We start from the raw sequence: 86805 nt of genomic DNA, 5'->3' as shown, positions 1-86805 counted from the left end.
TCAACAACCTGCTTTTTGAATTCATAACTGTATTTTGCCATAAAAATACCGACCTCCAATCGTTAGATTTTTAGGTCTAACTTTTGGGGGTCGGTACAGTATGTCATCGGCTTTTATTATCTAGATTATACAATTATTTGGTGTATCTTATTATGTAATTATTTTGTGTATCCAATAATGTCTACACCTTTATCATATTTAAAATTTTCTAATTTAGTATTGTTAGTTACATCAATTGAATTTAATTTATTGTTATTACAATATAAAGTTGTTAATTCCTTGCAATTTGAAACATTAATATTTGTCAGCTGATTGTTGTAACAATAAACCTCCGTTAATTTGCTATTATTACTCAAATCTAAATTAGTTAATTGATTGTCATTTATAACAAGCATTGCCATCTCTCCATTCTTTGACAAATCAATTTGATTTAACTGATTATTGTAGCAGAATAACTTCGTCAATTTTTCGTTGTTTGTAACATCTAAAACTGTTAAATTATTATTTCCTAAATCGATGTATTCTAGCTGCTTATTATTTGAAATATCCAATGCCAACAATTTATTATTGTTACAATACAAACGAGTTAATTTCACAAGATTACTTATGTTAAGCGTTGTAATCTGATTATTATAACAATAAAACTCTGTTAAATTCTCACTGTCAGCAATATCAAGATTTTCTATTTTGTTATCACCACAACTTAATTTTGATAAGTTCTTGTTTCCTGAAATTCTCAAATCTGTAATTTCATTATTCGAACAGGATAACTCTTTTAATTTCTCATTGTTTGAAACATCTAATTTCTCTAATTTGTTAGAATCACAATATAGTTCTTCTAAACTTGCATTTCCCGAAACCTTAATATCAGTCAACAAATTATTGTTACAATTAACATCTTTAAGGGAATCCAAACCTGATAAATCTAATGTGCCCTTTAACTCTTTGTCTGTCCAATCTATACCAACCAGATTGCCACTTTCATCCCATGTGTAATCACTATCACCCATATTGTTGCTAATGTCTACACCACTTGATTTGATATTCTCAATTATATCCTTTAAAGCTTTTTTATCTTTTTCATTAAGCTTAGATTCGTCAATTGTAGGCTGTTCCGGTTTTGTTGTAACTTCCGGAGTTGTTGTTTCTTCCGTTTTCGTTGTAGGTTCAACTGTAGTCTCAGACTCTGCTGGCTTAATAACAGGCTTCTTGATATTAGATTTTTTGTTTCTCTTTTTCTTTACTTTAATTTTGCACTTATAAGCTTTCTTACCAACTTTAGCGGTAATTGTTGCTTTTCCTGCCTTAATTCCTTTTACTTTACCTTTTTTACTTACCTTTGCTACTTTCTTGTTTGATGTTGACCACTTAACCTTTTTCTTATTATTTTTCACTTTCAATTTATTTGTTTTGCCAACATAAATTGTTGCCTTTGTCTTACTAATTTTTGCTTTTTTTGCTGCAAAAACACTGTCAGGTGTAACAGAAAATGCCAAAACAATCACCAAAACAATAGCACATAGTTTCTTTAGCTTAGCCATTTTACTTCCCTCCGTTTTTTATTAATAGCATAATGCCTTGTTTATTATGATAGCAAATTGCTATTATAGGTGTAAAGTGTCGTTTTTATAGAGGTTTCAAAATTTTATAGGGGTTCTTACATTGGGATATGAATTACAAATTGTAAAAAAGAAATCTGTATAATTTAACAAATATTAAAGTATACTCAAAAAGCATCTAACAATAGCTAGATGCTTTTACTTTTCTGCAACATCTGTCTTAAATCATCAAATGTTTCAGCTATTGATGTTGTTCTTTTATTATTTACGTCATTCTCGGCTTCTGCAAGAATTTCCAAAAGTTCAATTCTCGATTTCATTCTTTTATATTCTTCATAGAAAAAAATAATATTATCACCTTGTTCATTTAACATTGTCAGATTATATATTAATTTTCATTAATATCAATTATAATCTTGTTACACTCTCCACACATATATGCTTCAACATATGTTTTTGTTAGTAAACTGGTAAGTTTTACACTTTTCACACTACGATTTTCTGATTTCCATTTCAAAGGATATCTGTCTTGATTTATTTCACCTTTCTACATTTTCGAATTGCAATACGGACATTTCATTTTTTACACTCCTTGTATTTAAATAGTATCTAGTTTCATCTTTTAAAATTAATAAACATTGTACAAATTTAATTAATTTTTAAATCCTAAAATATTTATTAGTAATTATAACATCATTTTACCACTTATAAAAAATAACAAAAATTTACCAAACTCTATGATTGGGCATATCATATAGAAAATATTTTTATTATTAATATCTAAATAAGTAGTATCTAAAATAAAAAGAGCCAGCTTGTGCTGACTCTAATATTTAAAATTTATTTTGAATCTCATATATTGAATTAATGTCCGTTAACAGAACCAGTATATCCTGTTATAGCAACATTACTATCACACCATAAGGAAATTAACTTTTTATTACTTGTAAGATTTAAAGTAGTAAACTTATTTCTAGCACAAGATAAAGACCATAATAAAGTATTCTTTGATACATCTAGCTTTGTTAACTGTAAATTATCTACATTTAATGTCTCCAATAATACATTTTTAGATACATCTAAAGTAGATATAGTATTATAAGGATAATAAATAGTATCAAAACGCCCCCAATTTCCTACCCCAAGTCTTTTTAACTTTGTGAGATTAGACACATCTAAACTTGTTAGTTCATTTAGCCCCACATTTAAAACTTCTAAAGATATATTTTTAGATAAATCAACGCTTTTTAAATTATTTCCATCTAAATTTAACTTTGTTAAACTTGTATTTCTTGAAACATCAATACTTTTTAACTTGTTTCCTCCTGCGTCTAAAGAAACTAAATTTATATTATTTAAAACATCTATTGACTCTAACTTATTAGTAGAACAATCTAATTCCTCTAATTTATTATTCTTAGATACATCCAAAGATGATAACTTATTATCAGAACAATCTAATCTTCGTAATTTACTATTCTTAGATATATCTAAATTTGTTATATTAGAATAACTACAATCTAACTCCTCTAAATTAATATTATGAGTTACGTCAATTCCTTTTCTTAAACTTATACAATCATAAAGTGTAAGAAACTTTAAATTTTTATTACTTGATACATCAATATCATTTAACTTTTCACAAGCAACTAAGTATAACTTCTCTAAATTCTTATTGTTTGAAACATCAAGACTTTCTATCTTTGCACTTTCACTAGCAACAATACTTAAAGACTTTAATTTAAGATTATTTTTTACAATTAGACCTGTTATTCTATCACCACTAATAATACTTAAATCTTCTAAGTGATTTAAACCTGTTAAATCTATATTTCCCCAAACTCGTATATCTAATCCTGTTAAATAGCCAGCTTTATCAAAGGTACTATTTGCTAAGTCATCTTCAATAAAAGTATTACCCCTACTCTTTTGCTCTTTAATTATTCTCTTAATAACTACTGCGTCACTACTATTTAATTTTAATTTTCCTACAGTCACTTTCTTACTAGGCTTAACTACCTTCTTCTTTACAGTAATCTTGCATTTATATTTTTTCTTTCCAATCTTAGCTGTGATTGTTGCCTTACCAACTTTCTTTCCTTTTACTTTACCCTTCTTGCTTACTATGGCTACCTTCTTATTTGAAGTAGACCATTTAACTTTCTTCCTATTATTGTTCACTTTTAACTGAACTGACTTGCCTACATATACTGTAGCCTTTGTCTTATTCAATTTTACTTTCTTTGCTGCGAAAACACTTTCTGGTGTTACAGAAAACGCCATTATTAACACCATAACAATAGCACATAGTTTCTTAAACTTACCCATAATTTTTCTCCTCCTCTTTCTTATCATGTGTTTACCACTGTTTAACATTTTAACAAATAAATCGACCTTATACAATGTTTTTATTGTAGAGCAAAGAATACGTGTTGCCGCGCAACTATTTTCTTCTCGCACAAGTGTGCCCCAGTGGAACGTTTTTTATTAAATAAAAAGAGACACCCGAAGATGCCTCTTTTTACATAAGGAAAATCCTTAAATTATGATTTAATTTAACTAAAACTTACCTTCATCAGCAGCCTGCTGTACGCTAACTGCAACAGCAACTGTCATACCAACCATAGGGTTGTTTCCGGCACCGATTAAGCCCATCATTTCTACGTGAGCTGGTACTGATGATGAACCTGCGAACTGTGCATCTGAGTGCATACGTCCTAATGTATCTGTCATACCGTATGAAGCAGGACCTGCAGCCATGTTATCTGGATGAAGTGTACGTCCTGTACCACCACCTGATGCTACTGAGAAGTACTTCTTACCTTGTTCGATACATTCTTTCTTGTATGTACCTGCAACTGGATGCTGGAATCTTGTAGGGTTAGTTGAGTTACCTGTAATAGATACACCAACGTTTTCGTGATGCATGATTGCAACACCTTCCTGAACATCATCAGCACCGTAGCACTTAACTGTTGCACGAAGACCATCTGAGTAAGCCTTTTCGTATACGATGTTTAATTTTGCTTCTTTATAATCATACTTTGTTTCAACATATGTGAAACCGTTGATTCTTGAAATAATCTGAGCTGCATCTTTTCCAAGACCGTTTAAGATAACTCTTAAAGGTTTCTTACGAACCTTGTTAGCCTTTTCAGCGATACCAATAGCACCTTCAGCAGCAGCGAATGATTCGTGTCCTGCAAGGAAAGCGAAACATTCTGTTTCTTCTTCAAGTAACATCTTTCCAAGGTTACCATGTCCTAAACCTACTTTTCTGTGGTCAGCAACTGAACCTGGAATACAGAAAGCCTGAAGACCTTCACCAATTGCAGCAGCAGCATCAGCAGCTCTTCTACAACCTTTCTTAATAGCAATTGCAGCACCTACAGTGTAAGCCCAGCATGCATTTTCAAAACAAATTGGCTGAATTCCCTTAATCATGTCATATACGTTAAGTCCAGCGTCCTTTGTGATTTTTTCAGCTTCTTCAATTGAAGCAATACCATAACTATTTAAAACAGAATTAATCTGATCAATTCTTCTTTCATATGATTCAAATAATGCCATTATTATTACCTCCTATTCCTTTCTTGGGTCGATAATCTTAACAGCGTCATCAACACGACCATACTGACCTTTTGCCTTTTCCCAAGCTGTTGTAGGATCATCACCTTTTTTGATAAAGTCTGTCATCTTTCCTAAGTTAACAAACTGGTAACCAATAACTTCATTATCAGCATCAAGAGCAATACCTGTTACATAGCCTTCAGCCATTTCAAGATATCTAACACCTTTTGCCTTTGTAGCATACATTGTACCAACCTGTGAACGAAGACCTTTTCCTAAATCTTCAAGTCCGGCACCAACTACAAGACCATCATCTGAGAAAGCACTCTGTGTTCTACCATATACAATCTGTAAGAATAATTCTCTCATAGCTGTATTGATAGCATCACAAACTAAGTCAGTATTTAAAGCTTCAAGAATTGTCTTTCCCTGAAGAATTTCAGCTGCCATAGCTGCTGAATGTGTCATACCTGAACATCCAATTGTTTCGACTAATGCTTCTTCAATGATACCTTCTTTAACATTTAATGTAAGCTTACAAGCACCCTGCTGTGGAGCACACCAGCCAACACCATGTGTAAAACCTGAAATATCTTTGATTTCTTTTGAGTGAACCCATTTTCCTTCTTCTGGAATTGGAGCAGGTTCATGCTTTGCACCCTTAGCTACTGGGCACATCATTTCAACTTCTTTTGAATAAATCATTTGAATAAATACTCCTTTCGAAATATAAACTATGGAATATTTCCATGTTATTGCAGCTGTAATATTAGAATTACTTCTGCTTGCCCTGTGGGTTGATAGTATTACCCACACTTGTTTTTATTCTCTCATAAAATGACAAAATAGTCCATACTTTAATTTAAATTTAACAAAAAAAATACAAGAACTACGAACTGCCGACAATTTAACCAACAGTCCATAGTTTTTGTAAAAATTATATTTTATTATTTTTTAATTTTAACTTTCTTTGCTGAAGAATATGCACCATACACTTTTGTCTTTCCATTCATTGAGAATGCTCTGATTTCCATGTAATTCCTTTGTTTGCTGTATTAGAAGGATTTAATTTTCAGTTATTTTGACGAAAATCGTAATGTGAATTTAAAAATTCACCCTTCTATATTAAACTCACAATTAATTATACAAAAAAAAATAGAAGCATTCTGATATATTTATCTCATACCAAAATACTTCTATCTTTCATATTTCTCTTAAAATGATTTTCTAAGAATCTATATTATTTTGCTTCAATATATCCTTTTGCAACTAAAAGCTCTGCTGATAAAACAGCTCCACCTGCAGCGCCTCTAAGAGTATTATGTGATAAGCCTACAAACTTGTAGTCATATACTGTATCTTCTCTTAAACGTCCTACAGATACGCCCATACCGTTTTCAAAATTAACATCTAATGAAACCTGTGGTCTGTTATCTTCTTCTAAGTACTGAATAAACTGCTTTGGAGCACTTGGAAGTTCTAATTTCTGTGGTTCTCCACTGAAGTTTTCTAATGCTTCAATAAGCTGTTCCTTAGTAGGTTTCTTAGCGAACTTAACAAATACAGCTGCTGTATGTCCATCTAAAACAGGTACTCTGATACACTGTGTTGTAATAACAGGTGATGTAGCCTTAACGATTTCACCGTTTTCAACTTTACCCCAAAGTCTAAGTGGTTCCTGTTCTGACTTTTCTTCTTCACCACCAATGAAAGGAATAATATTTCCTACCATCTCAGGCCAATCTTTAAATGTCTTACCTGCACCTGAAATTGCCTGGTATGTTGTTGCAACAACTTCTGTTGGTTCAAATTCTTTCCAAGCTGTAAGTACAGGAGCATAACTCTGAATTGAGCAGTTAGGTTTAACTGCAACAAAACCTTTCTTAGTTCCAAGTCTCTTCTTCTGTGACTCAATTACTTCATAATGTTCTGGGTTAATTTCAGGAACAACCATAGGAACATCAGGTGTCCATCTATGTGCACTGTTATTTGAAACAACTGGTGTTTCAGTTTTTGCGTAATCTTCTTCTATTTTCTTAATTTCTTCTTTTGTCATGTCAACTGCACTGAAAACAAAATCAACAGTTTCAGCAACTGCTTCAACTTCATTTACATTGTGTACAATCATTTTCTTAACTTTTTCAGGCATTGGAACAGTCATCTTCCATCTGTCACCAACTGCTTCTTCATAAGTCTTTCCAGCAGAACGTGGACTAGCTGCTAATGTAACAACTTCGAACCATGGATGGTTATCTAATAAAGTAATAAATCTCTGTCCTACCATACCTGTTGCACCAAGTACGCCTACTTTTAACTTTTTGTCTAATTTAATCATTTTTCTATCCTCTCTATATAATTAAAATAAATTGTTAACAAATTAATTACCGGTCTGTGCTGAAATGGTAGTCTCTACAACAGTAACCGTTTCAGTGGCTGACTCTTTCGCCTTGTTCTGCTTTATGTTTTCTTCTCTTTCAATTTGTATCTGTTTAGTGTATGCATCTCTGCTTTGTACCCATGTATCGGACATATTCATGATACACACCTGAGCCATAAAATAACAAAACATCCATACAATTATCATACCTGACAAAGAAGAACTAAATGTATGTTTCTTAAAAAGAGGTAACTTCTCTCTATATTTAAAGTCTGATAAAAAAATCAACGGACTAAAAAATAAAATTGCAAAGAACAGATATTTTTCAATCATTAATATATAATCTATTGTTTCAAACTTATAATGAAGTAATTCTCCTACAATAGATGCGCCAATAAAATAAGCCATGGCAGCATAATACAAAAGTGCCGGAATCATTTTATACGCCTTTGCAGACCTTAATCCGAATATTTTTACACCATCTTTCATGAAGTTTCTCCTTTTCAAAGCTTCTGGCGCGACTCGAACGCGTGACCCATTGCTTACGAGGCAATTGCTCTACCAACTGAGCTACAGAAGCATATTGATAACAAATCAATAAATGCATCATTCAACTATATTCCTATTAATATAGTTGATTCACACCAAAACTGTCATTAATTATAATCTAAAATAAACATTATTGCAATTAGCAATTACTTACTATTATTCATTGAACATATAAATTTACTTTGTTATAATACACATTATGATAAGTTTAAAAATAAATGATATAAATAATTTTATGCAAAAACTATTAATTGGCAATGCTTTTGACAGTTTTTTACTTTGCGAAGGCGAGGTTGATACATCTAATACTTTTACAATTAACGGGCGTATTAATCAAAAGTTTTACAATGCCGATGAGCTGGAAGCAATTCCTGATGAATTTGTATATTGGAGGGACGTTAAGCACATATTTTTCGAAATGATAAAAGGACACAAGGTTCCCAGCAAAATGAAACTTGTTTTTGCATTCTCCAAAACTAAATATTCAGATATTTTAACGAAATCCCAGATGGCTATATCTGAAAGTGAAATTGGTGGTCTTTACATACATGTTATGTTTGAAGACAACTCCCTACATATTATAACAGGAACTTCAATTAACACTTTCACCATGGACAAAACCCTTGATAAATATTGGGATAAGACTATCAGCAACTTCCTTAGCGAACATTTTAACTGTGATTTGCTGTAAGTTTTAATGATTTTTTATTAAAATATGAACAAATAGTAAATTTTTAGCACTCTTCTCTGTAGAGTGCTAATTTTTTATTGACTTTTGTTTTTTGTGCGTTAAAATTAGTTATGTTGATAAAAAATCAATGTATAAATATAAAATTTAATTTTCTACAGTAGTTTTATTATTTTAAGACTACTTATTTTAAAATATTTAAAGGAGTGATTTTGTTATGGCAAAAAACGGAAGTTTATCAATTAACAGCGAAAATATTTTTCCAATTATAAAGAAATGGTTATATTCAGACCACGATATTTTCTTTAGAGAATTGGTTTCTAATGGATGTGATGCTATCACTAAATTAAAGAAGTTAGACATGATTGGCGAAGCTAACGTCCCTAGCGATGAAGAATTCAAAATACAGGTATTAGCAAACCCTGAACTTAAAACTCTTACATTCATTGATAATGGTCTAGGTATGACCGAAGATGAAGTTGACGAATACATTAATCAGATTGCTTTTTCAGGTGCTGAAGCATTTTTAGAGCAGTACAAAGATAAAACATCTGAAGACCAGATTATCGGTCATTTTGGTTTAGGTTTCTACTCTGCCTTTATGGTTGCTGACAGAGTAACAATTAACACTTTATCATACAAAGATGGTGCTAAGGCTGTTCTTTGGGATTGTGAAGACGGCATGGACTTTACAATGTCTGATTCAGACAAAACTACAAGGGGTACAGAAATTACTCTTTATTTAAATGAAGACAGCGTTGAGTTCTGTAACTTATATCGAGCTGAAGAAGTTTTAAATAAATACTGCTCATTTATGCCTATAGAAATTTTCTTATCAGATCCAACTAAGGAACCTGAATACGAAACTATTTTAGAGGAAGAAGTTACAGACAAAGATACTGTTGTTGAACATATTGTAGAACCTGCAAAAACTGAAGAAAAAGAAAACGAAGACGGCACAAAGGAAACTGTTGAAGTTGAGCCTGAAAAGAAAAAAGCCAAAGTATTAAAACGTCCTGTAAGCATTAGTGACACTACTCCTCTTTGGACTAAGCATCCTAATGAATGTTCAGATGAAGAATACAAAGCTTTTTATCATAAAGTATTTATGGACTACAAGGAACCTTTATTCTGGATTCATTTAAATATGGATTATCCATTTAACTTAAAAGGTATTCTTTACTTCCCTAAAATTAATACAGAATACGAATCAATCGAAGGAACAATTAAATTATATAACAATCAGGTATTTATTGCCGATAACATCAAGGAAGTTATACCTGAATTCCTTATGTTATTAAAGGGTGTTATTGATTGTCCTGATTTACCTTTAAATGTATCACGTTCTGCTCTTCAGAATGATGGTTTTGTTAAAAAGATTTCTGATTACATTACTAAAAAGGTTGCTGATAAATTATCAGGCATGTGTAAGACAGATAAAGAAAACTACGAGAAATATTGGGATGATATTAGCCCATTCATCAAGTTTGGTTGCTTAAAAGACGAAAAGTTCTGCGATAAAATGTCAGACTATGTTCTCTTTAAGAATTTAGACAATAAATATCTTACATTTAAAGAAGCTTTAGAAGAAAATAAGGAAAAACACGAAAACACTATTTTCTACACAAATGATCCTGTACAGCAAAGCCAGTATGTAAATATGTTTAAGGATCATGGTATTGATGCTGTTATTTTAAAAGACAACATCGACCAGCCTTTCATTTCACAGCTTGAAGCCAAAAATGAAGGTGTTAAGTTTAAACGTATTGATGATGAACTTAATGATTCTTTCACAGAAGAATTAAGCGAAGATGAGTCAAAAGATTTAACAGACAAGCTTACTGATGCATTCAAGAAAGCACTTGGACGTGATGTTACTATTAAGGTTCAGAAATTAAAAGACGAAAATATTTCTTCAATGATTACTGTTTCTGAAGAAACACGTCGTATGCAGGATATGATGAAAATGTATGGTATGGCAGGTATGGATCCTTCAATGTTTGGCGGTGCCGGAGAAACATTAACTCTTAACGCTAACAACGATTTAGTTAAATACATTGTTGCAAATCCTGAAGGTGAGAACACTGAACTTATTTGCAAGCAGCTTTATGATTTAGCTTTAATCAGTCATACTCCATTAAATCCTGACAGCATGACAGCATTTATTGAACGTAGTAATAAAATTCTTAAAATTTTAACTAAATAATTTGAGTCAGGTAATTTAGGGCGAATATTATGGGCTGAATAAAATTTATACCGAATAGTTTAAGTCGAATAATTTTAGCTAAAAAAAATTTATATATTAATTTATACAACAAAAAATCCATTACTTTCATTTGTTAAGTAATGGATTTTTTATTATGTCTATACTATTAAATCTTTATTTTTTGATATCTATTGAATTTTCGGTTCTTTAACAAATATAGAAATCAAATATTATTTTTAATTAATCGTTTTTTATATTCTATACCACATACTCATTAAAAATCTGTTCTACTGCCTTCTCGTATTTAAATGTACTTTGAGACTTTCTTATCATTTTGGCTGTTTTATGTGGGTCTGTTGTTGCATAGGACAAATAGTTCCACATTTCAATCATCTTATTTAACAGATGTTTGTCAGCACTCATTTCCCCAGCAAAATCCCCGTACAACTTATCGTGAAACTGGCGTAAAGTTTCTTTGGAAATCTTCTCTCCACCTTTGATTTCATTAACAAGATTTGGATTTCTCAACAACCCTCTTCCTAACATTACAGAATCAACATCATAATTTGATATAATATCATTATAATCTTCCACCGAAAATACATTTCCGTTGTAACATAATTTATTTTTGCTTACTTTGTAGGCATAATCAAAACTCTCCATGTTGGGAAGTCCGTTATAAAGCTGAACTCTGGTTCTTGGATGCACAATTACTTCCTCAAAAGGAAACTTATTGTACACTTCCATTATCTCAGGAAATTCACTTTCATCAAAGATTCCAATTCTTGTTTTTACAGAAATTTTCATATCAAGCTTGGTAAAAACTTCATCAAAAAACTTTTCCATTAAATCTGTGTCTTTTAAGAAGCCTGCTCCTCTTCCTTTTGGCACAACCGTACCTGAGGGACAGCCGGCATTTAAGTTAACTTCGTTATAGCCCATTTCCTGAAGCTGCTTTGCCCCTTTTATAAAATATTCAGGATTATTTGCCATAATTTGTGGGACAAGATTAATATTTTCATTGTTTTCGGGAAGTAACTCACGAATTTCTTTTCCTTTTAATTTTGGATTATGACAGGGAGAAATAAAAGGTGCAAAATATTTGTCCGGTGAGACAAAAAACTTTGTAAATGCATTTCTATATATACGACCTGTCACTCCATCTATCGGTGCAAAATATAATTTCATATCTATCTCCATTTTTACTTTTTATCTTTAGCCTGCTCTAGTATAACAAAAGTTTTTTCCAAAGTACACTGCCATTATTTATTCAATTTTAACGGACAATTTAACAATTATAAAAAGTACCTACTAACACCCATTAATATAAAACATAACTAACATCCACTAATAAAAAAGAATATTTGAAAATCAACAGTCAAAATGATATACTTTTATAGTTGTAGCTTAATATATCTTTATGATATTAGCTACTAAAAATAAGAGAAATAAGCGAGGTATACATATGAAATTATGGGGTGGTCGTTTTACTAAAGAAGAGAATCAGTTAGTTCACAATTTTAACGAGTCTCTTTCTTTTGATCAGAAATTCTATGCACAGGACATTCGTGGAAGTATTGCCCATGTTAAGATGCTTGGAAAACAAAATATAATTTCTGAGGATGAAATGAACCAGATTATTAAAGGATTAGAAGGTATCAAGAATGATATAGATAATGGAAATCTTGTTTTCACAAAGGAAAGCGAAGATATTCACAGTTTTGTTGAGGCAAACTTAATCGAAAGAATTGGTGATGCCGGCAAGAAACTTCATACAGGACGTAGCCGTAATGATCAGGTTGCACTTGATATGAAACTTTATACAAGAGATGAAGTTGTTGAAATTAATCAGTTGTTAAAAGACCTTCTCTCTTCACTTTTAAAAGTTATTGAAGCAAACACAAATACATTTATGCCTGGTTTTACACATTTGCAGAAAGCTCAGCCTATTACTTTGGCTCATCATTTTGGAGCTTACTTTGAAATGTTTAAAAGAGACAGAGACAGACTTGATGATATTTACGATAGAATGAACTACTGTCCTTTAGGTTCAGGTGCTTTAGCCGGTACTACTTATCCATTAGACAGAGAATATACTGCCAGTCTTCTTGACTTTGCAGGCCCTACTCTTAACAGTATGGATTCCGTATCTGACAGAGATTACATTATTGAATTATTAAGTGCTTTATCTACAGTAATGATGCATTTAAGCCGTTTCTGCGAAGAAATCTGCATTTGGAATTCAAACGAATATAGATTTGTAAATATTGATGATTCTTACAGCACAGGTTCAAGTATTATGCCACAGAAAAAGAACCCTGACATTGCAGAATTAATCAGAGGTAAGACAGGTCGTGTTTACGGTGCCTTAACATCAATTCTTACAACCATGAAAGGTCTACCACTTGCTTACAACAAAGATATGCAGGAAGATAAGGAACTTACATTTGATGCTATTGATACTGTAAAAGGATGTATTCTTTTATTTACAGGAATGATTGACACAATGACATTTAACAAAGATGTTATGGAAGCAAGCACAAAGCATGGCTTTACTAATGCTACAGATGCTGCTGACTATCTTGTAAATCATGGGGTACCATTTAGAGATGCTCATGGTATTGTTGGTCAGTTAGTTTTATTCTGTGAAGAAAAAGGCATCGCCCTTGATGATATGACTTTGGAAGAATATAAGGCAATCAGCCCTGTATTTGAAGACGATATATATGAAGCTATTAGCTTAGAAACATGCGTTAATAAGCGAATGACTATCGGTGCTCCGGGACCTGAAGCCATGGAAAAAGTCATTAAAATTTACAAGGAATATTTAAACAAATAATATTCATGCTAAAATTTATAATAACACATTATATTATTATGAATCTGAGGATAAAAAAATATTACAAATAAACACACTCTAAAAGTTATACTTACAACTTATAACTATAACTTTTAAGTTAAAACTATTAATAATGATTTTTAAATAAGTTATTAAAAAGGTTATAAAAAAGGTTGTTTAAATAAAGTGATAACTGTAAAAAACAGTTCACCTAAAAGTTTAAACAACCTTTTTTATTATGTTATTTATAAGCTTATTGCTTTTAGAATTTCTCTTATGCATTTTCAAATTATTTTTTATGGAATTCCTGCTATATCTTATAAGTCTTTAAAATGGAACTGTCTCTTTCCTTTTGCATAATCATCAACAACATTTCCATTTCCAAATAATTTGTACTTGTAACTTACAAGACCTTCCAATCCAACAGGACCTCTTGCATGAATTTTACTTGTGCTGATTCCAACTTCAGCACCAAATCCATATCTATAACCATCAGCAAATCTTGTTGAACAGTTCTGATAAACTCCGGCAGAATCCACGTATCTCATAAATTCATTTGCAGTTTCACTGTTTTCTGTAATGATACAGTCTGTGTGATGGGAGCCAAAATAATTAATATGTTCAATGGCTTCATCTAATGAATTAATAACCTTTGCTGATACTATGTAATCCAAGTATTCTTTTCTGTTGTCTTCTTCTGTTCCCTGATTGCAACCTGTTAATTTGACGATTTCTTCTGTGCCTCGTAATTCAACATTGTTTTCTTTTAATGCTTCATAAAGCTTTGGTACAAATTCGTCAACTATATCTTTGTGAATCAATAATGTTTCTACAGAATTGCACGCTGAAACATACTGAGTTTTCGCATCTATTATAATTGGAATGGCTTTCTTAAAATCTGCCTCTTTATCTACATAAATATGACAAATTCCATCTGCATGTCCCATTACAGGAATTTTTGTATTATTCATAATATACTGCACAAAAGCATTAGAACCTCTAGGAATAAGCAAATCTACAGATTCGTTGCATGTTAAAAGGTCTGTAATTTCTGATCTTGCTTCTAACTGAAGCATGCAGTTTTCAGGCATACCTGACTTTATAACAGCCTCGTAAATTATGTTAAACAACACTCTGTTGCTGTTCATTGTTTCACTACCACCCTTTAAAATAACGCAGTTTCCACTTTTTATGCAAAGGGATGAAATCTGTATTAAGGCATCAGGTCTAGCCTCAAAAATAACGCCAATTACACCTATAGGACAGGTTTCTCTATAAAGAGTCAAGCCCTCATCTAACTGTCTGTGCATATCCTGTTTAAACAAAGGATCTTCCAGTTTAACTAAGTCTTCAATGCCTGCAATTACATCTCTTAATTTTGTTTCATCAAACTTTAGTCGCTTAATAATAGGTGCTGCAACCTTATCAATTTCAGCCTGTTTTAAGTCCATTGCGTTTGCTTCAAAAATTTCCTGTTGTCTTGCCTTTAATTGTTTTACTACTTCCAGCAACGCCTTATTTCTGGCTTCTTCACTTGTTCCTGCCATTTTAGGCGAAGCCAATTTGACTGCCTTTGCCTCTTCCTTTATATTCATTCTCAACTCCTAACTTGCAATAAATGCATTATATTTAAGGATTACATATTTTACATGGATCATAGCCCTGATTTATAACATCTTCTCTTGTACCTGTATATATACCCTTATTTGACTCACTCATTCGCTTAACACTGCTACATGATGGTAAATGGAATTTGTGAGTATTCATATTTAAAACATATTCAACTTTTCCACTGCTTGATGTGGATTTCTTTGAACCTGATGTACCTGAATTTTTATTTCCAATATTATTTGAATATTTCTTATTATTTTCATTGTCTTCTGTGTTAGAATATTTACCTGTTGATTTGCTATCACCTGTTTTGTAAGTGATACTTACTCCAGGCTGTGCATTGTAACAATACACATTAAATTCAATGCCTGCACCTGAATCCTCAACAGAGTAACCTTCCATCAAGACACCACGTGCAACAAGTTCAGAACCGCTAAATATAGGTGTCACTCTATACATTACGTGATTGTTTGTTTCCTTCACATAGTCGGCTACCATATTTTCAAAAGGTAACATACCGTCAACATTCAAATATCTTGTTCCCGTAATCAGATTTCTTTCGTTGGCATTTTCACCTGTTAATTGATAGCCAATTAAATGACATCTGTTATACAAATATTTTCCGTCAACAAAAGAATATTTTATTGTATGCCAACCTGTAGGTCTTACAGAACCAATTGCACCACGCTTCTGTGTGGGCATAATGTCTCTACCAACTGAAGCAACTGCCACGCCACATCTACCAAGAGAATCTAATGAAGAATATAACTCAAAGGATTTTTTTGTTATTTCCTTCTTGGTAAAATATGGTTTGTTGTTATTTATAACTGTGTAAGCCTTGCCTTTAAATTTGAGACTTTTTACATTTATATTTTTATAGCTAGTCTTTTTGACAGTTATGCTCTTTTTATTAGTTGATGTTTTATTCTTACTACTTTTACTTTTGCCACTTTTATTCTTACTTTTGCTACTATTGTTTGTTTTATTTTTTGCTTTTGTATTTTGGGTACTAACATTTTCAATATTCTTTGCTACAAATTTTGTTGTCTGTTTTGTTGTAGCTACTGTTGTTTCTGCTTTATCATTGTAATTTGGGTCTGTTTCATTAACCGCCCCCAAAACAACAAAACATATAAACAGTGTAATTAGAATCTTTTTTAATTTACTTTTTGATTGTTTCATTTCTCTCATATACCTCTTTTACAATCTTATCATGAGAATATCCCTGAAACTCCAGTGTACTAACAAGCTTATATTGTCTTAATGGCAGCTTGTAGTCAGCCGGATAAACTTTATCCCATCTGTATACAACAACTTTTTTTGCCTTCAAAATATCAACAATTTGATTTTCAATAAAACAATACTCATTGTCTGACACCTGATTAAAATAATCTTCAGAAATCTGAATATTTGCCGGTGTATTTTCAAATAATTCCTTTGAATATTCGTTAATATATAATGTGTTATTTTCTACCATGTGCACAATGTCTCTAATAACATATCTGTCCTTACTCTGTCTTCTTTCATTAAAGAACATACCGTTATTTTCATCTAAACATACTATTGCTATCATATAAATCCACCCCTTATCCTAGTTTTAAATTATCCCTACTAACTATATTTTAAATAATTTTCAGTTTAAATTCTTTATGTTATATCATTATTCAATCTAATTTACTATTTACAAAACTTACATATTGTCAGCATTATTGTCATTTTTATTATTTATATGAACTTCTAACTGATTATATGGAATTTCTATATTATTCTTTTCAAGCTCAGCTTTTATATTTTCTATTAAATAAAAATATGCATCCCAGTAATCATCGGGTTTTACCCAGGCTCTTGTTTCCATATCTATACCGCTGTCAGCGAGTTTCATTACAACTACATTGTTTTCTCGTTCTTTATCAACATATTTGCAATTTCTTATAACATCCATAACTATTTTTTTTGCATTATTTATGTCGCTGTCATAATGAATTGAAAACTTAACATCAACACGTTTTCCGTTTTCATTTGAGTAATTTATAATCACTTTTTTTGCCACGTCGCCATTTGGGCATTTAATTATGGTATTATCAAACTTCACAATTGTTGTATAAATAATATCCACCTTTTTTACTATACCTTCATGACCTTCAATTACAACATAATCTCCCACTTTAAAAGGTCTTGTAAGAAGTAATAAAACACCACCTGCAAAATTTGATAAGCTGCCCTGCAATGCCAAACCAATTGCAACACCGGCACTACCTAATACTGTTATAAATGATGTTGTCTCAATTCCAAGTTCTGAACAAATTACAATGAATACAATAAAATATCCTGTTATTTTAATTATTGAATCGACAAATTTTACTACTGCTTCGTCTGCACTTGTTCTGCCGATAATTTTTTTAAAAAGTTTACGCAATAATTTTATAATTATTTTTCCAATAATAAAGATTATTACAGCATTTATAATATTTATTCCTAAACTTATCATTTTAGATGAAAATCCATCAAATAACTTTGAAAGCTCTGAAACTTTTTCAGCGCTATTCTCACTTACTTTTTCACTTATTTCTTCTCCAATATCTGTTGCTAAAAAAAAGTTCATATTACTCTCCATTTTCAGATTATTTCACTCAAATTTTCGTATAACCTTAATATATAAAAAAGAGACTATTCTAATCAATAGTCTCTTTTTTAGTATATAACCTAATTGATTAGTTCTACTTTACTACTCTAACCTTAATTACGCCATCTACAGCATTTAATTTTTCAATTAAAGTATCTGTTGCACTATGGTCTAAATCAATGATTGCGTAAGCAAAATCACCCTTTGACTTATCTACCATGTCTGCAACGTTCACTCCTTCAGCAGCAATTGTTGATGAAAGCTGTCCAATCATGTTTGGTATGTTCTTATGACAAACTGTAACACGACTTGTCTTATCACATACACCTAATGTTGCTGCAGGATAGTTTACTGAATTTTTAATATTTCCGTTTTCAACAAAATCAACGATTTCTTCTACTGCCATAATTGCACAGTTATCTTCTGATTCTGCTGTTGAAGCTCCAAGATGCGGTGTAGCAATAACACCATCTACGTTAGCTAACTTTGGATTAGGGAAATCAGTTACATATCTCTTAACCTTTCCGCTGCTAAGTGCTTCAACAATATCATCATCACAAACTAATAAATCTCTTGCAAAGTTTAAGATTACAACACCATCTTTCATCATGGCAATTGTATCTTTGTTAATCATTTCCTTTGTATCATCTAAAAGTGGTGTGTGAACTGTAATGTAATCACATTCTCTGAAGATTTCTTCTCTTGTCTTAACTACATTAACGGCTCTCTTTAAGCTTAAAGCTCCTTCTACTGAAAGATATGGATCTGTACCATACACTTCCATTCCCATTGATACGGCTGTATTTGCAACTAATCTACCAATTGCTCCTAAACCGATAATACCAAGTTTCTTTCCCTTGATTTCGTTTCCTGCAAAGTTCTTCTTAGCCTTTTCCATATCTTTGCTAATATTTGCATTTTCCTTGTTGTCAACAACCCATCTGTTTCCACCGATGATGTCTCTTGAACCAAGAAGTAAACCACACATTACTAATTCTTTAACACCATTTGCATTTGCGCCAGGTGTGTTAAATACAACAATACCATTTTCAGCACACTTATCAAGGGGAATATTATTTACACCTGCACCGGCTCTTGCTACTGCTAATAAGCTTGCTGGTAAATCTAAGTCATGCATTGCAGCACTTCTTACAAGTGCCACATCTGCCTCATTAAAATCATCTACGATTTCATAGTTATCATTTAATTTGTTAAGTCCTAATTTTGAAATAGGATTTAAGCAATTTACTTTTGTCATTTTTTATGTACCTCCATAAATGTTTTTAATAAGATATTATTTTAAATATTTTAAATTATTTGTAATAACTCTTATTAAACGTAAATTAAGCATTTTCCTTTTCGAATTTTTCCATAAATTCTACTAAGGCCTTAACACCTTCAATTGGCATAGCATTGTAAATACTTGCTCTCATACCACCAACTGTTCTGTGTCCTTTTAAGTTTTCAAGACCGGCAGCCTTAGCTTCTGCAACAAATTTTGCATCTAATTCTTCATCACCTGTAACGAACGGTACGTTCATAAGTGATCTGTCTTCTTTTACAACAGTTCCCTTAAACAACTTGCTGTTATCTAAGAAGTCATAAAGAATCTTAGCTTTTTCTTCATTGTGCTTCTTCATTGCATCGAGTCCGCCCATCTTCTTAATCCACTTAAATACTTTTCCACAAATATAAATTCCATAGCATGGAGGTGTATTGTAAAGTGAACCTGCATCTGCCTGTGTTTTCCAAGCAAGCATTGTTGGTACTGTGCTGTCAACTTCTTCAGGAATTAAATCTTCTCTAACGATAGCAATTACAACACCTGCAGGACCAACATTCTTCTGAACACCACCGTAAATTACTCCGTATTTTTCTACGTCAACTGGTTCTGATAAGAAACATGAAGATACGTCAGCAACTAAAGTATGTCCTTTTGTATTTGGTAATGTATGATATTTTGTACCATAAATTGTATTGTTTTCACAAATGTATACATAATCAACATCATCATCAATATCTAAATCACTGCAATCAGGAATATAAGAGAAAGTCTTATCTGCTGATGATGCAACTCTCTGTACTTCAACATACTTTTCTGCTTCCTGAGCAGCTTTCTTTGCCCACTGTCCTGTAATAATGTAGGCAGCTTTTCCATTCTTCTTTAAGTTCATTGGTACAGCTGCAAACTGCTGTGAAGCTCCACCCTGAAGGAACAATACCTTGTAATTATCAGGAATGTTCATTAAATCTCTAATATCCTGTTCTGCTTCATCAATAATCTGTTGGAAAGCTTTTGAACGATGGCTCATTTCCATTACGCTCATTCCTGTTCCTCTATAATCAAGCATCTCTTCCGCTGCTTCTTTTAATACTTCTTCCGGTAACACTGCCGGACCTGCTGAGAAATTATATACTCTAGCCATTTCTAATCATACCTCCATATATCTTCTATCTTTTTGGGACTAATTCATTATCATAAAATAACCCCTATAACATTATAATTAAAGTCAGTAATTAACTGGCAATATTAACAATCATATCCTAATTCTGCTAAATCTTCTTCTGAGAAAGCTTCACTAATAGCTGTATTAGCAGGAACCATTGGGAATACCTTGTCGTCCTGATCAATCTGAGCATCAATTACGCAAGGGATATTCATTTCAATTGCGTCTTTAAGAGCTGCTTCAAATTCTTCTACAGTTGTAACTCTATATGCTTTTGCTCCCATACCTTCAGCGATTTTAACAAAATCAACTGCATCATTTAATACAGTGTTTGAATATCTCTTTCCATAGAACAATGTCTGCCACTGTCTAACCATACCAAGTACATGGTTGTTAATTACAATCTGAATAATTGGTATATTGTATCTTGTTGCAGTTGCAATTTCATTCATGTTCATTCTAAAGCAACCGTCACCTGCGATATTTACGCAAATCTTATCTTTGTTGCCCATCTTGGCACCGATACAGGCTCCAACACCATATCCCATTGTTCCAAGTCCACCTGATGTAATAAGCTGTCTTGATTTCTTATATTTATAGAACTGTGCAGCCCACATCTGATGCTGTCCTACGTCTGTTGTTACAATTGCATCACCCTTTGTAATATTGTAAAGTGAATCAATTACTGCAGGACCTGTTAATTTTGACTTATCTAAGTCTAATGGATACTGCTCCTTTAATTCTTCAATATGAGCCATCCACTGACTGTTGTCTTTCTTTTCAACTTTCTTGTTAAGTCTTAATAATACTTCTTTAATATCACCAATAATACTTGCGTCAGCCTTGATGTTTTTATTAATTTCTGATGGGTCAACATCAATATGTACAATGTTTGCATTCTTTGCAAATTCTTTTGCATTACCGATAACTCTGTCACTGAATCTTGCACCTAATACAATAAGTAAATCTGATTCTGTAACACCGAAGTTTGATGCCTTTGTACCATGCATACCAATCATACCTGTGTATCTCTTGTTTGTACCATCAAAAGCACCTTTACCCATAAGTGAATCACATACAGGTGCATCAACTAATTCTGCAAACTCTCTTACTTCCTTGTCCGCTTCTGAAATAACAGCACCACCACCAACTAAGATAAATGGCTTTTCTGATGCCTTAATCATATCTGCAACAGTATTAAGGTCATCTTCTGTAATACTGTCTGAATATCTCTTAATTTCTTCAGGTTCTTTACTTGTAAATTCAATCTTATTAGCTGTAACGTCCTTTGTAATATCTACTAAAACAGGACCAGGTCTGCCACTTTTTGCAATCTTGAAAGCCTTTCTAAGTGTTGGGGCTAAATTTTCGATTTCTTTCACAATAAAATTATGTTTTGTAATAGGCATTGTAGCTCCAACAATATCAATTTCCTGGAATGAATCTTTTCCTAAACCTGACTTTGCAACGTTGGCTGTAATTGCAACAAGTGGTACTGAATCCATATATGCTGTGGCAATACCTGTAACAAGGTTTGTTGCTCCAGGTCCTGATGTTGCCATACAAACTCCAACTTTTCCTGTTGAACGTGCATATCCGTCAGCTGCATGAGCAGCTCCCTGTTCATGTGAAACAAGGATATGTGTAATATCATCTGAATTCTTGTATAATTCATCATAAATATTCAAAATTGTTCCACCAGGGTATCCGAATACTGTGTCAACACCCTGTTCTTTTAAACATTCAATAACTATTTGTGAACCGTTTAATATCATAGTGTTTCCCTCTTTCCCTTATTTATTTATTTCTAATATAGCTCCTCTGTTACCTGATGTAACCATTGAAGCGTATCTTGCTAAATAACCTGTTGTAACCTTTGGTGTTCTAGGTTTCCAAGCTTCTTTTCTCTTTGCCATTTCTTCATCTGACACATCAATGTGTAATGTCATTTCAGGAATGCTAATCTTAATAATATCGCCTTCTTCAACTAAAGCAATAGGTCCGCCTACTGCAGCTTCAGGAGATACATGACCAATTGAAGCTCCTCTTGAAGCACCTGAGAATCTACCATCTGTTATAAGGGCTACTGTTTCGCCAAGTCCCATGCCTGCTATTGCTGATGTAGGGTTAAGCATTTCTCTCATACCAGGACCACCCTTTGGTCCTTCATATCTAATTACAACAACATCACCGGGAACAATCTTACCGCCCTTAATTGCTGCAATGGCATCTTCTTCACAGTCAAATACTCTTGCAGGACCTTCATGTACCATCATTGATTCTGCTACTGCTGAACGCTTTACAACTGAACCGTCAGGTGCAAGATTTCCTTTAAGCACTGCAAGACCACCTGTCTTACTATATGGGTTATCTGTTGGTCTGATAACTTCAGGATTTCTGTTTACGCAACCCTTAATATTCTCCCCAATAGTCTTTCCTGTTACTGTTATACAGTCTTCATTTAATAAGCCAAGTTCACTTAACTCATTCATTACTGCATATACGCCACCAGCTTCATTTAAATCTTCCATGTATGTAGGACCTGCCGGTGCTAAATGACATAAGTTAGGTGTCTTTTCACTAATTTCATTTGCAAACGAAATATCGAAATCAAATCCAACTTCATGTGCAATAGCTGGTAAATGAAGCATACTGTTTGTTGAACAGCCAAGTGCCATATCAACTGTTAATGCATTGAGAATTGCATCCTTTGTTATAATATCTCTTGGTCTTATATTCTTTCTGTATAAATCCATTACAGCCATACCTGCATGTTTTGCAAGTTTGATTCTTTCAGAGTAAACAGCCGGGATTGTACCATTTCCTTTAAGTCCCATACCTAATGCTTCTGTCAAACAGTTCATTGAGTTTGCTGTGTACATACCTGAACATGAACCACATGTTGGACAAACCTTTTCTTCAAATTCTCTAACATCATCTAATGTCATCTTACCTGCTGCATTTGCACCAACTGCTTCAAACATTGATGATAAACTTCTCTTTCTACCATGTACATGACCTGCAAGCATTGGACCACCTGATACGAAAACAGTTGGTACATTAACTCTTGCTGCTGCCATTAAAAGTCCCGGTACATTCTTATCGCAGTTTGGAATCATAACTAAAGCATCAAACTGATGTGCCAAAGCCATACATTCTGTTGAATCTGCTATTAAATCTCTTGTTACTAATGAATATTTCATTCCTTCATGTCCCATTGCGATACCATCACATACTGCAATAGCAGGGAACATAATTGGTGTACCACCTGCCATGGCTACACCCATCTTTACTGCCTGTGCAATCTTGTCCAGGTTCATGTGTCCCGGAACAATTTCGTTATATGAACAAACAATACCAACTAATGGTTTTGCAAGTTCTTCTTCAGTCATCCCAAGAGCATTAAATAATGATCTGTGAGGTGCCTGCTGTATACCTGATTTTACTGCATCACTCTTCATAATAATAACCTCCGTCAATATAAATATGTATTATATACGTTTTGCTATTTCATCACCCATTTCCTTACAACCAACTAATGTCATTCCTTCTGACATAATATCAATTGTACGAATGTTATCCTCTAGAACCTTCTGAACTGCTGCTTCTACAGCATCAGCTTCTTTATCTAAATCAAATGAATATCTAAGCATCATGGCTGCTGATAAAATTGTAGCAATAGGATTTGCCTTATTCTGTCCTGCAATATCAGGAGCTGCACCATGACTTGGTTCATACATACCAAACTTATCTTCTCTAAGAGATGCTGATGAAAGCATACCAATTGAACCTGTTACCATACTTGCTTCATCTGATAAAATATCACCAAACATATTTTCAGTTACTACAACGTCAAACTGTGCAGGATCTTTTACAAGCTGCATTGCGCAATTATCAACAAGCATATGTGTAAGAGTAACTTCAGGATAATCCTTTGCTACTTCATTTACAACCTTGTCCCATAATCTTGAACTGTCTAAAACATTTGACTTGTCAACGCTGATTACGCTCTTACGTCTCTTCATTGCTATTTCAAATGCCTTAATTGCAATTCTTCTGATTTCATTTTCGTTATATGTTAATGTATCTGTTGCTGTAAGGACTCCGTTAACTTCCTCTGTCTTTCTTTCTCCAAAGTAAAGACCACCTGTTAACTCTCTTACAATAATCATGTCAAATCCAGCATCTGCCACTGATTCTTTAAGTGGACATGCATCCTTTAACTCCTTGTAAAGATATGCAGGTCTGAGATTTGCAAAAAGATTTAATCCTTTTCTAATTGCAAGAAGTCCAGCTTCCGGTCTAAGATTAGGTGGTAATTCATACCAACTGTCTTTACCAACTACACCTCCTACGGCTCCTAATAACACAGCATCATTTGACTTTGCTGTTTCAAGTGCCTCATCAGTAAGTGGAACGCCATGTTTATCAATGGAAATACCGCCCATGTCCACTTCTGTGTAGTTAAAGCTGTGTCCAAATTTATTACCGACGACGTCAAGCACTTTTCTTGCCTCTGCTACGATTTCAGGGCCAATTCCGTCACCGGGAATAACTGCAACGTTAAAATTCATTGTAATTCCTTCTTTCTATCTAGTTTAAATTAATATGCTATAAAAGATATACCGTGCCATATTAACTCGTAAAATTATACCTTAAAATCCGTCATATTTCAACCATACATATATAATGTATTTCTTGATTATATTTAACATAAGAAAACTGTCACAATAATTTTTACGATTACTGTGACAGTTATTTTAAACATTATATTTAATTATATTTCTTATTCTTAATCACTCCAAATACTTCTGCAGCCCCTGCAACAGCAGACATAGCTATTCCTGCAACAATTCCTTTCCATGTTTATCAGCAATGAATTTAACATTAAGCAATTTTAATGGAGATAGCTGGTCTCTGTTGCATTTCCATTTTTGTCTTTTACTTCCACCTTGATTTTATCAGAAACATTTTTCATTTCGTGCGAGTGTGCATCCATAGCGGAACGTTTTTTTATTACAGAAAAAAGCCTTCAGTGGCATCACTACCACCAAAGGCTTTTTAATCACAACATCTATATAAAATAAAATGTCTCTTAAGCGTTTGCTTTTTCAATGTCAACAATTGCTGTTTTCTGCATTGGTATACGACAGTTCTTGTTTCCACCAAATTCTACAATAACAGTATCTTCAGTTACATCAATAACCATGCCATAGAAACCACTTGTTGTAAGAATACTATCTCCAATTTCTACGCTTTCCATTAATGCCTTCTGTTTCTTTTCCTGCTTCTTCTGTGGCTTAATAGCTAAGAAATACATAAATCCAATAATGATTACTACATATACTACTATGATAACCCAGCTTCCGCCTGCACTAGCTGCTGCTAATAAATTCATTATAAATCCTCCTCATAATATGTTTTTGATACAAAGATGTATCTATTTTTTGTCATTTTCTTTGAAACCTTCCAGTTTTTTTGCTTTATATTCTGCAAAATTTCCTGCCTCTATGGCATATCTGATTTCCTCCATCATTGTATTATAAAAATACAAATTATGCAATACACATAAACGCATACCAAGCATTTCTTTTGCCTTTAACAAATGTCTTATGTACGCTCTGCTGTGATATTTGCATGCAGGACACTGACAGCCTTCTTCAATAGGTGATGGATCTGTTTCATATTTTGCATTAAATAAATTTAACTTACCCTTATTTGTGTAAACATGACCATGACGACCGTTTCTTGCAGGATATACACAGTCAAAGAAATCCACACCTCTTTCCACTGCTTCCAAAATATTTGAAGGTGTACCAACACCCATTAAATAAATTGGCTTGTCCTTTGGAAGATGTGGTTCAACACTTTCGATAATTCTATACATTTCTTCATGCGTTTCACCTACTGCAAGTCCACCAATTGCATAACCGTCCAAGTCTAATTCTGAAATCTTTTTAGCATGTTCAATACGAATATCATCGTAGATTCCACCCTGATTAATACCAAATAACATTTGATTTTTGTTAATTGTATCTTCTAAAGTGTTAAGTCTGTCCATTTCTACTTTACATCTTTTAAGCCATCTTGTTGTTCTGTCAACAGAATTCTGCATATATTCTCTTGATGCCACACTTGATGGACATTCATCAAAGGCCATTGCAATTGTTGATGCTAAGTTTGACTGAATCTGCATACTTTCTTCAGGTCCCATAAAAATCTTACGTCCATCTATATGAGATCTAAAATGTACGCCTTCTTCTTTAATACTTCTAAGACCTGCAAGTGAAAATACCTGAAATCCACCTGAATCTGTAAGAATAGGTTTGTTCCAATTCATAAATTTATGAATTCCACCCATTTTCTTTACAACCAAATCTCCCGGTCTTACATGTAAATGATATGTGTTTGATAATTCAACCTGTGTTTTTATCTGATATAAATCTTCTGCGGCTACCGCTCCTTTAATAGCTGCCGCTGTTCCAACATTCATAAACACCGGTGTCTGAATAGTGCCATGAACTGTTGTAAATTCTCCTCTTTTGGCATTGCCATCTTTTGCTAATACTTTAAACATAATTAACCTCATTTTTTTACAAACTTTATTAATTATATTATTTATGACAATTTAAAGCAAGAATATATTTTATTATTTTACTTATATTAATTTGATATTATTTTATTTCCTTGTTATAATTGGACAAGAATTTAACAAAAGGGAGACTATTATGGCTGGTTCAACATACGGAAATATATTTAAAATCAGTACCTGGGGCGAATCTCATGGCAAAGCTTTGGGGGTTGTTGTAGATGGATGCCCTGCAGGTATTAATTTATGTGAAGAGGATATTCAGAAGTTTTTAAATAGAAGAAAACCAGGTCAGTCAAAATTCACTACACAGCGTAATGAAGATGACAAGGTTGAAATTTTATCAGGAGTATTTAACGGAAAAACTACCGGTACTCCTATTTCCATGATTGTAAAAAACAAAGATCATCATTCAGCGGACTATACTGACATTGCTTCATACTACAGACCGGGTCATGCGGATTTTACTTTTGACGAAAAATATGGTTTTAGAGATTACAGAGGTGGTGGCCGTTCTTCAGGAAGAGAAACTATCGGTCGAGTAGCTGCCGGAGCTATTGCATCAAAGATTCTTGAATCTCTTGGCATTGAAATTACAACATATTCAAAATCTATTGGTAATGTGGAAATTGACTATAGTAAATTCAAAAAAGATGAAATTCCAAATAATCCAATGTACATGCCGGATAATGATGCCGCAGCAAAAGCTGCCGAATTATTAAAAGAAAAAATGGAAGAAAAGGATTCTGTTGGTGGCATAATTGAATGTTTAGTTGATGGCATGCCTGCAGGTGTTGGAGAAACTGTATTTGACAAATTAGATGCAAATCTTGCAAAAGCTGTTATGTCAATTGGCGCCATTAAAGGTATTGAGTTCGGTGACGGTTTTAAAGTTGCAGAACTAACAGGTTCAACAGATAATGATGGTTTTAAAATTGAAAATGACACTATAGAAAAAACTTCAAACCATGCAGGTGGTATTCTTGGTGGTATGAGCGATGGTTCACAAATTGTTTTACGCGCAGCAGTTAAACCTACTCCTTCTATTGCAAGAAGTCAGGATACAATTAACAAAGCCGGTGAAAACATCAGCATCAACATAAAAGGTCGTCACGATCCTATTATTGTACCTAGAGCTGTAGTCGTTGTAGAATCCATGGTTGCTGTTACTTTAGTGGATATGCTATTTACTAATATGACAGCTAGAATTGACAAGATTGTTGATTTTTATAAGTAAATTTTACAAATACTTCAATTTAAAATATTTAAGAGATAGTGAACTTAGTTTTACTATCTCTTATTTTTTGACTCTTTATTTAATACATTTTCATAAAATAGACCAACTATAAACCATATTGGTGCATAATCAAGTCTAATTACTCCTTTAATATTATATTTACACTTGCTATAATCCCAAGGACACTTAAACGCTTTTTTTAACATACAGCCACTTATAAATTCTGCACTAAATATCCCCAGTGTATACAGTAGCCCACGCTCGGTTCTTTTTACATGATGTTTTTTCAATTTAAAACTGATGGGCTTAATTATTGATGCCATGCCATAAATTGGAAACATCCATATAGATGTATGCCCCATTAGTCGGTAATCTTTTTTTCTGAAGCTATGAATTGATGTGAAAACAACTTCCATGCACCAACCAATAATTCCACATTTTAAAAAATTATAAAATATATTTTTCTTCATATAGTTAATTATTTCCAACTAATTAATATCTATACAAAAAAGAAACTGCAAAGAATTTCTTCACAGTTTCCTTTTCACAAATTATTTGATTTTTACCTTCTTAGGTTTTGACCAGGCTTTTTATTCATATAAAGGATATTTGTCTGTTAATCCCTTTACTTTTGCTTTTACAGCTTCACAATTGCCCTGTGGATCTTCTGCTATCATTGCCATGCATTCAGCAATAACATCCATATCTTCTGTGTTTAAGCCTCTTGTTGTTACGGCAGGTGTACCAATTCTTACACCGCTTGTAATACCAGGTTTCTGTGGATCATTTGGAATTGCATTTTTGTTACATGTAATATTTGCTGCATCAAGTGCAATTTCAAATTCTTTACCTGTTATATTTTTGCTTCTTAAATCTACTAACATAAGATGATTATCTGTACCACCTGATACAAGATCAAATCCTCTGTCTGTAAGTCCTTTTGCTAAAGCCTGTGCGTTATCCACAATGTTCTTTGCGTATGCCTTAAAATCATCTGATAATGCTTCTTTAAAACATACAGCCTTTCCTGCTATAACATGCATTAATGGACCACCCTGAATTCCAGGGAATACTGCTTTGTTTAATTTGTGTTCTAAAGCAAATTCTTCACTTGAAAGAATAAGACCCCCTCTAGGTCCTCTTAATGTTTTATGTGTTGTAGTTGTTGTAACATGTGCGTATGGAATTGGACTCATATGCTGTCCACCTGCCACAAGACCTGCGATATGTGCCATATCTACCATAAGATATGCACCAACTTCGTCAGCAATTTCTCTAAACTTCTTAAAGTCAATCTTTCTTGCATAAGCACTTGCACCTGCTACAATTAATTTTGGCTTGTTTTCAACAGCTATTTTTCTTACCTGATCATAATCTATATAACCGTCTTCATTTACACCATAAGATACAATGTTAAAATATGTTCCTGAAATATTAACCTTTGAACCATGTGTTAAATGTCCACCTGCATCAAGACTCATTCCCATTACTGTATCTCCCGGTTTAACTAAAGCAAAAAATACAGCTAAGTTTGCCTGTGCTCCTGAATGTGGCTGAACATTTGCGTATGTACATCCAAACAATTCCTTTGCTCTGTCAATTGCTAACTGTTCTACAACGTCTACATATTCACATCCACCATAATATCTTTTTCCAGGATATCCTTCTGCATACTTATTTGTAAGATGACTACCCATAGCAGCCATAACGCCTTTACTTACTAAATTCTCAGATGCAATAAGTTCAAGATGAGAACGCTGTCTTCCCATTTCGTCTGCCATTGCAGCATAAATTTCCGCATCTGCATTTTTTACTTCATCAAATGAAAACATATATCTACCTCCTAATGTCCTTAAGACCGGCTGCATCTTTCGATGCAGCTTTAATCTTATATTACTTTACCATAATACAGTGTATTTTAAAATTATTTTTTTAGAATTTGTAGTAATTTGTTAAAAAAATAACTATTTTCTTAATCTTTTTCGTCTTCTTCATCTACAAAATCTTCTTTTGGTCTTTTATCATCACATGGATTCTTGATTTGTAATTTACAGTCATTATAACAGCATTTCTCTTTTTCTTTCTTTAGTCTGCCCTCACATTTTGGTGGTGCAAGTTCTAATGGTTTTATTTCTTTTGACAAAAGTCCACTTTCAACGAATTTAATGCATGCGTTTTCTGAATTGTCTCTTAAATTTACCTTTACAGGTTTTGACTTGCCAATATAGGGTATTTCATATACTTCATAGTATAGAGTTCTGACAAATAAAGAAAGTCCTGCTGAAAATACACCTGTCACTTCATCAAAGTTTATGGCTTTAGCTGTTCCGCTTAAGTTTACTCCATTTACTACAGCATTATTATTCTCATACATACCAACAATGTTAAAATAATAATCTCCACCCTCGTTTATGCCAACACCGTAAGGTGCAAACAACTCAAAGGTTACATTTGAAGGATTTGTTTTTTCGCTATAATAATCGTAATCTGTACTTGTTGTGCTACCTGGTAAATAATTTACTGTAATTGTAGTTGAACCTAAATATTTATGGCACTTGTCGTATAATTTGATCTTTAAAGTAACTGAAATATTAGTTAAGGTAATTTTGAAACAATTTGGTCTCAATGAGTCATCTATTGTAGATACTGCATCATCTGTGTCTGCTAAGTCAATATTTATTACATCAACGGAAACACATTCTGTAGTTGGAAAATTAGCTAATACATCTGCCGGAATAGTTACTTCCCTACAAACATTCACTCCCACTTCATCATACACAACCGGTGCGTATATTGATAGAAATTCAGGCATTCCACAAATAGCATCATTACAAACATCTCTGCGACATCCACATTTGTGCTCACAACAACATTTTTCTTTTTCCATGTTTATCTCCTTTTTTAGTCTTTCTCTATATATTTTATGCGTTTCATTTTTTATTGTTCTAAAAAACAAAGCTAATAAATATATATACAATAATGGGATTCACCTGTATTTTAATTACATCTGTGTACTAACCTTTAATCATACTAATATTTCAAAAAAGGAGTAATTCATTGTATAAAATTTTAGCATTTGAAAACGGACAACCAATTATTTTGTACATAGAAAACGAAAAAGTTTATATGTATACTGCGGCAAGAGGGAAAATTATTCCAAAAGGACTTTTATTTAATGATGTTGGAAGAGATTTTGACGTTTTTTCCTGTAATAAGCAATATGTGTATTATATTTCTACTGATAATAAAATGAAACTTGCGGTTTTAAACAGGGACAGATTTACGGAATTTTTGTCTATCCCCCTAGGGGACTCTTCACATCAAATGGAAATAGTAAATATTTCACCTTTAATGTGCCAAAACGAGCTTTATATTTTCTACTGTAATCACAATAAAAGTAATAATAAGTATGAAATTTATTATATATTATCAAGTTGTCCTGAAAAAAGTTGTCTCATAAAACGTAATGTTTCCACCAACAAGGGCTTCGATGTTTTTAAGGCTAATGAAAAAATAGGTATTGTTCTAAATGACAGTTATTACTACTTAAGTACTGAGAAAAAATTAGTAAGTACCGACACTTCTCATAAGGACAAAGAAAAAATCAATACTTTAACTGAAAACATTAATTATTTAAAATCAGTTATATCAGAAAAAAGCGACTGCTTAATTGATGTGCAAAATCTTTTGTCAGAAAAAGAAAACGAAATTCAAAATTTGAAAGAAACTCAGGAAAATATAGTGAAACAGTATAATGAGCTTGCTGAATATGCCGGCAAGCTTCAGGATGAGCTTAGAAAATTTCGCTATATGTAATAAAATATGCATACATAGTGGGACCTCATTCATATACTAAGAAATTTCGAATTAAATTATTATTCCAAAAAATACCGATAATTCTCTTTTGCACATATCTAATATGCGCCTAGGAAAACTATCGGTATTCTATATATTTCAGCTATATAATTTCTATCTGCTAAATCTAGAATTGACTTCGATTATTAACACATTACTGCTCTTTGTAATAATCTACCACAATTATTCTTCTTCCGGCTTAACAATGTCAATTGCTAATTCTTCTAACTGTTTTGAATCAACAGGGCTTGGTGCATTAGTCATTAAACATGAAGCATCTTTTACCTTAGGGAAAGCAATTACTTCTCTAATGTTATCTTCTTTTGCCATGTGCATAACTAATCTGTCAAGTCCGTAAGCAAGTCCTGCGTGTGGTGGAACACCATACTTAAATGCATCAAGTAAGAAGCCAAACTGTTCATGAGCTTCCTCATTTGTGAAGCCTAATGCCTTAAACATTCTTTCCTGAATGTCTTCCTGATGGATTCTAACACTACCACCACCAAGTTCTGTACCGTTTAACACAATATCGTAAGCCTTAGCTCTAACCTTTCCTAAGTCTGTATCAAGATACTGTAAATCTTCTTCCATAGGCATTGTAAATGGATGATGCATTGCAAGATATCTGTTCTGTTCATCTGACCATTCAAACTGTGGGAACTCTACAACCCATAAGAAATTCCATTTATCTTCCGGAATTAATTCAAGCTGCTGTGCAAGCTCTAAACGAAGTGCGCCTAATACGTTCCATACAATCTTGTTCTTGTCAGCTGCAAACAAAAGTAAATCTCCAGGTTCACCTTCCATTGCTTTTACTAAATTATTTAATTCTTCTTCTGTCATGAATTTTGCAAATGATGACTTGTAAGTACCATCTTCGTTAATGCAAAGATAAGCAAGACCTTTTGCTCCATTTCCTTTTGCATGGTCAACTAACTTGTCAATCTTCTTTCTTGGCATATGTCCCTGACCTTTAACGTTAATACCTCTAACAGTACCACCGTTTTCAATAGCACCTGTAAATACGCCAAAGCCACAACCTTCAACTACTTTTGTAACGTCAATTAATTCCATGCCAAAACGTGTATCAGGCTTATCCGAACCAAATCTGTCCATAGCTTCCTGCCATGTCATTCTTGGCATTGGAAGTGGGATATCCACGCCTAAAATTTCCTTAAACATAGCCTGTAATAATCTTTCATTTACATCAATAACATCATCAATGTCAACAAATGATAATTCCATATCAACCTGTGTAAATTCAGGCTGTCTGTCGGCTCTTAAATCCTCGTCTCTGTAGCATCTTGCAATCTGCATATATCTGTCAAATCCTGAGCACATTAGTAACTGCTTGTAAAGCTGTGGAGACTGTGGAAGTGCATAGAACTCTCCCGGATGTACTCTACTTGGCACTAAATAGTCTCTAGCTCCCTCAGGAGTGCTTTTACACAAAGTTGGTGTTTCGATTTCAAGGAAACCTTCACCCTGCATGAACTTTCTAATAAAAGTTGTAACATCACTACGCAACTTAATATTTTTCTGTAATGATGGTCTTCTTAAATCAAGATATCTGTACTGTAATCTTAATTCTTCTCTTGTGCTAATATTTTCTTCAACAGGAAATGGTGGTGTATCAGATTCTGATAAAATACGAAGTGTATTAACTGTAACTTCAATATCACCTGTTGCTAAATCTTCGTTAATTGCGCCGCCACGCTTTCTAACTACACCTTCTACTGCAATTACGAACTCACTTCTAAGATTTTTAGCTTTTTCAAAAACTTCTTTATCATTTTCGTCAAATACTAACTGAAGAATTCCTGATCTATCTCTTAAATCAATAAAAATAAGACTTCCTAAATTTCTTCTTTTCTGAACCCAGCCCATAACTGTAACTGTTTCACCAATATTTTTATTACTTACTTCTGTACATCTGTGACTTCTGTGAAGTCCCTGCATTGACTCTGCCATAACTTTTCCTCCTATTTTAACGGATTTTTATAAAATTCCTTAAAGTTCTCAAAGCCCTGTGTCTTTAACTGCTCTTTTTGGAATTTTTTATTCTTGTTCATTCTTGTTACAAGAACCTGTGTACCTGTTTTTCTTTCTTCCTGTGCTTGTGCAATAACTTCACAAAGTCTGTCGCCTTCAACACCTTTTTCAATAAGGTATACAACCTTGTCATAATCTTCAGGAATTTTGAAGCCCTGTTCCATTAATAATAAAACAATTCTTTCAAATCCAATTGAAAAACCACATGCCGGTACATCATGACCTGTGAACTTACCAACCATCTTGTCATAACGACCACCGCCACCGCAGCTGCCGCCAAATTCAGGAATTGCTATTTCAAAAATTGTTCCTGTATAATATGACATACCTCTAACTAATGTTGGATCAAATACAATTTCAAAATCAGATGACTTTGTAGCCTTAACACTGTCTATAATTTCATCCATCCACTGTTTTACATCATCACCCATGAAATCTCCAAGCTTATCTGCCAGGTATCCAATAGGATCTGCCTGATTTTCAATTTCTTCAAATAATTGTATATATTTTTCAACTGATTCAGGGGCGAAATCGTATTTAATTAATTCTTCCTTAACGCCTTCTAAACCAATCTTGTCCATCTTATCAAGAATAATGAAAACGCTGTCAAATGACTCTTCAGGGAAACCACTGTATGAAGCCATTGCCTTTAAAATTCTTCTTTCATTAATTCTAATCTGGAAATTCTTAAATCCTAACTTTCCAAGTGTAGTTGTTGTTGCTAAAATAAGTTCAATTTCAGCTAAGTTACTTGGATCACCTAATATATCAATATCGCACTGCATAAACTGACGATATCTTCCCCTTTGTGGTCTGTCTGCACGCCAAACATTTCCCATCTGTAATGCCTTAAATGGTGATGGTAAATCGTTGGCATTTTTTGAATAATATCTAACAAGAGGAACTGTTAAGTCATATCTTAAACCATTATCAACTACATCCATTTCTTCCGTAGCTGTTTCTAAGTTTAACTTTTCTCCTCTTTTTAAAATCTTAAAAATTAACTTTTCGTTTTCTCCACCCTGTTTGCTTGTCAGGTTTGTAATGTGTTCCACGCAAGGTGTCTCAATCTGAGTAAATCCAAATGCATTATAAGTTTCCTTAATTACATTCTGTACATAATTTCTTATTTTCATTTCTTCAGGAAGAATATCCTTCATTCCTGTAACCGGTTTCTTACTTAAAGCCATGTTTTTGCTCCTTATATTTTTCTAACTTGTATATTTTACTATTAAATAGAAAAGAACACAAGTGTTGTATCTTTTATTAATTTACAAAATAACTTCTTTTTCTTTCAATCATTTCGTCAATTCTGTCAATATACTGGTCTACATTTTTCAATGTATCAATTCTAGTGGCACTTTTTCTGTCAGAAGAAAGTAGTTTTGTAACTGCTCCTGCTCCACATGCCCATACATTCTGATAGTCTCCCATCATAAGTATGTTGTAAATTCCTTCTTTACCGGGCAATGAATAACCTACATTTTCCTGATTACCTGCCATATTTTTTTGTCTGTACAAATAGTATGGCTTCATACCCATTTCATAAGCATATTCTTTTGTAATATCCATTAACTTTGTATTGTTATCAAAATTTAAATCTGAATATTTTTGTCTGTTCATGTTAAGTCTTGAACCACGTTTTAATGCCAGGGAATGTACTGTAATACCATCTGGTGCCAGCTTCAAAGCCTGTTCCATTGAATATTTAACCATGTCCTCTGTTTCATTTGGTAGACCGATTATAAAATCCATATTTATGTTATCCATGCCACAATCTCTTGCCAAATTAAAAGCCTGTATTACCTGTTTGACTGAATGTTTTCTACCTATAATATCTAGAGTTTCCTGATTCATTGTCTGTGGATTAATGGAAATTCTTGAAACATTTTGTTTTTTTAAAGTCATTAATTTATCTCTTGTAATGCTGTCCGGTCTGCCTGCTTCAACAGTAAACTCCTTTACATTACTGAAATCAAAATTATCTTTTAATGCATTTATTAATCTGTCTAACTGCGCAGGTTCAAGTGTGGTTGGCGTACCACCACCAATATATACTGAATTAAGTTCTTTATCCTGTAATTGCTTACCTAGGAATCTCAATTCCTTAATAACTGAATCCACATAAGCATCTACTTTTTCCTTATATCTGTTTAAAGGATAGGATGTAAATGAACAATAAAGACAAGTTGTTGGGCAAAATGGTATACCCACATATAAACTATAATTGCCCTTGTAATTAACATTTGAAAGTACCTTATGTTCCATGTTTGAAACATCCAGTGCCAGGTCCAACTTGTTATCAGAAATAAAATATGTTTCTTTCATTTCTTTTCTTATTGCTTCATCTGAAAGTCCCTGTTCTTTTAACATACCCGGAATTTTTGCCGGTCTGATACCTGTTAAATTGCCCCAAGGCAGGTCATGTCCTATATCTTTTCTCATTAAACAGTACAAAAGCTTTTTAAGAGCGTTTTTTGTCTCCCTTCTATCCTGAAAGTCACAACAAATTTCGTCTTCAAAAAGCTTTTTGGCCTCATCGTACAATGATGCAGTAATTTTTTCTTCCTGAAAAATCACTTTTAGTGTTCTGTATGACTCCTCTAAATCTTCATTAATTTTAAAAGGCTGTCCCACATAAAAAGCCTGCACCATTGACTGAATATCATATTCAAATTGTTTAGGTTCTATCTGAATGTCTATCATTAATAATATACCTTTTCGTTATCTATAGTTGTCATATCCATATGTCCCGGATAAACAGTTGTTTCCCCTGGAAGCACTAACAATTTTTCTTTAATTGATCTGATAATTGCCGCTTCACTTCCCCCTGGAAAATCTGTTCTACCTCTACTCTGATGGAAAAGTGTGTCACCACTAAACAAAACTTCATCTTCTGCTATATAATAACAACCGCTTCCCTGCGTATGACCAGGCGTTAAAATAAACTTAATTTCCTTATCTGCAATAGTAAACTTATCACCATCTCTTAAATATTTGTCTGCACAAATGCTTACAGGATTTCCAAACATTGATGATAAATTTGCTCTTGTATCTACTAAAAGCCTGTCTTCTTCTTCAGAAGCATATACGGGAATATTATATTTTTCCTTTAATTCCGTTACAGCACTAATGTGGTCTGCATGACCATGTGTAAGCAAAATTGCTTTTGGAATCATTTCTATGTTACTAACATTAACACTGATTTTTAAAGCATCATCACCGGGATCAACAATAAATCCTTCTTTTGTATCTGTGTTCATACATAAATAACAGTTAGTATAGCATTCACTAACTAATACGCTTCTAATTTTGATATTTCCCATCTATTTCTCCTTTTCAAAAATGGAAGACAATTGTTATCCACTACACTATACCCACTGTGCCACCTGACAAATTAACGAAAGCACGCTCCCGCTGCCAAACGCTCGTAGCGGTTCTATCAAGCCGACTACGCTGCCTTGATGAACCGACGGCGTTAGAGCACTTTCTTCTAATTTTGTCAGTTGCCACAGTGAAGAAATTAATTTCCATAACATAACAATTGTCTTCATTTTTTCACATTACAAAATGTCAATTACAACGTTTAACTGCTTGTTCGCTCGATATCAATGATACTGTCAATTGTTCGAATTTTTGCAATTAAGCTGTTTAATTCTTCTGTACCCTGTATTGCAAATGTCATTGTAATTGTGGCAATGTCAGACTTGCTTGTTCTACTATTGATGCTGTTTACATCAATATTTCTTTCTGTAAATATTCTTGACAAGTCTGTCAAAATACCGACTCTGTTGTTTGCATAAATAACAATTTCTGTCATATATTTGCCGTCCTGCTTGCCTTCGTCAGCAGCCCAGCTTGCCTCAATTAATCTACCTCTTTCAATATCAGGAAGATTCATAATATTGATACAGTCTGTTCTATGAATTGAAACACCACGTCCTCTTGTTACAAAGCCCACAATTTCATCACCTGGTACAGGACTACAACATTTAGAAAATCTAACTGCTACGTCATCCATACCTTCAACAATAATACCGCTCTTAGAATTACTTTTTCTTGGGACATTTGCCTTATTATTGTTTGTGTCTTTTAATACATCATCGTCTGTTACTTCAACCTTGTGTTCCTTCTCGTATTCATCAAGAAGTTTATTTACAATCTGACCTTCTTTTAAGCCACCATGACCAATTGAAGCAATAAGAGAATCCCACTCTTTGTAACTGTATTTCAACCGAACTTTTTCCATATATGCAGGCTTTAATATTTCTGATAAATTAATATTCTTTGCCTTGCAATATTTTTCAATAAGTTCTTTACCTTTTACTATATTTTCTTCTTTATTTTGCTGTTTAAACCAAACATTAATTTTATTTTTTGCCTGTGTGCTCTGAACAACCTTCAGCCAGTCTCTACTTGGACCTGTAGAGTTATTAGATGTAATAATTTCCACTCTGTCACCGTTTTGGAGCTTGTAGTCGATATTAACCATCTTGCCATTAACTCTTGCACCAACCATCTTATTACCTACTGCACTATGAATACTGTATGCAAAATCAATTGGTGTAGAACCGCTTGGTAAATTCTTTACATCACCATTTGGTGTGAAACAGTACACTCTTTCAGAGAACATATTCAAATCATCTTTTAAAAGATTAATAAATTCATGGTTATCTGACATGTCTCTCTGCCATTCGAGAATTTGTCTTAACCAGGCAATTTTCTGCTCTTCATTATCGCCGTCACCTGTAATATTTTCCTTATACTTCCAATGAGCTGCGATACCATATTCAGCAGTTTTATGCATTTCGTATGTTCTAATCTGAATTTCAAATGGTTGCCCGTTTGGTCCAATTAATGTTGTATGAAGTGACTGATACATATTCTGCTTTGGCATTGCAATATAGTCTTTGAATCTTCCCGGCACAGGAGTATATTTCTCGTGTATTATACCTAACGCCCCATAACATTCCATTACACTGTCAACAATAATTCTTACTGCAAAAACATCATAAATCTGATCCAAAGTCTTGTGTTGCATAGTCATTTTCTTGTAAATACTAAAATAATGCTTTACACGACCATCTATTGTTGCTTTAATGCCTGCCTTTTCAATATAGCCTGCCACCTCAGCAATTAAGTTACTCATAAACTCTTCACGATGTTCTAATCTTTCATGAACACCGTCAACTAATTCTTTGTATTTTTCAGGCTCTAAATATCTTAAAGCTAAGTCATCTAATTCAATCTTAATTTTAGAAATACCTAGTCTGTCAGCAATTGGCGCATAAATATCCATTGTCTCTTTTGACTTTTCTTTCTGTTTTTCAGGTGTCATATACATAAGCGTACGCATGTTATGTAATCTATCCGCAAGCTTAATCAATATAACTCGAATGTCCTTTGCCATTGCCAAAAACATTTTACGCAAATTTTCTGCCTGCTCTTCCACCTTATCAACATCGTAATCTAATTTAGTAAGTTTTGTTACGCCATCAACCAGGTCAGTTACTTCTTCGCCAAATTCCTTAATCATTATTTCGCGGGTTGCGGCTGTATCTTCCATTACATCATGAAGAAGACCTGCCATAATTGATTCTTTATCCAACTCTAAATCAGCTAATATTAAAGCTGTATGAAGCGGATGAATAATGTATGGTTCTCCAGACTTTCTTTTCTGGTCGCCATGTGATTTTTTTGCAAAGTTATATGCCTTATCAATAATTCTTAGATCATCTGCTGATGGATGATAGTGCTTAATTTTTTCAATTAATCTTGCATATAATTCTTCAGGTGTCGCCTGCTCTTCTTCTTTTGGGATTACTCCATGATTTTCAATTTTAATGTTTTTGTTTAAATCTGTCATATCTCAATCCTTTTTATTTTCCATCGTATGTTACTACTGCATCTACTCTATATTTTGAAAGTTTTTCTCTTCCTTTAAGTCCTGCCAGTTCAACTAAAAACAGGTTGTCTACAACTTCTCCTCCTAATTTTTCAACTAACTTAATAGCTGCTTCAATTGTACCACCTGTGGCAATTAAGTCATCGACTAAAATAACTTTCTGACCCGGTTTAATTGAATCTATATGCATCTCAATTTCAGCTTTTCCATATTCTAAATCATAGCTTTCTGAAATTGTCTTACAAGGTAATTTACCTTTTTTTCTAACTAATACAAATGATTTTCCAAGTAAGTAAGCTAAAGGCATTCCAAATATAAAACCTCTTGCCTCTAAACCAACGATTACGTCAAAATCTATATCTTTAATCTTGTCCAACATTGAATCTATAGCAATCTTTAATCCCTTTGGATCCTGTGTTACTGTTGTAATATCTCTAAAGATAATTCCAGGTTCAGGGAAATCCGGTATACTTCTAATATATTTTTCTACTTCATTCATTCTTCTTGTCCTCCTTATGAATGCTTTTAGCAAAATCTGTCAATTACGATTTGTATTTGGCTATTACCGTTAAATTCGTTTATTGTTGGGTAATATGTAGCCATTATCTCAATGTTGTTTTTCTCCCCTACTAAAGCCTTGTTAATTTCTTCCTGACCGAATTTATTTTTTAAAAATTCCATAAAATCAATAACACGGCTAAAAATCATTGCAGTCATTGTATATGAACTGCTATTTGTAATGGTAAGCTTCAATACGTTACCATTCTTACCCAATATTTGTAATTTATTTATTTTTAAATGCTTTTCAGCAAATATTGGCTTTTCATTACCTTTACCAAATGGTTTGATAATACTTAACTCCTGTATCATATTCATTGTAACATATTCAAGGGGCAGTTGCATATCAATCCACACCTTTAAATATAAATCTTCTTGAGTTAAATTACAATTTTCATTTAGCTTTTTTCTTAAAATATCTATATTTTCTTTTGGAAGGGACACACCTGCAGCCATTTTATGACCACCAAACTTAGTAAACAATTCTTTTACCTTAGTAAGTTCAGCGTACATGTCATATTCTTCAATGGAACGGCCGGAGCCTTTTACACCTTCAACGGCATCTGTTAAAACAATAGTTGGTTTATTATATTTTTCCCTTACACGACCTGCAATAATTCCGGCAATACTTTCATGGCAATGTTCTAAATATATAACCAAAACTGAATCATCTAACTGTTCTGCTTTTTCAATAGCTTCTTTAGTTCCTTTTTCTGTTAAATCTTTTCTTTCATCATTTAATTTTTTCAAGGCTTCTGCTAAAACTTCTGCATGTTTTTCGTCTTCACATTCAAGCAAATCCATTGCTTTTTTTGCGGTATCAAGTCTGCCACTAGCATTTAAACATGGTCCAAGTACAAATCCAAAATGATAGGAATCAAGGTTCTTTTTATTTAACTTACACTGATTAATCAAAGCATTAATTCCTATATCATTATTTGTTTTTAAAGCTTCTAAACCTTCTTTAACAATTATTCTGTTTTCGCCCTTTAATTCTACCACATCACACACAGTTGCCATAGCACCATAGGGTAATAATTTTAATATAAATCTTTCGCTTACATGCATATTTTCAAATAGAGCGCGCATAAACTGAAATGCCACCATGGCACCGCACAATTCTTTAAATGGATATTGACAGTCTATTTGCTTGTGATTAACTATTGCATCTGCATTGGGCAAGATATATTTTTTTTCGCCATTACTTTCTTCAAAAACGATTTCATGATGATCAGTTACAACAACCGTCATTCCTAATTCTTTTGCATATTCTATCTGTTTTATGGCAGCAATACCATTATCACATGTAACAATAGTATCAACGCCCTGGTCGTATGCCTGCTGTATTAACCTTTCATTAATTCCATAGCCATCTTCAATTCTATGTGGGACAACCACATCCACATCAGCGCCTAAATACTTTAAACAGGTATGTAAAATATAGCCGGAACATATACCATCAACATCATAGTCGCATATAATTCTGATTTTATTTTCATTATTTATTTTTATACTTAAAATATTAACTGCCTTGTCCATGTCCTTAAATAGCCATGGAGAGCTTATTTCATTTATAGTTCCGTTAAGATATTGATTTATTTCTTTTTCAGATATAACATCCCTGTTTCTCATTAATCTTGCTGTAATAGGGCTAATGTTATATTTCTTTGCAATACCATTAAAATCTGCTTTTTTTGTCTGTAGAAACCACTTTTCATTCATAATAAAAATCACCATTTAAAGTAAGAAAAGCGGCACCATCCAATAGATGATACCGCTCAATAAAACCTTAATTATTTATCGTATTTCTTACCCTTCATAATATACCATAAAGAACCTGTAACAAATACTGATGAGTAAGCACCAGCTACAATACCTACCATTAATGGTAATGTAAATTCTCTAATAGATGATACACCCATTACAAAAATCATAAATACCATTATAAATGTTGTAAGTGAAGTATAGATACTTCTTGTAAGAGTCTGTGTAATACTCTGATTAATAGTATCAATCATTGTATCTTCACGTTTCATTACAGCCTTGTTTTCTCTAATTCTATCGAAGATTACGATTGTAGCGTTAATTGAGTAACCTACAATTGTAAGTAAGCATGCAATAAATGTTGTTCCTACTGTTACTCTTGATAAACCATAGAAACCTACAACAATAAGTACGTCATGTAATAAAGCTATAACGGCTGCTAAAGCAAAATGTACATTCTTAAATCTGAACCAAATATAAATTAACATACAAATTGTTGCTATAACTGTTGCAACAACAGCATCTGTTTTCATTTCAGAACTGATTGTATCTGAAATTTCTGTATCATTAAAGTTCTGCTTGTCGTCTTTAGCCTGATATTTGCTAATTAATAAGTCTTTAAACTTAGTCATTTCTTCACCTTCAAGCTTCTTCGTCTTGATTGTGAATAAGCCCTTTGTATTTGTATCCTTCTGAGCCTGAATATCGTTTGTTGAAAGTAAATCTGCGATAGCAGGTTTTACATCCTTATTAAATTCATCAATTGTGTAGTCCTTATCAAACTGTACCTGAATTGATGTACCACCCTTAAATTCAATACTGAAATCAAATGGGCCGTTACCTTTAGCTGAGTTAAAGATAATACCGCCAATTCCAATTACAATTACAATAATAGAAATTGAGAACCAAATTTTTCTCTTTTCAATAAATTTAATTGTTTTCTTAACTCTTTCTTTTCCGTAGAATACAGGCTTCTGGAATCCCATGTAGTAAAGCATCCATACAAGACCTCTTGAAACTACAAGAGATGTAAATAACTGGATGAAAATACCAATCATAAGAGTTGTTGCGAATCCCTGAACTGTACCTGAACCCTTAATCCATAATACTAATGCAGCAATAAATGTTGTAACGTTACCGTCAACGATTGCTGATGTTGCTTTCTTAAATCCTATTCCAATAGCACTCTTAACATTCTTACCTGCCGCAATTTCTTCTCTAATACGGGCATAAATAATTACGTTGGCATCTACCGCCATACCAATGTTAAGGATAATACCTGCAATACCAGGTAATGTAAGTGTTAAGTCAAATCCGTTAAGTGCTAAAAGCATTAACTCAATGTATGATATTAAAGCCAAGCCTGCAGCTAAACCTGGAATTCTATATACAAATAATAAGAATAAAATAATTATAATAAAACCAACGATACCTGCCTGAATACTCTTTGATAAAGCATCACTACCTAAGTTAGCACTCTGAACGCTATGGCTTAATTCATCAAGCTGTACTTCCAAAGAACCAATACCGATGTTTGTAGCAAGTGTCTGAGCTTCTTTTAATGTGAAATCACCTGTAATCTGTGCCTGTCCACCTGTAATGGCAGCCTGAATATTTGGAGCACTTAAAACTTCATCATCATAAATGATAAATGACTGTTCGCCAACATGAGAACTTGTCATTTCACCAAAAGCCTTTGTTCCTTCTGAGTTAAACTGTAAACTTACGATGTTTTCATTTACACCTTTATCGTTTGTTGTAGCCTGTCCTTCAGCACTGGCTACTGTATCACCTGTTAACCATACCTGATAATAACTCTTATCTACCTTAATGTATTTCTTATTCTTTAATTCAGCCTTTGTTGGTGTGTACCCACTCTTTGCAGCTGTACAGAAATATAAAATACCCGGTTTTCCTAATTCATCTAATACTTCATCAGCATCGTATGCACCTGGAATTTCAACAGTAATTCTGTCTTCTCCTGCTTTATACGCTGTTGCTTCTGTACTAAATGCAGCAATTCTCTTTTCAAGTTTTGCTCTTGTTTTTTCTAAAGTATCTGCTGTCAAATTACTTTTATCAGATTCTGCTACCTGATATGTAATACTTACACCACCCTTTAAGTCAAGACCCTGAGTAATGTACTTTGCCTGGCCGCGATCCCCTATACCAAACATAATAACGTATCCTGCAAAAGCAAGTACGGCAAGAGAAATAATAAATGCTATTATTCCCTTTGTTTTGTTCATCTTAATTTTCATCTTTTACCTCTTTCTTAGTCAGCATCCGCTAAAGCTGCCTTTATCATTATTGAGCATTCCACTCTTTTTTTCTGCATTTCACAACCTATGTCATAGGCATCATTTATTGTACCGTGAAAATTGTATGAGTTTGCTGCACATCCACCACTACAATAAAATTTTGAAAAACAGTTTTTGCACTTTTCTTTTGAATATACGTTGCAATCACCAAATGTTTCAACTATATCGTTTCTAACGATTCCGTCATTTACATTCCCCATTAAGAAATCTTCATTGCCAACAAACTGATGACATGGATAAAAATCTCCCCAAGGTGTAACTGCTAAGTATTCCGTACCTGAACCACATCCTGATAATCTCTTATAAACACATGGTCCCTGATTTAAATCAATCATAAAATGGAAAAAGTTAAAGCCATTACCTTCTTTTTCCCTCTTAATATATTCAAGAGCTAATTTATCGTACTCTTCCATAATTTTAGGTAAATCTTCTTCTCTTATAGAGTATGAATCTTCCTCCGGTCCAACAACCGGTTCAATAGACATTTGTTTAAATCCTAAGTCTGCAAAATGCTTCACATCTTCAGAAAAATCTAAATTATCTCTTGTAAATGTACCTCTTACATAATAGTTTGTCTGATTTCGGCTATCTGCAAGTTTCTGAAACTTTGGAACAATAAGGTCATAACTACCTTTACCTGTTCTAAAAGGTCTCATTCTGTCATTTACTTCTTTTCTACCATCTAAACTTAAAACTACATTTGACATTTCTTTATTGAGATATTCCATTATCTCGTCATTTAATAAAACACCATTTGTAGTTAATGTAAATCTGAATTTCTTGTTATTTGGTTCTTCAAGTGAACGACCGTATTCAACTAACTGCTTTACAACATCCCAGTTCATTAATGGTTCGCCACCAAAAAAGTCAACTTCCAGATTAACTCTGTTTCCTGAATTTGCTACTAAAAAGTCTAAAGCTTTCTTACCCACTTCAAAACTCATTAATTCTCTACGGCCATGGTATTCACCTTCTTCTGCAAAACAATACTTGCATGCTAAGTTACAATCATGAGCTATATGTAAACATAGAGCCTTAACTACTGTCTGACGTGTTTCCTTAAACTTTTCTACGAAAGGCTGATATATATCCTCAGTAAACAACTGTCCATCTTTCTTCAACTGTTCAACTTCGTCAATAACTTCTCTTATCTCTTCTTCTTTGTACTTTGAGCTAAGTTCTGAAATTATAGCTTCAGCATCAAGTTTTTCAAACAATTCTATAACATCGTATGTAACATCATCAACAACATGAACCGCTCCACTGTTGACATCTAATACAATATTGTACCCATTGCTTTTATATTGATGAATCACTGTAATTTTCCTCCCTTTTTAACGCACTATAACAGAGTTGAGTGCTCAACTCTGTTATAGTGTAAAATAATCAATATTAAATTATTTGTTTTCGCAAGTCTGGTTTCCTACTGTACATGATGTCTTGCAAGCTGACTGACATGATGTCTGACATTCACCACAACCGCCTTTTTTCATTGTGTCCTTTAATGTTTTCTGATTTAATGTTTTGATATGTTTCATGGTTTTCCTCCAATACTTATTTGCGTAAAAAGATACTTACGCATAATTCTTATGGTATTATAACACATAAAACGTTTTTTTCAAACGTTTTTTAGCTAACCATTCCTCCGAGGGTTCCACCCCCTACAGATGCCAGTACTAATTTTATAATTCCTATAGTTTCACTATTAATTTGACCGTTCACTATTATCGAAACTAAAACTATGACAACAGCATATATGAGACCTGATATGGCTCCCCACATAAACTTCCATTTATCCATAACTTTTCCTATTACATAACCTCCTGCAAAGGTAGCTATGACATATGTAGCAAGAATTAAAATTTGTATGGTGCTATAGGCTGGTGAGATTTTTAAAACAATAAATGCAACTGCTACTATTATCACAAAACTTACAATCATTTCTAAAAGTAAGTCTTTTAAAAAAGATAAAATAATTTTGTCCATTTTACTCCTTTTTTCATTTTTTCTTTATTTTATTACAGTGTCAAAATGCCTTATTCTACCTGTACTTTTTTAATAATGGTATTGACATTGAAAGACCGTAATCAGAATTTAGGTATTCTCCCCTCCAAATATTTTTATAATAAATTATATTTGTGGGCAATATAATTTATTACCAATTCTTGACTTTAACAGGTTCATTATGTAAAATCTTCCTTAACAAGTCAGGGACTTGAAATATTATTAATTTATAAGGAGAAAGTTATGGGACCCAGTGACATAGCTCTGCTATGCGTATTACTTATTTTATTATTATTCTCGGCGTTTTTTTCCTCAGCCGAAACAGCTCTTACCACTACTAACAAGGTAAGACTTAGAATGCTTGTGGAGGAAGGCAACAAACAAGCCATTATTCTTGATAAGATTTTAGGTAATTCAAGAAAAATGCTTAGTACAATTTTAATTGGAAATAATATTGTAAATATTGCCGCTTCTTCTTTAACAACAATTTTTATGCAAAGTGTTTTTAACGTAAGTTGGATTGTTAGTATTGGCGTTGGTATTCTTACACTTGTAATTATTATTTTCGGAGAAATTATTCCTAAGACAGTTGCCTCAATTTATGCTGATTCAATTGCTCTAGCTTATGCTAAACCAATTAATTTCTTTATGATTGTACTTACACCTATTATTTTTGTTTTAAATTTATTCTCAAGTTTATTCTTAAAACTTTTTAGAGTTAATGTTAATTTAAATTCTAAATCAATTACTGAAGATGAACTTAGAACTTTAGTTGGTGTTAGTCAGGAAGAAGGCATAATTGAAGAAGACGAAATGGATATGATTAACAACGTTTTCGATTTTGGTGATACATGTGCTAAAGATATTATGATACCAAAAGTTGACATTACAATGGTTCCTTTGGATATTACCTATAATGATTTATTAAAAGTCATTAGAAAAGACAAATTCACAAGAATGCCTGTTTACAAGGAAGATTCAGATAACGTAATCGGTATTATAAATATTAAAGACATGATGTTAATGGGTGTTAATCCTAATAATTTCGATATAACAAAAATCATGCGTGAGCCATACTTCACTCACGAAAAAGAAGAATTAAATGACCTTCTTATGGAAATGAGAAATAAAGAACCGGGCATGTGTATCGTTTTAGATGAATATGGTCAAACTGAAGGCCTTATTACTTTAGAAGATATTGTGGAAGAAATTATTGGCGATATACATGATGAATTCGACGAAGCTGAGGAACAGGTTATCAGACCTGTTGGCGAAAACGAATATATTGTTGAAGGTTCTATTAACCTTGATGATTTTAATGACCAGTTAGGCACCGAAATTGACTCAGAAGATTATGAATCATTAGGTGGTCTTATTATTGAACATCTTGACCGCCTTCCTAATAAGGGTGACAGTGTTGTAATTGATAATTGCAAATTAACAGTTATAAAAATGGACGAAAAACGAATTGACTTAGTAAAGGTTGTTGTCACTCCTAAAGAAGATGAAACAACTGAATACGATACGGAAAATGAGGAATAAACAATAAGCATTTGCTTCTTGAATCGTACCATTATATTTTTTTCTATTTGAACAAATATAATTGTACGCTTTTATGCAATAATAGACTATCATTACACAAAAAAGGAATTGGCGATTGCCAATTCCTTTTTCTTTCTATAGTATCTTGAAACTTTCAAAACGCCTCATTCTTTTATCTTAATTTTCTGCCGTATTCAAATCCTATCATTAGGCAATATTTAGTTGAAACAATAAATATCATCATTAATGCCGTTCCAAACAAAAAACCTGTTATTACACGTCTTGTATTTGTACTTTCGTATTTTGTTTTTGCCTGAATAACGCCGTCAATTATTAGTGGGCATAAAAGTGCAACCCAAACACATATATGAATATTTATTAGAAAATAACATCCAAATATTGCACATATCATACCAGCAAGTTCACCTGTACATCTTGCGCATATTGGAAACTGTTTTCCTTTATAGAAAAAAGAACGATCTGAACGTCTATGGCAGCCAAAAATAATTGGTAGCCATTTATAAAACCACTGTTTCATTTTATACGCCAAAAGCTACTCCTGCTCCAACTCCAACAACAACCATTATTATGTACCATAATACTGAAACGCAAACACTAACTAATGCTCCGATTCCTGCTGCTTTTGAATTTTTAGGCTTAGTATCTCTCCATACCAAAAACAAAATCAATCCTACAATTGGAATACAACATCCTAACAATCCCCATCCTATGCTTCCTGTATCATCAGAAGCCGGCTGATTATTATCTGTTGCCACTCCACAATTAGGACATACAACTGCCAAATCATCAATTTCTTTTCCACAATTTTTGCAATACATTTCTTCATCCTCCGTATTTCATAATTTTCTCATTTAGTATATCAATATACTATTTTAGCGGCAATACATTTTGAGCTTTTTGTCATTTTTTGTTACATTTTTACAAACAATGTAATAAATATTTTTATAAATAAAAGTCTTAGTATAATATCCTATGTAAATCGCTACAAACAGTTTATTTAACTATTACTTTGCACTTGGCTTTTTTCCCACCGTCTTTTGTTCTTACCACAATGTAGCATTTTCCTTTTTTTAGTGCCTTTACTTTTCCCTTTGACACTTTTGCGATTTTTTTATTTGTAGTTTTCCATGTCACCATTTTATTTGTAGCCTTGCTAGGTGTAATAGTATATTTAAGTTTATATTTTTTGCCCTTCTTTAACACTAATTTCTTTTTATTAAGTTTTATTTTTTTAACAGAACGAACAGGTGTAGGCATACCAATGCATGTTCTACGTGGCTCAATGTACTCTTGCTTTTTGTATAAATTATAGTTGCTCCAACTATTTTTGTATTTGTTGGAATACCATATTACAACATCATCTTTACCTAAAACAAATTTGCCCAAATCATTTGGTTTATTTCCGCAAAAAGTAACTTTTTCTAAATTACTGCAATTATTAACTGCTCCATCTTCAACTTTTGTAACAGTTATTGGGAATTTTATTCGTTGTATGTTTTTATTTTCGCAAAAAGTATTTTTTGCAATTGTTTTAACACCTGTTTTTACTATAACTTCTATGCCTTGCATTGCAGCTGGATAACATAAAAGGTGTGTTTTGTCCTTATTAAAAAGCATACCATTTTCACTGGCATATTTTTTATTTTTACTGTCTAATGTTATCTTTTCCAAAGATGTGCAGCCTGCAAAACAAGAACTAACACTTGCATTTTTGCCATTAATTCCTTCAACCATATTTCCGTCATTTGTTTCTGCAAGGGATTCAACAGTTGATGGAATTGCTATTTCTTTAAGGCTTTTACAATTAGAAAATGCATATATGCCTATACTTTTTGTTCCATTAGGAATTACAATATCCTTCAAACTTTCACAGCCACTAAAGGCACATACACCAATGCTTTCAAGGCTTTCAGGTATATTAATACTTTCAAGGCTACTACAGCCTTCAAAGACTCCATCACTTAAATCTTTAATACCATTAGCAATGCTTACCCTTTTCAGATTTTCGCATTTGCTAAACACTTTTCTGCCTAAATATTTTACATGCTCAGGTATAACAAATTCTGCTACGTTTTTACCTCTTGGATACAAAAGAATTACTTCTTTGTTTTTGCTATATAAAACTCCATCTTTGCTGGAAAATTCACTGTTATTTTCATCAACAATAATATTTTTCAAGTTGTCGCATCCATTAAAACAAGGAAATGCTTCCCTTGAATTGCTTTCAATATTTTTTATATTCTCAGATAGTGTAATATTCTTTAATGTTTTGCAGTCTGTAAATGTATCTTCTCCAATGGATACAACTTTCTTTCCATCGATTACTGCTGGTACAACCACATCTTCTTCTGTGCCTGTGTACTTCATTATGTATACATTTTCGCCATTTACAACATACTCCCAATTTGATGATGTTAAGGTTTCATTCTCTGTAGCCCTAACTCCTGATAGCAACATTACTATCATTGAAAAAGATAATAACGCACTAATTAAAATTTTTGAATTTAATTTTGCCTTCATATTCTTACCTCCAACTTTGTTTTCTATACTTATATTCATTACATTTATGCTTAATAAACACAATGTCATTTTATAATTTTAGTATTTTTATCCTCCCTCCCAATTTATTTTATAAGCAACTGTCACAATAAATTATATCAGTATAAAATAACACTTAATTAAATTTTTCTTTTCATAAATACTATAACATACTTTCACCTGTTTTTTCACTTTTGGGATAAACGGTACTTTTTTTGGAATGAACGACACTTTTTTCTCTAAAAAAAGAAATCACCGTCAGAAACAGTGATTTCTTCTTGAAATAGTTTATATTAAATTCTATTTACTTTTAATATTCTCCCATAACTTACCCTGCTGCTCTTCACAATACTGGCAACTATAGAGACCATTCTTCTTGTCTGTTAAAATAAATACGTCATCAAGTTCCTGCTCAATTGATGTGATGCATCTTGGGTTCTTGCAATGTAAAACATTTACGATTTTTTCTGGAAGTTTAACTTCTCTTTTTTCAACCAGCTTTCCATCCTTGATAATATCAATTGTAATGTTATGGTCTACAAATCCTAATACGTCAAAATCAACAATATCATCTAATGAACCTTCAACCTTGATAATGTCTTTCCTGCCCATTTTTCCACTGCGGGCATTTTTTATAATTGCCACCTGACAATCTAACTCATCTAAATTCAAATAATGACAAATTGCCATTGCTCTTCCTGCCTGAATGTGGTCTAATACAAAACCGTTGTTTATTGAATCAATGTTAAGCATCCTTTACCTCCAATAATGTTAAAATAAGTGCCATTCTTACATACACTCCATATTGTGCCTGTTTAAAATATACTGCTCTAGGATCCTTGTCCACTTCAACAGAAATTTCATTTACTCTAGGCAATGGATGAAGTACAAGCATGTCTTCTTTTGCCATTTTCATTTTCTTCTTATCAAGTACAAAACTGTCTTTTAATCTGATATAGTCTTCTTCGTTAAAGAATCTTTCTTTTTGTACTCTTGTCATATATAATAAATCTAACTCGCCAATAACATCTTCTAATTTGGCAACTTCCTTATATTCTGCTCCGGCTGCCTCAATTCTCTCAATGATGTATTTTGGTACTTTTAATTCCGGTGGAGAAATAAGAACAAACTTCACATTGTCATATCTTAATAATGCATTGATTAATGAATGTACTGTTCTACCAAATTTCAAGTCGCCACACAATCCAATGGTGATGTTGTTTAATCTTCCCTTTAAAGATTTAATAGTTAACAAATCAGTTAATGTCTGTGTTGGATGCTGATGTCCACCATCCCCTGCATTAATTACAGGTATTGAAGAATTGTTTGCTGCTACTAAAGCTGCTCCTTCCTTTGGATGTCTCATTGCCACAATATCCGCATAGCATGAAACAATTCTAATTGTATCTGCCACACTCTCGCCTTTTGAAGCCGAACTTGATGTTGCTTCTGAGAATCCAAGAACGCTACCGCCTAAATTAAGCATTGCCGCTTCAAAACTTAAACGTGTTCTTGTACTTGGTTCATAGAACAATGTTGCTAACTTTTTGCCTTTACAAGCTTCTTTGTACTTTTCTGGGTTTTTCTCAATGTCATTGGCAAGACTTAATAACTTGTCTATTTCTTCTACTGAAAAATCCAGAGGATTAATTAAATATCTCATTTCACCCTCCAAAACTATTTATTTTTCGCTATTAAGATGATACATTATAGACAATGAATATTCAAGGTTATACACAATATTTTTAGACATTTTTTTGCACTTTTTATGGAGGATATTATGATTAATGATTTAGACATATTAGAAACTTATATCAACATTATTAAGAAACAGACTTCCCTAGTACCTGATATAGCAATTATATTAGGTTCAGGTCTTAATTCTTTTATAAAAATGGTTAATATAGATGCTGAGATTTCCTATTCTTCTTTACCTGATTTTCCTACCTGCACTAACAAAATGCATAAAGGACGTTTTATTATAGGAACTATTGAAAATAAAAATGTAATTATTGCAGATGGCAGACTGCACTACTATGAAGGTTACACTCCTAAACAGGTTATTATGCCTGTTCGTATAATGAAACTTCTAGGGGCAAAAACACTTGTTATTACAAATGCTGCCGGTGGAATAAATGAGAATTTTGAACCAGGGGATTTTATGGTTATAAAAGACCAGATTTCTTCATTTGTACCTTCTCCATTACGTGGATATAACATTGAAGAATTAGGACCTCGTTTTCCAGACTGTTCAAACATATACGACACTGACTTAAGAAATCTCCTTAAGGAATGTGCAGCTAATCTTAATATTCCTATAAAAGAAGGAGTTTATCTTCAAACTCAGGGGCCAAACTACGAAACTCCTGCAGAAATAAAAATGTACAAACTGCTCGAAGCTGATGCTGTGGGTATGAGCACCTCAATGGAGGCAATATGTGGAAGTCATTGTGGATTAAAAATTTGTGGTTTAAGTTGTATCACCAACAAAGCTGCCGGTCTTTCTGATAATAAACTTTCTGACGATGAGGTAATTGAAATAGCTTCAAAATCCGCTAACGATTTCTGCAGACTTTTGTTTAATTTTATAAAGAAATTAGATTAACAATAAAAATGAGTAAGGCTGTAAGCCGGGTTATGTCTTGGATAATCATCTATCTAGGCTAAATGTTGCCACTTAGCTCAAGCAACCTACCCGAAAGCTGGCGGGCAACCAATACTTTCTGCTCGGTCTTGCTTCGGATGGGGTTTACACTGACCTTTAATGTTACCATTAAAGCGGTAGTCTCTTACACTACCATTTCATCCTTACCATTGCTGGCGGTTTAATTTCTGTTGCACTTTCCTGGGAGTCACCTCCACCGGCCGTTAGCCGGCATCCTGCCCTGCGAAGCCCGGACTTTCCTCTCCTGCGTCCTTTCGGCAATAGCAGCAGCGATTATCTACCTTACTCACAATTATCTAAATTATCATACTTTAAAAATTAATTCAATACTTATCTAAACAGGAAATACACTTCCTCCAACAAATTCACTTAATATTGAATTACTTGGAACATTTTCTTTTGGTATTCCCAAAATATAATCTAAGAACTTAAGAAGTCTCTTTGCCTCTAAATATTCCTCTGTATCTTTTGGTACGCCAAACAATTTAGGTTCTGCAAAAACTTTTAACACTGATAATTCATAAACCATTGCAGAATTAAATATTGCATCGGCACTATCCTGAAATGGAAAAATATATTTTTCCTCTCCTAGTCTTACCTTGTTCCATCTTTCAATAGATGTTTTAGCTGATATATTTCTTGTTCTGCTGTCTCTTACAATTCTTCTAAGTAATCTTAAATCAGAAGATGAAATTCTATTATGTTCATCAACATTTATAGGTGTTAATGCGCTAACTCCTATTCTGTATTTTTTCTCTTCAGGAATACTGTAAGATAACTTGTCATTTAAACAGTGTATGCCCTCAATTATTAAAACCGAATCATCTGTGAGAGTTATTGTCTTTCCATTAAACTCTCTCTTTCCTGTTACGAAATTAAACTCGGGCATCTCTACTGTCTCACCATTTGCAAGCTTAGTTATATGGTCATTAAATAACTCAATATCAACAGCTTCTAAAGCTTCAAAATTAAGTTCACCATTTTCATCCTTTGGAGACTCTTCTCTGTTTACAAAATAGTTATCTGTAGATATTATTTGTGCCTGAAGTCCCTGCGCCATAAGCTGTATTGCAAGTCTATGAGCAAAAGAAGTTTTGCCTGAAGATGAAGGGCCTGCAATTAGCACAACCTTAGCTTCTTCCCTTGACGCAATATCTGATGCGATGTCTGCAATTTTCTTTTCCTGTAAAGCTTCCTGCATCATCATAATATCGTTAATTGAACCATCTACTATTTTGTCGTTAATTTCTCCTATTGTTGAAACACCTAACTTTTCCGCCCACTTTTCTGATTCCTCTAAAGCTTTGACAACTTTGTTTTGAGGTGTAAACTCTGGCACATGTTTTGGAGATTCTTTTACCGGCATTTGAAGTACAAAACCTTCGTTATATGGGATTAATTTATAATATTTAAGAATACCTGTAGAATATGCCATATAACCGTAAAAATAATCCTCAAAACCTTCCATTTTGTAAATTTTTACAGATGAAGCTCTTCTGTATTTAAACAAATTAACCTTATCCTTCATTCTGTATCTTTTAAACTTACTGATGGCTCTGCCTGTTGACATAACCTCTTTTGTTATAAGCATGTCACGTTTAGCCAGACTATCCATTTCAGTTTTTAATTTTCTTAAAAACTCGTTGTTAATCTGTATGCCGCCATTTATTTTACAGTAATAGCCTTTGCTGACAGAATACTCTACCGAAATATCATCAAAGGCACTATGGTCTGCTATTTTGTAAAAGGCTTTTATCATCATAAAAACCATGCTTCTTCTATAACATTCCATACCAATATGATTTGCTGTTGTAATAAAAGATACCTTGCTGTTATCAATTAAAACTTTTGACAATTCACAAAGTTTTCCATTGCACACTGCAAGTATAATGTCATTTTCATAATAGTCACCAAAATCCTTCGCTATTTCGTACAAAGTGGTTCCGTCTTCATATTCGTATACAACATTTGAAATTTCCACATCAATCATAATATTTTCTACCTTCCTGATTCATTTCTAAAATTTCCTCAACCTTGTGCAAATTATCACTTTTTTCTTTTTTCATATTTTCTGCAATTTTAGAAAACTTTTTATACTCTTTTTCCAAATATTCTTTTAAAACAGGATTTCTATTTTCCAAAAGTAATTTGCCATATTCTAATTGAACTTTTGAATAATCATTTTCTGTTTTATCACATTTCAGAGCTTTTATTACCGTATAATATTTTCCAACATCAAATACCATGGCTTCATCAACAATCTGCCAGTTATTTTCTAACAGATATTTTCTTACCAAATCGACTCTTTTATGGGGAGACAGGACTAATTCTTTTATTCCTTTTATGCTCTTTCCATTTTCAAGTATTGATACAATCAAATCGCCACCCATACCGGCTATGACTGCGGTATCAATCATATTATCCTTTAGCTTTTCCATGCCATTTGAAAGAATTGTTATTATTTTTTGCTCAAGACCTTTTTCCTTAATATGTTTGTTTGCAATGTCTAAAGGTCCCTGATTGATGTCCATGGCATACGCCTTATCTGTTATGTTTTCTTCCACCAGATAAATAGGCACATACCCATGGTCTGTGCCTATATCTGCAATTATATTTCCTTTTGTAACCATACCGGCTACTGTCTGCAATCTTTTTGATAACATATATTTTCCTAACTTAATGTAATGTGTATTTTTTGTAACATACTTTGTTCTTTTATAATATTCTGAAGGTCAGAAATATCTGTAGCGTTTCTTGCCCTGTAATCAAGACTTTCTTTTTTTATTTTATGAACAGCATCATTAATTGCTCTCTCCTGCTCATCAAGGCTTAAATTAGCCCTAATTGGAGAAACAAATAACTGGGCAACCTTCTTATGTTCTTCTTCATCTTCAAAATAATTCATTATCTGTGCAGGTTTTCCCTGGCCGCTCTCCATCTGTTCCCAAAACAGTGATGCCACCTTATTGTAAAAAGGGTCTACAAAATCTTTTGGCGAGATAACCTGAGCCACTTTCATAAACCAATTATTTTTATCAAGTAAATATGCCAGCAAAATTCTTTGAGCACTTATTGATGCATCTTCTTTCTTTGTCTGCTTTGAAACTGCAGGCTCCTTTTCAACTTTTTCTTCTTTTCCAACATAAGTAAGACCAATCTTTTTAACTAATTTAGACAAACCTTCTTTTGGAATTTTGAAAATAGAACAAACAGAATCTAAATAATTGTCTCTTTCTATTTCGTCTTTAAATTCCAACAGCATTTCAGCTACCTGCTTGTGGAAAGCTGTTTTTTCCTGTGGATCATTTAAATTGTATTTCTTCTGTTCCTGCTCAACCTGGAATATAAAGAAATTAGTTGCATTCTTAATTCTTTCTTCGTAAGCATCCCTGCCTAATGCCTTTATAAACTCATCAGGATCTTTGTAGGGTTTCATGTTAAGAACTTTTATTGCAAGCCCTGCATCCCTTAAATAAGGAATTGCTCTTAATGCTGCCTTAATACCTGCCTCGTCACTGTCAAAAGTTAAAACAACTTCCTTGACGTATCTTTTTATTAAAGTTGCATGTCTTTGTGTAAAAGCTGTTCCAAGGGCTGCAACTGCATTGTTAAAACCTGCCTGATGTAAACTAATAACATCCATGTAGCCTTCACAAATTAAGAAATAATCTTTTCTGGAAGACCTGGCAACATTTAGTCCATAAAGGTTTCTGCTTTTATCAAAAACTTTGGTTTCCGGAGAATTTAAGTATTTTGGCTTTGCATCTCCCATAACTCTTCCACCAAAGGCAATAACCCTGTTATTTGCATCCATAATCGGAAACATTACACGATTCCAAAACTTGTCTGTAACACCTCTTTTTTCATCGTAAGTAAACAAGCCTGTTTCACGTAATTCATTATCATTATAGCCTTTTTTCTTTAAATACATATAGAGATTGTTACTGTATTTATCAGAATAGCCTAAACCAAATTTGACAATAATCTCATCTGATAACTGACGTCCCTTTAAGTAATTATATGCAAGTTTTCCTCTGTCTGATTTTAGAAGATAATGAAAATACTTGGCTGCTTCTGTGTTAATTTCTATTATTTTTGTTTTTAAATCTTTTTCTCTTCTCTGCTCTTTTGAGTATTCCATCTTCGGAAGTTCAACTCCGGCTCTATTAGCCAAAACTTCCATTGCCTCAATAAAGGTGTAATTTTCATATTTCATCAAAAAAGATATTACATTTCCACCTTCACCACATCCAAAACAATAATACATCTGTTTATTAGGAGACACTGAAAAAGAAGGTGATTTTTCGTTATGAAAAGGACAAAGTCCAAAATATGAGCTTCCCTTTTTTTGTAATTTTACATAATCACCTATTACTTCTACTATATCGTTTTCAGTTCTTACCTGCTCTATAATATCTTCTGAATAAAACAATTTTTCCTCCGTAAGCTATTTTAAAGTTCCCAAGACTTTGGAATAAATATTTTCTTAAAAGCAGCAACAGAATACTGGTCACTCATTCCTGCTATGTAATCACACACCACCTGCTCTTTGTTCTCACCTTTTTCATTAATAAGGTATTTATATTCAGGTGGTAAATATTCTATGTTGTCTAAGTAATAATAAAATAGTTGTTTTAACATTTCTTTTACTTTTATTTCTTCTATTTTTGCAACCGGATTGGTATATACACTCTCAAACATATATTGTCTAAGCCCCATCATTGCTTCCTCTATCTCTTGGGACATTAATATATCCGGCTTATCATAGCTATTCTTCACTATATCGTGAACTAAAGTGTTTAATCGTTCTTTTGTAGACTTTCCTAAAATCTCTGTATAAGCCTTAGGAATATCATTTTCAGTTATGATTTTGCCTCTTATGGCATCATCTATGTCGTGATTAATATAGGCAATCTTATCTGACAGTCTTACAACTTTGCCTTCTAAAGTATGTGGAGTACCTGACGTTCTGTGATTAAGTATTCCATCACGAACTTCTTTTGTAAGATTAAGTCCTAAACCATTATTTTCTAAAACTTCAACCACTCTGATACTTTGCTTTGCATGCGCAAAACCTAATGAACAGACTTTATTTAAAGTTCTCTCTCCTGCATGACCAAATGGTGTATGACCTAAATCATGTCCCAAAGCAATTGCTTCAGTTAAATCCTCATTTAAATCTAAGGACTTTGAAATAGTTCTTGCAATCTGAGACACTTCCAATGTGTGGGTTAATCTTGTTCTATAATGATCTCCCATTGGTGCCAGAAAAACCTGTGTTTTGTGTTTCAGTCTTCTAAAAGCCTTACAATGTATAATTCTGTCCCTATCTCTTTGATAGACAGTTCTTATGTCACATTGAGCCTCTTCTCTGTCCCTACCCATACTCTCACAGCTCTTCGCTGCGTAAAGACTTAAATATTCCATTTCCATTTTTTCATTTTTCTCTCTGATATTCATAATATACCTCCGAAAAATGTGCCATCCTTAAACAATACTTAATTTGAATCATTAAATTTCCGTTATAAGCCTGCTTGCCAAAAAATTCCCCAATTAATAGTAATTATACAACAAAAACACACTTTATAAAAGAGCTGCTTCAAAGCCTTAATAAAATCTTTTTTTAATTTTTTCATCTTTTTTGTAAAAAATTGTTGACACACTTAAAAACACATGGTATTATATGTCTTGCGTTTGAAACGTATGCGGAAGTGTCGGAACTGGCAGACGAGCAAGACTAAGGATCTTGTGATCAATGCGATCGTGTGGGTTCAAGTCCCATCTTCCGCATTTTATTTTTTTGTTACCTTGACTTATCAAGGTATTTTTTTTGCTTATTTTTAAGTATATTAACATATTTGTACTTGCTTTTATAAATATTTACTCTTGATATTTTCTCTAAAATGTAGTAAATATTTATATGAATCAAACACTAATATGCTTGGCAGCTATGGCGGAATTGGCATACGCGCATGATTCAGGTTCATGTCCATATTATCTTGGGTGTGGGTTCAAGTCCCACTAGCTGCATAATAAGAGTTGTTATAACTCAAAAAGCCACAGCTATTTTTTAGCTGTGGCTTTCGTTTAAATCAGAAGATACAGTATACACATTATCGTCTCCCTTAACCATCACATAATAACGCGTTGAATCATACGGATTGACACTTCCAAAATAAATTTCGTAGTTTTTACCATTTGAATCTGTTACAGTAATGTTATTTGTACTTCCTGTAATTTCTTCGTTCTTTTTGGTAAAGCCATAATACTTTATATCACTGGGACTGCTTATTTTATCAGAAGCATCCATTTCCACTAATTTTGATAGCATTTCAGAGTTTATTGTACTTCTGCTTACATTTACTAATGAATCACTTTCTATGGTCCATTTTCCACCATTATTTGTTAATTTCATGTTTTTCTTTCTTTTTCACATGACTATCCATCAAAAAATATCCACCTACGAAAACTACAAGTAAAACAATTACAACTATAACTTGCCCAGGTTTCATTAGATGTAACAACTCCGGCAAGTAAATTAACAAAAATCGTAATAACAACTACAATTGCTATAAAGCTGCCGCTGAAGCTTCGTTACCGGCGCGTGCCTATTTAGCAACATTTTTCCATTCGTGCGAGTACGCATCCATAGTGGAACGTTTTTTATGTAATAAGAAATTCTGAAGTAATTTCTTATTACACAAAAAAAAAGAAGACCTTTCGGTCTTCTTTTTATAAGAATAATAAAACTTATGCTAATTTTCCTTTAGCTACGTCTACTAATTTTGCAAATCCTTCTGCATCATTAACAGCCATTTCAGCTAACATTTTTCTGTTCATTTCAACTCCAGCAAGCTTAAGTCCATACATGAACTTGCTGTATGAAAGACCATTGATTCTAGCTGCAGCATTGATTCTTGCAATCCATAACTGTCTGAACTGTCTCTTTCTCTGCTTTCTACCTGCGTATGAGCTTGTTAATGCTCTCATAACAGACTGCTTAGCTACTCTGTACTGTTTTGATCTAGCTCCTCTATAACCTTTAGCTAGCTTTAATACTCTATTATGTTTCTTTTTAGCGTTCATTCCGCCTTTAATTCTTGCCATTTCTTCTTCCTCCTACTTCAGATTATAAATAAGGTAAAATCTTCTTCATATTCTTTACATTTGTAGCATCAGTTGTTGTTGCTTTTCTAAGATTTCTCTTTCTCTTAGCTGTCTTCTTTGTTAAGATATGTGATTTGTAAGCTTTATTTCTTTTAAGCTTTCCTGTTCCTGTCTTTTTAAAACGTTTTGCAGCTGCTCTGTTTGTCTTAATTTTTGGCATGATTAATTCCTCCTTAAATATGTTAAAAGCTTAACGCTTTTTTTCTAAAAACATTGTCATGTTTCTGCCTTCAAGTTTTGCCGCCTTGCTTACCTGAGCAATATCCTCAAGCATCTTTGCAAAGTCGTCTAAAACATGTGCACTACTACCTATATGAGCCATTTCTCTTCCTCTAAAGCGTAAAGTTACTTTGACCTTATCACCTTTTGTGATAAATTTTCTAGCATTGTTTGCCTTAGTCTTTAAATCATTCATTTCAACGTTTGGTGAAAGTCTGATTTCCTTAGTTTCAACAACATGCTGTTTCTTCTTTGCTTCTTTTTCTCTCTTCTGTTGCTCATATCTGAACTTTCCATAGTCCATGATCTTGCATACAGGAGGTTTCGCCTTTGGAGCAATTTTGATGAGGTCAAGTTCTGCTTCGTCAGCTAATTTCTGAGCATCTCTGGCAGACATAACTCCCAACTGTTCTCCATCTGTTCCAATTACGCGGACTTCTCTGTCTCTAATCTGTCCGTTGATCATTAACTCGCTAATAGTATTGCACCTCCATAAATAATTCTTTATGATAGCAGACTATCAAAAAAGTGGATAATCTGCACAGACTATCCACTAAATAATTTCAAAATTAATATTAAACCTCGATTCGCCTTTGCGTCTGGGTGAGAGTGGATAACTCTGCTTTCTTTTCTCAACAGACAATATGTTATCATTTATGAATAACATTGTCAACAACTTTTTAAAAAAATTACAACTTTTATGAAAATTCTAACTTTTTAGATATTTCTAATTAATTTACAATTTCCAAAATTTATATTTTTTATTTTACCCAACCTAGATTATAACACATATTTATCAAAAAATTATAGGTAAAACATTATAGAAATAATCTTTTTAAAATATTTCTTTTTAACTTAGCAGGTACATTCAAAACTACAACATTCTGTTTGGCTCTGGTGTGTTGCACCATTTCCATCAATTGTAATTTCCTTTGCGTGACACATACAATTATCATTATAAGTGCAATGTACCGCATCGCATTTTACGTCCATTTTTGTTTCCGGACCGCAGTTACAATGCTCAACTGTATTTGTCATACTGTTAGTTTTTTCTCTAAAATCTTCACAATATGTGGCATCCATAATTGTGGCATCTGTACCTCCAATTTGTATACCATCCTTGCAGCATTTTGAACTTTTGTTAAAATAACAATTTTTAACATCACAATTTAAAACAGTCATAAAAAACCTCCATACTATTTATTTTCGGAAAACCGATTATTAATAGTATGGAGATTTCTTTTACTTCTATTCAAAAAGCCTAAATACTTTTTTTAACAAAAATCTTATTTTTCTATTTTTGTTTATTATTTTTGATTTTCTTTGAACTCTTCTTTTCTAATTTCTTTTGTATCAATTTCCTTGCAAATCTGATTAATGAAATCATCAAGAGGTTTTACACCTTCATCGCCTGCAAATCTGCTTCTTACTGAAACAGTACCGTCTTCTTCCTCCTGCTGTCCAACAACTAACATGTATGGAAGTTTATCAAGACGTGCTTCACGAATCTTGTAACCAATCTTTTCTGAACGTGAATCTACAGTTACATCTACATGTCTTTCCTTTAATGCCTTTGCTACTGACTGAGCATATTCTTCATATTTTTCTGAAATAGGAAGAACTCTTACCTGTTCAGGGCATAACCATGTTGGGAACTTACCTGCATATTTTTCAATTAACCATGCTAAAGTTCTTTCATAACATCCCATAGATGTTCTGTGAATAATGTATGGTCTAACTTTTTCACCGTTCTGATCCACATAGTACATATCAAACTGTTCAGCTAATAAAGCATCCCACTGAATTGTAATCATTGTATCTTCTTTTCCGTATACATTCTTTGCATTAATATCTACCTTAGGTCCATAGAAAGCTGCTTCTCCAACGTCTTCTGTGTAGTTTATACCAAGTTCGTCTAAGATATTTCTAATATCCTGTTCTGTTTCATTCCAAACATCTGCATCACCAATGTATTTTTCCTTGTTTTCAGGATCCCATTTTGACAGATGATATGTTACATCTTCTTCAACACCTAATGTTTCCAAACAATATTTTGCAAGTGCAAGACAACCCTTGAATTCTTCTACCATCTGATCAGGACGAACAATTAAATGTCCTTCTGAAATTGTAAACTGACGTACACGTGTTAATCCGTGCATTTCTCCTGAATCTTCATTTCTAAATAATGTAGATGTTTCACTGTATCTACATGGCAAATCTCTATATGATTTCTGACTTGCTTTATATACATAATACTGGAATGGACATGTCATAGGACGAAGAGCAAGAACTTCTTTGTCATTTTCCTTATCTCCTAACACAAACATTCCATCTGTATAATGATCCCAATGTCCTGAAATCTTGTATAAGTCTGACTTAGCCATAAGTGGAGTCTTTGTTCTCATGTAGCCCCATTCGTTATCTTCTAAGTCTTCAATCCATCTTTGCATTTTCTGAATAATCTTTGTACCCTTTGGAAGTAGCAAAGGTAATCCCTGACCAATAACATCTACAGTTGTAAATAATTCCATTTCACGACCAAGCTTGTTGTGATCTCTGTTCTTCTGGTCTTCTAACATTTCAAGATATTCATTTAAAGCATCTTTGTTGTCAAATGCTGTTCCATAAATTCTCTGAAGTCTTGCATTGTCTGAATTACCTCTCCAGTATGCCATTGATGATGATGTAAGCTTAAATGCCTTAATTGGCTTTGTACTCATAAGATGTGGTCCTGCACAAAGGTCTACAAACTCACCCTGACTATAAAATGAAATTGTTGAATCTTCAGGTAAATCTTTAATTAACTCTACCTTGTATGGTTCATTTCTATCTTCCATATATTTAATTGCATCTTCTCTTGGAAGTGTAAATCTTTCAAGTCTTGCTCCTGACTTGATAATTTTCTTCATTTCTTTTTCGATTTTATCTAAATCTTCTCTTGAAAATGGTTCACTGTCAAAATCATAATAGAAACCATCATCAATTGAAGGTCCAATTGCTAATTTAGCTTCAGGGAAAAGATTTTTAACAGCTTCTGCTAATACATGTGATGCTGTATGTCTATAAGCAGCCTTACCTGCTTCATCTTTAAATGTTAAAATATTTAATGTACAGTCCTTATCAACAGTTGTTCTTAAATCTACAACTTCTCCATCTACTTCTCCTGCACATGCAGCTCTTCCTAATCCTCCTGAAATATCAAAAGCTATATCGTTTACTGTCATTGCTTCTGAATATTCTCTTACTGATCCATCTTTTAATGTAATTTTCATGTTTCCTACTTATGGCCTTGCCATATTTCTCCTTTCTGTTTTGACGTAAAACATAAACATTTTTTTCAAAAAGAAAAGTCCCTGTTTATGTTTCCATAAACAGGGACGTATTATACGCGGTTCCACCCTGATTGCTTTCAAAACAAAAGCCTCTCATTTGGACTATAACGGAGTCACCGGGCTTGATTAGAGCCACTCCAAGGTAGTCTTCAATTATCTTTCTGTAAGATGTTTCCAGCCTAGACATCTCTCTCTGTAACCCTCTAGATAACCTACTGTCCTCTTCAACGTTTTATTCGGTATAAGTATCTTCCTAAGACACTCTCTACTTTTCCCATTATAACATTCAATAATAAGTTGTCAACAAAAGTTTTTATCAATTTTCAAAAATCTTTTTCTTTGTTTTTTCTTTATAGGAAAATCTCTTTCTACGACTTTTTTACATTAATTTTGGCAAGCTTTTACACCTGCCAAAATCAATATATATTACCAATACCCTTTGGATTTTAAGAATTTCCGATGATTTTCATATTACATAAAATTATTTTCTTACTTTATAAGAATATTTAATTTTTGCATTTTTGAAAACGTAATTCTGTGCTTTATCTAATAAAACAACTTCTTTGATTTCCTCTTTAGTATAAAGCTTTTTCATCTCTTCTACACTATCCAAATTTGCATCTGCGTATGAATTTTCGTACTGTTCTTCAATTTCGTCGTTACTAGCAGTTAATTTTAAGTCCTTTACAAGTTGCCACATTAATAATTCAGACTTTAATTCTGTCTTATAATTCTCCTGCATAGTCTTGTCATCTAAACCTTCTCTCTTCTTATATTCATCAAGAGAAAGGCTTTCATATTCAGCCTGAGCTTCTGCATCACCATTCATTGAATCAATTACTTCCTGCTGTAATTTTGATGGAATAGCTTTCAAATTAACTTTTTCCAAAGCCTTCTGCCATAATTCCGGCTTGATAATTTCTTCTTTGATGTATTCCAAAATCCATTCGTTGTATTCTTTTACAGTTGAAATTCCACGTTCTTCGTAATAATTGTCTTTTACCCATTTATCAGTAATTTTGTTTCTTGTCAACTTATTAACTGATGTAATTTTCAACTTAAATACAACTGTTTTACTGCTATAATCTTTATTTGCTAACGAAAAATCATTAACTTCCTTATTATTTTTTACTTCAACAGTAACTGTTTCGCCACTCTTATGACCTGTAAGTTTGTCTGAAAAAGTCTTTGTAAGTCCTTCATTTGAACTTAAAATATTAATATCCTGCTCTTCTCCTGACAAATCATCTACTTTCTTGTTGTCAACATAAGCTACTCTGTTATATTCTACCTGATCAGTTTCTTTTGCAGCTCTATTAACAACTTCATATTCATCTGTATCTTCATATACAGATTCATCCCACATGTCCTGTGTTAATTCATATGTAAGCCCCTTAACATCGCCAACTGAAATGTAATCTTCAGTTTTTATTCCAAGGTCCTTATCCACATCTGACTTTGGTTTCATAACCTTTGCCCAATAAACAACAACTGCAAAAACAATAATAATAACAACAATTATCCCAGGTACCAACAATCTTTTAGATAAAGGTTTCTTTTCTACCTGTTCAGGTTCTACTGCTTTCACTTTTAATATTTTTTTCTTTTCCGTTGTAGTATTTTCGTTATTAACAATTTCATCTTTCTTTTCGTTCTTGTTTTCCACCGTCTTCTCTCCTTTATGCATAATAAGAAAGAATCTTTATAATAAAGATTCTTTCTTATTCTATCACATATTTAAAAAATAATATACGTTTTTATTAACTTTCTGTTGTATAGTTTGGTGCTTCCTTTGTAATATGAATGTCATGTGGATGACTTTCTTTCAATGAAGCTGCTGAAATCTTAACAAACTTACCTGTTTCTTTTAATGTTTCAACATCCTTTGCACCACAATATCCCATACCTGAACGAAGTCCACCCATAAGCTGGAATACTGTATCTTCAATACTTCCCTTATAAGCAACACGGCCTTCAACACCTTCAGGTACAAGTTTCTTTGCATTAGACTGGAAATATCTGTCTTTGCTACCATTTTCCATAGCAGCGATACTTCCCATTCCTCTATATACTTTATATTTACGTCCCTGGAATATTTCAAAATCTCCAGGTGCTTCATCACAACCTGCAAACATTGAACCCATCATACAAACGCTACCACCTGCAGCGATTGCCTTAACAATGTCACCTGAGAACTTAATACCACCATCAGCGATAATTGGAACACCATATTCCTTAGCTGCTTCATAACAATCCATAATTGCTGTAACCTGTGGTACACCGATACCTGCAACTACACGAGTTGTACAAATTGAGCCAGGTCCAATACCAACCTTAACTGCATCAGCTCCTGCTTCAATAAGATCTCTTGTAGCAGCACCTGTTGCAACGTTTCCTGCAATTACCTGTAAATCAGGGAATTCTGATTTAATCATCTTTAATGTTTTGAAAATATTTGCTGAATGACCATGAGCTGAGTCAATTACAACAACGTCAACCTTAGCGTCAACTAAAGCTCTAACTCTATCCATAACGTTTGCAGTGATACCTACAGCAGCCCCACAAAGTAATCTTCCCTGTGCATCTTTTGCTGATAAAGGATACTTAATCTGCTTTTCAATATCCTTAATTGTAATTAAACCAACTAAGTTAAAATCATCATCTACTAATGGTAATTTTTCTTTTCTTGATTTTGCCAAAATTGCCTTTGCTTCTTCAAGAGTTACTCCGGCCTTTGCTGTAATAAGACCTTCTGTTGTCATTGAATCCTTAATAAGCTTTGTTTCATCTGTTTCAAATTTAAGATCACGGTTAGTAATAATACCTACTAACTTCTTTCCTACTACAATTGGAACACCTGAAATTCTGAATTTTGCCATTAAGTCATTTGCATCTTTAAGTGTATGTTCCGGAGATAAATAGAACGGATCAGTGATGACACCGTTTTCAGAACGTTTAACCTTATCTACCTCATCTGCCTGCTGTTCAATAGTCATATTCTTATGAATGATACCAATTCCACCTTGTCTTGCCATTGCAATTGCCATTCTGTGTTCTGTAACTGTGTCCATTCCGGCACTCATCATAGGAATGTTTAATTTGATCTTCTTTGTTAAATGTGTAGATAAATCTACCATATTAGGTGTCACTTCTGAATACTGTGGTACCAAAAGCACATCATCAAATGTAATTCCTTCGCCAATAATTTTACCCACTGATTCTTTCCTCCTTATTCTATCGTATAATTAAATTAAAGCGCAAATTTCTTCACGCTATTTTAACGAAAATAGTAACATAAAAAAGAGACATCGTCAATGACCATATCTCTTTTTCCCGACATTTTTTATTATTTTTTGCACGCATAAAAATTAAATGTTTATACGTTTTTTACAACAATATTAGGTCTGTAGTGATATAGTGCATCAATTACTTTTTCATTAGGTTCAATAACAACTTTAGTTTTTCCATCGTTGTTACTAATAATCATGGCATATACACCTTCACTTTTTCTTCCTGTTGAATAATCTTTTACGATTGCATTCATGGAACCTCTTATAACCTGCTCTGAATTAATTGGTGCAATTACTTCTGCATCCTTAATTTCATAATTTGCAATGTTTTTTCTTTTTCTCTGGCCCATTATCTTATCAACAGAAAATTCTCCATTTACCAAAGAATATTCATATTCAATGCTTGTATAGCACCATAACATGTATTCTCCGTATATAAGCAATATTTCAATTGTAAAAGCAAGAATTCCTAAGTTAAACATAAGCATTAAAAGAAATGCCATTATTAAAACAATAATAGAAAATACTCGCATTAAAACAACAGAAATACCTGTTTTTCTTTTTACAATCTGTTCTACAAAAATCTCGTCCATACTTTGTCCTTTCTATTCTACAGAAACAATGTAGTAATATACAGGCTGACCACCTGGATATACTTCTACTTCCAAGTCAGGAAGTTCTTCTGTTATTTTTGAAGCAAGGACATCAGCATCTTCTTTTGTTATGCCTTCACCAAAGTAAACGCTAACGATTTCAGAATCCTCATCCTGCATTTCCTTAATCATGTCAACTGTTGTTGCCACAATATCATCGCCAACTGCAAGCATTCCTTCATCGCCAATACCCATAATATTGCCTTCTCTAATTTCTTTATCATCAATTACTGTATCTCTTACAGCGTATGTTACTTCGCCTGTCTTAACGTATGACATACTGTCAATCATAGCTTCTTTGTTTTCTTCCGGTGAACAGTCATCTACAAAACCAATCATGGCTGAAATTCCCTGAGGAATTGTCTTTGATGGAATTACAATTAAATTCTTATCTTCAACTAAACTTTCTGCCTGATTTGCTGCAAGAATAATGTTCTTGTTATTTGGAAGAACAAAAATATTTTCTGCATTAACTTCATCTACCGCATTTAAAATATCTTCTGTACTTGGATTCATTGTCTGACCACCTGAAATAATATAGTCAACATTTAATCCCTTAAATATTTCATCTAAACCTTCACCTACTGATACCGCAATAAAACCATATTTTTTCTTAGGTTCATTCTTTTTAGCTTCTGCTTCTTCCTGCTTCTGCTTTTCTGCCATCTTTTCAGCATTCTTAATGAGTCTTTCATGATGTTCTTCTCTCATGTTATCAATCTTCATTCTTGATAATGAACCGTATGTTAAAGCTCTTGTGAAAGCCTCACCCGGCTGATTTGTGTGAACATGAACCTTTACAATCTCATCATCTGCTACAAGAACAATTGAATCTCCAATTGACTCTAAGAAATCCTTAAATAATTTCTCTTCTTTATCATCCATTGGCTTGTCTAAATTAATAATAAATTCAGTACAATATCCAAACTTAATATCTGCTTCGTCCATTGGTAAATCGTCTGTAGATACTGAAGTTGATGAAGCTTTTGATACATTCTCAAGTGTATAATCAACTTCTTTTCCTAAGAAAGCATCATATGCTCCCTGTAAAACAACCATAAGTCCCTGTCCGCCTGAGTCAACCACTCCTGCCTGTTTCAGTACAGGTAGCATTTCAGGTGTCTGACTTAAAACATATTCACCATGTTTTATGATTTCGTCAATTACAACTGTTAAATCGTCGCTTTGACCTAGCATCTCACAAGCTTTGTCTGACATTCCTTTTGCTACAGTTAAAATTGTTCCTTCTTTTGGTTTCATAACAGCCTTATATGCTGTTTCAACCGCTCTTACACATGCCTTTGATAAAATCTCAACGTTAATTTCATCATATTTCTTGATTTCTCTTGTAAAGCCTCTGAAAAGCTGTGATAAAATTACACCTGAGTTTCCTCTTGCTCCTCTAAGAGAACCTGTAGAAATAGCCTTTGCTACTGTTTCCATTGTTGGGTCAGCAATTGCACCAACTTCATTAGCAGCTGACATTATTGTAAGTGTCATGTTAGTTCCGGTGTCTCCATCAGGAACAGGAAATACATTTAATTCATTAATCCATTCTTTCTTTGCTTCAAGATTCTTTGCACCTGCAATAAACATTTTTTGTAGCATCTGTGCGTCAATTACATTAATTTCCAAAACTTTATCCTCCTAAGCATAAGACACATTAGTCAATTGTTCTTACACCTTCAACATAAATATTTACTTTCTTTACAGTCATTCCTGTAAATTCTTCTATTTTATATTTTACACTTGAAATAATATTTTCTGCTATTGTTGCAATATTAACACCATAAGCAACAATAATATGAAAATCTATTGTTATTTCGTTATTTTCATCTATAACAACATTAATTCCTTTTGTAGAGCTGTCTCTCTTTAATAATCTAACAATTCCGTCTTTTACACTAACCATAGCCATACCAACAATGCCAAAACATTCATAAGCTGTTTCACCAGCATACTTTGCAATAACTTCCTGGCTGATTAATATTTGTCCCATGTCAGTATTCATCTTACCCTTCATATGTTATCCTCCTTTACAAGTGTATTTGCATACTTGCTTACACAGTTACAGATATTATACCCTTTTTGGTATAAAAAGACAAGAAAAAAGACACTACCAAATGCAGCGTCTTTTTATCTAATAACATATACTATGCTCTTTCTACTTTTCCTGATTTCAAACAAGATGTGCAAACGTACATTTTCTTTGCTCCGCCTTCAGTCTTAACTTTAACAGACTTTACGTTTGACTTCCACATTTTATTAGACTTTCTATGTGAATGACTCACTGCGTTTCCAAAATGAGCACCCTTACCGCAAATACTACATTTAGCCATAATAGCACCTCCCTTGTATAAATTAAGTCGAACCTTCTTCGACCTGACACAAAGGCTATCTTAACAGACTATTCAAAAAATTGCAAGCACTTTCGCATATTTTTTCTTTAGCTTTTCTTTAGCCAAGCACTTCTTTGGCAATATCGGCGCTCATTTTCGCATCTTTTGCATAATAATCAGCCCCAATTTCCATTGCATAATCTTCTGTTAAAACAGCTCCTCCTACCATTATCTTACAATCAACATTGTTGTGGTGTAATAATTTAATAGTATCTTCCATAGAACCTAATGTAGTTGTCATCAAAGCTGACAGACCAACTAATTTAACATCATTTTCTACGGTAACTTTCAAAACTGCTTCAGGATCCACGTCCCTGCCTAAATCAAGAACATCAAATCCATAGTTTTCTAAAATTACTTTTACGATATTTTTTCCAATATCATGTATATCACCTTTTACGGTGGCAATAACAATCTTTCCTTTGGATTCTGATGCTGCCCCCTTATTTGCCATAAATGTTTTTATTTCCTCAAAACATTCCTTGGCAACATCAGCAGCTAAAATTAACTGTGGCAGGAAAATCTTTCCCTTCTCAAACTTATCACCAATTACATCAAGTGCAGGAATAAGCATTTCATTAATAATTATCATTGAATCCTGAGTTTCAAGATATGTTTTAGTTAATTGTCTGCCTTCACTTTTCATTCCCGTTTCCATTGCATGGAGAATAGCTTTTGCTTCGTCAGACTTCAAGTTATCATTCCCCTGTGAAGCTGCCGCCTGTGGTGTACCACCTGACTTTGCACTGGCAGATGTTTCAGGTTCATGGGTATTTGAATACTCAATAAAATCCATTGAATTTTTATCAATGTTTGCCAGAACTTTATATGACTTAACAGCCCAAACCATAGATGAAACATTCGGATTAATAATTGGCAAATCAAGTCCGCTATGAAGTGCCATTGTTAAGAAATATTTATTTATGATTTCTCTGTTTGGAAGACCAAAGGAAATATTTGATACTCCAAGAACTGTTCTTAACCCTAATTTATTTTTTACAGTGTTAAGGGCTTCAAGAGTTTCAAAGCATGCCTTCTGCTCTGCTGAAACTGTTAAAGTTAAACAGTCGATAATTATATCTTCTTTTGGGATGCCATAAGACATTGCCCTGTTCATTATTTTTTCTGCAATAGCTACTCTGCCTTCTGCACTGTCTGGTATACCATTTTCATCCAATGCAAGTCCAATAACTGCAGCACCGTATTTTGCTACTACAGGTAAAATTGTATCTAAAACTGCATCTTCTCCATTTACAGAGTTAATAATCGGCTTACCATTATAAACTCTAAGTGCAGCTTCAATTACTTCAGGTTTTGTTGAGTCAATCTGTAAAGGCACATCAACGATTCCCTGCAACGCCTTTACGGTTTTTATCATCATTTCCTTTTCATCAATTTCAGGTAAACCTACATTTACATCTAAAATTTCTGCCCCTGCTTCTACCTGTTCTATTGCCTGCCCAAGAATGTAATCCATATCATCTTCTATAAGCGCCTGTTTAAATCTTTTCTTACCTGTTGGATTAATTCTTTCACCTACAATACGAGGCTGGTCCACTATAACTGTCTTTGTTGGAGAACATACTGCAAGGTGCTTCTTTGTATTATTTTCGTTAAAAGCCCCTTCTTTTTCTGCTTCAACAAGCATTGCCTTAACTGCTTTAATATAGTCAGGCTTTGTACCACAACAGCCACCTAAGGTTCTAACACCGTATTTAAGCATTTCTCTGTATATGGATGCGAACTGGTCTGCATCAACATCGTATGTGTTTGTTACAGGATCAGGCAAGCCGGCATTTGCTTTTACAACAATTGGTAAACTTGTCCACTTAGATATTTCCTCAACAATAGGAATTAAGTCTTTTGGTCCTAAAGAACAGTTTACACCCATTGCATCCACACCCAAGCCTTCCAGTGTAAGACACATGGCTGAAACTGAACAACCTGTGAATGTACGTTTATTTTCTTCAAATGTCATTGTTGTAATAACAGGCAGATTAGAATTTTCTTTTGCAGCTAAAACCGCCGCCTTTGTTTCCAATAAGTCAGTCATTGTTTCAATAACAATAATATCTGCATCTTTTGCCGCAACAACTTCTTCTTTGAAAATATCATAAGCCTCTTCAAAAGAAAGATTTCCTGTTGGTTCTAAAAGTTGTCCAATAGGTCCCATATCTAAGGCAACCATTGCATCTGTTCCTTTTGCTGCTTCCTTTGCATTAGCAATGGCAGCATTTATTAACTCATCAACAGTGTAACCTGTATCTTTCATCTTGTAACGGTTGGCACCAAATGTATTAGCATATACAACATCAGCTCCCGCCTCTATATATTGCTTATGAATATCTACAATCCAATCACTTTTTGTTATATTTAAAGTTTCTGGAACAGTTCCTAATTCCATTCCTTTTTGCTGAAGCATTGTTCCCATTGCTCCGTCTAATACAACATAATTTTTGTCAAATAATTTATTGTTCATTTATAGATTATCTCCTGTTTTCACTTGGGTGTTATTTTAATCTTTATTTAACTACAGGTAGTACCCTGTTTTCTAAACTGACATTTATCCTTAAAATTACAGAAATCACAATTCTTTTTGCTTGAAACTTTTAAATTATGTCCCAAACCTATAACACATGTAACAGACTTAGTTGGCGTAAGCATCATGCTACTGTTTACACACACACCGATTCTTTTAGGTGCATCCAATATATCCAAAAACTGTCTCTGCAATTCAAGTGGAAAATCTCCATATCCCAGACCAAATCTCCACGTATGCTCGTATTCTTTAAAATCTTTTAATATAATTTCTTCTGCCTTGTCACATACCTGTTCAATTACTGCAGAAGCCAAACTGTCTGTAACCATTGCCTCTGCCATACTTACAATCTGCTTTTTTCTAATTAAAGAATCCACTCCGCCTGATAAGGTTGCACACATAAAAACCGCCTTTTCGCAGTTTTCTAAATGTTTCTTGATTGAATTGCCCTTTAATTCAAAATTAGTACCTTCTACTATGCCATCAGCAATAGGGAAAACCTTGTATATAAATTTTCCCTTCATGTTTGCTTTTAATTCTTTTGCACATTTTGAAAGCATCTTCTCTGTCTGTTCATCAGGCTTGTTATTTCCATATCCTAAATATCTTAAAGCTTCACCAAAATTAACATTGTCAATTTCAATAATTCTATGACCATTCATTTAACCAACTTGTCCTTTTTATTTATTCTTTACAAGATTAGTCACACTGTCACTAATTCTTTTTGCCACATAAGGATCGTTCATTGTATAAATGTGAACACCGTCCACACCATTGGCAACAAGGTCAACAATCTGGTCAATAGCGTATGATATCCCGGCATCACGCATTGCAACCGGATTATCTCCAAACCTCTGTAAAACCTTAGATAATTTGGCTGGTATGCTGGCGCCACACATTGAAACCATTCTTTCAATCTGTTTTTTATTTGTAACAGGCATAATTCCTGCTTCAACAGGAACATCAATTCCTGCAACTCTTACTTTTTCAATAAAATCATAGAAAACATTGTTATCAAAGAATAACTGAGAAATTAAATGATCTGCACCTGCTTCTACTTTGATTTTTAAATTTTTAATATCTTCTACAATATTTGCTGCTTCCTGATGTGTTTCCGGATAACAGGCACCTGAAACATGAAAGCCCATATTTTTTGACATAATATATTCTGTTAAATCAGATGCGTATTTAAAATCATGTTTTACTTCATAATCAGGATTAGCGTCACCACGTAATGCCAAAATATTCTTAACACCTTTTTCATTTAAGTCATTTAAAATTCTGTCAATATCTGCTTTGGAATTATATAAGCATGATAAATGAGCAATTGTTTCTGTGTTCAATTCATTTTTGATTTTTGCGCATAAATCAACTGTTGTTGCCTTGGCAATTCCTGAGCCGCCGGCACCATATGTTACACTAATAAAATCAGGGTTTAAATCCTTTAATTCTCTTAATGTATTGTACACTGTTTCTACTCCACTTTCTCTCTTAGGTGGGAACACCTCAAAAGAAAACACTGTTTTTTTCTTAAAAATATCTGCTATATTCATCTTATTTTCACTTTCCTTATTTGCATTTTTCTAACTTATCTATTTATATTAGTTTTATTTAATTCCTGCAATTGTATTAGTTCTAATTATATTAATTTTCATATCATACCAATATATTTCAATACATTACTTTTATTAACACATTAATTTTTGCAAAACAAATTAAATCCAACTATTAAACACGTAATAATAATGCATACCGCAAAGAACGTACTCTCTATAAGCATAGAGAAAATCATTCCCACTGCAAACCAAAATAACGCAAATCCAAATAACCTATGCATACAACTCCTGTTTTATCTTCCTGTTTTACTAACAGTATATGCATGTATTATATTTTATTTGCTACTATTCCTTTTATTTAATGTAATCCCTATTCAACTACATCTTCATCATCAATAGTGTCATCTTCTTTGTTTGTAAACTTGTTTACAATATCAGGTACCATGTCAATTATTCTTGCAAAGCCATCCTGATCCTTAACACTTATAAGTTTTGATGAGCCATCCTTTATAACTAAAACAGCACTTGGTGTAATCTTACCGCCAACACCGCCTGTTCCATTATCGCCTTTTGAAAATGTACCTAGTGCCATTCCAAAAGATACATCTGCCATTGGTAAAATTATAGTTTCACCAATTACAATTGGTTCTCCAACCACAGACTTAGTTGTTATAAAATTTTCCATTGCCTTAAGCAAATCTTCTGAATTTTTCTTATTATCAGCCATAATCAAAGCCTCCTTATACTAACCGATTTTTTTAATTATACGGTGAATTTCTTTATTAAAATAAAATCTCAAGCCGTAATAAAGAACAACACCTAACATTATATGTCCACTTAATTTAACATTTCCATTAAATATTTCATTTTGAAAATCCGGTGTGATTTTTATTTTTTTAGGATTCACATTAAAAACCGAATAGCCCATGGCTATATAGCCTAATGTCTTTCCTGTTAAATCAGGACTTTCAAAACCAATTTCGATATTTCCTTTTATTTTTTTAGGGAAAATATGCCTTAATGTTTTTATAATAATTTCTTTTCCAAACTTAAATGCTTTTTTAGTAGTTGGACTGTTTATAAATGCCTTTATGGCTCTTACCTTCGCGCATTTTTCTTTGAATTTGTAATAAATATTCTTTATATTTTTTCTAACACTAAGTATAAAACCTTTTATATCTTTAATTTTTTCTTTCAGAAAATTAAAGATATAGTTTATATTAATGTGCGTTTTTTTTCGTTCTTTATTATCTGATTCTTGTTTTTTCTCAATTAAGCGATTTGTTTCTTCTGTTTTTCCAATATCTTCTGAAATTTTCTGTTCAAATGTTTTTTCAGAATTTGTATTTTCAGAATCATTTTTATTATTACCCTGAGTTTTTTGTTGTTTTAATTCTGTAGTCTCACAACTTTCTAATACTTTTTTGTCAGAAGTATCTTTTAGTGAATCCTGTTTTTGTGAACCCTGTTTCTTCAAATCAGTTTTCTCAGGTTTATATTTTTTATCTTTTTTTTGCTTTTTTTTCAAAAAATCAATTGGCACAAAAAATATTCTAAGTTTTGATACATTACCATCATTGCTGATTACTCCCTTGTAACTTACAAAACGAAGTAACCAGTGAGCTTTTATGGATAATTGATAATCTTTGTCAGATTTACTTCCCTGAATCTTATATGCGATAGGATAAAACAGGATTAACAAAGCCAGTGCAATAATCGCCAGCAAAAGTATTCCAATTATTTTTAATATTAATAAAAAAATATGTAACATAGGCTAATTCATTTGCTCCATAATATATTTCTTAACATTTACATTTCCTGTTTTTTCAAGGCATTCCATTATAATAAGTGTCATCATGTCAAGTGCCTCTTCCCTACCTTTTGCAATTCCAATTACAACCATATCAGACTTATGATACCATTTTTGAATCAAAACGTTAGAAGGATATATTTCCAATGTATCATAATCATTTCTTGGCAGAGTGATTACATATGTATCAAACGTTGGTTTTCTATTTTTAATTTTTCTTATAACCTTTCTTTTTTTGTCTAAAAGATTATAGCCTACATATAAATCCTCATACCAAATCATAATTATCCTGCCATTATTCCGTTAATAATTTCTATACAAGCCAGTTTTTCTGCCTTATCGTTGCAAATTGACAAAGTATTATATATATAATCCTGCAATTCGCTTATGTTATTAAAGAAGATTGGAAGTTCACTTAAAGCCTGCGCCATAACTGCCCTTGTAATCATTTTATCTGTCTCTTTAAATAACTCTCTGTATTCATTTATTAACTGTTCTTTTTGTTTTTCTAAATAAGCTTCATCAACTACATCGTTGTTTTCTACCTTATCCAGTTTTACAAACATACTGTCTGAATTTAGTTTAGGAAGCTTAAATACAATATTATATTCTTCCACCAAATCTAACTGTTTAATCTTGTCTGCGTAACTTTCTTTTATCTGGTCTGTTATGTCATAAGCTGAAAGGTGTGGATATATTTTCTCCTGTTCACCTTCGAGCATAACAAACATATCCTCTATTTCCTCAAGTGATTTTGAAGAAAATTTATTTAAAAATAACAAGTTGGTATTTTTTATTATTTCATCACAGCCTTTTACAACATTATCTTCTTCTTTTTCATTGTTAGTATATAAAATCAATAAAAGGTCATTTAGAACTTCCTGAACTCTCATAAGGTTGTCCATTTCATCATCTATATACATGGTTATATCCGATAATCTGTCCTTAAACTCATCATATCCTTTAGAATCCATTTCTTTAAACTTAACATTTTTCAGATTGTCAAATTCTTCATATAAATGGGGATAGTTAGTTGCCATTGTATCCGTCTTATAAAGCATGGAGCATGTTTTAATCATGTACAAAAAGTCGTCTAAAGCTTCCTTTGTGCCGCCGTTGTAAATTGACAAGCCGTTAGAGAGCATTTCGAAAAATTTATTTTTTGTAAGCCTTACAGGAAGTTGTCCAATAACATCTTTAATCTTACTGTTAATCATCATGTTATCTTCATCTTCTAAAATAAACTGCATAATTGTTCTTGTGAAATTTTCATCACTATAGCCACTAGGATAATCTTCTTCCCTGAATCTATACTCCACTCTGTTTACTGCATGCTCGTATACGTTATACTTGTCCACATAACATGTAATATCAGCTACCTTTTCAATAATGATATTTCTAATTGCCTCTAATTCCGCAATATTTTCCGAAAAATCATCTCCGCCATTGGCATACTTTTCAATTGTTTCATTGATAGTTTTAACATATTCATTAAAGCCGGGAGCTACCATGCCACCATCCTCTGAAACAGACACATAATATGTGTAATAATTCATCGCAAGACGAATTAAAGCATACTTGTTATTTATTTTCATAAATCCACCGGTATACTTTTTCAAACTTTCTTCAATGTTTCTATTTTTTAATAAATCTCCAACTATTTTCTTCATATACACTCTCTTTTAACATATAGAGTGCCTAATACAAGCGCTCTATGTTTTATTCTTTATTTGTAATTCCTATAATTTTCATATAGATATTTTATTTTAAAATGTCAGAAAAATCAAATGTAGCAAAATAATCCTTTGGAGTTTCTGCTCTTCTTATAAGTTCAACTTCTCCATTTTCTTTAAGCAATAATTCTGCTGACTTTAATCTTCCGTTGTAGTTATAGCCCATTGCAAAACCATGTGCGCCTGTATCGTGAATATATAAATAATCACCCATTTCAATCTTAGGAAGTTTTCTGTCTATTGCGAACTTGTCATTGTTTTCGCATAAACTTCCAACAACATCATATGTTTCAGTGCATGGTTCATTTTCTTTGCCAAGAACTGTAATATGATGATATGCACCATACATAGCAGGTCTCATTAAATTAACTGCACAGGCATCAACACCAATATATTCCTTGTAAATGTGTTTTTCGTGAACAGCCTTAGTTACTAATGCACCATAAGGTCCCATCATAAATCTTCCCATTTCTGTAAAGATTGCAACGTCGCCCATTCCGGCTGGAGTTAAAATTTCATCATAAACTTTGTGTACTCCTTCTCCAATAACCATAATGTCATTTGGTGTCTGATCAGGTGTATAAGGGATTCCAACTCCACCTGATAAATTAATGAACTTAATGTCTGCTCCTGTTTCTTTTTCAAGTTCAACAGCCAACTGGAAAATTGTCTTAGCAAGCATTGGATAATATTCGTTTGTTACTGTGTTTGATGCTAAAAATGCATGTATACCAAAATTCTTAACACCTTTTGATTTTAAAATCTTGAAGGCTTCAGTTATCTGTTCTCTTGTCATGCCATATTTTGAATCACCAGGGTTATCCATGATTCCGTTACAAACTTCAAAAATTCCACCTGGATTAAATCTGCAGCTTACTGTTTCAGGTATTCCACATTCCTTTTCCATGTAATCAATCATTGTAATGTCATCTAAGTTAATAATGCCACCTAATTCATTACAATACTTGAACTCTCCTTCAGGTGTTTCATTTGAAGAAAACATGATTTCATCGTTTCTAAAGCCTAACTTATCAGCAATCATAAGTTCTGTTGCAGATGAGCAGTCAACTCCACAGCCTGCTTCTTTTAATTTTTTAATAATAAATGGATTTGGAGTTGCCTTTACTGCAAAATATTCTCTAAATCCTTTATTCCATGAAAAAGCTTCATTTACTTTTCTTGCATTTTCCATAAATCCTTTTTCATCATAAATATGGAATGGTGTAGGATATTTTTTTACAATTTCTTCTACCTGTTCTTTTGTTACAAATGGTTTCTTATTCATTATTTTCAGTCCTCCTAAATATTTATCTACCGTAGATATCACAAAGATATCTTAGTCTTTCAATTTCTTTTGCACCAAACTGGCCGTCTAACATTCGCCATCTCCAGTTTGTCCCCATTGATGATGGAAGATTCATTCTTCCTATATATCCAATTTTTAAAATGTCCTGCATTTGAAAAATCACCAAATTAGCAACACTTTCATATGCCACTTTAAAAATCTTATCAACTAAATCTTCTACTGAGCCTTCTCTACACTCAACATACTCTCTTATGTAGCCAAGCTCACATTTTTCAAAGCTTGTAAAATACCCAACTAATGTGTCATTGTCATGAGTACCACCATAAGCTACAGTATTAGGCACCCAGTTGTATGGCAAATGATCATTACGCCTGTTACCATCAAAAGCAAATTCCAGAACTTTCATGCCGGGATAACCTGATTTTTCAAGTACCTCTACAACTTCAGGCATTTTTATACCTAAATCTTCAGCAATAATGTGTTTGTCATCTATGGACTCGTTAATTGCATTAATAAGTTTAAGTCCCGGTCCTTTTTGCCACTGACCGTTTCTTGCATCACTGTCTTCTGCAGGAATTGCATAATATTTGACAGTGCCTATAAAATGGTCAATTCTTATTACATCATATATTTTAGCTGAATGTTCCATTCGTTTTCTCCACCATGAAAAATCATCAGCTTCCATTTTGTCCCAGTCATAAAGTGGATTGCCCCATCTCTGACCTAAATCAGAAAATGCATCAGGGGGTACACCTGCAACTTTTTTAGGATTTAATTCTTCATCTAATTGGAACATGCCTGTATTCTGCCAAACATCAGCAGAATCCATTGCCACATATATTGGTATATCACCAATAATCAGGATTCCATTTTCATTAGCATATTTTTTTAATTTGCACCACTGCTCATTAAACTTAAACTGTATGAACTTGTAAAAGTCCATATCATCCTTTAGTTCTTCTTTAAAAGCCCCTACTGTTTCGGCTTCTCTAAACTTTATTTCCTTATCCCACTCACTCCAAGGTCTGCCTTCATATTTATCTTTGCAGGCTCTATACAAACTATAATCTTCAAGCCAGAATTCATTTTCTGTAAAAAACTCTTTATATTCATTTAATTCCTTATGATTACTATTCTCATAAGCCACTCTTAAAACTTCAAATCTTGAATTATAAACCAAGCCATAGTCAACATACTGGTCTTCAATATTCCATCTTTTACTGTCAACAAATTCTTTAGTCAAAAGTCCTTCTTCTATCAACATATCTAAATCTATAAAATATGGATTTCCCGCAAAAGCAGAAAAAGAAGCATAAGGGCTGTCTCCAAAACTTGTAGGTCCAAGAGGTAACACCTGCCAATATTTCTGTCTTGCTTTAACTAAGTTATCTACAAACTCATAAGCTTTTTTCCCAAAAGTTCCGATTCCGTATGGGCCCGGTAAACTACTAACAGGCATTAACACGCCTGCACTTCTGCTAAATTGTTCCTGCATATTATTTATTCCTTTAATATTTTTTACGTTTCATTTTTTTATGTTTGGACCTGCTACATTTCAACAGGATATAGCATTAATTCCTAGTCATTGCATTATAAATCACACTTCACACAAATCATAAACCATAGTTCTTATTTATGTTCATGTGTAAATAAATGTTCCTGACAATATTCCTTATTTCCTGAACATTTTGAGCAATATCTAAATGTTAATGTAGGATCATCTAATTCTGTTCTGCCACATATAGCACATTTATGTCTTGCACCATTTGCATAAACATTAGGCTTTGCTTTTTTAATTGACTTATTATATTGTGCTTTTCTCTTTATTGAGGAAGGTCTTCTTCCTGATTTTTTATCTAAAATAACATATATAACAACATTAAGTAATGATGCAGCAATTAACACAAGCACTATTAAACCTAAATTCATACTTGTTCTAAACGCACTGATAATGTCATAAATAATATATGCTACATATAGGAATCCAAACCATTTAATCTTAATTGGAATTATGAAATATAACAGTAATTCCTGTTCCGGATAAGTAAAAGCGTATGCTAAAAATATAGACATGTTAATGTAATATGTGCTTACATAGCCACCAATAATTACTCCAAATATACTGCCCATGGCTGTTCCATAAATAACTGTAAGAACTACATATAAAATAAGTCCTGCTATTACTGTAAATATAATTCCTGAAAAAATATACTTTGTGAAGCGTTCACTTCCCCATGTATGTTCAAGTTCACGTCCCAATGAATAATATAGGAATAGCATAATAATAGTAAAAATTCCTAAACTTTCAGGTGGTACTAAAATCCATGTAACCACTCTCCATATCTGTCCCTGAAAGATCTCGTATGGATTAAACTGTAAAAACTGATATAGTTCAGGAGTTGTCAACTGAATAACATATCCTATTACATAAGCAATGATTAAATACAATGGTAAATTTGGAATTGAAAAACTCTGTTTTCTTCTATTAAATTCTGACATTCTAATCTCCTTATTTTCCTAATATAACAATCCCATCTAATTTCTAGAGGGTTATAAGTCACATTCTTTGTTCTAAATAACCATATTACAGTATAATTTCTACAGGGTACTTTGTCAAACAAAGTACAGCTTTTTCTTTTAGTTTGTAAACAAACTTTTTTCACATCTTTTTCTGTTGTTTTTTTTTTCTATTTATAATATAATAATAAGTCGATTTTGATATTTTTATGTCAAAAGCATTTTAATAGGTAATAAAACATATATTTAATATACGTTACTCGTATTAATAAGGGTAATTAGGAGGCAAATATGAACGAGAATGCAAATTATAGTTTAGGTATTGATATTGGTTCTACTACTGTAAAAATTGCAATACTTGACCAAGATAACAATCTTGTTTTTTCAGATTACGAAAGACATTATGCAAATATTCAGGAAACTTTAGCTTTACTTTTAGATAAGGCACGTAAACAGTTAGGTTCAATTGAATTAAGTCCTATGATTACAGGTTCAGGTGGTTTAGCACTTTCTGAACATTTGAAAGTGCCATTTGTACAGGAAGTTGTGGCAGTATCTACTGCTCTTGAAGATTATGCACCACAAACTGATGTAGCAATCGAATTAGGTGGCGAAGATGCCAAAATTATTTATTTTACAAATGGTATCGAACAAAGAATGAATGGTATCTGTGCCGGTGGTACAGGTTCTTTTATTGACCAGATGGCTTCACTTTTACAGACAGACGCTTCAGGTCTTAATGAATATGCAAAAAATTATCAGGAGATATATCCTATTGCAGCCCGTTGTGGTGTATTTGCGAAAACAGATATACAGCCACTTATTAACGAAGGTGCCACAAAAGAAGATTTGGCGGCTTCAATTTTTCAGGCTGTTGTAAATCAGACTATTTCAGGTTTAGCCTGTGGTAAACCAATTAGAGGGACAGTTGCTTTCCTTGGTGGTCCCCTTCATTTCTTACCTGAATTAAAAAATGCATTTATCAGGACTTTAAAATTAGACGACGAACATGTTGTTGCACCGGAACATTCTCATTTATTTGCCGCTACAGGTGCAGCATTAAATCATAAAGAAAATATTAAAGTAGACATTGATGACTTATACGAACAGTTATCTCATGGTGTTCAGATGTCAATGGAAATCAAGAGACTGGAGCCATTATTCCAGAATCAGGAAGCTTATGACAAGTTTACTGAAAGACATAATAAGGCAAAAGTTAAAAAAGGTGACTTGGCATCTTACAGTGGTAACTGCTACCTTGGTATTGACTCAGGTTCTACTACAACTAAGGCAGCTTTAGTTGGCGAAGACGGTACATTACTCTACTCTTTCTATAGTGGAAACAACGGTAATCCGTTAAAAACAATTATTGATTCAATTAAAGATATTTACGCAAAGCTTCCAAAAGACGCTCACATTGTCCGTTCCTGTTCAACAGGTTATGGTGAAGCTTTAATAAAAAATGCCCTTCTTTTAGATGAAGGCGAAGTTGAAACTGTTGCCCATTATAATGCGGCTGCATTTTTTGAGCCACAGGTAGACTGCATTCTTGATATCGGTGGTCAGGACATGAAGTGTATCAAGATTAAAAACAATTCTGTTGACAGTGTTCAGTTAAATGAGGCCTGCTCTTCAGGATGTGGTTCATTTATTGAAACCTTCGCAAAATCTCTTAACTATTCTGTTGAAGATTTTGCCAAAGAAGCTTTATTCGCTTCTAATCCAACTGACCTTGGTACAAGATGTACAGTATTTATGAATTCAAATGTTAAACAGGCTCAAAAGGAAGGGGCCAGCGTTGCAGACATTTCTGCCGGTTTGGCATACTCAGTTATAAAAAATGCTTTATATAAAGTTATTAAAATATCAGATGCCAGAGACCTTGGTAGAAAAATTGTTGTTCAGGGTGGTACATTCTACAATGACGCCGTTTTAAGAAGTTTGGAAAAAGTTGCCCACATCCACGCAATCAGACCTGACATTGCAGGTATTATGGGTGCTTTCGGTGCTGCTCTTATTGCAAGAGACAGATATAAAGGCGAGCCTACAACAATGTTGAATCTTAAGCAGTTAGAAGAATTTACATACACAACTTCAATGACTAGATGCAAAGGTTGTACAAACTCATGTTTACTTACAATCAACAAATTCTCTGATGGCAGAAGATTTATAAGTGGTAACAGATGTGAAAAAGGTATTGGTGGCCAGAAAAACAAAGATAACATACCAAACCTTTTTGAATATAAACTTAAAAGAATGTTTGATTATGAGCCATTGTCACCTGACAATGCACCTAGAGGAATTGTGGGTATTCCAAGAGTTCTTAATATGTATGAGAATTTTCCATTCTGGGCTACATTCTTTAAGAAACTTGGCTATAGTGTTGTTCTTTCACCAGAATCATCACATAAACTTTACGAAATGGGTATTGAATCAATACCTAGTGAATCGGAATGTTATCCTGCAAAACTTGTACACGGACACATTACATGGTTAATTAAACAGGGTGTTAAATTTATTTTCTATCCTTGTATACCATACGAGAGAAACGAAACGCCTGATGCAAACAACCATTATAACTGTCCTATTGTTACATCTTATGCAGAAAATATAAAGAACAACGTTGAAGAATTAGAAGATCCTTCAATGAAGTTTATGAATCCTTTCATGGCTCTCACAAATGAAGAAACAATTACTTCACGACTTGTTGAAGAGTTTGGAAATGAATTTGGAATTAATGCCGGCGAGGTTAAGGAAGCCGCTCACTTAGCTTGGGAAGAACTTCTTAACTCAAGAAACGATATGGCAAAAAAAGGTGAAGAAACTCTTAAATACATGGAAGAAAACGGAAAGCGTGGTATTGTTCTTGCAGGCCGTCCATACCATGTTGACCCTGAAATAAATCATGGTATACCTGAAATGATTAATTCATACGGTCTTGCTGTTTTAACTGAAGACTCAATTTCTCATTTGGCAGAAGTTGAACGTCCGTTGATTGTATCTGACCAGTGGATGTATCACTCAAGATTATATCGTGCAGCTAACTATGTAAAAACAAGAGACGATTTAGACCTTGTTCAGTTAAACTCTTTTGGATGTGGTTTAGATGCTGTAACTACTGACTGCGTTAGTGATATTTTAACTAAGTCAGGAAAAATCTACACTGTACTTAAAATTGATGAAGTAAATAACTTAGGTGCCGCAAGAATCCGTATTCGTTCACTTCTTGCAGCAATTAGAGTTCGTTCAGAAAATCATTTTGAAAGAACAATTCAGCCTTCTTCAATTAACAAGGTTGAATTTACAAAACAAATGTATGAGGATAAATACACAATTCTTACACCACAGATGAGTCCAATTCATTTCAAAATGCTTCAGGCTGCTTTAAATTCATGTGGTTACAACTTTGAAGTAATGGACAGTAAACCATCATGCGTAGATGTAGGTTTAAAATATGTAAACAATGACGCCTGCTACCCTTCTTTAATTGTTGTTGGTCAGATTATGGAAGCTTTGCTTTCAGGTAAATATGACTTAAACAAAACAGCAGTTATTATTACTCAGACAGGTGGCGGTTGTCGTGCAACTAACTACATTGGTTTCATTAGACGTGCTCTTGAAAAAGCAGGTATGTCACATATTCCTGTTCTTTCTCTTTCACTACAGGGCTTAGAGAAAAACAGTGGCTTTAAGATTACACCAAAGTTTGCTATTAAGGCTGTTGAAGCTGCAATGTACGGTGACTTATTTATGAGAGTTGTTTACAGAACAAGACCTTATGAAGTAAACGAAGGCGAAACTGATGCTTTACATAAAAAATGGGAATATAAATTATGTAAAGAACTTGCCGATAATAAATTTGGTATCAGACGTTTTAAGAAAAACATGAAAAAAATCGTTAAAGAATTTGATGCCATTCCTGTAAAAGATATTAAGAAACCTAGAGTTGGTATTGTAGGTGAAATTCTTGTTAAATTCTCTCCTACTGCTAACAATAACTTAGTTGAATTATTAGAGTCAGAAGGTGCTGAAGCTGTAATGCCTGACTTGGTAGACTTCTTCCTATATGGATTTAGAAATGCTACTTTTAAATACGAGAATTTAGGTTTTGATAAAAAATCAGTTCGTATTAACAATTTAGGTATAAAAGCTATTGAATGGTTTAGAAATTCAGCCAAAAAGGCACTTATTGAGAGCAAGCACTTCACTCCTACTTCCGATATATGGGAAATGAGCGAAATGGCTGAAAAAGTTGTTTCTATAGGCAACCAGACAGGTGAAGGTTGGTTCTTAACAGGTGAAATGCTTCATTTGCTACATGATGGCGTTCCAAATATTATTTGTACTCAGCCTTTTGCATGTTTACCAAACCACATTGTAGGTAAAGGTGTAATTAAAAAATTAAGAGCCATGAATCCTGATGCAAATATTGTAGCCGTTGACTATGATCCCGGTGCCAGCGAAGTAAACCAGCTTAACCGAATTAAGTTAATGCTTGCAACTGCAAACAAACGACTAAATCAGGAAAAAAAATAGATAATTAGATAATTTCAAAATTATAAAGTAAAACAAAAAACCGGTTAATAGTTGTAATCTATGATGTGACCCCAAAAAGTTAGACTTTTATTGCGTAACAGGTTTTAATATCTGTTACGCATTTTTCATGCAACCAAGAGGCTGAGTCTGTATTGGACAGGACTCAACCATCCTAGTTTTTCTTTAATTCTTTTTTCATTGTAATATCTTATATATTTTTCAATTTCA

Annotated in this window: 74 protein-coding genes, 3 tRNA genes, 1 other RNA gene and 1 other annotated feature; of the genes, 10 read left to right on the top strand and 68 right to left on the bottom strand. The window is 33.1% G+C overall.

Translation table 11 applies throughout. From position 1 onward, the window contains the following. Positions 1–158: 158 nt before the first annotated feature. From ACZM4J_RS04350 to ACZM4J_RS04310, 9 genes are all read right to left on the bottom strand, one after another. Positions 159–1541: a leucine-rich repeat domain-containing protein gene (locus tag ACZM4J_RS04350; protein WP_489485662.1), complete on the bottom strand. Its 1383-nt coding sequence runs from the start codon at positions 1539–1541 to the stop codon at positions 159–161. A 206-nt stretch (positions 1542–1747) separates the two neighbouring features. After that, positions 1748–1879 carry a hypothetical protein gene (locus ACZM4J_RS04345; RefSeq protein ID WP_428244635.1) on the bottom strand — a complete coding sequence of 44 codons (132 nt, stop codon included), beginning with the start codon at positions 1877–1879 and terminating at the stop codon, positions 1748–1750. 68 nt (positions 1880–1947) lie between these two features. Beyond that, positions 1948–2097: a PF20097 family protein gene (locus ACZM4J_RS04340; RefSeq protein WP_428245271.1), complete on the bottom strand. Its 150-nt coding sequence runs from the start codon at positions 2095–2097 to the stop codon at positions 1948–1950. 326 nt (positions 2098–2423) lie between these two features. Next, positions 2424–3887: a leucine-rich repeat domain-containing protein gene (locus ACZM4J_RS04335; RefSeq protein ID WP_428244634.1), complete on the bottom strand. Its 1464-nt coding sequence runs from the start codon at positions 3885–3887 to the stop codon at positions 2424–2426. 231 nt (positions 3888–4118) lie between these two features. Then, positions 4119–5129 (bottom strand): GGGtGRT protein, encoded by a 1011-nt coding sequence (locus tag ACZM4J_RS04330; RefSeq protein ID WP_117999010.1) that lies wholly within the window; start codon positions 5127–5129, stop codon positions 4119–4121. 12 nt (positions 5130–5141) lie between these two features. Next, positions 5142–5834, bottom strand: a complete 693-nt coding sequence (locus tag ACZM4J_RS04325) for an iron-sulfur cluster assembly scaffold protein (protein WP_022165710.1) — start codon at positions 5832–5834, stop codon at positions 5142–5144. A gap of 535 nt (positions 5835–6369) precedes the next feature. Continuing rightward, positions 6370–7464, bottom strand: a complete 1095-nt coding sequence (gene asd, locus ACZM4J_RS04320) for an aspartate-semialdehyde dehydrogenase (RefSeq protein WP_022165709.1) — start codon at positions 7462–7464, stop codon at positions 6370–6372. Positions 7465–7506: 42 nt separating this feature from the next. Continuing rightward, positions 7507–7995 carry a hypothetical protein gene (locus ACZM4J_RS04315; protein WP_302690361.1) on the bottom strand — a complete coding sequence of 163 codons (489 nt, stop codon included), beginning with the start codon at positions 7993–7995 and terminating at the stop codon, positions 7507–7509. A gap of 18 nt (positions 7996–8013) precedes the next feature. Beyond that, positions 8014–8086 (bottom strand) — tRNA-Thr (locus ACZM4J_RS04310). A gap of 204 nt (positions 8087–8290) precedes the next feature. Between ACZM4J_RS04310 and ACZM4J_RS04305 the strand changes: the two genes are divergently transcribed. Beyond that, a complete protein-coding gene (locus tag ACZM4J_RS04305) occupies positions 8291–8746 on the top strand; it encodes a DUF5721 family protein (protein WP_302690360.1) in 456 nt (151 codons plus the stop codon). Between the two features lie 214 nt (positions 8747–8960). Beyond that, entirely contained in the window at positions 8961–10949 is a 1989-nt protein-coding gene (gene htpG, locus ACZM4J_RS04300; protein WP_428244633.1) for a molecular chaperone HtpG, read from the top strand. Between the two features lie 258 nt (positions 10950–11207). Here htpG and ACZM4J_RS04295 read toward each other — a convergent pair whose 3' ends face one another. Beyond that, positions 11208–12137: a tRNA dihydrouridine synthase gene (locus tag ACZM4J_RS04295; RefSeq protein ID WP_428244632.1), complete on the bottom strand. Its 930-nt coding sequence runs from the start codon at positions 12135–12137 to the stop codon at positions 11208–11210. 277 nt (positions 12138–12414) lie between these two features. Between ACZM4J_RS04295 and argH the strand changes: the two genes are divergently transcribed. Further along, the gene (gene argH, locus ACZM4J_RS04290) at positions 12415–13788 is read left to right on the top strand and encodes an argininosuccinate lyase (protein WP_022164996.1); all 1374 of its coding nucleotides are present in this window, start codon (positions 12415–12417) and stop codon (positions 13786–13788) included. Between the two features lie 317 nt (positions 13789–14105). Here the strand turns inward: argH and ACZM4J_RS04285 are convergent, their stop codons facing one another. From ACZM4J_RS04285 to tgt, 11 genes are all read right to left on the bottom strand, one after another. Continuing rightward, positions 14106–15383, bottom strand: coding sequence for a glutamate-5-semialdehyde dehydrogenase (locus ACZM4J_RS04285; RefSeq protein ID WP_022164997.1), 1278 nt, complete (start codon positions 15381–15383; stop codon positions 14106–14108). 34 nt (positions 15384–15417) lie between these two features. Continuing rightward, positions 15418–16581, bottom strand: a complete 1164-nt coding sequence (locus ACZM4J_RS04280; RefSeq protein ID WP_022164998.1) for a DNA/RNA non-specific endonuclease — start codon at positions 16579–16581, stop codon at positions 15418–15420. Beyond that, positions 16562–16972, bottom strand: a complete 411-nt coding sequence (locus ACZM4J_RS04275; RefSeq protein ID WP_022164999.1) for a hypothetical protein — start codon at positions 16970–16972, stop codon at positions 16562–16564. Before ACZM4J_RS04275 ends, ACZM4J_RS04280 begins: the two co-directional genes overlap by 20 nt. A 117-nt stretch (positions 16973–17089) precedes the next feature. Continuing rightward, positions 17090–18001 (bottom strand): mechanosensitive ion channel family protein, encoded by a 912-nt coding sequence (locus tag ACZM4J_RS04270; RefSeq protein ID WP_022165000.1) that lies wholly within the window; start codon positions 17999–18001, stop codon positions 17090–17092. 115 nt (positions 18002–18116) lie between these two features. After that, on the bottom strand, positions 18117–19280 hold the full coding sequence (locus ACZM4J_RS04265; protein ID WP_022165001.1) for a phosphoglycerate dehydrogenase: 1164 nt from the start codon (positions 19278–19280) through the stop codon (positions 18117–18119). A gap of 85 nt (positions 19281–19365) precedes the next feature. Beyond that, positions 19366–20448, bottom strand: a complete 1083-nt coding sequence (serC, locus tag ACZM4J_RS04260; protein ID WP_022165002.1) for a 3-phosphoserine/phosphohydroxythreonine transaminase — start codon at positions 20446–20448, stop codon at positions 19366–19368. Between the two features lie 104 nt (positions 20449–20552). Next, complete coding sequence (gene ilvB / locus ACZM4J_RS04255; RefSeq protein ID WP_302689978.1) at positions 20553–22244, bottom strand: biosynthetic-type acetolactate synthase large subunit; 1692 nt, start codon at positions 22242–22244, stop codon at positions 20553–20555. Between the two features lie 18 nt (positions 22245–22262). Continuing rightward, the gene (ilvD, locus tag ACZM4J_RS04250) at positions 22263–23930 is read right to left on the bottom strand and encodes a dihydroxy-acid dehydratase (RefSeq protein ID WP_022165004.1); all 1668 of its coding nucleotides are present in this window, start codon (positions 23928–23930) and stop codon (positions 22263–22265) included. A 30-nt stretch (positions 23931–23960) separates the two neighbouring features. Continuing rightward, the gene (gene leuB / locus ACZM4J_RS04245; RefSeq protein ID WP_022165005.1) at positions 23961–25043 is read right to left on the bottom strand and encodes a 3-isopropylmalate dehydrogenase; all 1083 of its coding nucleotides are present in this window, start codon (positions 25041–25043) and stop codon (positions 23961–23963) included. Positions 25044–25564: 521 nt separating this feature from the next. Further along, complete coding sequence (gene yajC / locus ACZM4J_RS04240; RefSeq protein ID WP_022165006.1) at positions 25565–25867, bottom strand: preprotein translocase subunit YajC; 303 nt, start codon at positions 25865–25867, stop codon at positions 25565–25567. Between the two features lie 42 nt (positions 25868–25909). Beyond that, complete coding sequence (tgt, locus tag ACZM4J_RS04235; RefSeq protein ID WP_489485659.1) at positions 25910–27046, bottom strand: tRNA guanosine(34) transglycosylase Tgt; 1137 nt, start codon at positions 27044–27046, stop codon at positions 25910–25912. A 151-nt stretch (positions 27047–27197) separates the two neighbouring features. Here tgt and aroC point away from each other — a divergent pair, with 151 nt between their 5' ends. Further along, positions 27198–28295, top strand: a complete 1098-nt coding sequence (aroC, locus tag ACZM4J_RS04230; RefSeq protein WP_412334810.1) for a chorismate synthase — start codon at positions 27198–27200, stop codon at positions 28293–28295. A 53-nt stretch (positions 28296–28348) separates the two neighbouring features. On the opposite strand, the gene ACZM4J_RS04225 is transcribed toward aroC, so the two are convergent. From ACZM4J_RS04225 to ACZM4J_RS04215, 3 genes are all read right to left on the bottom strand, one after another. Continuing rightward, the gene (locus ACZM4J_RS04225) at positions 28349–28765 is read right to left on the bottom strand and encodes a putative ABC transporter permease (RefSeq protein ID WP_022165009.1); all 417 of its coding nucleotides are present in this window, start codon (positions 28763–28765) and stop codon (positions 28349–28351) included. Between the two features lie 120 nt (positions 28766–28885). Next, positions 28886–30127, bottom strand: a complete 1242-nt coding sequence (gene glyA, locus ACZM4J_RS04220; RefSeq protein ID WP_022165010.1) for a serine hydroxymethyltransferase — start codon at positions 30125–30127, stop codon at positions 28886–28888. Between the two features lie 140 nt (positions 30128–30267). Then, a complete protein-coding gene (locus ACZM4J_RS04215) occupies positions 30268–31182 on the bottom strand; it encodes a hypothetical protein (RefSeq protein ID WP_022165011.1) in 915 nt (304 codons plus the stop codon). A 170-nt stretch (positions 31183–31352) separates the two neighbouring features. Between ACZM4J_RS04215 and ACZM4J_RS04210 the strand changes: the two genes are divergently transcribed. Further along, positions 31353–32111: a hypothetical protein gene (locus tag ACZM4J_RS04210; protein WP_302689983.1), complete on the top strand. Its 759-nt coding sequence runs from the start codon at positions 31353–31355 to the stop codon at positions 32109–32111. A 222-nt stretch (positions 32112–32333) separates the two neighbouring features. On the opposite strand, the gene aspS is transcribed toward ACZM4J_RS04210, so the two are convergent. The 11 genes from aspS to ACZM4J_RS04155 all read right to left on the bottom strand — a co-directional run bounded on the left by aspS (position 32334) and on the right by ACZM4J_RS04155 (position 46736). Next, positions 32334–34121 (bottom strand): aspartate--tRNA ligase, encoded by a 1788-nt coding sequence (gene aspS / locus ACZM4J_RS04205; RefSeq protein ID WP_022165013.1) that lies wholly within the window; start codon positions 34119–34121, stop codon positions 32334–32336. A gap of 11 nt (positions 34122–34132) precedes the next feature. Next, on the bottom strand, positions 34133–35392 hold the full coding sequence (hisS, locus tag ACZM4J_RS04200) for a histidine--tRNA ligase (protein WP_022165014.1): 1260 nt from the start codon (positions 35390–35392) through the stop codon (positions 34133–34135). Between the two features lie 76 nt (positions 35393–35468). Then, on the bottom strand, positions 35469–36908 hold the full coding sequence (gene hemZ, locus ACZM4J_RS04195) for a coproporphyrinogen dehydrogenase HemZ (RefSeq protein WP_022165015.1): 1440 nt from the start codon (positions 36906–36908) through the stop codon (positions 35469–35471). Continuing rightward, positions 36908–37528, bottom strand: coding sequence for an MBL fold metallo-hydrolase (locus ACZM4J_RS04190; RefSeq protein WP_022165016.1), 621 nt, complete (start codon positions 37526–37528; stop codon positions 36908–36910). Before ACZM4J_RS04190 ends, hemZ begins: the two co-directional genes overlap by 1 nt. Positions 37529–37788: 260 nt before the next feature. After that, complete coding sequence (locus tag ACZM4J_RS04185; RefSeq protein ID WP_022165017.1) at positions 37789–40068, bottom strand: RelA/SpoT family protein; 2280 nt, start codon at positions 40066–40068, stop codon at positions 37789–37791. Between the two features lie 13 nt (positions 40069–40081). Beyond that, a complete protein-coding gene (locus ACZM4J_RS04180; RefSeq protein WP_022165018.1) occupies positions 40082–40606 on the bottom strand; it encodes an adenine phosphoribosyltransferase in 525 nt (174 codons plus the stop codon). Positions 40607–40632: 26 nt separating this feature from the next. Then, entirely contained in the window at positions 40633–42387 is a 1755-nt protein-coding gene (gene recJ, locus ACZM4J_RS04175) for a single-stranded-DNA-specific exonuclease RecJ (RefSeq protein ID WP_022165019.1), read from the bottom strand. 71 nt (positions 42388–42458) lie between these two features. Beyond that, positions 42459–44690 carry a protein translocase subunit SecD gene (gene secD / locus ACZM4J_RS04170; protein ID WP_412622399.1) on the bottom strand — a complete coding sequence of 744 codons (2232 nt, stop codon included), beginning with the start codon at positions 44688–44690 and terminating at the stop codon, positions 42459–42461. Between the two features lie 14 nt (positions 44691–44704). After that, positions 44705–46066: a thioether cross-link-forming SCIFF peptide maturase gene (gene scfB / locus ACZM4J_RS04165; protein ID WP_022165932.1), complete on the bottom strand. Its 1362-nt coding sequence runs from the start codon at positions 46064–46066 to the stop codon at positions 44705–44707. An 81-nt stretch (positions 46067–46147) separates the two neighbouring features. Next, a complete protein-coding gene (scfA, locus tag ACZM4J_RS04160) occupies positions 46148–46288 on the bottom strand; it encodes a six-cysteine ranthipeptide SCIFF (protein WP_022165931.1) in 141 nt (46 codons plus the stop codon). A 91-nt stretch (positions 46289–46379) separates the two neighbouring features. Further along, the gene (locus tag ACZM4J_RS04155) at positions 46380–46736 is read right to left on the bottom strand and encodes a TIGR04086 family membrane protein (RefSeq protein ID WP_412622397.1); all 357 of its coding nucleotides are present in this window, start codon (positions 46734–46736) and stop codon (positions 46380–46382) included. Between the two features lie 261 nt (positions 46737–46997). Between ACZM4J_RS04155 and ACZM4J_RS04150 the strand changes: the two genes are divergently transcribed. After that, positions 46998–48296, top strand: a complete 1299-nt coding sequence (locus ACZM4J_RS04150; RefSeq protein ID WP_022165930.1) for an HlyC/CorC family transporter — start codon at positions 46998–47000, stop codon at positions 48294–48296. Positions 48297–48468: 172 nt separating this feature from the next. Here ACZM4J_RS04150 and ACZM4J_RS04145 read toward each other — a convergent pair whose 3' ends face one another. The 5 genes from ACZM4J_RS04145 to pyrB all read right to left on the bottom strand — a co-directional run bounded on the left by ACZM4J_RS04145 (position 48469) and on the right by pyrB (position 52518). Continuing rightward, entirely contained in the window at positions 48469–48846 is a 378-nt protein-coding gene (locus ACZM4J_RS04145; protein WP_022165929.1) for a DUF2085 domain-containing protein, read from the bottom strand. Beyond that, positions 48836–49135 carry a zinc-ribbon domain-containing protein gene (locus ACZM4J_RS04140; protein ID WP_412622394.1) on the bottom strand — a complete coding sequence of 100 codons (300 nt, stop codon included), beginning with the start codon at positions 49133–49135 and terminating at the stop codon, positions 48836–48838. The genes ACZM4J_RS04145 and ACZM4J_RS04140 overlap by 11 nt, the downstream gene beginning before the upstream one ends. A gap of 175 nt (positions 49136–49310) precedes the next feature. Next, entirely contained in the window at positions 49311–50837 is a 1527-nt protein-coding gene (locus ACZM4J_RS04135) for a leucine-rich repeat protein (protein ID WP_022165928.1), read from the bottom strand. Positions 50838–51155: 318 nt separating this feature from the next. Beyond that, the gene (locus ACZM4J_RS04130) at positions 51156–51608 is read right to left on the bottom strand and encodes an aspartate carbamoyltransferase regulatory subunit (RefSeq protein ID WP_022165927.1); all 453 of its coding nucleotides are present in this window, start codon (positions 51606–51608) and stop codon (positions 51156–51158) included. Then, on the bottom strand, positions 51601–52518 hold the full coding sequence (gene pyrB, locus ACZM4J_RS04125; RefSeq protein ID WP_022165926.1) for an aspartate carbamoyltransferase: 918 nt from the start codon (positions 52516–52518) through the stop codon (positions 51601–51603). The genes ACZM4J_RS04130 and pyrB overlap by 8 nt, the downstream gene beginning before the upstream one ends. A gap of 117 nt (positions 52519–52635) precedes the next feature. On the opposite strand from pyrB, the gene ACZM4J_RS04120 reads away from it, so the two are divergent. After that, positions 52636–53460, top strand: coding sequence for a purine-nucleoside phosphorylase (locus ACZM4J_RS04120; RefSeq protein WP_022165925.1), 825 nt, complete (start codon positions 52636–52638; stop codon positions 53458–53460). Between the two features lie 5 nt (positions 53461–53465). Here the strand turns inward: ACZM4J_RS04120 and rnpB are convergent. The 5 genes from rnpB to ACZM4J_RS04095 all read right to left on the bottom strand — a co-directional run bounded on the left by rnpB (position 53466) and on the right by ACZM4J_RS04095 (position 58980). Continuing rightward, positions 53466–53809, bottom strand: an RNA gene (rnpB, locus tag ACZM4J_RS04115) — RNase P RNA component class A. A 45-nt stretch (positions 53810–53854) separates the two neighbouring features. Next, positions 53855–55510, bottom strand: a complete 1656-nt coding sequence (locus ACZM4J_RS04110) for a nucleoside kinase (RefSeq protein WP_290987966.1) — start codon at positions 55508–55510, stop codon at positions 53855–53857. Then, complete coding sequence (locus ACZM4J_RS04105; RefSeq protein ID WP_022165606.1) at positions 55503–56183, bottom strand: tRNA (adenine(22)-N(1))-methyltransferase; 681 nt, start codon at positions 56181–56183, stop codon at positions 55503–55505. Before ACZM4J_RS04105 ends, ACZM4J_RS04110 begins: the two co-directional genes overlap by 8 nt. Positions 56184–56191: 8 nt before the next feature. Next, a complete protein-coding gene (dnaG, locus tag ACZM4J_RS04100; protein WP_022165607.1) occupies positions 56192–57952 on the bottom strand; it encodes a DNA primase in 1761 nt (586 codons plus the stop codon). A 20-nt stretch (positions 57953–57972) separates the two neighbouring features. After that, the gene (locus tag ACZM4J_RS04095; protein WP_022165608.1) at positions 57973–58980 is read right to left on the bottom strand and encodes a deoxyguanosinetriphosphate triphosphohydrolase; all 1008 of its coding nucleotides are present in this window, start codon (positions 58978–58980) and stop codon (positions 57973–57975) included. A 245-nt stretch (positions 58981–59225) separates the two neighbouring features. Between ACZM4J_RS04095 and ACZM4J_RS04090 the strand changes: the two genes are divergently transcribed. Together ACZM4J_RS04090 and ACZM4J_RS04085 are read left to right on the top strand one after the other, a co-directional pair. Next, positions 59226–59310 (top strand) — tRNA-Leu (locus tag ACZM4J_RS04090). Between the two features lie 154 nt (positions 59311–59464). After that, positions 59465–59550, top strand: a tRNA-Leu gene (locus tag ACZM4J_RS04085). 40 nt (positions 59551–59590) lie between these two features. On the opposite strand, the gene ACZM4J_RS04080 is transcribed toward ACZM4J_RS04085, so the two are convergent. The 22 genes from ACZM4J_RS04080 to ACZM4J_RS03975 all read right to left on the bottom strand — a co-directional run bounded on the left by ACZM4J_RS04080 (position 59591) and on the right by ACZM4J_RS03975 (position 82023). Further along, complete coding sequence (locus tag ACZM4J_RS04080; protein WP_022165609.1) at positions 59591–59935, bottom strand: DUF4340 domain-containing protein; 345 nt, start codon at positions 59933–59935, stop codon at positions 59591–59593. Positions 59936–60270: 335 nt separating this feature from the next. After that, positions 60271–60627 (bottom strand): 50S ribosomal protein L20, encoded by a 357-nt coding sequence (gene rplT, locus ACZM4J_RS04075; protein ID WP_022165610.1) that lies wholly within the window; start codon positions 60625–60627, stop codon positions 60271–60273. A gap of 22 nt (positions 60628–60649) precedes the next feature. Next, positions 60650–60847 carry a 50S ribosomal protein L35 gene (gene rpmI, locus ACZM4J_RS04070; protein ID WP_022165611.1) on the bottom strand — a complete coding sequence of 66 codons (198 nt, stop codon included), beginning with the start codon at positions 60845–60847 and terminating at the stop codon, positions 60650–60652. A 30-nt stretch (positions 60848–60877) separates the two neighbouring features. Further along, complete coding sequence (gene infC, locus ACZM4J_RS04065; protein ID WP_022165612.1) at positions 60878–61372, bottom strand: translation initiation factor IF-3; 495 nt, start codon at positions 61370–61372, stop codon at positions 60878–60880. Between the two features lie 389 nt (positions 61373–61761). Beyond that, complete coding sequence (locus ACZM4J_RS04060) at positions 61762–62088, bottom strand: DUF1540 domain-containing protein (RefSeq protein WP_022165613.1); 327 nt, start codon at positions 62086–62088, stop codon at positions 61762–61764. A gap of 125 nt (positions 62089–62213) precedes the next feature. Continuing rightward, positions 62214–64178, bottom strand: coding sequence for a threonine--tRNA ligase (gene thrS / locus ACZM4J_RS04055; protein ID WP_022165614.1), 1965 nt, complete (start codon positions 64176–64178; stop codon positions 62214–62216). Between the two features lie 98 nt (positions 64179–64276). Continuing rightward, positions 64277–64475 (bottom strand) — a binding site (T-box leader). 244 nt (positions 64476–64719) lie between these two features. Further along, a complete protein-coding gene (locus ACZM4J_RS04050) occupies positions 64720–65904 on the bottom strand; it encodes an FKBP-type peptidyl-prolyl cis-trans isomerase (protein ID WP_022165615.1) in 1185 nt (394 codons plus the stop codon). A 94-nt stretch (positions 65905–65998) separates the two neighbouring features. After that, positions 65999–67453 (bottom strand): IMP dehydrogenase, encoded by a 1455-nt coding sequence (gene guaB / locus ACZM4J_RS04045; protein WP_022165616.1) that lies wholly within the window; start codon positions 67451–67453, stop codon positions 65999–66001. Between the two features lie 161 nt (positions 67454–67614). Next, positions 67615–68121: a DUF6106 family protein gene (locus tag ACZM4J_RS04040; protein WP_022165617.1), complete on the bottom strand. Its 507-nt coding sequence runs from the start codon at positions 68119–68121 to the stop codon at positions 67615–67617. A 12-nt stretch (positions 68122–68133) separates the two neighbouring features. Then, positions 68134–69816 (bottom strand): DAK2 domain-containing protein, encoded by a 1683-nt coding sequence (locus tag ACZM4J_RS04035; protein ID WP_412335015.1) that lies wholly within the window; start codon positions 69814–69816, stop codon positions 68134–68136. A gap of 28 nt (positions 69817–69844) precedes the next feature. Continuing rightward, complete coding sequence (locus tag ACZM4J_RS04030) at positions 69845–70204, bottom strand: Asp23/Gls24 family envelope stress response protein (protein ID WP_022165619.1); 360 nt, start codon at positions 70202–70204, stop codon at positions 69845–69847. 130 nt (positions 70205–70334) lie between these two features. Continuing rightward, positions 70335–70520 (bottom strand): 50S ribosomal protein L28, encoded by a 186-nt coding sequence (rpmB, locus tag ACZM4J_RS04025; protein WP_022165620.1) that lies wholly within the window; start codon positions 70518–70520, stop codon positions 70335–70337. Between the two features lie 118 nt (positions 70521–70638). Beyond that, entirely contained in the window at positions 70639–73059 is a 2421-nt protein-coding gene (locus ACZM4J_RS04020) for a homocysteine S-methyltransferase family protein (protein ID WP_022165621.1), read from the bottom strand. Positions 73060–73106: 47 nt separating this feature from the next. Beyond that, positions 73107–73781: a vitamin B12 dependent-methionine synthase activation domain-containing protein gene (locus ACZM4J_RS04015; protein WP_489485653.1), complete on the bottom strand. Its 675-nt coding sequence runs from the start codon at positions 73779–73781 to the stop codon at positions 73107–73109. A gap of 18 nt (positions 73782–73799) precedes the next feature. After that, positions 73800–74672, bottom strand: coding sequence for a methylenetetrahydrofolate reductase [NAD(P)H] (gene metF, locus ACZM4J_RS04010; protein ID WP_489485652.1), 873 nt, complete (start codon positions 74670–74672; stop codon positions 73800–73802). Positions 74673–75045: 373 nt separating this feature from the next. Continuing rightward, entirely contained in the window at positions 75046–75402 is a 357-nt protein-coding gene (locus ACZM4J_RS04005) for a GerW family sporulation protein (RefSeq protein WP_117999058.1), read from the bottom strand. Positions 75403–75420: 18 nt separating this feature from the next. Further along, positions 75421–76446 carry a DUF2953 domain-containing protein gene (locus tag ACZM4J_RS04000; RefSeq protein ID WP_022165627.1) on the bottom strand — a complete coding sequence of 342 codons (1026 nt, stop codon included), beginning with the start codon at positions 76444–76446 and terminating at the stop codon, positions 75421–75423. 3 nt (positions 76447–76449) lie between these two features. After that, a complete protein-coding gene (locus ACZM4J_RS03995; protein WP_022165628.1) occupies positions 76450–76767 on the bottom strand; it encodes a hypothetical protein in 318 nt (105 codons plus the stop codon). Between the two features lie 2 nt (positions 76768–76769). Then, positions 76770–78155, bottom strand: a complete 1386-nt coding sequence (locus ACZM4J_RS03990; RefSeq protein ID WP_412335019.1) for a hypothetical protein — start codon at positions 78153–78155, stop codon at positions 76770–76772. Positions 78156–78246: 91 nt separating this feature from the next. Next, positions 78247–79503: a diaminopimelate decarboxylase gene (locus ACZM4J_RS03985; RefSeq protein WP_022165630.1), complete on the bottom strand. Its 1257-nt coding sequence runs from the start codon at positions 79501–79503 to the stop codon at positions 78247–78249. Positions 79504–79525: 22 nt separating this feature from the next. Next, positions 79526–81019, bottom strand: coding sequence for a 4-alpha-glucanotransferase (malQ, locus tag ACZM4J_RS03980; protein WP_022165631.1), 1494 nt, complete (start codon positions 81017–81019; stop codon positions 79526–79528). A 134-nt stretch (positions 81020–81153) separates the two neighbouring features. Beyond that, positions 81154–82023, bottom strand: coding sequence for a rhomboid family intramembrane serine protease (locus ACZM4J_RS03975; protein ID WP_117999064.1), 870 nt, complete (start codon positions 82021–82023; stop codon positions 81154–81156). Positions 82024–82332: 309 nt separating this feature from the next. Between ACZM4J_RS03975 and ACZM4J_RS03970 the strand changes: the two genes are divergently transcribed. Next, a complete protein-coding gene (locus tag ACZM4J_RS03970; RefSeq protein WP_412335022.1) occupies positions 82333–86577 on the top strand; it encodes an acyl-CoA dehydratase activase-related protein in 4245 nt (1414 codons plus the stop codon). A 125-nt stretch (positions 86578–86702) separates the two neighbouring features. Here the strand turns inward: ACZM4J_RS03970 and ACZM4J_RS03965 are convergent, their stop codons facing one another. Next, positions 86703–86801 (bottom strand): IS3 family transposase, encoded by a 99-nt coding sequence (locus ACZM4J_RS03965; protein ID WP_489485664.1) that lies wholly within the window; start codon positions 86799–86801, stop codon positions 86703–86705. Between the last annotated feature and the right edge of the window lie 4 nt (positions 86802–86805).

It is taken from the genome of Eubacterium sp., from assembly GCF_057858645.1.
The sequence above is the reverse complement of the archived record's forward strand: the minus strand, read 5'-3'. Positions and strand labels throughout refer to the sequence as shown.

Coding starts and splice junctions, on each gene's coding strand:
- ACZM4J_RS04185 (WP_022165017.1), bottom strand. CDS start 40,068: ATGACAGATTTAAACAAAAACATTAAAATTGAAAATCATGGAGTAATC.
- ACZM4J_RS04120 (WP_022165925.1), top strand. CDS start 52,636: ATGATTAATGATTTAGACATATTAGAAACTTATATCAACATTATTAAG.
- ACZM4J_RS04330 (WP_117999010.1), bottom strand. CDS start 5,129: ATGGCATTATTTGAATCATATGAAAGAAGAATTGATCAGATTAATTCT.
- ilvD (WP_022165004.1), bottom strand. CDS start 23,930: ATGAAGAGTGATGCAGTAAAATCAGGTATACAGCAGGCACCTCACAGA.
- ACZM4J_RS04095 (WP_022165608.1), bottom strand. CDS start 58,980: ATGAATATCAGAGAGAAAAATGAAAAAATGGAAATGGAATATTTAAGT.
- ACZM4J_RS04140 (WP_412622394.1), bottom strand. CDS start 49,135: ATGTATTGCAAAAATTGTGGAAAAGAAATTGATGATTTGGCAGTTGTA.
- ACZM4J_RS04015 (WP_489485653.1), bottom strand. CDS start 73,781: ATGAATGGTCATAGAATTATTGAAATTGACAATGTTAATTTTGGTGAA.
- serC (WP_022165002.1), bottom strand. CDS start 20,448: ATGGCTAGAGTATATAATTTCTCAGCAGGTCCGGCAGTGTTACCGGAA.
- pyrB (WP_022165926.1), bottom strand. CDS start 52,518: ATGAGATATTTAATTAATCCTCTGGATTTTTCAGTAGAAGAAATAGAC.
- rpmI (WP_022165611.1), bottom strand. CDS start 60,847: ATGCCAAAAATTAAGACAAACAGAGCAGCTGCAAAACGTTTTAAAAAG.
- ACZM4J_RS04265 (WP_022165001.1), bottom strand. CDS start 19,280: ATGACAAAAGTAAATTGCTTAAATCCTATTTCAAAATTAGGACTTAAC.
- secD (WP_412622399.1), bottom strand. CDS start 44,690: ATGAAAATTAAGATGAACAAAACAAAGGGAATAATAGCATTTATTATT.
- glyA (WP_022165010.1), bottom strand. CDS start 30,127: ATGTTTTCATTTGATGAAGTAAAAAATGCAGATGCGGAAATTTATGCT.
- leuB (WP_022165005.1), bottom strand. CDS start 25,043: ATGAATTTTAACGTTGCAGTTATTCCCGGTGACGGAATTGGCCCTGAA.
- ACZM4J_RS04000 (WP_022165627.1), bottom strand. CDS start 76,446: ATGTTACATATTTTTTTATTAATATTAAAAATAATTGGAATACTTTTG.
- ACZM4J_RS04325 (WP_022165710.1), bottom strand. CDS start 5,834: ATGATTTATTCAAAAGAAGTTGAAATGATGTGCCCAGTAGCTAAGGGT.
- ACZM4J_RS04280 (WP_022164998.1), bottom strand. CDS start 16,581: ATGAAACAATCAAAAAGTAAATTAAAAAAGATTCTAATTACACTGTTT.
- ACZM4J_RS03985 (WP_022165630.1), bottom strand. CDS start 79,503: ATGAATAAGAAACCATTTGTAACAAAAGAACAGGTAGAAGAAATTGTA.
- ACZM4J_RS04305 (WP_302690360.1), top strand. CDS start 8,291: ATGCAAAAACTATTAATTGGCAATGCTTTTGACAGTTTTTTACTTTGC.
- ACZM4J_RS04270 (WP_022165000.1), bottom strand. CDS start 18,001: ATGAACTTTTTTTTAGCAACAGATATTGGAGAAGAAATAAGTGAAAAA.
- ACZM4J_RS04345 (WP_428244635.1), bottom strand. CDS start 1,879: ATGAAATCGAGAATTGAACTTTTGGAAATTCTTGCAGAAGCCGAGAAT.
- rplT (WP_022165610.1), bottom strand. CDS start 60,627: ATGGCAAGAATTAAAGGCGGAATGAACGCTAAAAAGAAACATAATAGA.
- ACZM4J_RS04335 (WP_428244634.1), bottom strand. CDS start 3,887: ATGGGTAAGTTTAAGAAACTATGTGCTATTGTTATGGTGTTAATAATG.
- ACZM4J_RS04020 (WP_022165621.1), bottom strand. CDS start 73,059: ATGAACAATAAATTATTTGACAAAAATTATGTTGTATTAGACGGAGCA.
- ACZM4J_RS04060 (WP_022165613.1), bottom strand. CDS start 62,088: ATGACTGTTTTAAATTGTGATGTTAAAAATTGTTATTTTAACAAAAGT.
- infC (WP_022165612.1), bottom strand. CDS start 61,372: ATGATCAACGGACAGATTAGAGACAGAGAAGTCCGCGTAATTGGAACA.
- ilvB (WP_302689978.1), bottom strand. CDS start 22,244: ATGATATTAAACGGTTCACAAATAGTTATTGAATGTTTAAAAGAACAG.
- ACZM4J_RS04155 (WP_412622397.1), bottom strand. CDS start 46,736: ATGGACAAAATTATTTTATCTTTTTTAAAAGACTTACTTTTAGAAATG.
- ACZM4J_RS04105 (WP_022165606.1), bottom strand. CDS start 56,183: ATGTTATCAAAAAGATTGCAGACAGTAGCCGGTATGGTTACAAAAGGA.
- ACZM4J_RS04040 (WP_022165617.1), bottom strand. CDS start 68,121: ATGGACGAGATTTTTGTAGAACAGATTGTAAAAAGAAAAACAGGTATT.
- tgt (WP_489485659.1), bottom strand. CDS start 27,046: ATGTTTAAAGTATTAGCAAAAGATGGCAATGCCAAAAGAGGAGAATTT.
- argH (WP_022164996.1), top strand. CDS start 12,415: ATGAAATTATGGGGTGGTCGTTTTACTAAAGAAGAGAATCAGTTAGTT.
- asd (WP_022165709.1), bottom strand. CDS start 7,464: ATGATTAAATTAGACAAAAAGTTAAAAGTAGGCGTACTTGGTGCAACA.
- ACZM4J_RS04080 (WP_022165609.1), bottom strand. CDS start 59,935: ATGAAATTAACAAATAATGGTGGAAAATGGACCATAGAAAGTGATTCA.
- ACZM4J_RS04215 (WP_022165011.1), bottom strand. CDS start 31,182: ATGGAAAAAGAAAAATGTTGTTGTGAGCACAAATGTGGATGTCGCAGA.
- rpmB (WP_022165620.1), bottom strand. CDS start 70,520: ATGGCTAAATGTAGTATTTGCGGTAAGGGTGCTCATTTTGGAAACGCA.
- ACZM4J_RS04295 (WP_428244632.1), bottom strand. CDS start 12,137: ATGAAATTATATTTTGCACCGATAGATGGAGTGACAGGTCGTATATAT.
- recJ (WP_022165019.1), bottom strand. CDS start 42,387: ATGAATGAAAAGTGGTTTCTACAGACAAAAAAAGCAGATTTTAATGGT.
- ACZM4J_RS04150 (WP_022165930.1), top strand. CDS start 46,998: ATGGGACCCAGTGACATAGCTCTGCTATGCGTATTACTTATTTTATTA.
- ACZM4J_RS04110 (WP_290987966.1), bottom strand. CDS start 55,510: ATGATTGATGTGGAAATTTCAAATGTTGTATACGAATATGAAGACGGA.
- ACZM4J_RS04285 (WP_022164997.1), bottom strand. CDS start 15,383: ATGAATATAAAGGAAGAGGCAAAGGCAGTCAAATTGGCTTCGCCTAAA.
- ACZM4J_RS04180 (WP_022165018.1), bottom strand. CDS start 40,606: ATGAATGAAGTAGAAAAATATATTAGAAGTATACCGGATTTCCCTGAA.
- yajC (WP_022165006.1), bottom strand. CDS start 25,867: ATGAATTTATTAGCAGCAGCTAGTGCAGGCGGAAGCTGGGTTATCATA.
- ACZM4J_RS04225 (WP_022165009.1), bottom strand. CDS start 28,765: ATGAAGAAAAATATATTTTATAATTTTTTAAAATGTGGAATTATTGGT.
- ACZM4J_RS04315 (WP_302690361.1), bottom strand. CDS start 7,995: ATGAAAGATGGTGTAAAAATATTCGGATTAAGGTCTGCAAAGGCGTAT.
- ACZM4J_RS03970 (WP_412335022.1), top strand. CDS start 82,333: ATGAACGAGAATGCAAATTATAGTTTAGGTATTGATATTGGTTCTACT.
- ACZM4J_RS04190 (WP_022165016.1), bottom strand. CDS start 37,528: ATGGGAAATATCAAAATTAGAAGCGTATTAGTTAGTGAATGCTATACT.
- aroC (WP_412334810.1), top strand. CDS start 27,198: ATGGCTGGTTCAACATACGGAAATATATTTAAAATCAGTACCTGGGGC.
- ACZM4J_RS04135 (WP_022165928.1), bottom strand. CDS start 50,837: ATGAAGGCAAAATTAAATTCAAAAATTTTAATTAGTGCGTTATTATCT.
- ACZM4J_RS03975 (WP_117999064.1), bottom strand. CDS start 82,023: ATGTCAGAATTTAATAGAAGAAAACAGAGTTTTTCAATTCCAAATTTA.
- scfA (WP_022165931.1), bottom strand. CDS start 46,288: ATGAAACATATCAAAACATTAAATCAGAAAACATTAAAGGACACAATG.
- hisS (WP_022165014.1), bottom strand. CDS start 35,392: ATGGCTTTAAGTAAGAAACCGGTTACAGGAATGAAGGATATTCTTCCT.
- ACZM4J_RS04350 (WP_489485662.1), bottom strand. CDS start 1,541: ATGGCTAAGCTAAAGAAACTATGTGCTATTGTTTTGGTGATTGTTTTG.
- ACZM4J_RS04275 (WP_022164999.1), bottom strand. CDS start 16,972: ATGATAGCAATAGTATGTTTAGATGAAAATAACGGTATGTTCTTTAAT.
- aspS (WP_022165013.1), bottom strand. CDS start 34,121: ATGGCAGAGTCAATGCAGGGACTTCACAGAAGTCACAGATGTACAGAA.
- metF (WP_489485652.1), bottom strand. CDS start 74,672: ATGAATATAGCAGATATTTTTAAGAAAAAAACAGTGTTTTCTTTTGAG.
- thrS (WP_022165614.1), bottom strand. CDS start 64,178: ATGAAAATTACATTAAAAGATGGATCAGTAAGAGAATATTCAGAAGCA.
- ACZM4J_RS04005 (WP_117999058.1), bottom strand. CDS start 75,402: ATGGCTGATAATAAGAAAAATTCAGAAGATTTGCTTAAGGCAATGGAA.
- hemZ (WP_022165015.1), bottom strand. CDS start 36,908: ATGATAGACATTCAGATAGAACCTAAACAATTTGAATATGATATTCAG.
- ACZM4J_RS04130 (WP_022165927.1), bottom strand. CDS start 51,608: ATGCTTAACATTGATTCAATAAACAACGGTTTTGTATTAGACCACATT.
- malQ (WP_022165631.1), bottom strand. CDS start 81,019: ATGCAGGAACAATTTAGCAGAAGTGCAGGCGTGTTAATGCCTGTTAGT.
- ACZM4J_RS03990 (WP_412335019.1), bottom strand. CDS start 78,155: ATGAAGAAAATAGTTGGAGATTTATTAAAAAATAGAAACATTGAAGAA.
- ACZM4J_RS03995 (WP_022165628.1), bottom strand. CDS start 76,767: ATGATTTGGTATGAGGATTTATATGTAGGCTATAATCTTTTAGACAAA.
- ACZM4J_RS04030 (WP_022165619.1), bottom strand. CDS start 70,204: ATGAAGGGTAAGATGAATACTGACATGGGACAAATATTAATCAGCCAG.
- htpG (WP_428244633.1), top strand. CDS start 8,961: ATGGCAAAAAACGGAAGTTTATCAATTAACAGCGAAAATATTTTTCCA.